The 107,994-nt window shown below is 74.6% G+C and carries 114 protein-coding genes, 5 tRNA genes, 5 pseudogenes and 1 riboswitch (2 of these 125 running past the window's edge); of the genes and pseudogenes, 69 read left to right on the forward strand and 55 right to left on the reverse strand.

Annotation, left to right across the window (positions count from 1 at the left end; genetic code table 11):
- A protein-coding gene (locus tag QFZ62_RS11390; RefSeq protein ID WP_307507783.1) for an MATE family efflux transporter crosses the window boundary here: on the reverse strand, nucleotides 1–325 show its start. 1,010 nt of this gene lie to the left of the window's left edge; only the first 325 of its 1,335 coding nucleotides appear in the window; its start codon is at nucleotides 323–325; the stop codon falls past the left edge of the window.
- A gap of 131 nt (nucleotides 326–456) precedes the next feature.
- Nucleotides 457–2,316 (reverse strand): ATPase, encoded by a 1,860-nt coding sequence (locus tag QFZ62_RS11395; RefSeq protein WP_307505731.1) that lies wholly within the window; start codon nucleotides 2,314–2,316, stop codon nucleotides 457–459.
- Between the two features lie 169 nt (nucleotides 2,317–2,485).
- Between QFZ62_RS11395 and QFZ62_RS11400 the strand changes: the two genes are divergently transcribed.
- Nucleotides 2,486–2,980, forward strand: a complete 495-nt coding sequence (locus QFZ62_RS11400; protein ID WP_307505733.1) for a MarR family winged helix-turn-helix transcriptional regulator — start codon at nucleotides 2,486–2,488, stop codon at nucleotides 2,978–2,980.
- A 76-nt stretch (nucleotides 2,981–3,056) separates the two neighbouring features.
- Here the strand turns inward: QFZ62_RS11400 and QFZ62_RS11405 are convergent, their stop codons facing one another.
- A complete protein-coding gene (locus QFZ62_RS11405) occupies nucleotides 3,057–3,812 on the reverse strand; it encodes a ZIP family metal transporter (protein WP_307505734.1) in 756 nt (251 codons plus the stop codon).
- 193 nt (nucleotides 3,813–4,005) lie between these two features.
- On the opposite strand from QFZ62_RS11405, the gene QFZ62_RS11410 reads away from it, so the two are divergent.
- Nucleotides 4,006–4,377 (forward strand): hypothetical protein, encoded by a 372-nt coding sequence (locus QFZ62_RS11410; protein WP_307505737.1) that lies wholly within the window; start codon nucleotides 4,006–4,008, stop codon nucleotides 4,375–4,377.
- Nucleotides 4,378–4,396: 19 nt separating this feature from the next.
- Here QFZ62_RS11410 and QFZ62_RS11415 read toward each other — a convergent pair whose 3' ends face one another.
- The 6 genes from QFZ62_RS11415 to QFZ62_RS11440 form a co-directional block, all read right to left on the reverse strand.
- The gene (locus QFZ62_RS11415; protein WP_307505740.1) at nucleotides 4,397–4,999 is read right to left on the reverse strand and encodes a hypothetical protein; all 603 of its coding nucleotides are present in this window, start codon (nucleotides 4,997–4,999) and stop codon (nucleotides 4,397–4,399) included.
- Nucleotides 5,000–5,037: 38 nt separating this feature from the next.
- Complete coding sequence (locus tag QFZ62_RS11420; RefSeq protein ID WP_307505743.1) at nucleotides 5,038–5,397, reverse strand: biopolymer transporter Tol; 360 nt, start codon at nucleotides 5,395–5,397, stop codon at nucleotides 5,038–5,040.
- A 119-nt stretch (nucleotides 5,398–5,516) separates the two neighbouring features.
- The gene (locus tag QFZ62_RS11425; RefSeq protein WP_307505745.1) at nucleotides 5,517–7,592 is read right to left on the reverse strand and encodes a PhoX family phosphatase; all 2,076 of its coding nucleotides are present in this window, start codon (nucleotides 7,590–7,592) and stop codon (nucleotides 5,517–5,519) included.
- Between the two features lie 197 nt (nucleotides 7,593–7,789).
- Nucleotides 7,790–8,152, reverse strand: a complete 363-nt coding sequence (locus QFZ62_RS11430) for a DUF202 domain-containing protein (protein ID WP_307505748.1) — start codon at nucleotides 8,150–8,152, stop codon at nucleotides 7,790–7,792.
- Nucleotides 8,149–8,517, reverse strand: a complete 369-nt coding sequence (locus QFZ62_RS11435) for a YidH family protein (RefSeq protein ID WP_307505750.1) — start codon at nucleotides 8,515–8,517, stop codon at nucleotides 8,149–8,151. Before QFZ62_RS11435 ends, QFZ62_RS11430 begins: the two co-directional genes overlap by 4 nt.
- Nucleotides 8,514–9,491, reverse strand: a complete 978-nt coding sequence (locus QFZ62_RS11440) for a DMT family transporter (RefSeq protein WP_307505753.1) — start codon at nucleotides 9,489–9,491, stop codon at nucleotides 8,514–8,516. The genes QFZ62_RS11435 and QFZ62_RS11440 overlap by 4 nt, the downstream gene beginning before the upstream one ends.
- A gap of 89 nt (nucleotides 9,492–9,580) precedes the next feature.
- Here QFZ62_RS11440 and QFZ62_RS11445 point away from each other — a divergent pair, with 89 nt between their 5' ends.
- On the forward strand, nucleotides 9,581–10,504 hold the full coding sequence (locus QFZ62_RS11445; RefSeq protein ID WP_307505756.1) for a LysR family transcriptional regulator: 924 nt from the start codon (nucleotides 9,581–9,583) through the stop codon (nucleotides 10,502–10,504).
- 17 nt (nucleotides 10,505–10,521) lie between these two features.
- On the opposite strand, the gene QFZ62_RS11450 is transcribed toward QFZ62_RS11445, so the two are convergent.
- The 3 genes from QFZ62_RS11450 to QFZ62_RS11460 all read right to left on the reverse strand — a co-directional run bounded on the left by QFZ62_RS11450 (nucleotide 10,522) and on the right by QFZ62_RS11460 (nucleotide 12,477).
- On the reverse strand, nucleotides 10,522–11,388 hold the full coding sequence (locus tag QFZ62_RS11450) for an aldo/keto reductase family oxidoreductase (protein ID WP_307505758.1): 867 nt from the start codon (nucleotides 11,386–11,388) through the stop codon (nucleotides 10,522–10,524).
- Between the two features lie 124 nt (nucleotides 11,389–11,512).
- Nucleotides 11,513–11,743 carry an Atu4866 domain-containing protein gene (locus QFZ62_RS11455; RefSeq protein WP_307505761.1) on the reverse strand — a complete coding sequence of 77 codons (231 nt, stop codon included), beginning with the start codon at nucleotides 11,741–11,743 and terminating at the stop codon, nucleotides 11,513–11,515.
- Entirely contained in the window at nucleotides 11,740–12,477 is a 738-nt protein-coding gene (locus QFZ62_RS11460) for an SDR family oxidoreductase (protein ID WP_307505765.1), read from the reverse strand. Before QFZ62_RS11460 ends, QFZ62_RS11455 begins: the two co-directional genes overlap by 4 nt.
- 101 nt (nucleotides 12,478–12,578) lie before the next feature.
- Between QFZ62_RS11460 and QFZ62_RS11465 the strand changes: the two genes are divergently transcribed.
- The gene (locus tag QFZ62_RS11465) at nucleotides 12,579–13,409 is read left to right on the forward strand and encodes a helix-turn-helix transcriptional regulator (protein WP_307505767.1); all 831 of its coding nucleotides are present in this window, start codon (nucleotides 12,579–12,581) and stop codon (nucleotides 13,407–13,409) included.
- Nucleotides 13,410–13,435: 26 nt separating this feature from the next.
- Here the strand turns inward: QFZ62_RS11465 and QFZ62_RS11470 are convergent.
- Together QFZ62_RS11470 and QFZ62_RS11475 are read right to left on the reverse strand one after the other, a co-directional pair.
- Nucleotides 13,436–14,738: pseudogene (locus tag QFZ62_RS11470) on the reverse strand (MFS transporter).
- Between the two features lie 49 nt (nucleotides 14,739–14,787).
- A complete protein-coding gene (locus QFZ62_RS11475) occupies nucleotides 14,788–15,231 on the reverse strand; it encodes a winged helix-turn-helix transcriptional regulator (protein WP_373425958.1) in 444 nt (147 codons plus the stop codon).
- A gap of 104 nt (nucleotides 15,232–15,335) precedes the next feature.
- Here QFZ62_RS11475 and QFZ62_RS11480 point away from each other — a divergent pair, with 104 nt between their 5' ends.
- Nucleotides 15,336–16,199 (forward strand): NAD(P)H-binding protein, encoded by an 864-nt coding sequence (locus QFZ62_RS11480; protein WP_307505770.1) that lies wholly within the window; start codon nucleotides 15,336–15,338, stop codon nucleotides 16,197–16,199.
- A gap of 106 nt (nucleotides 16,200–16,305) precedes the next feature.
- Here the strand turns inward: QFZ62_RS11480 and QFZ62_RS11485 are convergent, their stop codons facing one another.
- Both QFZ62_RS11485 and mmuM read right to left on the reverse strand, forming a co-directional pair.
- Complete coding sequence (locus tag QFZ62_RS11485; RefSeq protein ID WP_307505772.1) at nucleotides 16,306–16,827, reverse strand: hypothetical protein; 522 nt, start codon at nucleotides 16,825–16,827, stop codon at nucleotides 16,306–16,308.
- Nucleotides 16,828–17,067: 240 nt separating this feature from the next.
- Nucleotides 17,068–17,970, reverse strand: coding sequence for a homocysteine S-methyltransferase (mmuM, locus tag QFZ62_RS11490; protein WP_307505775.1), 903 nt, complete (start codon nucleotides 17,968–17,970; stop codon nucleotides 17,068–17,070).
- Between the two features lie 156 nt (nucleotides 17,971–18,126).
- Here mmuM and QFZ62_RS11495 point away from each other — a divergent pair, with 156 nt between their 5' ends.
- A complete protein-coding gene (locus QFZ62_RS11495; RefSeq protein WP_041464758.1) occupies nucleotides 18,127–18,636 on the forward strand; it encodes a MarR family winged helix-turn-helix transcriptional regulator in 510 nt (169 codons plus the stop codon).
- A gap of 64 nt (nucleotides 18,637–18,700) precedes the next feature.
- Nucleotides 18,701–19,399, forward strand: coding sequence for an HAD family hydrolase (locus QFZ62_RS11500; RefSeq protein WP_307505777.1), 699 nt, complete (start codon nucleotides 18,701–18,703; stop codon nucleotides 19,397–19,399).
- Between the two features lie 45 nt (nucleotides 19,400–19,444).
- On the opposite strand, the gene QFZ62_RS11505 is transcribed toward QFZ62_RS11500, so the two are convergent.
- The 3 genes from QFZ62_RS11505 to QFZ62_RS11515 form a co-directional block, all read right to left on the reverse strand.
- Nucleotides 19,445–20,731 (reverse strand): uracil-xanthine permease family protein, encoded by a 1,287-nt coding sequence (locus QFZ62_RS11505; protein ID WP_307505780.1) that lies wholly within the window; start codon nucleotides 20,729–20,731, stop codon nucleotides 19,445–19,447.
- A gap of 105 nt (nucleotides 20,732–20,836) precedes the next feature.
- Complete coding sequence (locus tag QFZ62_RS11510) at nucleotides 20,837–21,238, reverse strand: hypothetical protein (protein ID WP_307505783.1); 402 nt, start codon at nucleotides 21,236–21,238, stop codon at nucleotides 20,837–20,839.
- Nucleotides 21,222–21,419 (reverse strand): helix-turn-helix transcriptional regulator, encoded by a 198-nt coding sequence (locus QFZ62_RS11515; protein WP_307505786.1) that lies wholly within the window; start codon nucleotides 21,417–21,419, stop codon nucleotides 21,222–21,224. Before QFZ62_RS11515 ends, QFZ62_RS11510 begins: the two co-directional genes overlap by 17 nt.
- Before the next feature lie 92 nt (nucleotides 21,420–21,511).
- Between QFZ62_RS11515 and QFZ62_RS11520 the strand changes: the two genes are divergently transcribed.
- The 4 genes from QFZ62_RS11520 to QFZ62_RS11535 all read left to right on the forward strand — a co-directional run bounded on the left by QFZ62_RS11520 (nucleotide 21,512) and on the right by QFZ62_RS11535 (nucleotide 26,293).
- Nucleotides 21,512–23,494: a M13 family metallopeptidase gene (locus QFZ62_RS11520; RefSeq protein ID WP_307505789.1), complete on the forward strand. Its 1,983-nt coding sequence runs from the start codon at nucleotides 21,512–21,514 to the stop codon at nucleotides 23,492–23,494.
- A gap of 10 nt (nucleotides 23,495–23,504) precedes the next feature.
- Nucleotides 23,505–24,413: a serine hydrolase gene (locus tag QFZ62_RS11525; RefSeq protein WP_307505792.1), complete on the forward strand. Its 909-nt coding sequence runs from the start codon at nucleotides 23,505–23,507 to the stop codon at nucleotides 24,411–24,413.
- A 73-nt stretch (nucleotides 24,414–24,486) separates the two neighbouring features.
- Nucleotides 24,487–25,239: a histidine phosphatase family protein gene (locus QFZ62_RS11530; RefSeq protein ID WP_307505795.1), complete on the forward strand. Its 753-nt coding sequence runs from the start codon at nucleotides 24,487–24,489 to the stop codon at nucleotides 25,237–25,239.
- Between the two features lie 70 nt (nucleotides 25,240–25,309).
- Complete coding sequence (locus QFZ62_RS11535) at nucleotides 25,310–26,293, forward strand: 1,4-dihydroxy-2-naphthoate polyprenyltransferase (protein WP_307505797.1); 984 nt, start codon at nucleotides 25,310–25,312, stop codon at nucleotides 26,291–26,293.
- A gap of 55 nt (nucleotides 26,294–26,348) precedes the next feature.
- Here QFZ62_RS11535 and QFZ62_RS11540 read toward each other — a convergent pair whose 3' ends face one another.
- Complete coding sequence (locus QFZ62_RS11540; protein ID WP_307505800.1) at nucleotides 26,349–26,630, reverse strand: DUF1905 domain-containing protein; 282 nt, start codon at nucleotides 26,628–26,630, stop codon at nucleotides 26,349–26,351.
- Nucleotides 26,631–26,719: 89 nt separating this feature from the next.
- Nucleotides 26,720–27,094 (reverse strand): DUF4229 domain-containing protein, encoded by a 375-nt coding sequence (locus QFZ62_RS11545; RefSeq protein WP_307505803.1) that lies wholly within the window; start codon nucleotides 27,092–27,094, stop codon nucleotides 26,720–26,722.
- A gap of 136 nt (nucleotides 27,095–27,230) precedes the next feature.
- Between QFZ62_RS11545 and QFZ62_RS11550 the strand changes: the two genes are divergently transcribed.
- Together QFZ62_RS11550 and menD are read left to right on the forward strand one after the other, a co-directional pair.
- Nucleotides 27,231–27,647: a PLD nuclease N-terminal domain-containing protein gene (locus tag QFZ62_RS11550; RefSeq protein ID WP_307505805.1), complete on the forward strand. Its 417-nt coding sequence runs from the start codon at nucleotides 27,231–27,233 to the stop codon at nucleotides 27,645–27,647.
- 81 nt (nucleotides 27,648–27,728) lie between these two features.
- Nucleotides 27,729–29,414 (forward strand): 2-succinyl-5-enolpyruvyl-6-hydroxy-3-cyclohexene-1-carboxylic-acid synthase, encoded by a 1,686-nt coding sequence (menD, locus tag QFZ62_RS11555; RefSeq protein WP_373425977.1) that lies wholly within the window; start codon nucleotides 27,729–27,731, stop codon nucleotides 29,412–29,414.
- 38 nt (nucleotides 29,415–29,452) lie between these two features.
- On the opposite strand, the gene QFZ62_RS11560 is transcribed toward menD, so the two are convergent.
- Both QFZ62_RS11560 and QFZ62_RS15630 read right to left on the reverse strand, forming a co-directional pair.
- The gene (locus QFZ62_RS11560; protein WP_307505809.1) at nucleotides 29,453–29,578 is read right to left on the reverse strand and encodes a hypothetical protein; all 126 of its coding nucleotides are present in this window, start codon (nucleotides 29,576–29,578) and stop codon (nucleotides 29,453–29,455) included.
- Nucleotides 29,579–29,762: 184 nt separating this feature from the next.
- Nucleotides 29,763–30,353, reverse strand: a pseudogene (locus tag QFZ62_RS15630) (NAD-dependent epimerase/dehydratase family protein); the annotation flags it as partial.
- Nucleotides 30,354–30,538: 185 nt separating this feature from the next.
- Between QFZ62_RS15630 and QFZ62_RS11570 the strand changes: the two are divergent.
- Nucleotides 30,539–31,144, forward strand: a complete 606-nt coding sequence (locus tag QFZ62_RS11570) for a TetR/AcrR family transcriptional regulator (RefSeq protein WP_307505814.1) — start codon at nucleotides 30,539–30,541, stop codon at nucleotides 31,142–31,144.
- A gap of 85 nt (nucleotides 31,145–31,229) precedes the next feature.
- On the forward strand, nucleotides 31,230–32,612 hold the full coding sequence (locus tag QFZ62_RS11575; RefSeq protein WP_307505817.1) for an MFS transporter: 1,383 nt from the start codon (nucleotides 31,230–31,232) through the stop codon (nucleotides 32,610–32,612).
- Here QFZ62_RS11575 and QFZ62_RS11580 read toward each other — a convergent pair.
- A complete protein-coding gene (locus QFZ62_RS11580; protein WP_307505820.1) occupies nucleotides 32,609–33,883 on the reverse strand; it encodes an isochorismate synthase MenF in 1,275 nt (424 codons plus the stop codon). The genes QFZ62_RS11575 and QFZ62_RS11580 overlap by 4 nt on opposite strands.
- A gap of 215 nt (nucleotides 33,884–34,098) precedes the next feature.
- Here QFZ62_RS11580 and ubiE point away from each other — a divergent pair, with 215 nt between their 5' ends.
- The 5 genes from ubiE (at nucleotide 34,099) to QFZ62_RS11605 (ending at nucleotide 38,823) form a co-directional block, all read left to right on the forward strand.
- Nucleotides 34,099–34,833 (forward strand): bifunctional demethylmenaquinone methyltransferase/2-methoxy-6-polyprenyl-1,4-benzoquinol methylase UbiE, encoded by a 735-nt coding sequence (gene ubiE / locus QFZ62_RS11585; RefSeq protein WP_307507789.1) that lies wholly within the window; start codon nucleotides 34,099–34,101, stop codon nucleotides 34,831–34,833.
- Nucleotides 34,834–34,868: 35 nt separating this feature from the next.
- The gene (locus QFZ62_RS11590; protein WP_307505822.1) at nucleotides 34,869–35,942 is read left to right on the forward strand and encodes a polyprenyl synthetase family protein; all 1,074 of its coding nucleotides are present in this window, start codon (nucleotides 34,869–34,871) and stop codon (nucleotides 35,940–35,942) included.
- A gap of 90 nt (nucleotides 35,943–36,032) precedes the next feature.
- On the forward strand, nucleotides 36,033–37,403 hold the full coding sequence (locus QFZ62_RS11595) for an FAD-dependent oxidoreductase (RefSeq protein WP_307505824.1): 1,371 nt from the start codon (nucleotides 36,033–36,035) through the stop codon (nucleotides 37,401–37,403).
- A 124-nt stretch (nucleotides 37,404–37,527) separates the two neighbouring features.
- The gene (locus tag QFZ62_RS11600) at nucleotides 37,528–38,211 is read left to right on the forward strand and encodes a prepilin peptidase (protein WP_307505827.1); all 684 of its coding nucleotides are present in this window, start codon (nucleotides 37,528–37,530) and stop codon (nucleotides 38,209–38,211) included.
- 123 nt (nucleotides 38,212–38,334) lie between these two features.
- Entirely contained in the window at nucleotides 38,335–38,823 is a 489-nt protein-coding gene (locus tag QFZ62_RS11605) for a MarR family winged helix-turn-helix transcriptional regulator (protein ID WP_307505831.1), read from the forward strand.
- Between the two features lie 66 nt (nucleotides 38,824–38,889).
- On the opposite strand, the gene cls is transcribed toward QFZ62_RS11605, so the two are convergent.
- Together cls and QFZ62_RS11615 are read right to left on the reverse strand one after the other, a co-directional pair.
- Nucleotides 38,890–40,359 (reverse strand): cardiolipin synthase, encoded by a 1,470-nt coding sequence (gene cls, locus QFZ62_RS11610; protein WP_307505834.1) that lies wholly within the window; start codon nucleotides 40,357–40,359, stop codon nucleotides 38,890–38,892.
- Between the two features lie 90 nt (nucleotides 40,360–40,449).
- Nucleotides 40,450–40,938, reverse strand: coding sequence for a YajQ family cyclic di-GMP-binding protein (locus QFZ62_RS11615; RefSeq protein WP_307505837.1), 489 nt, complete (start codon nucleotides 40,936–40,938; stop codon nucleotides 40,450–40,452).
- A 174-nt stretch (nucleotides 40,939–41,112) separates the two neighbouring features.
- Between QFZ62_RS11615 and QFZ62_RS11620 the strand changes: the two genes are divergently transcribed.
- The 5 genes from QFZ62_RS11620 (at nucleotide 41,113) to QFZ62_RS11640 (ending at nucleotide 45,448) form a co-directional block, all read left to right on the forward strand.
- A tRNA-Tyr gene (locus QFZ62_RS11620) sits at nucleotides 41,113–41,194 on the forward strand.
- A 112-nt stretch (nucleotides 41,195–41,306) separates the two neighbouring features.
- Complete coding sequence (locus QFZ62_RS11625; protein WP_307505839.1) at nucleotides 41,307–42,293, forward strand: aldo/keto reductase; 987 nt, start codon at nucleotides 41,307–41,309, stop codon at nucleotides 42,291–42,293.
- An 81-nt stretch (nucleotides 42,294–42,374) separates the two neighbouring features.
- The gene (locus tag QFZ62_RS11630) at nucleotides 42,375–43,121 is read left to right on the forward strand and encodes a YoaK family protein (protein ID WP_307505842.1); all 747 of its coding nucleotides are present in this window, start codon (nucleotides 42,375–42,377) and stop codon (nucleotides 43,119–43,121) included.
- A gap of 56 nt (nucleotides 43,122–43,177) precedes the next feature.
- Complete coding sequence (locus QFZ62_RS11635) at nucleotides 43,178–43,987, forward strand: inositol monophosphatase family protein (RefSeq protein ID WP_307505844.1); 810 nt, start codon at nucleotides 43,178–43,180, stop codon at nucleotides 43,985–43,987.
- Between the two features lie 225 nt (nucleotides 43,988–44,212).
- Nucleotides 44,213–45,448, forward strand: coding sequence for a M23 family metallopeptidase (locus QFZ62_RS11640; RefSeq protein ID WP_307505847.1), 1,236 nt, complete (start codon nucleotides 44,213–44,215; stop codon nucleotides 45,446–45,448).
- 72 nt (nucleotides 45,449–45,520) lie between these two features.
- Here QFZ62_RS11640 and QFZ62_RS11645 read toward each other — a convergent pair whose 3' ends face one another.
- A complete protein-coding gene (locus QFZ62_RS11645; protein ID WP_307505850.1) occupies nucleotides 45,521–47,260 on the reverse strand; it encodes a glycoside hydrolase family 13 protein in 1,740 nt (579 codons plus the stop codon).
- Between the two features lie 157 nt (nucleotides 47,261–47,417).
- Here QFZ62_RS11645 and QFZ62_RS11650 point away from each other — a divergent pair, with 157 nt between their 5' ends.
- The 7 genes from QFZ62_RS11650 (at nucleotide 47,418) to QFZ62_RS11680 (ending at nucleotide 51,693) form a co-directional block, all read left to right on the forward strand.
- Complete coding sequence (locus QFZ62_RS11650; protein WP_307505853.1) at nucleotides 47,418–48,356, forward strand: aldo/keto reductase; 939 nt, start codon at nucleotides 47,418–47,420, stop codon at nucleotides 48,354–48,356.
- A gap of 110 nt (nucleotides 48,357–48,466) precedes the next feature.
- A tRNA-Thr gene (locus QFZ62_RS11655) sits at nucleotides 48,467–48,538 on the forward strand.
- Between the two features lie 41 nt (nucleotides 48,539–48,579).
- Nucleotides 48,580–48,653 (forward strand) — tRNA-Met (locus tag QFZ62_RS11660).
- A gap of 222 nt (nucleotides 48,654–48,875) precedes the next feature.
- Nucleotides 48,876–49,064: a hypothetical protein gene (locus tag QFZ62_RS11665; RefSeq protein ID WP_307505856.1), complete on the forward strand. Its 189-nt coding sequence runs from the start codon at nucleotides 48,876–48,878 to the stop codon at nucleotides 49,062–49,064.
- A 586-nt stretch (nucleotides 49,065–49,650) separates the two neighbouring features.
- The gene (locus QFZ62_RS11670; protein ID WP_307505859.1) at nucleotides 49,651–50,100 is read left to right on the forward strand and encodes a MaoC family dehydratase N-terminal domain-containing protein; all 450 of its coding nucleotides are present in this window, start codon (nucleotides 49,651–49,653) and stop codon (nucleotides 50,098–50,100) included.
- Nucleotides 50,097–50,531 (forward strand): MaoC/PaaZ C-terminal domain-containing protein, encoded by a 435-nt coding sequence (locus QFZ62_RS11675; protein ID WP_307505862.1) that lies wholly within the window; start codon nucleotides 50,097–50,099, stop codon nucleotides 50,529–50,531. Before QFZ62_RS11670 ends, QFZ62_RS11675 begins: the two co-directional genes overlap by 4 nt.
- A 7-nt stretch (nucleotides 50,532–50,538) precedes the next feature.
- Entirely contained in the window at nucleotides 50,539–51,693 is a 1,155-nt protein-coding gene (locus QFZ62_RS11680) for a UDP-N-acetylmuramate dehydrogenase (protein WP_307505864.1), read from the forward strand.
- 30 nt (nucleotides 51,694–51,723) lie between these two features.
- On the opposite strand, the gene QFZ62_RS11685 is transcribed toward QFZ62_RS11680, so the two are convergent.
- Entirely contained in the window at nucleotides 51,724–52,941 is a 1,218-nt protein-coding gene (locus tag QFZ62_RS11685; RefSeq protein WP_307505866.1) for a pyridoxal phosphate-dependent aminotransferase, read from the reverse strand.
- A gap of 190 nt (nucleotides 52,942–53,131) precedes the next feature.
- Here QFZ62_RS11685 and QFZ62_RS11690 point away from each other — a divergent pair.
- The 6 genes and pseudogenes from QFZ62_RS11690 (at nucleotide 53,132) to QFZ62_RS11715 (ending at nucleotide 56,798) form a co-directional block, all read left to right on the forward strand.
- Nucleotides 53,132–53,204 (forward strand) — tRNA-Trp (locus QFZ62_RS11690).
- An 86-nt stretch (nucleotides 53,205–53,290) separates the two neighbouring features.
- Complete coding sequence (gene secE, locus QFZ62_RS11695; protein ID WP_307505869.1) at nucleotides 53,291–53,563, forward strand: preprotein translocase subunit SecE; 273 nt, start codon at nucleotides 53,291–53,293, stop codon at nucleotides 53,561–53,563.
- Between the two features lie 195 nt (nucleotides 53,564–53,758).
- Nucleotides 53,759–54,787, forward strand: a complete 1,029-nt coding sequence (gene nusG / locus QFZ62_RS11700; RefSeq protein WP_307505872.1) for a transcription termination/antitermination protein NusG — start codon at nucleotides 53,759–53,761, stop codon at nucleotides 54,785–54,787.
- A 53-nt stretch (nucleotides 54,788–54,840) separates the two neighbouring features.
- Nucleotides 54,841–55,272 (forward strand): 50S ribosomal protein L11, encoded by a 432-nt coding sequence (gene rplK, locus QFZ62_RS11705; RefSeq protein WP_012039476.1) that lies wholly within the window; start codon nucleotides 54,841–54,843, stop codon nucleotides 55,270–55,272.
- A gap of 99 nt (nucleotides 55,273–55,371) precedes the next feature.
- Nucleotides 55,372–56,059 (forward strand): annotated as a pseudogene (gene rplA / locus QFZ62_RS11710) (50S ribosomal protein L1).
- 139 nt (nucleotides 56,060–56,198) lie between these two features.
- Nucleotides 56,199–56,798 (forward strand): GNAT family N-acetyltransferase, encoded by a 600-nt coding sequence (locus QFZ62_RS11715; protein WP_307505874.1) that lies wholly within the window; start codon nucleotides 56,199–56,201, stop codon nucleotides 56,796–56,798.
- A gap of 32 nt (nucleotides 56,799–56,830) precedes the next feature.
- On the opposite strand, the pseudogene QFZ62_RS11720 reads toward QFZ62_RS11715, so the two are convergent.
- Nucleotides 56,831–57,788: pseudogene (locus QFZ62_RS11720) on the reverse strand (NADP-dependent oxidoreductase).
- Nucleotides 57,789–58,034: 246 nt separating this feature from the next.
- Here QFZ62_RS11720 and QFZ62_RS11725 point away from each other — a divergent pair.
- The gene (locus tag QFZ62_RS11725) at nucleotides 58,035–58,616 is read left to right on the forward strand and encodes an AAA family ATPase (RefSeq protein ID WP_307505878.1); all 582 of its coding nucleotides are present in this window, start codon (nucleotides 58,035–58,037) and stop codon (nucleotides 58,614–58,616) included.
- Nucleotides 58,617–58,660: 44 nt separating this feature from the next.
- Here QFZ62_RS11725 and QFZ62_RS11730 read toward each other — a convergent pair whose 3' ends face one another.
- Nucleotides 58,661–59,323, reverse strand: coding sequence for a YqaJ viral recombinase family protein (locus QFZ62_RS11730; protein ID WP_373425978.1), 663 nt, complete (start codon nucleotides 59,321–59,323; stop codon nucleotides 58,661–58,663).
- Nucleotides 59,324–59,507: 184 nt separating this feature from the next.
- Here QFZ62_RS11730 and QFZ62_RS11735 point away from each other — a divergent pair, with 184 nt between their 5' ends.
- From QFZ62_RS11735 to QFZ62_RS11775, 9 genes are all read left to right on the forward strand, one after another.
- The gene (locus QFZ62_RS11735) at nucleotides 59,508–59,747 is read left to right on the forward strand and encodes a hypothetical protein (protein WP_307505883.1); all 240 of its coding nucleotides are present in this window, start codon (nucleotides 59,508–59,510) and stop codon (nucleotides 59,745–59,747) included.
- Between the two features lie 10 nt (nucleotides 59,748–59,757).
- Nucleotides 59,758–60,711, forward strand: a complete 954-nt coding sequence (locus QFZ62_RS11740) for a TOMM precursor leader peptide-binding protein (protein ID WP_307505886.1) — start codon at nucleotides 59,758–59,760, stop codon at nucleotides 60,709–60,711.
- Complete coding sequence (locus tag QFZ62_RS11745; RefSeq protein ID WP_307505889.1) at nucleotides 60,699–61,970, forward strand: YcaO-like family protein; 1,272 nt, start codon at nucleotides 60,699–60,701, stop codon at nucleotides 61,968–61,970. Before QFZ62_RS11740 ends, QFZ62_RS11745 begins: the two co-directional genes overlap by 13 nt.
- 76 nt (nucleotides 61,971–62,046) lie before the next feature.
- A complete protein-coding gene (locus tag QFZ62_RS11750; protein ID WP_307505892.1) occupies nucleotides 62,047–63,078 on the forward strand; it encodes a SagB/ThcOx family dehydrogenase in 1,032 nt (343 codons plus the stop codon).
- Entirely contained in the window at nucleotides 63,071–64,066 is a 996-nt protein-coding gene (locus QFZ62_RS11755) for an ABC transporter ATP-binding protein (protein WP_307505895.1), read from the forward strand. The genes QFZ62_RS11750 and QFZ62_RS11755 overlap by 8 nt, the downstream gene beginning before the upstream one ends.
- Nucleotides 64,063–64,848 carry an ABC transporter permease gene (locus tag QFZ62_RS11760; RefSeq protein WP_307505897.1) on the forward strand — a complete coding sequence of 262 codons (786 nt, stop codon included), beginning with the start codon at nucleotides 64,063–64,065 and terminating at the stop codon, nucleotides 64,846–64,848. The genes QFZ62_RS11755 and QFZ62_RS11760 overlap by 4 nt, the downstream gene beginning before the upstream one ends.
- Before the next feature lie 101 nt (nucleotides 64,849–64,949).
- Nucleotides 64,950–66,032, forward strand: a complete 1,083-nt coding sequence (locus QFZ62_RS11765) for a sugar phosphate isomerase/epimerase (RefSeq protein WP_307505900.1) — start codon at nucleotides 64,950–64,952, stop codon at nucleotides 66,030–66,032.
- Nucleotides 66,029–66,967 carry a biopolymer transporter Tol gene (locus QFZ62_RS11770; RefSeq protein WP_307505903.1) on the forward strand — a complete coding sequence of 313 codons (939 nt, stop codon included), beginning with the start codon at nucleotides 66,029–66,031 and terminating at the stop codon, nucleotides 66,965–66,967. Before QFZ62_RS11765 ends, QFZ62_RS11770 begins: the two co-directional genes overlap by 4 nt.
- Nucleotides 66,968–67,102: 135 nt before the next feature.
- Nucleotides 67,103–68,131: a TerC family protein gene (locus QFZ62_RS11775; protein ID WP_307505906.1), complete on the forward strand. Its 1,029-nt coding sequence runs from the start codon at nucleotides 67,103–67,105 to the stop codon at nucleotides 68,129–68,131.
- 74 nt (nucleotides 68,132–68,205) lie between these two features.
- On the opposite strand, the gene QFZ62_RS11780 is transcribed toward QFZ62_RS11775, so the two are convergent.
- Both QFZ62_RS11780 and QFZ62_RS11785 read right to left on the reverse strand, forming a co-directional pair.
- A complete protein-coding gene (locus QFZ62_RS11780; RefSeq protein ID WP_307505908.1) occupies nucleotides 68,206–68,898 on the reverse strand; it encodes an ABC transporter ATP-binding protein in 693 nt (230 codons plus the stop codon).
- A gap of 35 nt (nucleotides 68,899–68,933) precedes the next feature.
- The gene (locus tag QFZ62_RS11785; RefSeq protein WP_307505911.1) at nucleotides 68,934–70,421 is read right to left on the reverse strand and encodes an ABC transporter permease; all 1,488 of its coding nucleotides are present in this window, start codon (nucleotides 70,419–70,421) and stop codon (nucleotides 68,934–68,936) included.
- Nucleotides 70,422–70,605: 184 nt separating this feature from the next.
- Between QFZ62_RS11785 and QFZ62_RS11790 the strand changes: the two genes are divergently transcribed.
- The 7 genes from QFZ62_RS11790 (at nucleotide 70,606) to QFZ62_RS11820 (ending at nucleotide 75,248) form a co-directional block, all read left to right on the forward strand.
- Entirely contained in the window at nucleotides 70,606–71,376 is a 771-nt protein-coding gene (locus QFZ62_RS11790; protein ID WP_307505914.1) for a response regulator transcription factor, read from the forward strand.
- Between the two features lie 41 nt (nucleotides 71,377–71,417).
- A complete protein-coding gene (locus tag QFZ62_RS11795) occupies nucleotides 71,418–73,016 on the forward strand; it encodes an ATP-binding protein (protein ID WP_373425979.1) in 1,599 nt (532 codons plus the stop codon).
- 1 nt (nucleotide 73,017) lies between these two features.
- Nucleotides 73,018–73,278, forward strand: a complete 261-nt coding sequence (locus QFZ62_RS11800; RefSeq protein ID WP_307505920.1) for a hypothetical protein — start codon at nucleotides 73,018–73,020, stop codon at nucleotides 73,276–73,278.
- A gap of 50 nt (nucleotides 73,279–73,328) precedes the next feature.
- Nucleotides 73,329–73,871 (forward strand): amino-acid N-acetyltransferase, encoded by a 543-nt coding sequence (locus QFZ62_RS11805; RefSeq protein WP_307505923.1) that lies wholly within the window; start codon nucleotides 73,329–73,331, stop codon nucleotides 73,869–73,871.
- A 52-nt stretch (nucleotides 73,872–73,923) separates the two neighbouring features.
- Nucleotides 73,924–74,586: a hypothetical protein gene (locus tag QFZ62_RS11810; protein WP_307505926.1), complete on the forward strand. Its 663-nt coding sequence runs from the start codon at nucleotides 73,924–73,926 to the stop codon at nucleotides 74,584–74,586.
- 109 nt (nucleotides 74,587–74,695) lie between these two features.
- The gene (locus QFZ62_RS11815; protein WP_307505928.1) at nucleotides 74,696–74,854 is read left to right on the forward strand and encodes a zinc transporter permease; all 159 of its coding nucleotides are present in this window, start codon (nucleotides 74,696–74,698) and stop codon (nucleotides 74,852–74,854) included.
- Between the two features lie 79 nt (nucleotides 74,855–74,933).
- Nucleotides 74,934–75,248, forward strand: a complete 315-nt coding sequence (locus QFZ62_RS11820) for a helix-turn-helix transcriptional regulator (RefSeq protein ID WP_307505931.1) — start codon at nucleotides 74,934–74,936, stop codon at nucleotides 75,246–75,248.
- A 25-nt stretch (nucleotides 75,249–75,273) separates the two neighbouring features.
- On the opposite strand, the gene radA is transcribed toward QFZ62_RS11820, so the two are convergent.
- The 4 genes from radA to QFZ62_RS11840 all read right to left on the reverse strand — a co-directional run bounded on the left by radA (nucleotide 75,274) and on the right by QFZ62_RS11840 (nucleotide 79,033).
- Nucleotides 75,274–76,635 carry a DNA repair protein RadA gene (radA, locus tag QFZ62_RS11825; RefSeq protein ID WP_307505934.1) on the reverse strand — a complete coding sequence of 454 codons (1,362 nt, stop codon included), beginning with the start codon at nucleotides 76,633–76,635 and terminating at the stop codon, nucleotides 75,274–75,276.
- Nucleotides 76,636–76,702: 67 nt separating this feature from the next.
- Entirely contained in the window at nucleotides 76,703–77,035 is a 333-nt protein-coding gene (locus tag QFZ62_RS11830) for a hypothetical protein (protein ID WP_307505937.1), read from the reverse strand.
- A gap of 618 nt (nucleotides 77,036–77,653) precedes the next feature.
- Nucleotides 77,654–78,430 carry an SGNH/GDSL hydrolase family protein gene (locus QFZ62_RS11835; protein WP_307505940.1) on the reverse strand — a complete coding sequence of 259 codons (777 nt, stop codon included), beginning with the start codon at nucleotides 78,428–78,430 and terminating at the stop codon, nucleotides 77,654–77,656.
- 54 nt (nucleotides 78,431–78,484) lie between these two features.
- Nucleotides 78,485–79,033: a TetR/AcrR family transcriptional regulator gene (locus tag QFZ62_RS11840; protein ID WP_307505942.1), complete on the reverse strand. Its 549-nt coding sequence runs from the start codon at nucleotides 79,031–79,033 to the stop codon at nucleotides 78,485–78,487.
- Nucleotides 79,034–79,114: 81 nt separating this feature from the next.
- Between QFZ62_RS11840 and QFZ62_RS11845 the strand changes: the two genes are divergently transcribed.
- Nucleotides 79,115–80,047: a ketopantoate reductase family protein gene (locus QFZ62_RS11845; RefSeq protein WP_307505944.1), complete on the forward strand. Its 933-nt coding sequence runs from the start codon at nucleotides 79,115–79,117 to the stop codon at nucleotides 80,045–80,047.
- A 73-nt stretch (nucleotides 80,048–80,120) separates the two neighbouring features.
- On the opposite strand, the pseudogene QFZ62_RS11850 reads toward QFZ62_RS11845, so the two are convergent.
- The 7 genes and pseudogenes from QFZ62_RS11850 to QFZ62_RS11880 all read right to left on the reverse strand — a co-directional run bounded on the left by QFZ62_RS11850 (nucleotide 80,121) and on the right by QFZ62_RS11880 (nucleotide 88,187).
- Nucleotides 80,121–80,826 (reverse strand): annotated as a pseudogene (locus tag QFZ62_RS11850) (response regulator).
- Nucleotides 80,823–83,381, reverse strand: coding sequence for a DUF4118 domain-containing protein (locus QFZ62_RS11855; protein WP_307505947.1), 2,559 nt, complete (start codon nucleotides 83,379–83,381; stop codon nucleotides 80,823–80,825). Before QFZ62_RS11855 ends, QFZ62_RS11850 begins: the two are co-directional and overlap by 4 nt.
- 32 nt (nucleotides 83,382–83,413) lie before the next feature.
- Nucleotides 83,414–84,022 (reverse strand): potassium-transporting ATPase subunit KdpC, encoded by a 609-nt coding sequence (kdpC, locus tag QFZ62_RS11860; protein ID WP_307505950.1) that lies wholly within the window; start codon nucleotides 84,020–84,022, stop codon nucleotides 83,414–83,416.
- A gap of 46 nt (nucleotides 84,023–84,068) precedes the next feature.
- Nucleotides 84,069–86,264, reverse strand: coding sequence for a potassium-transporting ATPase subunit KdpB (gene kdpB, locus QFZ62_RS11865; RefSeq protein WP_307505953.1), 2,196 nt, complete (start codon nucleotides 86,262–86,264; stop codon nucleotides 84,069–84,071).
- Nucleotides 86,261–87,937, reverse strand: coding sequence for a potassium-transporting ATPase subunit KdpA (kdpA, locus tag QFZ62_RS11870; RefSeq protein ID WP_307505955.1), 1,677 nt, complete (start codon nucleotides 87,935–87,937; stop codon nucleotides 86,261–86,263). Before kdpA ends, kdpB begins: the two co-directional genes overlap by 4 nt.
- Nucleotides 87,937–88,041 (reverse strand): K(+)-transporting ATPase subunit F, encoded by a 105-nt coding sequence (gene kdpF / locus QFZ62_RS11875; RefSeq protein ID WP_307505958.1) that lies wholly within the window; start codon nucleotides 88,039–88,041, stop codon nucleotides 87,937–87,939. Before kdpF ends, kdpA begins: the two co-directional genes overlap by 1 nt.
- Nucleotides 88,038–88,187, reverse strand: coding sequence for a hypothetical protein (locus tag QFZ62_RS11880; RefSeq protein WP_307505963.1), 150 nt, complete (start codon nucleotides 88,185–88,187; stop codon nucleotides 88,038–88,040). Before QFZ62_RS11880 ends, kdpF begins: the two co-directional genes overlap by 4 nt.
- Before the next feature lie 181 nt (nucleotides 88,188–88,368).
- On the opposite strand from QFZ62_RS11880, the gene QFZ62_RS11885 reads away from it, so the two are divergent.
- The gene (locus QFZ62_RS11885) at nucleotides 88,369–88,599 is read left to right on the forward strand and encodes a hypothetical protein (protein WP_307505965.1); all 231 of its coding nucleotides are present in this window, start codon (nucleotides 88,369–88,371) and stop codon (nucleotides 88,597–88,599) included.
- Nucleotides 88,600–88,618: 19 nt separating this feature from the next.
- Here QFZ62_RS11885 and QFZ62_RS11890 read toward each other — a convergent pair whose 3' ends face one another.
- Entirely contained in the window at nucleotides 88,619–89,419 is an 801-nt protein-coding gene (locus tag QFZ62_RS11890; RefSeq protein ID WP_307505968.1) for a TSUP family transporter, read from the reverse strand.
- A gap of 71 nt (nucleotides 89,420–89,490) precedes the next feature.
- Nucleotides 89,491–90,108 carry a TetR/AcrR family transcriptional regulator gene (locus QFZ62_RS11895; RefSeq protein ID WP_307505971.1) on the reverse strand — a complete coding sequence of 206 codons (618 nt, stop codon included), beginning with the start codon at nucleotides 90,106–90,108 and terminating at the stop codon, nucleotides 89,491–89,493.
- Between the two features lie 62 nt (nucleotides 90,109–90,170).
- Between QFZ62_RS11895 and QFZ62_RS11900 the strand changes: the two genes are divergently transcribed.
- Nucleotides 90,171–90,716 carry a hypothetical protein gene (locus tag QFZ62_RS11900; RefSeq protein WP_307505974.1) on the forward strand — a complete coding sequence of 182 codons (546 nt, stop codon included), beginning with the start codon at nucleotides 90,171–90,173 and terminating at the stop codon, nucleotides 90,714–90,716.
- A 10-nt stretch (nucleotides 90,717–90,726) separates the two neighbouring features.
- On the opposite strand, the gene QFZ62_RS11905 is transcribed toward QFZ62_RS11900, so the two are convergent.
- Nucleotides 90,727–91,458 carry an NADPH-dependent F420 reductase gene (locus QFZ62_RS11905; protein ID WP_307505978.1) on the reverse strand — a complete coding sequence of 244 codons (732 nt, stop codon included), beginning with the start codon at nucleotides 91,456–91,458 and terminating at the stop codon, nucleotides 90,727–90,729.
- Nucleotides 91,459–91,834: 376 nt separating this feature from the next.
- Here QFZ62_RS11905 and QFZ62_RS11910 point away from each other — a divergent pair, with 376 nt between their 5' ends.
- Both QFZ62_RS11910 and QFZ62_RS11915 read left to right on the forward strand, forming a co-directional pair.
- Nucleotides 91,835–92,536: a GAF and ANTAR domain-containing protein gene (locus tag QFZ62_RS11910; RefSeq protein ID WP_307505981.1), complete on the forward strand. Its 702-nt coding sequence runs from the start codon at nucleotides 91,835–91,837 to the stop codon at nucleotides 92,534–92,536.
- A 51-nt stretch (nucleotides 92,537–92,587) separates the two neighbouring features.
- Nucleotides 92,588–93,316 (forward strand): GAF and ANTAR domain-containing protein, encoded by a 729-nt coding sequence (locus QFZ62_RS11915; protein ID WP_307505984.1) that lies wholly within the window; start codon nucleotides 92,588–92,590, stop codon nucleotides 93,314–93,316.
- Nucleotides 93,317–93,362: 46 nt separating this feature from the next.
- Here QFZ62_RS11915 and QFZ62_RS11920 read toward each other — a convergent pair whose 3' ends face one another.
- Nucleotides 93,363–94,004, reverse strand: a complete 642-nt coding sequence (locus tag QFZ62_RS11920) for an HAD family hydrolase (RefSeq protein WP_307505986.1) — start codon at nucleotides 94,002–94,004, stop codon at nucleotides 93,363–93,365.
- 208 nt (nucleotides 94,005–94,212) lie between these two features.
- On the opposite strand from QFZ62_RS11920, the gene QFZ62_RS11925 reads away from it, so the two are divergent.
- The 7 genes from QFZ62_RS11925 (at nucleotide 94,213) to QFZ62_RS11955 (ending at nucleotide 99,474) form a co-directional block, all read left to right on the forward strand.
- A complete protein-coding gene (locus tag QFZ62_RS11925; RefSeq protein ID WP_307505989.1) occupies nucleotides 94,213–94,794 on the forward strand; it encodes a hypothetical protein in 582 nt (193 codons plus the stop codon).
- Between the two features lie 65 nt (nucleotides 94,795–94,859).
- Nucleotides 94,860–94,949, forward strand: a tRNA-Ser gene (locus tag QFZ62_RS11930).
- 420 nt (nucleotides 94,950–95,369) lie between these two features.
- Nucleotides 95,370–95,516: a hypothetical protein gene (locus QFZ62_RS11935; protein ID WP_307505992.1), complete on the forward strand. Its 147-nt coding sequence runs from the start codon at nucleotides 95,370–95,372 to the stop codon at nucleotides 95,514–95,516.
- Nucleotides 95,517–95,574: 58 nt separating this feature from the next.
- A complete protein-coding gene (gene glpX, locus QFZ62_RS11940) occupies nucleotides 95,575–96,561 on the forward strand; it encodes a class II fructose-bisphosphatase (RefSeq protein WP_307505995.1) in 987 nt (328 codons plus the stop codon).
- A gap of 174 nt (nucleotides 96,562–96,735) precedes the next feature.
- Nucleotides 96,736–97,488 (forward strand): alpha/beta hydrolase fold domain-containing protein, encoded by a 753-nt coding sequence (locus QFZ62_RS11945; RefSeq protein WP_307505997.1) that lies wholly within the window; start codon nucleotides 96,736–96,738, stop codon nucleotides 97,486–97,488.
- Between the two features lie 150 nt (nucleotides 97,489–97,638).
- The gene (locus tag QFZ62_RS11950) at nucleotides 97,639–98,997 is read left to right on the forward strand and encodes an ABC transporter substrate-binding protein (protein ID WP_307506000.1); all 1,359 of its coding nucleotides are present in this window, start codon (nucleotides 97,639–97,641) and stop codon (nucleotides 98,995–98,997) included.
- A 78-nt stretch (nucleotides 98,998–99,075) separates the two neighbouring features.
- Nucleotides 99,076–99,140: riboswitch (guanidine-III (ykkC-III) riboswitch) on the forward strand.
- Between the two features lie 10 nt (nucleotides 99,141–99,150).
- Nucleotides 99,151–99,474, forward strand: coding sequence for a multidrug efflux SMR transporter (locus QFZ62_RS11955; protein WP_307506003.1), 324 nt, complete (start codon nucleotides 99,151–99,153; stop codon nucleotides 99,472–99,474).
- A gap of 36 nt (nucleotides 99,475–99,510) precedes the next feature.
- Here QFZ62_RS11955 and QFZ62_RS11960 read toward each other — a convergent pair whose 3' ends face one another.
- The 4 genes from QFZ62_RS11960 to QFZ62_RS11975 all read right to left on the reverse strand — a co-directional run bounded on the left by QFZ62_RS11960 (nucleotide 99,511) and on the right by QFZ62_RS11975 (nucleotide 103,494).
- Entirely contained in the window at nucleotides 99,511–100,224 is a 714-nt protein-coding gene (locus tag QFZ62_RS11960) for a GAF and ANTAR domain-containing protein (protein WP_307506006.1), read from the reverse strand.
- Between the two features lie 58 nt (nucleotides 100,225–100,282).
- Entirely contained in the window at nucleotides 100,283–101,266 is a 984-nt protein-coding gene (locus QFZ62_RS11965; RefSeq protein ID WP_307506009.1) for a carbohydrate ABC transporter permease, read from the reverse strand.
- Nucleotides 101,266–102,225 carry a carbohydrate ABC transporter permease gene (locus QFZ62_RS11970; RefSeq protein WP_307506011.1) on the reverse strand — a complete coding sequence of 320 codons (960 nt, stop codon included), beginning with the start codon at nucleotides 102,223–102,225 and terminating at the stop codon, nucleotides 101,266–101,268. The genes QFZ62_RS11965 and QFZ62_RS11970 overlap by 1 nt, the downstream gene beginning before the upstream one ends.
- A 138-nt stretch (nucleotides 102,226–102,363) precedes the next feature.
- Nucleotides 102,364–103,494: an ice-binding family protein gene (locus QFZ62_RS11975; RefSeq protein ID WP_307506014.1), complete on the reverse strand. Its 1,131-nt coding sequence runs from the start codon at nucleotides 103,492–103,494 to the stop codon at nucleotides 102,364–102,366.
- Nucleotides 103,495–103,592: 98 nt separating this feature from the next.
- On the opposite strand from QFZ62_RS11975, the gene QFZ62_RS11980 reads away from it, so the two are divergent.
- Nucleotides 103,593–104,015, forward strand: a complete 423-nt coding sequence (locus QFZ62_RS11980; RefSeq protein WP_307506016.1) for a GNAT family N-acetyltransferase — start codon at nucleotides 103,593–103,595, stop codon at nucleotides 104,013–104,015.
- Between the two features lie 15 nt (nucleotides 104,016–104,030).
- Here the strand turns inward: QFZ62_RS11980 and QFZ62_RS11985 are convergent, their stop codons facing one another.
- From QFZ62_RS11985 to QFZ62_RS11995, 3 genes are all read right to left on the reverse strand, one after another.
- Nucleotides 104,031–104,669, reverse strand: coding sequence for a hypothetical protein (locus QFZ62_RS11985; protein ID WP_307506018.1), 639 nt, complete (start codon nucleotides 104,667–104,669; stop codon nucleotides 104,031–104,033).
- 2 nt (nucleotides 104,670–104,671) lie between these two features.
- Nucleotides 104,672–105,631 (reverse strand): hypothetical protein, encoded by a 960-nt coding sequence (locus QFZ62_RS11990; RefSeq protein ID WP_307506021.1) that lies wholly within the window; start codon nucleotides 105,629–105,631, stop codon nucleotides 104,672–104,674.
- Between the two features lie 86 nt (nucleotides 105,632–105,717).
- Entirely contained in the window at nucleotides 105,718–106,521 is an 804-nt protein-coding gene (locus QFZ62_RS11995; RefSeq protein WP_307507791.1) for a nitroreductase family protein, read from the reverse strand.
- Nucleotides 106,522–107,072: 551 nt separating this feature from the next.
- Here QFZ62_RS11995 and QFZ62_RS12000 point away from each other — a divergent pair.
- Complete coding sequence (locus tag QFZ62_RS12000) at nucleotides 107,073–107,717, forward strand: histidine phosphatase family protein (RefSeq protein ID WP_307506024.1); 645 nt, start codon at nucleotides 107,073–107,075, stop codon at nucleotides 107,715–107,717.
- Here QFZ62_RS12000 and QFZ62_RS12005 read toward each other — a convergent pair.
- Nucleotides 107,714–107,994: the 3' portion of a hypothetical protein gene (locus QFZ62_RS12005; protein ID WP_307506027.1), read on the reverse strand. The gene runs 127 nt beyond the window's last position; the window shows 281 of its 408 coding nt (coding positions 128–408); the start codon falls outside the window, past its right edge; its stop codon occupies nucleotides 107,714–107,716. The two genes, QFZ62_RS12000 and QFZ62_RS12005, sit on opposite strands and share 4 nt — an antisense overlap.

Here is a 107,994-nt window from a genome sequence, read left to right on the forward strand (position 1 = left end):
CGCCGGTGTCGGCGAGGGCGCGCACGAGCGGATCCGCGACGGCGAGCCCCACGACCAGCACCACCGCGCCGAGCGCGAGCGCCAGCCACAGGCCGTCGATGCCCGCCCGGATCGCGCCCGGCAGGTCGCCCGCGCCGAGCCGCCGCGCGACCGTGGGCGTGGTCGCGTAGGCGAGGAAGACGAGGAGGCCGACGATCGTCTGCAGGATCACGCTCGCGATGCCGAGGCCCGCGAGCGGCGCGCTGCCGAGGTGGCCGACGAGCGCCGTGTCGGTGAGGAGGAACAGCGGCTCGGCCACGAGCGCGCCGAGCGCCGGGACGGCCAGCGCGAGGATCTCGCGGTCGAGCGGGCGCCGGACGCGTGGGCGCCGGACGGGCCTGCGCCCGCCGGGCCCGCCCTGGACGGGCCCGCCTCGACCATCCGGCTGCCCGGCGTCCGGGTTGCGAGCCGCGTCCGTCAGCGGACCGCGTGCGCGAGGCGCTGCACGACGCCGGCGGCCGCCGACGTGAAGGCGCGCAGGGCCTCGGGGTCGAGCGAGCCGAGCGAGATCGGGCCGCGCTCCGCGATGTGCGCGTCGTACGGCACCGTGAAGATCTGCGCCGGGCGGGCGTCGTCGAGGATCCGGTCGATGCGCGCGACGACCGCGGGGTCCTCCGGGCGTCCGTCGTGCAGGCGGATGATGACGGCGTTGTCGGCCAGCATCGCGGCGTGGCCGCCGAGCTCGCGCAGGAAGTCGAGCAGCGCGACCGCCTCGAGCACGGCGTCGCCGGCGTTCAGCACGGGGACGACGAGCACGTCGGTGACCTCGATGGCGCCGCGGAAGGCGGACGACGACGGCTGGTTGCCGGAGTCCATCACGCGCACCGCGTAGTACTCGTCGATGAGGCGGGCGACGCCCACGACGTCCTCGCCCGTGAGCTCGCGGCGGGGGCCGACCGACGCGACGACCGAGGCGAAGCTCGTCTGGGGCGCGGTGTAGCCGGCGAGCTGGCCGGCGCTGTGGATCTCGTCGCGGTCGCGCACGAGCTCGCCGAGCCCGCGCTGCGGCTGGCCCTCGGCGCGGTAGCCGAGCGCGCCCGGGTCGTCCGTGACCTCGACCACGGCCACGGATCCGCCGCGGATGGAGCCGAGGACGCCGCCGAGGATGAGGCTCGTGGGCGTCTTGCCCACCCCGCCCTTGCGGTTCGCGACCAGCACGCTGACCGCGCGCGACCAGGTTGCCTGGCGGATGACGCGCTCGTCGCCCTCGCGACGCGCGACCTCGGCGTTCGCCGCGGCCTCCTCGGGCCCGGGGCCGATCTTGAAGACGCCGCCCGTGACGGAGTTGACGAATCCGCGGAAGCCGGTGCGCGCGACGACCGGTCCGCGCGGGGGGCGCTGGCCGGCCTGCTCGGGGAAGAGGGTCAGGGCGCTCGTGGCGGCGTCCGTGCGCGGCGTGCGCATGGCGTAGCGCTGCGGATCCGCGTCGGGGAACGCGGTGAGGTCGATGCCGGGACGGGGAGCGTCGGCGGACTCGTCGGCGTCGTCGTCGTCGGGGGCGGCGGGGAGGGAGGCGACCGGGGTGGGTTGCGGCTCGGAGGACGCGGATGCTGCGGGGGCGGATGCGGGGGCCGGCTCGGGGAGCGCCGGCTCGGGCGCGGCGGCGACCGCGGCGGGGGCCGGCTCGGCGGGCGCGGCGGCGGCGGGCGACTCCGCGCTCGGGCGCAGCGGCATGCGGAAGGGGTGCGCGTTCACGACGTGCGGGGCGGGCACGGTCCACGCGGATCCGGCCTCGGGGGCGACGACCGCGTCGAAGGGGGAGGGGGATGCGGAGCTGTTGTCCGCGTCGTCGTCGCTGTCGTCGGCGCCCTCGGGGAGCTCCTCGGCGTCGTCGTCCGCGTCCTCCGCGGCGTCCACCTCGGCCTCGCGCTCGTCCTCGACGAACAGCTCGTCGAACGCGTGCGTGCCGACGATCTCGACCTCGCCGGTGTCCTCCGCCTCCGCGTCTGCATCCGCGTCCTCGGACGCGGATGCGGCGGGCGCCAGGTCGTCGATGCCGTCGGACTCGTCGTCGTCGGCGGGCTCGGGCTCGTCACCGGCGTCGGGCGCGACGTCCGAGGATCCCGGCCGGACCCGGTCGGGACCGAAGAGGCCGCCCTCGGAGGTGCGCGGGACGGCGGGGAACGGATCCACCCAGCGGTGCGCATCACCCGACGCGTCGCCCGGGCGGTCCTGCTCCATCTCCTGCTGGCGGCGGCGCAGCTCCCTGCGGCTGAGGAGGGGAGGCTCCGACGCCCCACCCTCGCGGTGGCCGGTGTCGTGCGTGTCGTCGGTCATGTGGCTCGCCTTCGTCATCCCCGCCTGCGCGGACGAGGCTACCAGGGGGCGGTGCCGCGGCCGGATCGCGCCGATCGCGGTCACCCGGCGCCCCGCCGACTGCCGTCGCGTCCCCGCGGGCTCCTCCCGCGTGCCGGATGCGCGGATCGGCGTCGGTTAGGGTCGGCACGTGATCCCGGCCCCCTCCACCGACCGCCCCGCGGACGCAGCCGACGACCGCTCGGCCGCCGTCTCGTCGGTCGCCACGGAGCTCGGCGCCCTGCTCATGTCGATCCGCTCGCTGCGCATCGAGGAGGCGGCCGTCTTCCACCCGGGCCTCCAGCCGGGCGCGTTCGCGGTCGCCCGCTGGATCCGCACGGCCGGGCCGGTCTCCGCCGGCGCCGTCGCGACGGGCCTCCTCATGGACAAGAGCTCGGTCAGCCGGCACCTCCGCGTGCTGCGCGAGGCCGGCTACGTGCAGGACGAGCCGGATCCCGAGGACCGCCGGTCCACCATCCTCAGCCTCACGCCGCTCGCGGAGGAGCGCCTCGAGCAGGTGCGGGCGGGCACGCGCGAGCGCCTGCAGAACCGCCTGTCCGGGTGGGACACCCCCGAGGTCGAGCAGCTCGCCGGCCTGCTGCACCGCTTCAACGTCTCGCCGCGCGACCGTCCCGCCGACGACTGATCCCGACCACTGATCCCGGGGCCGCTCCGGCTGCTGCCGCTGCCGCCGCCGCCCTCGCCGCCGCGGTCGCGGGCGGTCACCCCGCCTGGTGCACCGCGTAGCTCGCCACGAACCCGAGCACCGTCACGAGGCCCGTGAGCGCCTGCGCCTTGCGGAACGCCTCGGGGATCATGGTGTCGCAGATCATCGCGAGGATCGCGCCGGCCGCGAACGCCATCACGACCGACTGCCCGCTCTCCGGCAGACCGCCGAGCAGGGCGTACCCGCCGAGCGACGAGAGGGCGCAGATGACGGCGATGGAGGTCCAGAGCCCGAAGACGTAGCGGGCGCCGCGGCCGGACTCCTTGAGGTCGGCCGTGCTCGACATCCCCTCGGGGAAGTTCGAGATGACGACCGCGACGAGCACGCCGACGCTCAACGCGCCGCCGCCCGTGAGGCTGAGGCCCTGCACGGCCGTCTCGGGCACGCCGTCGAGCAGGGCGCCGAGCGCGATCCCCACCCCGGTTCCGCCCGAGGCGCCCGCCGCGCCCGCCCCGCCCTTCCGCCGGTGCTGCTTCCGCCGGAACCCGCCGTGCTCGAGGATCTGGTCGAGCACCACGTACACGACCGCGCCCGCGACGAACCCCGCGATGGTGGGCACCACGCCGCCGCTCGCCGCCGCCTCGTCGACCAGGTCGAACGACAGCGCGGAGATGAGCACGCCGGCGCCGAACGCCATCACGAGCGCGACGACCTCGCGCGGCACCTTCACGAACCAGGCGACGAGGGATCCGACGACGAGCGAGAGACCGGAGAGCAGACCGGCGAGCCCGGCCAGGAGGAGAGGCGACATGCCTCCGAGGATGCTCCCTCCGGGCGCGCGCGTCAGCCCGGACGGCGCTCCGGCGGTGCGCCCGCTTGCGACCGGCTCCACGGATCGATTCAGTGGACCCATGCGACGGCGACGGGTGGGGGATGCGCGCGCGAGGGCGTCGGGCGCGAGGCAGCGCCTCCGGACGGCCATCGTGCTGGTGTCCACCTCGGCCGTGACCGCGGGCCTCGGTATGACCGTCCTCCTGCTCCTGTCGTCCGCCGAGACCCCGCCGGAGGCCTTCCCGGTGCATCCGCTGCCCGTGCCCGCTGTGGCGGCCGCGGCGCTGTGCGCGGCGGTGCTGGCCGCGCTCGGGGCGACGCCCTATCCGCTGGGGCGGGGGCGCGCTCCCTGGCCGGCGCTCTGGGGGGCCTCGATCGCCGGCGTCCTGGTCCTCGCGGCCGTGGTCGTGGCGGTGGCGCTCGCGGCAGCGGGTGACGCCTCGCTCGGGCTCGTGTTCGGCATGCCGCTGGCAGCCCTGTCAGCCGTCGCCGCCGTGCCGATGACCGAGGGGATCGTGCGCGCTCGGGACCGGGCGCGGACCTGAACCGCGTGCCGAGGCCCGATCAGCGCCCGGACACCCCCGCGTCGCGGAGCGCGAGGTCGGCGAGCTGCCGGACGACCCGCGGGTCGCCCGCGCGCCAGGCGGCGACCGGATCCGGGTGCGCCTTCAGCAGGGCCGCCGGCTTCCGGGACGAGAGGGCGCGGAGCGCGAGCAGCTCGGTGCCGCCGGGCGTCGCGGCCAGCGTGCGGGCCGCCGCCGCGCGCCGCACGAACGAGACGCGGCGGAGCAGCCAGTGGCGCACGATGAACGCGATCGGCACGAGGGCCACGAGGATCCCGACCACGAGCGCGATCGTGCCGACGAGCGCCTGCTGGTCGCGCCCCGCCTGGATGAGGCCGGTCCCGATGCCGCTGGCGTCCTCGAACGGACCGCGCGCGGCGTCGCCCACGAGCGGCAGGCGGCCGAGCGCGTCGGCCGCGTCGGTCATGGATCCGCGCAGCTGCGCCCCCGAGGTCTCCATGCTGCGGCCGAGGTCGCCGAGCGGGCGGATGAGGGCGGCCACGGCGATCCCCACGAGCACCGAGACGACGATGCCCGCGAGCGCCGCGGTGTCGGCCGCGATCTGCCGGGCGCGGACGAGGGGGAGCGCGGAGTAGAGCTGCATGCGTCCAGCCTGCCCTGCGGGCGGACGGGCCGCGCGCGTCAGGTCGTCGGGTCGTCGAGCGCGTCGAGCTCCCGCAGCGCCTGCCGGGCCCGCTCGAGGCGCGCGTCCTCGGGCTCGTCCCACCAGCGGGGTCCGCGCTCGCCGAGGCCGTGCTTGGCGAGGCCCACGCGCGTGCGGGACGCGGCCACCGCGTCGTCGTCGCCCCGGCGCTTCGCCGCGCCGACCCCGGACCGGCCGCGGCCGAGGTGCGACGTCAGGGCCGTCACGAGGTCGGCGGGCAGCGACGGATCCGTGCGCGGCCACCGTCGCCCGCCCACGACGAGCCAGCGTTCGTCGTCCGTCGAGCCGTCGCCGGAACCGGAGCCCGCATCGTCGGGATCCGCGGGCTGCTCGCTCATCCCCCGACGCTAGCCCCCGCGGCCCGGACCGGACCGCCCCGCACGCGCGAGGGCCGGGGCGCACGCACGCCCCGGCCCTCGGATCCCGCCGCCGTCAACGACCGGATCGCGTCAGCGGATCAGCCCCGCCACACCTGGATGACCGACGGACGCGGTCCGCGCCACGCGCCCTTGGGCGGGGTGACGCCGGCGGGCACGTAGTCCGGGAAGAACGAGTGCTGCTCGGCGAACGAGCCGTCCTCGCCCGGGTGCTGCACCGCGACGAAGACCATGCCCTCCGTGTCGTGGATTACCGGGCCGCAGGTCTCCGCCTCGGTCGGGACCGAGAGGAACTGCTGCACGTGGCCGCGCTCGGCGCCCTCCAGCGGCACCTTGAACAGGCCGTCGTTGAGGCCGATGGTGCTGGGCGCGCCGTCGGTCGAGATCCACAGGTCGCCCGCGGAGTCGAACGCGACGTTGTCCGGGCAGCTGATGGGCGAGACCTTGTCCTTCGGGAAGCCCGCGAAGTAGGTGGACTCGTTCTTCGCGGGGTCGCCCGCGACGAGGAGGATGTTCCACGAGAAGGTCGTCGAGCGGAGGTCGCCGCCGTCCTCGGTGATCTCGACGATGTGGCCGTCGCGGTTGGTCGTCCGCGGGTTCATCTCCGTGGCGCCCTCCTTGCCGGCCTTGCCGCGGTCGGTGTTGTTGGTGCACGCGACGTAGACCTTGCCGGTGACGGGGCTGGGCTGCACGTCCTCGCAGCGGTCCATCTTGGTCGCGCCCACGGCGTCGGCCACGAGGCGGGTGCGGATCAGCGCGTCCTCGATGGTGAAGCCGGGGACGGGGCAGACGCCGTCGACCGCGATCGGGATCCACTGGCCGATGCCGTCGAACTGGCCGTCCGAGGGGAGCTGGCCGGTGCCCGTGATCTCCGCGACGGGCGAGTCGCCCGTGAAGCGCGCCACGTAGAGCGAGCCGCGCGTGAGGAGCTGCTTGTTCTTGCGGCGGTCGGCGCTCGAGCTGCCGACGACCATCGTGTCGTGCGAGACGAACTTGTAGAGGTAGTCGAAGCGCTCGTCGTCGCCCATGTAGGCCGCGACGTGGCCGCTCTTGCCGGCGATGACGTTCGCGCCCTCGTGCTTGAAGCGGCCGAGCGCCGTGTGCTTGACGGGCGGCGTGCCGGGCTCGAACGGGTCGACCTCGACGATGTAGCCGAAGCGGTTCGGCTCGTTCTCGTAGCCGGGGGTGCGGGCGTCGAAGCGGGGGTCGATGGACTCCCAGCCGCGGCTCGTGGCCTTGTCGCCGAGGCCGTAGCGCTTGTCGGCGGCGGAGGTGCCGGCGGTGCGGAAGTAGCCGTTGAAGTTCTCCTCGCCGGAGAGCACGGTGCCCCACGGGGTGGTGCCGCCGGCGCAGTTGCCGAGGGTGCCGAGGACCTTGACGCCCTTGGGGTCGTCCTTCGTGCGGAGGTCCGGGGAGCCGGCGACGGGGCCGGTCACGGTGAAGGGGGTGTCCGCGGTGATGCGGCGGTTGCGGTGGTGCCCGATCGTGTAGGTCCACGGCTGGCCGACCGTCTGGCGGCGGAGCGCGACCACGGACATGCCGTGCGACGCCTTGCCGATGCGGCGCTGCTCGTCGCGCTCGGCGTCGTCGGCGGCGGGCGGGAACATGATGTTCTCGTTCGTGTACTCGTGGTTGGCGACGAGGAGCGCCTCCTTGTTCCGCGAGTTGATCGGGATGATGTCGAGGTAGTCGTTGTTGTAGCCGAACTGGCGCGACGCGCGGCGGGCGGTCTGGTCGTCGGCGTCGAAGCGGTCGGTGGTGCTGAAGAGCGGGTCGCCCCAGCGGATGATCGGCGCCCAGCGGTACCCGGTGGGCACGTTGAACTCGTCGACGGAGGCGTCGACGGGCGTGATCGCCGTGAAGGGGAGGTTGGACGCGGCCTGCGCGGCGGCGGCCTCGGCGCCCGGGGCGGCGGCGTTCTGCGCCACGAGGATCGCGAGGGCACCGGCACCGGCGCCGCCGAGCAGCGTGCGGCGCGACAGGGCGCGGCCCGCGATGTCGCGGAAGTAGGAGTTGTCGGTGATGTTGGGGACGGGCTTCGTGCAGGCGTCGTCGCACTTGAGGTGGCAGGTGACGGTGCTGCGCTTGCCGCGTGCGTGGGGATCGCGCGACAGGACCGGCAGGAGCCGGTGGTGGGTCTCACGGATGAGGGTCATGTGGGGTCTCCATCGATCTCGGGCGTCTCCTCCGGGCACGGCGGACGCATCACGGTCCGAAGGTATGCGCGCCCCCGTCCCCGCCCCCGACTCCCGGGTGGACGGCGGGTGAACCCCGGATGGCCGGATCGTGCGGGTGCGCTCGCGGGCGCGTCGGCCCGTCGCGTCGGGCCCGTCCGGCGGTCGGCTCGACCGCCTCAGCGCGTGAGCGCGACGACCAGCGCCGCCGCCCCCGCGCACGCCGTGAGCGCGGCGACGAGCGCGGGGAGGCCGCCGCCGGGGAGCGCGCGGCGGTCGCCGGATCCCGAGGTGAGGATCCCGTGCACCCGCCGGTAGCGCCCGTGCGCGGCCGCGAGCACGGCGAGGGCGGCGACCACCCCGGCCGCTGCGACGACGAGGCCGGCCGGCCCGAGGAGCTGCGGGAGCACGCGGAGCCCGAGCAGGGATCCGACCACGAGCGCCAGCGCGGTGCGCCGCCACGCGAGGGCCGTGCGCTCGGGCTGCAGGCCGGGGTCGGAGGGGCGGCCTTCCGGTCGCGCGTCCGGGCCGGAGGTGCTCACGCCGTCAGCACGCCCAGCAGCACGAGCACCCCGGCGGCGACGACGGCGATCCCGAGCGGCAGCGAGAGCGCCGCGGACGGCAGCGGCCGGTCCCGGCGGAGGGCCCGCTCGGTGCGCATCCAGCCGATCCACGCCTGCGCGGGCGCGAGGATCCCGGTCGCGATGAGCACGATCGACGCCGCGAGCCGGAATCCCGGCTGCAGGCCGAGCCCCAGCGCCTCGAGCGCGACGCCGCCGGCGAGGAGGGCGAGCGACGTGCGGATCCAGGCGAGGAACGTGCGCTCGTTGGCGAGCGTGAACCGCACGTCGGGCTCGACGCCCTCGCGGTAGACGCTCCGCGGGAAGCGGCGGTCGGGCGCGGTCATGCGGCGGGATCGCGCAGGCGGGGCACCGCGGCGGGGAGGGGCATGCGCCCATCATCGCGGGATCGGGCCAGCGCGGCGTCGACGGACGCGCGGTGCCGCCGCTCGATCGCCTGGCCCGCGTAGCTCGCGGCGACGATGAGCGCGGCGCCGCAGGCGCCCGCCGGCCCGATCGCCTCGCCCGCCACGAGCACGCCGACCAGGAGCGCCCACACCGGCTCGGTGCCCATGAGGATGCTCGCCCGCGACGCCGACGTCCGCCGCACCGCCCAGAGCTGCACCACGAACGCGAACAGCGAGCAGAGGAGGCCCAGGAAGAGGACGTCGGCCCAGCCGGACGGGTCCAGCCGCACGGCCGCGGCGGGTAGGTCCGGACCGGCGAGCACGGTGAAGGCGACGGCGCAGACGGCCATCTGCACGAGCACCACGCCGAGCGATCCCTCCCGCCGCCCGCGCGTGAGGCGGGCGCTCGCCGTGACGTGGACCGCCCGGACCGCCGCGGCCGCGATCACGAGGCCGTCGCCCGGGGTCGGGGCCCGCAGCCCGCCGTCGGACACGAGGAGCGCGACGCCCGCGACGGCGGCGACGGCCGCGACGAAGTACCGCCGCGGGAGCCACGAGCGGCAGGCGGCGCCCTCGAGCACGGGCGTCATCACGAGCGCCAGGCTGATGAGGAGCCCCGCGTTCGTCGCGGAGGTGAGGTGCACGCCCCAGGTCTCCAGCCCGATGACCGCGGCCTGCGACACCCCGAGGCCCGCGGCGATGAGGAGGCCGCGACCGCGCGGCAGCCGCTCGCGCCGGGCGAGGCAGAGGAGGCCGGTCGCGACCGCGGCCACGAGGAAGCGCAGCGCGACGGCCGCCGGCACGCCCGTCTCGGCGGCGAGGTCCTTCGCCGCGAGGAAGCTCGCGCCCCACACGGCGGCGACCCCGACGAGGAGCAGGTCGACGACGGGCTCGGCACGCGCGCGGGAGGTCATGCGGCCACTGTCCCCGCTTCGACTCGGAAGAGCCATCGGCATCGTCTTCATCGATGCGTTAGCAGGAGCTGATGCGTTAGACAGGGCTCATGGATCCCGCCCGCCTCCGCCTCCTCCGCGAGCTCGGCGACCGCGGCAGCGTGGCCGCCGTGGCGACCGCGATGGGCGTCAGCGCCTCCGCCGTGTCCCAGCAGCTCGCGGCGCTCCAGGCGGGCGTCCCGGTGCCGCTCACGGTCAAGCGCGGGCGTCGGCTCGTGCTCACGGAGGCGGGGGAGGCGCTCGCGGTGGCCTCGGTGCGCGTCGACGAGGCGCTCGCGGGGGCCCGGGACGCGGTCGGCTCGTTCCTCGACCACGAGGACCGCGACGTCCGCGTCTCCGCGTTCCACAGCGCGGGGCTCGCCCTGTTCGGACGCCTCCTGGCCGAGGTGGGCGATCGCGCGCGGATCTCCCTCGCCGACGCGGACGTGGCGCAGGACGCCTTCCCCGGCCTCACCGCGGATCACGACCTCGTCGTCGCGCACCGCCTGCCGCACGACCCGCCGTGGCCGACGTCGCGTCTCGTGGTCACCCCGCTCCTCGTGGAGCCGCTCGACATCGCCCTGCACGCGTCGCACCCGCTCGCGGCGTCGGCCGCCATCGCGCCGGAGCAGCTCCGCGACGAGCGGTGGATCTCGGTGCAGGCGGGCTTCCCCCTCGCCGGGGTGCTCGCCCACCTCGGGGCGCTCAGCGGGGCCGTGCCGCACGTCGTCCACCGCATCAACGAGCTCTCCGTCGCCGCGCAGGTCGTGCGGGCGGGCGCGGCGATCGCGGTGATGCCGCGGACCACCGCCGCGCCGCTCGCGGTCGACGGGATGGTGCTGCGGCCGGTGTCCGGCGTAGCGCTCGTCCGCCACGTGGACGTCCTCGCGCGGCCGGACGCCCTCGCGCGCACCTCCGTGCGCACCGTGCTGGCCGCCCTCCGCCGGGTGGCGGATGCCGCGGCGGCCGAGGCGGGACGCGACCCGGCCCGCTGACACCCGCCGACGCCCGGTCAGCCCCCGATGCCCTCGAGCTCCGCGAGCGCGTCCTCGGGCAGGCGGATCCGGGCGCCGGCGACGTTCTCGCGCAGGTGCGCGACGGACGACGTGCCCGCGATCACGAGCACGTTCGGCGACCGCTGCAGGAGCCAGGCGAGCGCGACGGGCAACGGCGCGGATCCGAGGCCGGCCGCCACGCGCGACAGCACCTCGGACTGCAGCGGCGAGAACCCGCCGAGCGGGAAGTACGGCACGTACGCGATGCCGGCCGCGGCCAGCTCGTCGATGAGGGCGTCGTCGTCGCGGCGCGCGAGGTTGTAGTGGTTCTGCACGGAGACGATCGGCGCGATCGCGCGGGCCTCGGCCACCTGCCCGGCGGTCACGTTGCTCACGCCGAGGTGGCGGATCAGCCCCTCGCGCTGCAGCTCGGCCAGCGCGGTGAACGGCTCCTCGACGGACCCGTCGGTCGGGCTGTCGAACGCGCCCACGCGGAGGTTCACGACGTCGAGCACGTCGAGCGTCAGGTGCGTGAGGTTGTCGTAGACGGCCTGGCGGAGCTCGGCGGGGGAGAGCGCCTGCGGCCAGCGGCCCTTCGCGTCGCGCAGGGATCCGACCTTCGTGACGATGTGCAGGTGCTCCGGGTACGGGAACAGCGCCTCCTCGATGACCGCGTTCGTGTGCCCGGGCCCGTAGAAGTCGGCCGTGTCGATGTGCGTGATCCCGAGCGCGACCGCCTCGCGGAGCACGGCGCGCGCGGCGTCCCGATCCTCGGGCGGGCCGAACACGCGCGGCCCCGCGAGCTGCATGGCGCCGTAGCCGAAGCGCGTGACGGTGAGGTCGTCGGCGAGGGGGAAGAGCCCTCCGGGCAGGTCGGTGGACATGGCGATCCTCTCGGGTGGGCGGTCCGCCCACTCTCCCGTGGCCGGCGCGCGGGCGGGCGCACTCGCAGGAGCCCGTGAGCGGATCCGCGCGCCGGCGGATGCGTGAGCGGATCCGCCCGCCGCCTCACCGCCGCCGCATCACCATGCCCGCGTGGTGCAGCACCCCGTCGACGAAGACGCCGTCGGCGCTGAACCCGGTGTCGTCGCGGTACGCGATGCGATCGCCGTCGACCTCGTAGTCCCCGGTGTACGCGGCCTCGCGGGTGCCGCGCGCCTCCACGTAGCGGCCGTCGGCGCGCAGCTCCTGGCGGACGCGGCCGTCCGCGGTGCACCAGAGGCCCAGGTGCGCGGTCATCGCTGCGCCGCCGGGCGCACGGTGATCTCGTTGACGTCGACCTCCGCGGGCTGCCCGACCGCGAAGGCGACGGCCGCCGCGATGCTCGACGCCGGGATCGCGCCGGCCCGGTACGCGACCATCGCCTCGCGGGCGTGCGGGTCGGTGATCGAGTCGGCGAGCTCGCTCTCGGTCACGCCCGGGCTGACGGTCGTGACGCGGATCCCCGCGGGCGACTCGATCCGCAGCCCCTCCGTGATCGCGCGGGCCGCGTGCTTCGTGCCCGAGTACACGGCGCTCGTCGCCGGCACCTCGCGGGCGGCGATGGACGCGATCGTCACGAGGTGGCCGGATCCCTGCCGCGTGAAGTGCGGGAGGGCCGCCGCGATGCCGTGGAGCAGGCCCATGACGTTGACGTCGACCATGCGGCGCCACTCGGGGAGGAGGCCGGCGTCGAGGCGGGAGAGCGGCATGACGCCCGCGTTGGCGACGAGCACGTCGAGGCGCCCGTGCTCGGCGACGACGGCGTCGACCACGGCGCGGTGCGCGTCCGGGTCGACCACGTCGAGCTCGACGGCCTGGGCGGATCCGCCGGCCGCGGTCAACCGCGCGACGAGCGCGTCGAGGCGGTCCCGGCGGCGGGCGGCGAGGACGACGTGGTGGCCGTCGGCGGCGAGGCGCTCGGCCGTGGCGGCGCCGATACCGCTGCTCGCTCCGGTGATGAGGGTGATGGTGGGGGTGTCGTGTGCGGTCATGTCCTCCACCCTCGATCCCCGGATGCGACCGCCGAGGGCCGCGGCGTTCCCGGGTGCGGCGCACCCACCCATCCGCGCACCCGCCGACCTAGGGTCAGGGCATGACCCACGACCTCGGCGACTACCTGCGCGCGCGCCGCGCGGCGACCCGGCCCGAGGACGCGGGCTTCCCGTCGGGCGGCCGCCGCCGCGTCGCGGGCCTCCGCCGCGAGGAGGTCGCCGTCGCCGCGGGAATGAGCGCGGACTACTACATGCGGCTCGAGCAGGGCCGCGAGACGAACCCGTCGCCGCAGGTGCTCGACGCGCTCGGCCGCGTCCTCGGGCTCGACGACGACGGGCGCCTCCACCTCTTCCGGCTCGCCGGGCTCGCCCCCGCGCCGGCCTCCGCGTCCGCCTCGTCCGAACGCGCGGATCCGGAGCTGCTGTCGCTCCTCGACTCCTGGCCGGAGCATCCGGCGCTCGTGCTCGGCCGCGCCTACGACGTGCTGGCCGCCAACACGCTCGGCCGCGCCCTGTTCGCGGGCGCCGCGCACCGCGGCAACCTCGCCCGGATGCTCTTCCTCGACCCGGCCGCCCGCACGCTCTGGGCGGACTGGCCCGCGGCGGCCGCGGCGACCGTCGCGGGGCTGCGCCTCGCCGAGGGCCAGGCGCCGGACGACGCGCGCCTCCGGGCCGTCGTGCGGGAGCTGACGGCGGCGAGCCCCGAGTTCGCGGACCTCCGGGCGACGGGGGACGCGCGGAGCAAGCGGCCGGTGCGGAAGGGGTTCCTGCACCCGGAGGTCGGCCCGCTCGACCTCCGCGCCCACGCCTTCGACGTGCGCGCCGCTCCGGGGCAGGAGCTGGTGGTGTACCGCGCCGAGGCGGGGTCGCCGAGCGCCGAGGCGCTCGCCCTCCTCGGGTCGCTCGCGGCCACGCGCGCCGCGTCGCGCTGAGGGCGGCGGATCCGCGCCCCGCGCCCCTAGGAGGCGGCCGCGCCCGGCGCCGCCTGCGCCGCCGGGTGGGCCCGCCGCGTCGCGAGCACCCGCGAGAACAGGAGCACGAGGAGGCCGGCGGCCGGGATGAAGATCAGGCCGAAGCGGAGCGACGACGCGTCCGCGATGGCGCCGACGACGGGAGGCGAGATCAGGAACCCGACGCGCAGCAGCCAGCCGACGATCGTGAGGCCCGTGCCGGGCTTGAAGCCGGGCAGCTCGTCCGCCGCCTGCATCGCGGCCGGGATGAGCGTCGCGACGCCGAACCCCGCGACGCCGAAGCCGACGATCGTGCCGACGATGCTCGGGAACGCGAGCGCCCCGCCCATGCCGAGGAGCACGAGCACGCCGCCGAGCCGGGCGATGGCGCGCTGGCCGAAGCGGTCGACCATGCGGTCCCCGAGCATCCGGCCGATGAACTGCATGCCCTGCAGCGAGATGAAGCCGAGGCCCGCGACGAACGCGTTCGCGCCGAGGTCGCCCGAGAGGTAGATGGCCGACCAGGAGCTGCCGGCGTCCTCGACGATGGCGCCGCCGGACGCGATGATCACGAGCGCCAGCAGCACGCCGTACTTCGCCACGAGGCCGAGGGCGCGGGGGCCGGCCGCGCGCGCGACGCCGTCCTCGGGATCCGCGGCGGACGCGGGCGCGTGCGCGTGGGCCGCGCCGCCCTCGCCGGGCTCCGGCTCCGGGCCCTTCAGCAGCCAGGCGAGCGCGAGCACGGCGAACGCGCTGAACAGCACCGCCGAGATCGTCAGGTGCACGGGGAGCGGCAGCCGGATCTGCGCGGCGGCCGCGCCCATGATCCCGCCCGACACCGCCCCGATCGACCAGACCGCGTGGAACGAGTTGATGATCGACCGCCCGTAGAGCCGCTGCACCCGCAGCGCGTGCGAGTTCTGCGCGACGTCGGTGATCGAGTCCATGGCGCCCGCGAGGAACAGGGCGCCGGCGAGCACGGCCCACCCGGGCGCGAGGCCGGCGAGCAGGATCCCGAGGGACGCCACGACCGTCGCGGCGACCGCGACGCGCGCCGAGCGGTACCGGCGGATGAGCACGCCCGCGGCGAGCCCGGCGATGAGCGCGCCGAGCGGAGACGCGGCCACCGCGGCGCCGAACTCGACGTTCGCGAGCCCCAGCTCGGCCTTGATCGCGGGGGTAGCGCGGCAGCAGGTTCGCGAAGATCGCGCCGTTGGTGAAGAAGAGGACGCCGACGGCGACGCGCGCACGGCGGATCTCACGGGGCGGGGCGGACGTGCGCGACAGCGTCGGCGCGGACGGGGAGGGCATTCGGCGGATCTTCCTCCGGCCGGACGAGGCGTCGGCGCGGGTCTCCAGCCTAGGGACGGACCGGGGCCTCCGGCGACCGCGCGGCGGCGGCGGCGGCGGCAGCGTCGCCGGCGTCGGGTGCCGCGCCCTCGGCGCGCTCGGCCATGTCCGCCACGAGGTCCATGAGCGGGATCAGCCGTGCGGACGCCTCGTGCCCGAGCTCGGTGAGCCGGTAGTCGACGCGCGGCGGGATGGTGGGCTGCGCCTCGCGGATCACGAAGCCGTCCTCCGCGAGCGTCCGCAGCGTGGAGGCGAGCATCTTCTCGCTGATGCCCTCGATCTCCCGGCGCAGCTCGCCCCACCGGTGCGACCCCTCGCCGAGCGCGAGCAGGACGAGCACGCCCCACTTGCTCGTGACGTGGTCGAGCAGCGTGCGCGACGGGCAGTTCGCGGGGTAGCGGCCCTCGGTCACGCCGGGCCGGTCGCGGGTGACCCGGAAGCTCATGTCGCGCATCCGATCAACTTACCTGAAAGTGGGTACCTCCCTGTGGGAAGCTCTTCGCCGTCACCCCGGTTGTCCCGGGCGAACCGCTCGTCCCCCGACTTGAAAGGCATCCCATGACCATCGTCGTCACCGCCGCCACCGGCCGCCTCGGATCGCGCATCGTCGCGTCCCTCCTCGCCCGCGGCTACGCCGCCTCCGACATCCTGGCCACCGCGCGCCGCCCCGAGGCCCTCGGCGAGCTCGCCGCGCAGGGCGTCCGCACCGCCCGCCTCGACTACTCCGACGCCGACAGCGTGACCGCGGCGATCCAGCCCGGCGACACCCTCGTGCTCGTCTCCGGCAGCGAGGTCGGCCAGCGCGTGCCGCAGCACACCACCGCCATCGAGGCCGCGGCGGCCGCGGGCGTCGGCCGGATCCTCTACACGAGCGTCCTCCGCGCCACCACCACCGAGCTGTTCATCGCGGGCGAGCACAAGGCCACCGAGGAGGTCCTCGCCGCCTCCGGCGTCCCCGTCACCCTCCTCCGCAACGGCTGGTACACGGAGAACTACGCCGCCACGGTCGACGCCGTGAAGCAGTCCGGCGCGCTCCTCACGAGCGCGGGCGACGGCGTCGTCGCGAGCGCCACCATCGCCGACTTCGCCGAGGGCATCGCGGTCGCGGCCATGGACGACTCGCTCGCCGGGCGGACGCTCGAGCTCGCGGGCGACGAGCGCTGGACGCAGGACGACCTCGCCCAGGCGATCTCCGGCATCATCGGCCAGCCCGTCCCCGTCTCGCGGGTCGACTCCGACGAGCACGCGCGGATCCTCGGCGACGCCGGCCTCGACGAGGGCACGATCGGCTTCGTCGTGGGCCTCGACGCCGCCACGGCCGCCGGCCAGCTCGACGACGAGACGGGCGACCTCTCCCGCCTCCTCGGCCGCTCCACCACCTCGCTCGCCGAGGGCCTCCGCCAGGCGGTCGCCGGCGCCTAGCCGACGATCGGATCCGCACCCGAGGCGGATCCGCGCACGACGACGCCCGCCCCTCGAAGGGGCGGGCGTCGTCATGCGCGGCGGGGATGCCGGAGCGGATCGCGGATCAGCCGACGGCGTAGTCGACCCAGGTCGCGCCCTGCACCTTCCCGTACACGGTCTGCGCCGGGCCCATCTGCCCCGAGCTCTGGCACGTGGCCGTGGTGCCCTGCCAGGAGATGTCCTCGAAGCCGTAGGTCGCGGTGAGCGTGCCGCCCGCGGGGACCTCGACCGGGCCGAGCGTCGATCCCGCCGACCACGACGCCGACTCGGTCGCGGTGGCGCTGACCTGCGCGGAGATGGCGCCCATCAGCGCGCTGATCGACGCGCCGGCGGAGACCTCGGACCCGCGCGTGACGTCGGCGGAGACCGTGGCCGAGAGCGGGCCGCCCGTCGTCGCGGTCGACGTCTGCGAGCCCGCGACGACGCGGTCGCTGGCCGTCCTCGTGAGGCTGGTGGTGGTCGTCCCCGGCTCGCATTCGGTGGGGACGGCGTTGGCGGCGCTCGGGATGGCGAGGCCGACGGCCACGAGAGCGGCGGCGGCGCCGATCGAGCCGAGGGTGCGGGCGGAGCTGCGGGTGATGGTCATGCGGATCGTCCTCCTGTCGGGGCTCCCCAGCGGAGCCCGGTCATCGGTGCGATGTGCGGGACCCATCCCGGCGCGCCCGCCTGGACGCCCGGTGGGAAGCCTCCGCATCCCCTGGGAACCGGGGCAGGGCGGATCCGCGTCGATGCCCGCGACCGCGCGCGGACGACGGCGCGCAGGTGGGGCGCGATTGGGGCGCTCCTGCTTGCGCCGTCGCGCATCGGGTGGGAGGGTGCGCCGCGGTCAGCCCAGCGCATCCCGCATGCGCCGGATCTCGTCGGGACCCACGCGGCAGCAGCCGCCGACGAGCGAGGCGCCCGCCCGGATCCACGCCTCGACGGACGGCAGAGCCGGGTCGCCGTGCCAGCCGCGCGCGACCGCGTCCCAGCGCTCGCCGGAGTTCGGGTAGACGACCACGGGCCGGTCCGTCGCGCTCCGGGCCGCGGCGATCGCGGCCGGCACCTCGTCCGGGTGCGCGCAGTTGATCCCCACGGCCACGACCTCGTCGGCCTCCTCCGCGAGCGCGAACCCCTCGCGCATCGGCTCGCCCGAGCGCAGCCGGCCGTCGGCCACCGTGAACGCGAGCCAGACGGCGGCGCCCGAGCCGCGCGCGAGGTCCACCAGCGCGGCGCCCTCGTCGAGGCTCGGGATCGTCTCGCAGGCGAGGAGGTCGGCGCCCGCGTCGGCGAGCACGGCGAACCGGGGCGCGTGCCAGCGGCCGAGCTCCGCGCGCGTGAGGCCCGAGGATCCCCGGTACTCCGATCCGTCGCCGAGCGTCGCGCCGTACGGGCCGACCGACGCGGCGACCCACCGCTCGCGCGGGGCGCCCGCGTCGTCCCGGGCGACCCGGTCCCGGGCCTCCGCGGCGAGCCGCACGCTCGCGCGCAGCAGCTCCTCGGTCGCGGCGGCGTCGAGGCCGCGCTGCGCGAAGGCCGCGAAGCCCACCTGGTACGACGCCGTGATCGCCACGTCCGCTCCCGCCCGGAAGTACTCCTCGTGCGCCGCCCGGACCGCATCGGGCTCGTCGGCGAGCACGCGTGCGCTCCACAGCGGATCCGACAGGTCGTGCCCGCGCGCCTCCAGCAGCGTGCCGAGGCCGCCGTCGAGCACCAGCGGGCGGTCGGGGAGGGGGAGCGGCCGGGTCATGCGGACATCCTGCCGGAGGGCGTGTCGCATCGGCCGTCCGCGACGTCGCGCGACGCGGCCCCCGCACGGCACACCAGCCGCTGCGCGCCCCGCATCCGCCGGCGGGCCCGCGGCGCCCCGCTCCCCGGTACCGTGGACGAGACGGTGGGAGTCCCGATGAAGGATGACGACGACGTCGACCTGGTGATCGACGCGTGGGGTGCGGCCATGCCCGACGTCGACTTCGCGCCGCTCGACGTGGTGTCGAGGCTCCGGCGCCTGCTGCCGCAGATGCAGCGGATCCGCGAGGGCGCGTTCGCCGCCGAGGGCCTCACCACGAGCGAGTTCGAGTTCCTGTCCGTGCTCCGCCAGCAGGGCGACGCGGGCCTCACGCGCGCCGGGCTCGCCGAGCGGCTCGGCACCGACACGGGCAGCCTCGTGCACCGGGTGAACCGGCTGACCGCGCGCTCCTTCATCACGCGCGAGGAGGATCCGGCGGGCGGCCGCAGCCGGCTCGTGGTCCTCACGCCGTTCGGGATCGAGCGCGTCGACCGCGCGATGCGCCGCCTCGTGGCCGACGAGGACGAGGTGCTCGCCGACCTCAGCCGCGAGCAGATCGCGACGCTCATCGACAGCCTCCGCGTCATCGCCCGCACCACCGAGCGGGTCCGCGCGCGCCGCTCCTGATCCCGGGTCGCCGCCGCGCGTCCACCCCCTGCTCGCGGGCTCCGGGCCGGAGCACGATGGACGCATGGCCGACACCGATCGCATCCCGCCCGCCGTCCTCTTCGACATCGACGAGACCCTCATCCACACGGGCGGCTCCGGCGCGCGCAGCTGGGCGATGGCGTTCCGCGACCTCCACGACGTCGAGGCCGACATCGGCGAGCACTCGTCGGCGGGGGAGACGGATCCGCAGGTCGGCACCGCGACGTTCCGCGGAGTGATGGGACGGGATCCCCAGCCCGCCGAGCTCGCGCGCCTCTACGCCTCCTACCTCCGGCACCTCGCCGACGACATCCGCGTCTCCGAGGGCTACCGCGTGCTCGACGGCGCGGAGGCGCTGCTCGGCCGGCTCGCCGACGCGGGCGTGGTGCTCGGCGTCGTCTCCGGCGCGATGGAGGGCGCGGCCCGCACGAAGATGGAGCCCGCCCGCCTCGGCCGGTTCTTCGTGTTCGGCGCGTACGGATCCGACTCGCCCGACCGGGTCGACGTCGTGCGCCGTGCCATCGCGACCGCCGGGACTCTCCGGGGCGCCGAGCCTGCCCGCGAGGAGGTCCTCGTGGTCGGCGACACCCCGAACGACATCACGTCCGCGCACGACGCGGGCGCGACCGCGGTCGGCGTGGCGAGCGGCCACTACTCGGCCGACGAGCTCCGCGACGCGGGCGCGGACCTCGTGCTCGACTCCCTCGAGGATCCGGCGCTGGAGCGGCTGCTCGGGCTCTGACCCGGCGCCCCGCCCGCCCGCGGCCCGCCGCGCGCTCGGCCGCCGCTAGTCGGTCCCGCGCAGCCGCGCGACCGTGTGCATCACGTGGTAGACGACGATCGCGGCGATGGTGCCGAGCGCGATGCCGTTGAACGAGACGGTGCCGAGCGTGAAGGTGAAGGGCGCGATCGCGACGATCAGCGCGGTCGCCGCCGTGAGCTGGTTGACCGGCTTCGAGAAGTCGACCCTGTTGTCCATCCAGATCTTCACGCCGATGATCCCGATGAGCCCGTACAGCGCGGTGGTCACGCCGCCGAGCACGCCCGCGGGGATCGTGTTGATGACGGCGCCGACCTTGGGGGAGAGGCCGAGCAGCACGGCGAACGCGCCCGCGACCCAGTACGCGGCGGTCGAGTAGACGCGGGTGGCCGCCATCACGCCGATGTTCTCGCCGTAGGTGGTGGTGCCGGATCCGCCGCCGAGGCCCGCGAGCACGGTCGCCAGGCCGTCGGCGAGGAGCGCGCGCCCGGTCAGCTTGTTCACGCTCCCGTCGGTCATCTGCGCGACCCCGCGGATGTGGCCCACGTTCTCGGCGACGAGCACGAGCACGACGGGAAGGAACGCGGGCAGCAGCGCCCAGAACTGCGGCGTGATCTCCGGCGCGGTGAACTCCGGCAGCCCGATCCACGCGGCGTCGGCGATCGCCGAGAAGTCGACCTCGCCGCGGATCACGGCCACGACGTACCCGATGACCACGCCGAGCACGATGGAGAGACGGCCGAGGATCCCGCGGAACAGCACGGTGGAGAGGATCACGGCGGCGAGCGTGATGGTCGCCGTCACCGGCGCCTGCTCGAAGTTGTCGCGGGCCGCGGAGGCGAGGTTGAAGCCGATGAGCGCCACGATCGCGCCGGCGACCACGGGCGGGAGCAGCGCGTCGATCCAGCCGGTGCCCGTGAGCTGCACGATGCCGCCGACCACCGCCAGCAGGATCCCGACCGCCACGATCCCCGCGAGCGCCGCGCCGATGCCGCCGCCGCCGCCCGACGCCGTAGCCGCGTTGGCCGCGAGGATCGGCGCGATGAACGCGAACGACGACCCGAGGTAGCTGGGCAGCCGGTTCCGGGTGATGAGGAGGAAGAGGAGCGTCCCGATCCCGGAGAAGAACAGCGTGGTGGTGGGCGGGAACCCCGTGAGCACGGGCACGAGGAAGGTCGCGCCGAACATGGCGACCACGTGCTGCATCCCGAGCCCGATGGTGCGCGGCCAGGTGAGGCGCTCGCCGGGGCCGACGACCGCGGAGGCGTCCACCGCCTTGCCGTCGCCGTGGAGGGTCCAGATCTGTCGGGCCATGCTCGCCTGCTTCCGCGCGGGTGTGTGGGGAGACGCCCCGATCCGCGAGCGTACCGACGCCGTGTTGCGGCGGCGTTTCGGCGGGCGGATCCGGCTCGATCGGCTTCAGCTCCGGCGGACGACCACCGAGTTCGCGATGCCCCACACCACGGCCAGCGCCATCGTCTGCCCGAGGATGAACCCGTCCACACGGCCCATCAGCGTCGTGACCACGAAGGCGGCCACCGAGATGACGAGCGCCGCGACGCCGACGACCGCGAAGCCCTGCTGCGCCAGCCGCCCGTCCCGCTCGTCCCGGTACTCCAGGCCGTTGATGCGCGTGACGTCGCGCGCTCCCGGCCGTGCCGCGTAGAGGGCGCCGGCGAGCCCCAGGATGCCGAAGGCCGCCAGCAGGATGGCACCCGGCACGTTGGCCGTGACCGCGCAGACCAGCGCGCCGCCCAGGAACACGGACACCAGCAGCACGTTCACGCGGGAGATCCCGCGCCGTTCAGTCGTCTTCGACATGGAAGACCTCCTCGACGGTCCGGTGGAAGAAGCGGGCCGTCTTCACGGCGAGCCCGAGCGACGGGTCGTAGCGGCCCGTCTCGATCGCGTTGACGGTCTGGCGGGAGACGCCCAGCGCGTCGGCGAGCGCCTGCTGGGAGAGTCCGGCGGCCGTCCGGAGCTCCCTCACCTCGCTGCGCATGGATGACAAGCTAGCTTGACGTCGACGGCGTGTCAAGCGCGCTTGACACAGCTCCGGGCGGCGGTCCGGCGAAGGCGCATAGGCTCGTGCGCATGAGCGCCGAGACACCTCCGACCGGGATCCGCACCGACGAGCTGGACGAGGGGGTCCGGCCCCAGGACGACCTCTACCTCCACGTGAACGGCCGCTGGCTCGACCGCACCCAGATCCCCGACGACAAGGCCCGCTGGGGCTCGTTCCACCAGCTCGCCGAGGCGGCCGAGGAGGCCGTGCGCGTGATCATCGAGGAGGCCGTCGACGCCGCGCCCGGCACCGAGGAGCGCAAGTCCGGCGACCTCTTCACGAGCTTCATGGACGAGGAGCGGGTCGAGTCGCTCGGCATCGAGCCCATCCGCGACCAGCTCGAGGCGGCGGCCGCGGTCACCGACGTGCCGTCCTTCCTCCGCACGCTCGGCGAGCTCGAGCGGACGAACGTGAGCGGCCTCCTCGGCCTCTTCGTCGACAACGACCCGGGCGATCCCGAGCGCTACGTCGTGCAGGTCGAGCAGGGCGGCATCGGCCTCCCCGACGAGAGCTACTACCGCGAGGAGGGCCACGCCGGCATCCGCACGGCCTACCGCGCGTTCGTCGAGCGCATGCTCGGCCTCGCGCAGCTCGACGACCCCGCTGGACGCGCCGACCGGATCCTCGACCTCGAGACCCGCATCGCCGCCGCCCACTGGGACAACGTCCGCACCCGCGACAGCCAGGCCACCTACAACCTCGTCACGTGGGCCGAGCTCCGCGAACTCGTCCAGAAGCCGGCCGGCGCGGACCTCGACGTCTGGCGCGACGCCCTCGAGGTGCCCGAGGGCGCCCTCGACGAGGTCGTGCTCCGCGAGCCGAGCTTCGCCGAGGGCCTCGGCGCGCTCCTCACCGCCGACGAGATCCCGGCGCTCCGCGACTGGCTCACCTGGCAGGTCGTCCGCTCGAACGCGGCGCTCCTCCCGACGGCCTTCTCCGAGGCGTCCTTCGACTTCTACGGCCGCACGCTCACCGGCGCGCCCGAGCAGCGCGTGCGCTGGAAGCGCGGCGTCTCGCTGGTCGAGGGATCCATGGGCGAGGCCATCGGCCGGATCTACGTCGACCGCCACTTCTCCCGCACCGCCAAGGCCGAGATGGACGTGCTCGTCGGGCACCTCGTCCAGGCCTACCGCGACTCCATCTCCGGCCTCGACTGGATGACGGCGGAGACCCGCGGGCGTGCCTTGGAGAAGCTCGACAAGTTCACGCCGAAGATCGGCTTCCCGGACCGCTGGCGCGACTACTCGGCGCTCGAGATCGACCCGACGGACCTCGTGGGCAACGTGCGCGCGACCGCCCGCTTCGAGACGCGCCGCGAGCTCGCCAAGATCGGCGCGCCGCTCGACCGCGACGAGTGGTTCATGACGCCGCAGACCATCAACGCGTACTACAACCCCGGCTTCAACGAGATCGTGTTCCCGGCCGCGATCCTGCAGTTCCCGTTCTTCGACGAGGCGCGCGACCCGGCCGCGAACTACGGTGCGATCGGCGCGGTCATCGGCCACGAGATCGGCCACGGGTTCGACGACCAGGGCTCCCGCTACGACGGCGACGGCCGCCTCACCGACTGGTGGACCCCGGCCGACCGCGCGGCGTTCGAGGAGCGCACGGCGTCGCTGATCCAGCAGTACGACGCGCTCGTGCCCGCGCAGCTGACGGCCGAGGGCGCCCCGCACGTCAACGGCGCGCTCACGATCGGCGAGAACATCGGCGACCTCGGCGGCCTCTCCATCGCGTGGAAGGCGTACCTCCTCTCGCTCGAGGGCGCGGAGCCGCCGGTGATCGACGGCCTCACGGGCGCGGAGCGCTTCTTCCTCTCCTGGGCGCAGGCCTGGCAGCAGAAGGGCCGCGACGCCGAGGTGATGCGCCTGCTCGCCATCGACCCGCACGCGCCGAACGAGTTCCGCTGCAACCAGATCGTCCGCAACATCGACGCGTTCTACGAGACGTTCGACGTGCAGCCGGGCGACGGCCTGTGGCTCGACGAGGAGGCCCGCGTCACCATCTGGTGACGCGCGGCCGATGGCGCCCACCGGCGAGGCTCCGCGACGCCGCCCCCGGCACACCGGGGGCGGTGTCGCGCGCCACCGCGGGCACGAGCCCGTGCTCGCGTTCCGGCCGGCCTTCCGTGCGCTCGGCGGCCTGGCCCTCGACGGGATGCGCGTCGCCGCCCGCGCCGTCGACCTCGACTCCGGCGACGTCGTGCTCGCCGTCGACGATCACGTGGCGCTGCCCGCCGCCGGCCTCGGCCGCGTGCTGCTCCTCGTGGAGCTGTCGGCGCGCATGACCTCGGGCGACCTGTCGCCGCTGCACCTCGTCGACCGCCGGCCGGGCGACGAGGGCGGCACGGCGGGCCTGTGGCGCCACCTCGTGGTGCCGTCGCTGCCCGTCACCGACCTCGCGTCCCTCGTCGGCGCGACCGGCGACGCCGCCGCGACGAACGCGCTCCTCGGCCTCGTCGGCCTCGACGCGGTGCGCACGCGCGCCGAGTCGCTCGGCCTGCGCCGCACGGCCCTCCTCGACGAGGCGCGCGGCAGCCGCGGGCCGGACGACGCCCCGCAGCTCTCCGTCGGGTCCGCCCGCGAGCTCGCGTCGCTCTTCGCCTCGCTCGTGCACGGCGAGGTGGTGGACGAGGAGACGAGCACGCGCGTGGTCGGCTGGCTCGCGCTCAACACCGACCGGTCGATGGTCGCGGCCTCCTTCGGGCTGGACGCGCTCGTCAGCCGCGGCGGCGAGCACGGCATGGCGCTCGTCGACTGCACGGGCGTCGACGCGGGCGTGCGCGCGGAGGCGGGCGTGCTCCGCGGCCCGCGCGGCGCGGTCGCGTACGCGGTCATGGTGCACTTCGACGACGCGGACCTCCGCGCCCGGCTCGCCGTGCGCGACGCCCTGGGCGTGGTCGGGCTCGACCTCCTCGAGCACGTGCACTGAGCCCGTCGGATCCGCGGGCGTAGAGTCGGATGTCGTCCGACCCCCCCCGCCCGGACGACGGAGGAGACCCCGCATGACCGGCATGAACCCCGCCACCGCCAAGCGCCTCGCCCGCGACGACGTCGCGCCGATGTACGCGGAGGTGGACGCCGCCATCGCCCGCGCGGAGATCCCCGGCACCCCCGAGTGGCAGGAGAAGGTGCGCGGCCGCATCGTCATGGTGCGCCACGGCCAGACCGAGTGGAGCGTCAACGGGCGCCACACCGGCACGACCGACATCCCCCTCACGGAGACCGGCGAGGAGCAGGCGCGGGCCGTCGGCGCCGTGCTCGCGGGCACGGACTTCGGGCTGGTGCTCGCCAGCCCCCGGTCCCGTGCGCTCCGCACGGCCGAGCTCATCGGCTACCGCGAGCAGGCCGAGGTCGACGACCGCCTCGTCGAGTTCGACTACGGCGCGTACGAGGGCCGCACGACCGCCGACATCCAGTCCGAGCGCGGCCACTGGGACCTCTGGACCGACGGCGTGCCCGCGGGCGACACCCCCGGCGAGACGGCCCAGCAGGTCCGCGACCGCGTCCTCCAGGTCCTCGAGCGCGTGCTGCCGGTGCTGGAGTCCGGCCAGGACGTGCTGCTCGTCGCGCACGCCCACGTGATCCGCGCTCTCGCCGTCGCCTGGGTCGGCCTGCCCCCGGAGGCCGGCGGGATCCTCACCCTCTCGACCTCGACGCTCAGCGAGCTCGGCTTCGAGCACGGCCGCCACGCGATCATGCGCTGGAACTGCCCCGCCACCGGCTGGGCGCCGTCGCCCGCGGGCGGCAGCCGCTAGCGCTCGGCATCGGCCCGGCGCGCCCCGTCGGCGCGGCCGCGCATCGGCCCGCCGCGTAGGATCGCCCCTCGTGGCACAGAAGAAGAAGCGCACCCGCACGGCCCCCTCGTCCTCCGCCCGCACCCGTCCGGGATCCCCGGCGAAGGCGCGCTCGGGGAACCCGGCCCAGGTCCGGAAGGCGACGGCGCGGGACTGGATCTCCGGCGCCCGCATCCGCACCCTCCCGCTCGCCGTCGCCCCCGTCGCCATCGGCGCGGGAGCCGCCCGCGCGATGGGCCCCGACGAGGGCGTCGACCTCGGCCTCGCGCTCCTCTGCCTCGCCGTCGCGGTGCTGCTGCAGGTCGGCGTGAACTACGCCAACGACTACTCCGACGGGATCCGCGGCACGGACGCCGTCCGCGTCGGCCCCGCCCGCCTCACCGGATCCGGCGCCGCGAAGCCCCGCACCGTGCTCACCGTCGCGCTGGCCTTCTTCGGCCTCGCCGCCGTGGCGGGTCTCGTGATCGTGCTGATCACCGGCCACTGGTGGCTGCTCGCCGTGGGCGCCGTCGCGATCGTCGCGGCCTACTACTACACCGGCGGGAAGAAGCCGTACGGCTACGCCGGGCTCGGCGACGTGGTGGTCTTCGTCTTCTTCGGCCTGGTCGCGACCGCGGGCACGCAGTTCATCCTCATCGGCCGGATCACGGGCGAGGGCTGGCTGGGCGGCGTCGCGGCGGGCGGCTTCGCGTGCGCGGTGCTCATGGTCAACAACATCCGCGACATCGAGCAGGACGGCAAGGTCGGCAAGCGCACCCTCGCGGTGCGTCTCGGCCCGCGCGGGTCGCGCATCGTCTACTGCGTCGAGATCGCGATCGCCTACGCGGTCGTCGTCTTCTTCGGCCTCTTCTACCCGAGGTCGCTGCTCGTGCTGTTCACGCTCGTGCTGGCGCTCCCGGCCGCGATCATCGCGTGCACCGGCCGCACCCCCAAGGAGCTGATCCTCTCCCTGCAACTCACGAGCATGGCCGCCCTCACGTTCGGACTCGGCCTCGGGGCGGCGTTCGCGTTCTGAGCGGGCACGCGCCGATCGGTGCCGCAGGACGGCGCCGGCGCGGTCCGTCCGGCGGTCAGGTCAGGCGCTCGGTGAGGTGGACGGCGACCGGATCCCCGACGTCCTTGCCGAGCCTCCTCCGCAGCCCCGCGCTGATGGAGAGCATGTGACCACCCGTGCCGGTCGGCAGGAGGCCGGCCGTGAGCGGCTCGCCGTCCACGGTCGCGACGACCTTCACCGCCTTGCCCGTGCCGAGGAGCTCGACCGAGCCGGGCACCTCGACGCAGGACCAGAGGTCGCCCTTCACGGTGACGCCGATGGGCGCCGTGAAGGCGAGGTCGAGGGGGCCGGCGCTCACGGGTGCGGATCCTCCTCGACATGGTGGCTGATGCGGGCACGAGCGTACCGGGAGCCGGTGCTTCGGCTCCAGCCCCCGAGGGGACCGCGTCAGCTGCGCTCGCCCTCGCCGTCGGCGCGCGGGGTGGCAGCGCCCGAGCCGCCCGAGGCGCCGGCGTCGCGCGCGGCGGCGTCGGGGGATCCCGCTGCCCGTGCCCGGCGCTCCGCGGCGTCGACCGCGGCGTCCTCGGAGTCGTCGTCCGCGACGGGCTTGCGTCGGCCCGCGGCGACGGCCTCGAGGTCCCGTGCCATCGCCTCGCGCTGGGGGCGCAGGAAGATGTACGACCCGCAGAACGACACCACCGCGCCGATGACGGCGGCCAGGGGCCAGAAGTCCGGGCTCACCGCGACCACGAGGCCGAACGGGACGGCGAACAGGAGGATGCGGACGACGGTGTAGACGAGCCAGTAGCGACGGGAACTCACCGGGTCAGCATAGGTCGGACGGCTGGGCGGCATCCCGGCGGTCCTCGCGTCGCCGCCCCGCGCGTGCCCGACCCGCGCCCCTTCCCGCTCGCTGGACGCCCGGCTGCCTCCCCGGTTGCGGAGCTACCATCGGGAGATGCCCCGCCTGCTGATCGGTCTCGCCGTCGTGATCGTGTTCTTCACGGTCTTCGTCATCGTGGACACCTCCCTGACGCCGCGGACCCGCATGCGCGGGCTCCCGAAGCCCGCTTGGATCGCGGTGGTCGTCCTGGTGCCCCTCATCGGCGGCATCCTCTGGCTCACGATCGGCAAGGACCGCACGGACCTCGCCCGGGCCTCCGGCCGCCGCCTCGGTCCGGACGACGACCCCGACTTCCTCTCCGGCCTCGGCCGCACGCGCTCGGAGGAGGAGCGGATCCGCCGCCTCGAGCAGGAGCTCGCCGACCTCGACAGCGACGGGCCCGACAGCCCGCCCGCCCCGGGCGCGCCCGGCGGATCCCCGCGCCCCAGCCCGGACGACGACGACCGCGCGCCGGGCCGCCGGGACGCCTGACCGCCGGTGACCACGACCGACTCCCGCCCGTCCTCCACCGCACCCCGCACCGGCAACCCGTCCACGGACCGCGCCGTCGCGATGCTGCTCGCGCTCGTCCGCGAGGGCGTCACCGACGTGGTGCTGTGCCCCGGATCCCGCTCCCAGGCCCTCGCGCTCGTCGCGGCCGAGCTGGAGCGCGTCGAGGGCGTGCGCCTGCACGTCCGCATCGACGAGCGCGCCGCCGGGTTCCTGGCCCTCGGGCTCGGCGTCGAGTCCGGCCGTCCCGCGCCCGTCATCACCACGTCCGGCACCGCCGTCGCGAACCTGCACCCGGCCGTCCTCGAGGCGTGGCACTCGGGCGTCCCGATGCTGCTGCTCACGGCCGACCGGCCCGCCGAGCTCCGCGGCATCGCGAGCAACCAGACCACGCGCCAGCCGGGGATGTTCGGCGACCGCGTCGTCGGCGTCGACGTGCCGGCGCCCGAGGAGACCGACGACGACCTCGCGCGCGACGCCGTCATCGCCCGCGACGCGTACCGCCGGGCGCGCGACGAGCGGACGCCCGTGCACGTGAACGCCGCCTTCCGCGATCCGCTGAGCGTCCGCGTGCCGGACCTCGCCGCGGCGGCCGCGGAGGCCCGCGCCGCTGCCGAGGCCGACGCTGCCGAGGCCGCCGCCGGTGCCGCCGCCGCGGACCCCGCCGACGTCCTCGACCTCCCGCACGGCCCGCGCACGCTCGTGGTCGCCGGGCACGCCGCGGGCGAGGCCGCCGAGGCGCTCGCGCGCGCCGGGGGCTGGCCGCTCGCCGCCGAGATCAGCAGCGGATCCCACTTCGGCCCGAACCTCGTCGTCTCCTTCCGGGAGCTGCTCGCCCGCCCCGGCTTCGGCGACCGCGTCGAGCGCGTGGTCGTGTTCGGGCATCCCACCCTCACGCGCGAGGTCCCGCTGCTCGTGGGGCGCGACGACGTCGAGGCGATCGTCGTCGGATCCACCGGCGGCGAGGACTACGACCCGCGCCACCGCGTCACCGCCCACCCGGCCGCCGTGCGCGTGGTCGGCGAGCCCGCCGATCCGACCGAGGCCCGCCGTTGGCTCGGCACCTGGGTCACGGAGAGCCGCGCGATCCTCGACCAGGCGACCGACGCCGACGCCGCGCCGCTCGTCCCGGCCGGCACCACCCCCGCCGAGCGCCGCGAGTTCGCGCGCGCGGAGCTCGCCGCCGTGCGCGCCGACGTGACGCGCCGGCACCTCGTGCGCGCCGTGTGGCAGGCCACCTGGCCGCACGACCGGCTCGTGCTCGGGGCGTCGCGCCTCATCCGCGAGGCCGACCGCGCGCTCCCCGGCAAGCGCGTGCGCGTGCACGCCAACCGCGGCCTCGCCGGCATCGACGGCACCATCTCCACCGGCCTCGGCGTCGCGCTCGCCTCGCAGGCCGGATCCGGCACCTCCGCCGCGGGCGTCACGCGTGTGCTCGTCGGCGACCTCACGCTCCTGCACGACGTCGGCTCGCTGCTGCTGGGCACGGGCGAGCGGGTCCCGCGGATCCAGGTCATCGTGGGCAACGACGGCGGCGGCACGATCTTCGACGGCCTCGAGGTGTCGCGCACCGCCGCCCCGGACGCCATCGACCGCGTCATGTTCACGCCCCAGCGGGTGGACCTCGCGTCCCTCGCGCGCGCCTACGGCTGGACGCACCTCCGCGCGGCGACGCACGGCGAGCTGGAGGCGGCGCTCACGACGGCGTCCGAGGCGCCGCTCCTCATCGAGGTGCCGCTGGTCCGGTAGCGGGCGGACCGCCCCACGGCCTGCTCGGACGCAGGCGGTCAGGACGTGTAGTGCCCGGCCTCGATGTCGCCGAGCAGGGTCGGGCCGGTCGGCTCCCAGTCGACGAGACGACGGGTGGCGACGTTGGAGGCGGGCTGGTCGCCGCCGAGCAGGGCGCCGAACACACCCAGCTGCTCCGGGTCCACCGCCGAGGGCGGGCAGGCCGGTCAGCCGCCCGATGGCCTCGGCGACGTCGCGCATCGCCACGCCCTCCTCGCCGACGGCGTGCAGCACGGATTCGGCCGGTGCCGTCTCCAGGGCGATTCGGAACAGGCGCCCGGCGTCGCCGATGTGCACCGCCGGCCACCGGTTCGCGCCGTCGCCGACGTAGGCGGCGGTCCCGAGCCGGCGGTCCAGGCCGACGAGCGCGGCGATGAGGCCGTTCCGGTCGCCCTGCCCGTGCACGGTGCGCGGCATGCGCACGAGGCCGGAGCGGATGCCGCGCTGCGACAGGGCCAGCACCGCCCTGGCCGTGCGGGAGCGCACCCCGGCGGGGCCCTGGGGATCCAGCTCGTCCTGCTCGGTGGCGAGCTGCCCGAGGCTCGTGGGGGTGCCGGACGCGGCGAAGAACGCCCTGCCCGTGCCCTCGAGCGCGTCGCCGATCCTCGCGACGAGGCGCACCTCGTTCTCGACGGCGGCGTCGAACGCGTCGAAGTCGAGGGTGAACGCGAGGTGCGCGGTGGCGTCGGCGGCCAGCGCCTCGGCGACCAGCAGGTCGTGATCGGCCATGTCGCCCCTCACGGGGGCGGCGCCGATCCGGCGGACCCTCTCGGCGGAGGCGTCCGAGCGGACCAGGCCGCGGACCTCGTGCCCGGCGGCGACGAGCTCGGTGGTGAGGGCGGTGCCGATCCAACCGGCGGCCCCGGTGACGAATGCGCGCATGCGAGTGCTCCTGTCCATGACGGGGTCACCGCGATCTGCCGCGCCCCGGACGAGCCCATCCCGGTGATGTGACTCTGATGCATCACGGTACACCTGATGTGACTCAGTCCCGTCATTCGGCGGTCGTGAGATCGGAGTCCGGGACAGCTTGGGCGGCTGAGCGCGCTAAGGATGCGACGCGGGCGCATCACTAGACTCGATGCATGGCGCGATGGGAACCGGATACGCGCGGCCGCCTCCTGCGCGCCGCCGTCGAGCTGTTCGTCGAGCGCGGCTACGAGGCCACCACCGCGGCGCAGATCGCCGACCGCGCGAACGTGACCAGGACCACGCTCTTCCGGCACTTCGCCGACAAGCGGGAGATCCTGTTCCAGGGCCAGGACGAGCTGGTCGCGCTCGCCGCCGACGGGGTGGCAGCCGCCCCGCGCACGAGCACGCCCTTCGAGGCGCTCCACGCGGGGATCCTGCCGCTCTGCGCGGTGCACACGGAGGACCGCCGGGTGATCCGGCAGGGCCTCGCCTCCGTCATCCCCGCGAGCCCGGAGCTGCGCGAGCGCGCAGTCCACAAGCGATCCGCCGTCACCGACGCGCTCCACGCCGCACTCTCGGACCGGCTGGGCGACGGCCGCCAGGCGGGCGTCCTCGCGGACCTCGGCGTGCGCGCGTACTACGACGGCTACGCCGCCTGGATCCTCGCCGAGGAGAGGGAGCCCCTCGCCGAGGTGGTCCGCGCCGAGCTCGAGGCGGCGGAGTCCGCCCTGGTCCGCGTGGCGTTCTCGACGCTGGCGGCGTCCGCGCCGCGCCCCTGACGGCGCCGGGGTCGTCGCGGGGCGTGGTCCGCTCGTCTCGGAGCGCACGCTCGACACCCGCGCCCTCGGCGTGGTCGGATGGCGGGTGCCCGCCGACGAGACCGACCTCCGCCGCCCCGGCACCGGGCGCGACCGCGGATCCGGCGACGGCGTGGCCGCGAGCCGCCCGCCGCCGCCCGCCCGCACCGGCTACCTCGCCGTGCTGGCGCTCCCCGGTGCGCTGCGCGTGTTCCTCCCGGCGATGCTCGGCCGCCTCTCCTTCGCGATGGTCGCGCTCGCGCTGCTGCTCCTCGTCCAGGCGCGCACCGGTTCCTTCGCCGCCGCCGGCCTCGCGACCGGCGCGTTCGGCCTCGCCAACGTCCTCGCGTCGCCCGTGCGTGCGCGACTCGTGGACGCCCGCGGCCAGCGTCCCGTGCTCGTGGCGCTCGCGGTCGTCCACGCGCTCGGGCTCCTCGGGGTGCTCGCCGTCGTCCGCGTCGGCGCCCCGGTCGCGGTCGTCGTCGCAGCGGCCGCACTCGCCGGGCTCGCGATGCCGCCGCTGGGCGCCGCCATGCGCGTCGTGTGGGCGGCGCTCGTGCCCGACGCGCGGATGCGGACGCGCGCCTACAGCCTCGACGCCGTGGGGGAAGAGGTCCTCTTCACCGTCGGGCCGCTCATCGTGGCGGCGCTCGTCGCGATCGCGGATCCCGAGGTCGCCGTGCTCGCGTCGGCCGCCGCGAGCGTGGGCGGCACGGTGGGGATGACGTCGTCGCCCCTCTCCCGGGCGCAGGGCGCACGGCCGGCGCCGCCGCTGGACGCGCGGCGGGAGCAGGCGGTCCGCCGTCGGTCGGCGGATCCGCTCCGCCAGCCGCTCGTGATCCCCCTGCTGGTGACGCTCCTCGGGGTCGGCGCGGTGCTCGGATCCGTCGAGGTCGCGGTCGCGGCGCTGGCCGCGCGCGCGGACAGCACGGCGCTCGCGGGCCCGCTGCTCGCCGCCTTCGCCGCGGGCAGCGCGGTCGGCGGCCTGGCGTACGGGACGCGCGCGTGGCGGTCGCCCGCGCGGATCCGCCTGGTCGTGCTCGTGGCGGCGATGCTCGCGGCGACGGCCGTGCTCGCGGTGGTCGCGGCCCGGATCCCCGCCGCGCCGGATGCGCTCGCCCTCCTCCTGCTCGGCGCCGCGCTCGTCCCCGTCGGCCTGTTCCTCGCGCCGGCGATGGTGTCGGGATACCTCCTCGCCGACGAGCAGACCGAGCCGTCGGTGCGCACGGAGGCGTCCGCGTGGGTCAACACCGCGGTGAACACGGGTGTCGCGCTGGCGGCGGCTGCGGTCGGCGCGGTGGTGGACGCGGCGGGTCCCGTCGCCGGGATCGCCGGAGGCGCGCTCGCGGCCGTCGTGCTGCTCGGCGTCGCGGCTCCCCGCCTGCTCCGCCGACGGACGGAACCAGCAGCGGAAGCGGCACCGGAGCGCACGTCCGGAGGCGCCTCCTAGCCGAGCGCCTCCACGACGGGCCGGAACTTCATCGCCGTCTCGGCGCGCTCCCGCTCGGGGTCGGATCCCGCGACGATGCCGGCGCCCGCGTGCGCGACGATGGCGCCCGACGGGTCCACCTGGGCCCCGCGCAGCGCGATGGCCCACTCGCCGTCGCCGTCGGCCGCGACCCAGCCGACCGGGCCCGCGTACCGGCCGCGGTCGGCGGGCTCGAGCTCCGCGATCAGCTCCAGCGCCGCGGCGGTCGGGTGCCCGGCGACCGCGGCGGTCGGATGCAGCGCGCCCACGAGGTCGAGGGAGGAGGATCCGTCGCCCAGCGTCCCCGTGACGTCGCTCGCCAGGTGCCACAGGTTCGGCAGCTTGAGCGTGAAGGGCGCGTCGGTCGTCCGGAGGTCGCGGCTGTGCGGGCGGAGGGCGTCGAGGACGCTGTCGCGCGCGAACGCGTGCTCCTCGTTGTCCTTGGGGGAGGCGGCGAGGCCGGCGGCCGCCGCGGCGTCGGCCCGCGCGTCCGTCCCGCGCGAGACCGTGCCCGCGAGCACGCGGGCCCCCACGGTGCCGCCGCCGACGCGCACGAGCGTCTCGGGGCTCGCGCCGATGAGGCCGTCGACCGCGTAGGTCCAGCAGTCCGGGTAGCCGAGCGCGAAGCGGCTGAGCGCGAGGCGGAGGTCGCCGCCGAGGGGCAGGCGGCCCACGAGATCGCGCGCGAGCACGACCTTCTTGAGGTCGCCGGCGGCGATGGCGTCGACGGCGCGCGCGACGGCGGCCTGGTAGTCGTCGGGGCCCATGGATCCCGGCCGCAGGTGCAGGCGGTACTCGGCACCGGAGCGCTCGGGCACGGGGATCGCGCCGGCGGCGAGCGCGTCGAGGGGGGAGGCGACGTCGTCGTCCTCCCGGTCGGCCAGGCGGATCCGCGTCACCCACGACACCCCGTCGCGCCGGCCGACGACCACGCGCGGCACGACGAGCACGCTCGCGGCCTCGGAGTCGTCGGCGAAGGCGAAGGCGCCGAACGCGATGAGGCCGCTGCCGGGGATCCCGAGCGGATCCGCCACGGTCGCGGCCGCGGCGACCTCGCGCCACGCGGCGGCGGCGTCCCGCACGCGGTCGGGCCCGCGGAACTCGAGCCGGAGCGCCTCGCCGATGCCGCCCATCCCGGATCCGTGCCGCAGCCACAGGAGCGGGTGGCGGGCGTCGAGGAGGGGGACGAGCCGGGCGATGGAGTCGACGGGGGTGGTGTCGACGAGGAGCGCTCGGACGCGGGTTGCGGTCACGGATGCCAGCCTACCGCCGGGGATCCGGGCCTCCCGGGGACGCCCGACGCGCCGCCGCCCTCCCGCCCGACGCACCGTCGAGGGGCCCGCCGACGGCCCCCGGGCCACCCGCGGGCCGTGCGCGACCGCCGTCCGCCCCCGTCCTCTGATCGGCCCCTGGGCATCCGGCCGCCGCCCATCGCGTGCCCAGCGCGCCCGAATAGACTGGGTGCGTGATGCGAGCAGACCTCAGCAAGAAGCCCGGCCAGGTGTCGGCCATGTTCGACGAGGTCTCGAGCGCCTACGACCGCACGAACGCCCTCCTCTCGGTCGGCAACGACCAGCTGTGGCGCATCGCGACCACGCGGGCCGTCGCGCCCGTCGCGGGCGAGCGGATCCTCGACCTCGCGGCCGGCACGGGCACCTCGAGCGCCGCGCTCGCCGCCTCCGGCGCCCACGTCGTCGCCGCCGACTTCTCCGAGGGCATGCTCGAGGTCGGCCGCCGCCGGCACGCCGGGAACGACCGCATCGAGTTCGTGCACGCCGACGCCACCGACCTCCCCTTCGACGACGACGCGTTCGACGCCGTCACCATCTCCTTCGGCCTCCGCAACGTGGTCGAGCCGCGGAAGGGACTCGACGAGCTCCTCCGCGTGCTCAAGCCCGGCGGCCGCATCGTCATCTGCGAGTTCAGCACGCCGCCCGCGCCCCTCGTGCGCCGCGGCTACGACCTCTACATGCGCACGGTCGCGCCGGCGCTCACCAAGCTCGTGAGCTCCAACGCCAGCGCCTACGAGTACCTCAACGAGTCGATCCAGGCCTGGCCCGACCAGGAGACGCTGAGCTCCTGGCTCCGCGCCGCCGGGTTCGCGTCGGTCGAGCACCGCGACCTCACCGCGGGGATCGTGGCGCTGCACCGCGGCGTCAAGCCCGCCGGCCGTCACGCCGCTCCCCGTCCCGCCGCGTCCTGACCGCGCCTGAACCTCCACAGACAAGGACGCCGATCATGAGTCCGAGCCTCCCGCTCGCCCGGCGCGGCACCTCCGTCGCCGCCCACGCGAGCATCACCGAGCGCCTCTTCGCGTCCTCCGACGACCGCCGTATGGCCCGCAGCATCGACGACGGCCTGGCCCTCGTCGAGGAGCAGCTCCTCCGCGAGGTGCGCTTCGCGGACGACGTGGCCGACGTCACCACGCGCTACCTGCTCGACGCGGGCGGCAAGCGCGTGCGCCCGATGCTCGCGCTCCTCATCGCGCAGCTCGGTGAGGGGAACACGCAGCAGGTCGTGGACGCGGCGGTCGCCATCGAGATCACGCACCTCGCGTCGCTGTACCACGACGACGTCATGGACGAGGCGGACATGCGCCGCGGCGTCCCGAGCGCGCAGGCCGTGTGGGGCAACTCCGTCGCCATCCTCGCGGGCGACCTCCTCTTCGCGCGCGCCAGCAGGATTGTCGCGGACCTCGGTCCCCGCGCCATCCGCCTGCAGGCCGCCACGTTCGAGCGCCTCGTGCTCGGGCAGCTGCACGAGACCATCGGCCCGCGCGACGACCAGGATCCCATCGAGCACTACCTCGACGTCCTCGCCGACAAGACCGGGTCCCTCATCGCCTGCGCGGCGCAGATGGGCGTCATCTACTCCGGCGCGGACCCCGAGCTCGAGTCCGCCGTGCTGGCGTTCGGCGAGCGCACGGGCGTCGCGTTCCAGCTCGTGGACGACGTGCTCGACCTCGCCGACCAGCCCGAGGAGACCGGCAAGCTCGCCGGCACCGACCTCCGCGCCGGCGTCTCGACGCTGCCGCTCCTCTACCTGACCCGGCTCGCCGCCACCGACCAGGGCGCGGCGACGCTGCTCGCGCGCATCCAGCGGGACGTGGAGCACGAGGAGACGCCGGAGTCCGAGGCCGACCTCACCGCCGCCATCGCCGAGCTCCGCGACCACGAGGTCACGGCGCGCACCATCGCGGAGGCCCACCGCTGGGCCGCCGAGGCGGTCGAGGCCCTGGCCCCCCTCCCGGAGGGGCCGGTCAAGAAGGCGCTCACGCGCTTCGCCGACACCATCGTCGAGCGCACGCGCTAGCTGCCGCTCGTCCCCGCCGGCTCTCGCGGGGATCCGCACCACCACGTCCCCACGGCCGGAACGGGGACGACGACGAACAGAAGGACACCAGTGACCAAGCTCAGGCTGGCCATCGTGGGCGCAGGGCCCGCGGGCATCTACGCGGCCGACATCATCCTGAAGGCCGAGAAGCAGTTCGACGTCTCCATCGACCTCTTCGAGCGCCTCCCCGCGCCGTACGGCCTCGTCCGCTACGGCGTCGCGCCCGACCACCCCCGCATCAAGGGCATCATCGGCGCGCTCCGCGACGTGCTCGACCGCGGCGACATCCGCATCTTCGGCAACGTCGACTACGGCCGCGACATCACCCTCGAGGACCTGCAGCGGCACTACAACGCCGTCATCTTCTCCACGGGCGCGATCCGCGACGCCGAGCTCGACATCCCGGGCATCGACCTGCCGGGCTCCTACGGCGCGGCCGACTTCGTCAACTGGTTCGACGGCCACCCCGACTTCCCGCGCGACTGGCCGCTCGACGCCCGCGAGGTCGCCGTCATCGGCAACGGCAACGTGGCGCTCGACGTGGCGCGCATGCTCTCCAAGCACGCGGACGACCTGCTGCCCACCGAGATCCCGGACAACGTCTACGCGGGCCTCAAGCGCTCGCCCGTCACGGACGTGCACGTCTTCGGCCGCCGCGGTCCCGCGCAGGTCAAGTTCACGCCCCTGGAGCTCCGCGAGCTCGGCGAGGTGCCCGACGTCGACGTCGTCGTGTACGACGAGGACTTCGGCGTGGATCCCGCCGCCGAGGAGGCCGCGAAGACCAACAAGCAGGTCATGGTCATCAGCCGCGTGCTCGAGAAGTGGCGCACGCGCGAGGCCGGCACCGCGTCCCGCCGCCTCCACCTGCACTTCTACTCGCGCCCCGCGGAGGTGCTCGCGTACGACACTGCCGAGCCGCGCGTCGCCGGCCTCCGCATCGAGCGCACGCGTCCCGACGGCCACGGCGGCGTCGAGGGCACGGGCGAGTTCCGTGACGTGCCCGTGCAGGCGATCTACCGCGCGGTCGGCTACTTCGGCTCGCCCGTCGACGGCATCCCGTTCGACGAGCGCCGCGGCGTGATCCCCAACCACGAGGGCCAGGTGCTCGACATGGACAACACGCGCATCCCCGGCGTCTACGCCACGGGCTGGATCAAGCGCGGCCCCATCGGCCTCATCGGGCACACCAAGTCCGACGCCATGGAGACCGTCTCGCACGTGCTCAACGACCAGGGCGACTGGTGGACGCCGGAGGCGCCCGAGGAGCAGGCGATCGTCGACCTGCTCGCCTCGCGCGGCATCGAGTTCACCGACCTCTCCGGCTGGCACGCGCTCGACCAGCACGAGATCGCGCTCGGCGCCCCGCACGGCCGCGCCCGCATCAAGGTGGTCGAGCGCGACGAGATGCTCACGGCGTCGCGCGCGCGGCAGTCCGTCTGATCCGTCCCTCCTGATCGGCGCCGACGGGCGTCCGCGGTCCTCCCGCGGGCGCCCGTCTCGTCGTCCGTCCCCAGGTCGCGGCGGCCCGGGCCGGCCGTCGCGGCCGAGCGCCTAGGGTCGCCGCGTGATCCCCGCCGCCCCGCCCCTCCTCGTCGCCGCGGCGGGTCTCGCGGGCTCCGCCCTGGGAGCCGCGTCCCCGGCCCTCGCCCGCGTCGCCCTCGCCGGCGGACGCCGTGCGGACGGCCTCGACGCGCGGCCGCTCGGCCCGCTCCCCGGGCTCGGCGCGACCGCGGCCGTCGTCGCCGCGCTCGTCACGGGCGTCCTCGCGGCGCTCGTCGTCACCGAGGCCCCGCCCGCGCACCTCGCACCCGCCCTGGTGCTGGTGGCCGTGGGCCCGGTCCTCGTCCTCGCCGACCTCGCCGCGCACCGGCTGCCCGACCGGGCGACGGCCCCCGCGGCCCTCGCGGCCGCCGCCCTCGCCCTGGCCGTCGGCGGATCGGGCCTCCTGCTGCAGGCGGTCGCGTGCGGGGTGGCCGCCGTCCTCGTCCTCGCGCTGCTGCAGGCCGCGACGGGCGGCGGCCTCGGCACCGGCGACGTGAAGCTCGCCGGCGTCGTGGGCCTGGTGCTCGGGCAGATCGGGGCCGCCGAGGTCGCGCTGGGACTCGCGGTGGGCGCGCTGCTCGGCGGCGTCGCGGCGACCGTCCTGCTGGTCGGCGGTCCGGCGCGGGCCACGACGGCCGTCCCCTTCGGGCCCTGGATCGTGCTCGGCGCGCTCGCGGTGGCGTCGTTCCCCACTACGCTCGCGTGAGCGTGCGGACGACCCCGGCCGATGGTTGCCTGTGCGTACCTCTCCTCATGCTCCGACAGGCGTACGGTGGAGGAAGTGTCCAAGACCCCGGCATCGACGTACTGACGAGCCAGAGGAGAAGACATGGCACAGAGATCCCACGCACTGCTGCACGACGAGACCGGAGTGCTCCTGGCGGCCGCCTCGCGCGCGGTGGTCTCGCTCTACCGGCCGCTGCTGCAGCCGCTCAACCTGACGCATCCGCAGTACCTCGTGCTGCTGGCGCTCGACGAGGAGGAGCCGCAGGCGGTGGTCGGCCTCGCCGAGAAGCTCCACCTGACCCCCGGCACCCTCTCGCCGCTGCTGAAGCGCCTCGAGGTGTTCGGCTACGTGACGCGCTTCCGCGACACCACCGACGAGCGCCGCCTCTCGGTCGGCCTCACCGAGGCGGGTCGCGACATGCTCCCCCTCATCTGGCAGGTCGGCGACCAGGTCCGCCGCGACATCGCGGTCGACCCGGCTGACGAGGCGGGCGACACGCAGCTCCACGCGCTCCTGCAGGCGGTGCTCGACCGGGCCGTCGCGCACGAGCAGGCGGATCCGCGGGGCGACCGGTCCGCGTCCGACGCCTGACCGGGTGCCCGACCCGGCGCCCAGCCGGAGGACGGCTGACCCCCGCGGGTCGGCCGCATCCCGCGGCTACTGCACGCCCGAGGTGAGCCGCGCCAGGTTGTCGAGGACGGTGCTGAACCGCGTGCGGCGGCTCCACTCCTCGAGCGTGAGCTCGCGGCTGCGGGCCCGGTAGCCGTCCTCGATCCGGCGCATCTCGCGCACGAAGCCCGGGCCGCGCACCATCAGCGAGACCTCCATGTTGAGGCTGAACGACCGCATGTCCATGTTGCTCGACCCGATGACGGCCACGTCGTCGTCGATCGTGAAGTGCTTGCTGTGCAGGATGTAGGGCGCGCGGTACATCCAGATCCGCACGCCCGCCTTCAGCAGCTCCTCGTAGTAGGAGCGCTGCGCGTGGTACACGACGGGCTGGTCGCCGATCTCGCTCACGAACAGCTCCACCGACAGCCCGCGCTGCACGGCCGTGGTGATGGCGTACCGCATCGAGTCGTCCGGCACGAAGTACGGCGACGTGATGACGATGCGCTCCTGCGCGTAGTAGAGCAGCGCGTTGAACAGGCGCAGGTTGTTCTCGCCCGGGAACCCGGGTCCGGAGGGCACGACCTGGCAGTCGAGCTCCTCGTCGTCCTCCGTCGCCGCGATCTCGATCGGCTCCGTCTCGCGCACGAGCAGCTGGTCGGTCTCCGCGTACCAGTCGGTGATGAAGATCGCGTTGAGGCCGCTGACGATGGGGCCCTCGAGCCGGGTCATGAGGTCCTGCCACTTGAGGCCGCGCTTGCGGTTGACGACCTTGTTGTAGCTCCGATGCACCATGTTCTGCGAGCCCATGAAGCCCACGCGCCCGTCGACCACGAGCACCTTGCGGTGGTTGCGGAGGTCCGGCCGCTGGTACCGTCCGCGCAGGGGCTGCACGGGGAGCATGAGCTGCCAGTCCGCACCGATCGCCGTGAGCTTCCGCGTCGTGCGCCGGTAGCCGGGCGCGCGCAGCGAGGCGATGTGGTCGAGGAGCACGCGCACGGTCACGCCGCGCTGCACGGCGCGCTCGAGCGCGTCGAAGAACGGCGCGCTCGTCACGTCCCAGGCGAGGATGTAGAACTCGACGTGCACGTAGCGCGTCGCCCTCTCGACCTCCGCGGTCATGGCCGCGATGGACTCCTCGTAGTGGCTGTAGAGCTTCGCCCGGTTGCCGCCGACCAGCGGCATGGCGCCGAGCGTGCGGTTGAGCTCCACGACGGAGTCGAGCCAGCCGGGCCAGGAGTGCTCGCGCGTGACGCGCTCGATGCCCTCGGTCGACTCGATGATGAACCGGTTGATCTCCTGCTGCTTCTCCCGGCGCCGCTTCGGCAGCCGGGTCGAGCCGATGAGCAGGAACAGGAGGATGCCGAGGTACGGCAGGAAGAAGATCGCCATGAGCCACGCCATGGCGGTGGACGGCCGGCGGTTCCGCGGGATGACCAGCAGGGCCGTGATGCGCACGATGAAGTCGACGACGACCAGCAGCCCCGCGAGGACGAGGGTGGTCATCGAGGGATCCATCAGCCGGAGTCTATCCGGCGGCCCGCGCGCGCCGGCGGGGCGGGGCACCCGCGGGACACGCGCCGGGACGCGGCCGCGCGGGCCCCGGGATCAGCGGAAGTTGACGAACTGCAGGTCGAGGTCGACGTCCGCGCCCTTGAGCAGCGCGATGGTCTGCTGCAGGTCGTCCCGGCTCTTGCTCGAGACGCGGAGCTCGTCGCCCTCGACGCGGCTCTTGATGCTCTTGGGGCCCTCGTCGCGGATGATCTTGCCGAGCTTCTTCGCGTTCGCCTGGTCGATGCCCTGCTTGAGGGTGACCTCGATGCGGTACTCCTTGCCGGAGGCGAACGGCTCGCCCTCGTCGAGGCTCTTGAGGCCGATGCCGCGCTTGATCATCTTCGACTGCAGCACGTCGAGGATCGCCTTCACGCGCTCCTCGCTCGAGGCCTTCATGAGGATGGTGTCGCCGCTCCACTCGATGGAGGCGCCCACGTTCTTGAAGTCGTAGCGCTGCTCCACCTCCTTCTGGGTCTGGTGGACGGCGTTGTCCGCCTCCATGCGGTCGACCTTGCTGACGACGTCGAACGAGGAATCTGCCATGCCGACCATGTTAAGGGACGGCGGCGGGGGCCCGGTCGGCGGGCGGCGGCCGGTCGGCGGCCGGTCGGCGGCCGGGCCGGCGGGGCGGCGGCCGGGCGATTTCGGTTCGCGGGCCGGCGACCGCTATCATCGACGAGCGTCTCCGGTCCGTGATCACACAGGTCGGGTGCGCATGGCGAGTTACCCTAGCGGCCAAAGGGATCTGACTGTAAATCAGACGGCTCAGCCTTCGGGGGTTCGAATCCCTCACTCGCCACCGAACGGAACGGCCCCGCAGTCGCGGGGCCGTTCGTCTGCCCCGACGCGTCCGTCGGGGCCCATCCGCGCCGGCACCGTCGCCCGCGCGCCCGACGACCTGGATCCCATCGATGTTCCCCGCCGCCCCCGGCCCCCGCACGCGCGCCCTCGGCACCTCCGGCGTCGTCGTGTCCACCCTCGGCCTCGGCACGAGCGGCTTCGGCTGGACCGCCGACCGCGACGAGTCCTGGGCGATCCTCGACGCCTACCGCGAGGGCGGCGGCACCTTCGTGGACACGGCGTCGTCCTACTCGCAGTGGGTGCCCGGCCACGCCGGCGGCGAGTCCGAGGCGATCATCGGCGGCTGGCTGGCCGCGCGCGGCTGCCGGGACGACGTGGTGGTCGGCACCAAGGTCGGCAAGAGCCGGGACGCCCCGGGCACCTCGGCCGACTCCATCCGCCGCGGCGTCGACGCGTCGCTCCGCCGTCTCGGCATCGCGCACGTCGACATCGTGCACGCGCACCTCGACGACACCCGCACGCCGCTCGAGGAGACCGTCGCGGCGCTCTCCGACCTGGTGACGCAGGGCAAGGCCCGGCTCGTCGGCGTCTCCGGCTTCACCCCCGAGCGGATCGAGCAGGCGCTCGCGCTGGCGCACGGGGCCGGCGACGTGCCCGTGGGGGTGGTGCAGGAGGAGTACAGCCTGCTGGCGCGCGAGCGGACCGAGGGACGGCTGCAGGCGGTCGTGCGGCAGGAGGGCGTCGGCCTCGTCGCGCACAGCGTGCTCGCCAAGGGCTTCCTCACCGGCAAGTACCTGCCGGGCGCGCCCGCCGTGCCGTCGGCCCGGGCGCTCGACGCGGAGCAGTACATGACGCCCGGCGGGCACGCCACGGTGCGGGCCGCCGAGGAGGTCGCGCGGATGCGCGGCGTCACGGTCGCCGAGGTCGCGATCGCGTGGGTGCTCGGGCGGCCGGGGATCGCGAGCGCGCTGGTCGGCGCGCGCACGGCCCGGCAGATCCGGCAGCTGATGCCCGCCGCGCAGCTCGTGCTCGACGACGACGAGGTCTCCCGGCTCGCCTCCGCCGCGGCCCGCGCGACGCGCGACGAGAGCGCCTGACCCGCGCCCTCCCTCCCCTCCTCCGCGCGTCGCCCGCCGTATCCTGGGGCGACCGCCGCCCGACCCGCGAGGAGATCGCCCGTGTCCCGTCCCTGGCCCGAGGGCTCCTACATCGCCGCCCTGCTCGTGATGACCACCGCGACCGGAGCCATCGACGGCGTCAGCTACCTCGCCCTCGACCGCGTCTTCACCGGCAACATGACCGGCAACGTGCTCTTCATCGGCTTCGGCCTCGTGGGCGTCGCCGACATCCCCGTGCTCAACAACCTCGTGGCGCTCCTCGCCTTCATGCTGGGCGCGGTCGTCGCGTCCCGCATCACGCGCCGTGCGCCCACCGACGTGCACCTCCCGCGCTCCTCCGTCTGGATCCTCGTCGCGGGCACCGCGCTCACTCTCGCGCTCGCCGTCATCTGGCTCGCGGTGGGCGCGCTCGAGACCGGTGTGATGATCGCCATCACGGGCGTCCTCGCGCTGCTGCTCGGCGCGCAGGCGGCCGCCGTGAAGAGCATCGGCCTGCGCGACCTCTCCACCGTGGTCGTCACCATGACGATGGTGAACCTCTCCTCGGACAGCCGGGTCGCCGGCGGCTCGGGCGCGGCCTGGGCGCGGCGCGTCGGCGCGATCGTCTGCATGGGGCTCGGCGCCCTGGTGGCGGCGCTCATCACCACGCACGTCGGGGGCGCCTGGGCGCTCCTCGCGGCGGGCGGGCTGATGGTGCTCGGCGTGGCGCTGCTGTGGAACGCGCGGCGCGTGGAGCGCCGGCGCCTCCGCGAGGGCGCCGCGGCGGTCGAGGCGGTCGACGAGCGCTCGGGCGTCGCGCCGGCCTGATCCCCGATCCCCTGCACGGTCGGAGGCCGGACCGGCGCCTCTGGCAGGGTGGGAGCATGACCTCCCCCGGTGACACCGCGCTCCTGACCATCGCCCGCGACATCGCCACCCGCGCCGGGGAGCTCGCGCTCCGCCGCCGCCGGGAGGGCGTCGAGGTCGCGGCGTCGAAGTCGAGCCCCGAGGACATCGTCACGCACACGGACCGCGAGACCGAGGACCTGATCCGGCAGGCGCTCCAGGACGTGCGGCCGGACGACGGGTTCCTGGGCGAGGAGTCCGAGGGCACGTCCGGCACCTCCGGCCTCACCTGGGTCGTCGACCCCATCGACGGCACCGTCAACTTCCTCTACGGCATCCCCGCGTGGGCCGTGAGCATCGCCGTCGTCGAGGGCGAGGCGGATCCGCTCACCTGGACGGCGCGCGCCGGCTGCGTCGTGAACCCGACGCGGGGCGAGGTGTACACGGCGACCGCAGGCGGCGGATCCGCGCTCGACGGCCGACCGCTCGCCGTCAACGCCGGCGTGCCGCTGTCCCTCGCGCTCGTCGGCACGGGCTTCTCCTACGGCGCCGAGAAGCGGATGCAGCAGGGCCGCGTCATCACCGACCTGCTCGGCGAGGTGCGCGACATCCGCCGCATCGGCGCCGCGTCGCTCGACCTCTGCGACGTGGCGGCGGGCCGCACGGACGCGTACTTCGAGCGCGGGCTGAAGCCGTGGGACCACGCGGCGGGCGCCCTCATCGCGACGGAGGCCGGGGCGCGCGTGACCGGGATCGGCGGCGGGCCGGCCTCGGCGGACCTCCTGATCGCGGCGGATCCCGAGCTCGCACGTGCCCTCGAGGAGCGGCTGGAGCGCCCGCGCGCATAGCCCCTCGAGGCCCCTCCGCGCATCCCCCGGGTGGCGCGAAAGCCGTCCTCCGGTTAGCCTTTACCGATCCGTTACATCACGGCCGGGCTCGGACCGGCCGCCCGCGCACGCCCCGACCCCCGTCGGCCGGCACGCGCAGCCCCCTGTCCCTCGCGCTAGGAGCTCCACGATCCTGTCCGTCGCCCACGCCTCGCGTGCCCCCCAGTCCTCCGTCCGGCGGCCCTCGTGCTGACCCCCGACGAGACCGCAGGGGCCGTGTACCCGACGCGACGCGAGCGACGCGAGGCCGAGCGCCGCGCGACTGAGGCGGCGTCGGGCGGATCCGCGCCCGAGGAGCGCGCGTCCGCGCCGTCGACGCCCGCTGCGGCGGACGTCGACCAGCCGGCGGACGTCGACCAGGCCGCGGAGGCGCCCGCCGAGGCAGCCCCTGCCGCACCGGCCGCACCCGCGCGCGTCGTGACGGTCGCCGTCGAGGCCCCCGCCGTCCCCACCACGCACCTCCCGGCCGCCGCCGAGACCGCCGTCGTCCCCGACGCCGTCCCGCTCTCGACGCGCGCCCGCCGCCTCCGCACCGCGACGGCCGCCGCCGCCCCCGAGGCGCGCCGCTCCTCCTTCGTGCACGCGAAGCGCGCCAGCGTCCCCGCGGCCGCCCCGCACGTCCGGGTCCGCGGGCGCCGCGTCCCCGTCTCCGCCCGGCCGTCCCTCGGGACCCCGAAGCCCGAGGCGGCCGCCGGCCGTCGCCGCGCGACCGCGTCCCGCGGCCTCACGCTGCTGACGATGGCCTTCGTCGCCACGGTCACCATCGCCACCTCGCTGCCGTCGTCCGCGTTCCTCACGGGCCAGGACATCGCGCAGGCGAACGTCGTCACGGACGCGCCGGCCACCTCGATCCCCAGCCAGAGCATCGCGCTCTCCGCGGCGCCCGACGCCCGCATGGTCGGCGGCACCGACGACGCGTTCACGGCCACGACGCCGCAGCAGATCATGCTCGCCCAGACGTCGAAGGGCGCAGGCGCGTTCACGAACGACATCAACGGCACGATCCAGTGGCCCTTCGCCGCCGGCGTGCCCATCAGCGGCGTCTTCGGCAAGCGCATCGCGCCCTGCTCCAACGGCTGCTCGAGCAACCACCAGGGCGTCGACTTCGCCCCCGGCATGGGCGCGCCCATCCAGTCGATCGCCGACGGCGTCGTGCGCGAGTCCGTGAACAGCGACACCGGGCTCGGCGTGCACCTCGTCATCGACCACGTGATCGACGGGCAGCTCGTCACGAGCGTCTACGGTCACATGCTGCCGGGCTCCATGCGCGTGAAGGCGGGCGATCCCGTCAAGGTCGGCCAGCAGATCGGCCAGGTCGGCAACACGGGCGCGTCCACCGGCCCGCACCTCCACCTCGAGATCCGCCTCGCGGACGGCACCGCGGTGGATCCCTTCGCCTGGCTCCACGAGCACGCGAACTGACGCTCCCGCGCCCCGCACGACGACGCCCCCTCCGCCCGCAGGCGGAGGGGGCGTCGTCGTGACGGCCGCGGCTCAGTCGCGGATCATCCACACGGTCGTGTCCGCGGGCACGGCGTCGCCGTCGAGGGCGCGGCTCGCGAGCAGCACGCGGCCCTCGGGCAGCGGCACGGACGCGGCGCCGAGGTTCGCGATGACCGTCACGCCCGCGCTCTCGAACGACAGGACGTCGTCGCCCTCGGCCGTGATCCACGCGAGCTCGCCGAGCGCGAGGCCGTGCTCACGGCGGAGCAGCAGCGCCTCCGTGTACAGCGACAGGGTCGACGCGGGATCCGCCGCCTCGGTGTCGCGCGCGAAGCGGTCCCAGTCGTCGGGCTGGGGCAGCCAGCTGGCGTCGCCCGTGCTGAAGCCGTAGGACGGCGTGCCGGCCTCCCACGGGATCGGCACGCGGCAGCCGTCGCGCCCGTAGCGCTCGCCCGCGGTGCGGTGGAAGGTCGGGTCCTGGCGGGCCTCGTCCGGCAGGCGGACGTCCTCGGGCAGCCCGAGCTCCTCGCCCTGGTAGACGTACGCGCTGCCGGGGAGCGCCAGCATGAGCGCGCTGGCGGCGCGGGCGCGGCGGAGGCCGAGCACCTCGTCCACCGTCACGGTCGACCTCGGCCCGATGCCGACGCCCTGCGGGTTCTCGCCCGAGAGCGCGAGCCGGCTGGCATGGCGCACCACGTCGTGGTTGGAGAGCACCCACGTGCTGGGCGCGCCGACCGAGGTGAAGGTCGCGAGCGACGCGTCGATCGTCCGGCGGAGCGCCTGCGCGTCCCACGGCGTCTCGAGGTAGCTGAAGTTGAAGGCCTGGTGCATCTCGTCCGGGCGCACCCAGTCGGCGAGCTTCGCGAGCGGCTCGACCCACGCCTCGGCGACCATCGCGCGATCCCCGTCGTAGGAGTCGAAGATCTCGCGCCACTCGCGGTAGATCTCGTGCACGCCCTCCTGGGCGAAGTACGGCGGCGGCGGGGCGGGCTCGTCGTCCACGCCGCCGGCGCCGCCCATGCTGCCCTGGCCCTCGGGGGGCGTGTAGTCGGGGAGGCCGGGCGCCTTGACCATGCCGTGCGCCACGTCCACGCGGAAGCCGTCGACGCCGCGGTCGAGCCAGAAGCGGAGGATCTCGCGGAAGCGCTCGCGCACCCACGGGTTCGTCCAGTCGAGGTCGGGCTGCGACGAGTCGAAGAGGTGCAGGTACCACTGGCCGGGCGTGCCGTCGGGCTCGGTGAGGCGCGACCAGGCCGACCCGCCGAAGATCGACTCCCAGTTGTTCGGGGGCAGCTCGCCGTCGGCGCCCTTCCCGTCGCGGAACATGTAGCGCGCGCGCTCCTCGCTGCCGGCCGGGGCGGCGATGGCCTCCTGGAACCAGCGGTGGGCGGAGGAGGTGTGGTTGGGGACGATGTCGACGATGACGCGCAGGTCGAGCTCGTGCGCGCGCCGCTGCAGGCGGTCGAAGTCGTCGAGGGTGCCGAACAGCGGATCCACCTCGCAGTAGTCCGCGACGTCGTAGCCCGCGTCGTTCTGCGGCGAGAGGAAGAAGGGGGAGAGCCAGACCGCGTCGACCCCGAGCTCGCGGAGCGCGGGGAGTCGCTCGGTGATGCCGGGGAGATCGCCGATGCCGTCGCCGTCCGAGTCCGCGAACGAGCGGGGGTAGATCTGGTAGATCACGGCGGTGCGCCACCACTCGGATCCGGTGCCGTGCGCGTCGTCGCCGTCGGGGCGGGTCAGGATGTCGTCCCGGGCAGCCGGGGCGGGGGCTGTGGGGGATGCCGGAGTCATGCGTCGAGCCTAGGCGACCGGTCCTCGGGCATCCGGCGGGCGCCGACCCTTGCCAAGCCGCCCCGGCACGTGGCAGGAGGAATAGGCGGGCGTCCGCTGCGGCTTGACCCTGGGGGCGGCCGCGACCGCCGCCATCACCGGACGAAGGAGATCAGCCATGTCGAATCCCGCACGCGTGCCCCTCGGATCCAGCGGCCTGGAGGTGCTGCCCCTGTCCTTCGGCGGCAACGTCTTCGGCTGGACCGCCGACGAGGCCACCTCGTTCCAGCTGCTCGACGCGTACACCGCGGCCGGCGGCAACTTCATCGACACCGCCGACGTCTACTCGGCGTGGAAGCCCGGCAACTCCGGCGGCGAGTCCGAGGAGATCATCGGCCGCTGGCTCGCCTCGCGCGGCCGCCCGGACGACCTCGTGATCGCCACCAAGGTGGGGTCGCTCGAGTCGGCGAAGGGCACGTCCCGCGACAGCGTCCGCCGCGGCGTCGAGGCCAGCCTCCGCCGCCTGGGCGTCGACGCCATCGACCTCTACTACGCGCACATCGACGACGAGGCGACCCCGATCGAGGAGACGGTCACCGCGCTCGCCGAGCTCGTGGCCGAGGGCAAGGTCCGCGCGATCGGCGCCTCGAACTTCACGGCCGAGCGCCTGCAGGCCGCGCTCGACGTCTCTGCCCGCGAGGGCATCGCCCGCTTCGAGGTGCTCCAGAACCGCTACAACCTCGTCGCTCGCGACGCCTACGAGGGCGAGCTGGCCGACCTCCTGATCCGCGAGGGCATCGCCTCCGCGCCGTACTCGAGCCTCGCCAGCGGCTTCCTCACCGGCAAGTACCGCGGCGGCGACGTCGACAGCCCGCGCGCCGGCACCGCGTCCGCCTACTACGACGACCACGGCCGCGCCCTCCTCGAGGTGCTCGACCGCGTCGCCGAGGCGCACGGCGTCTCCGTCACGACGGTCTCCCTGGCCTGGCTCCGGGCGCAGCCGTCGGTGACCGCGCCCATCGCGAGCGCGCGCGACCTCACGCAGCTGCCCGACCTCCTCGCCTCCGTCGAGCTCGAGCTGACGGCCGACGAGATCCGGGACCTCTCCGCGGTCTGATCCGGGCCGCGCCCCGCGTGCCCCGGTCCGGGGCCGTCCCGCGTCTCGTGGGCGGTCCCGGACCTGCTATCGTCGTAGGGTTCCAGCGCGTCTCCGACGCGCCTGAGCACGCCCCCATAGCTCATTGGTAGAGCACTTCCTTGGTAAGGAAGAGGTAGTGAGTTCAATCCTCACTGGGGGCTCGATCCCTCGGGGTCCGGCCGCGGTCGGCGACGAGGGTCATGGCGGGGTAGCTCAGGTGGTTAGAGCACACGGCTCATAATCGTGGTGTCGCGGGTTCAAGTCCCGCTCCCGCTACGGAAGCGCGGATCCCTCGAGGGTCCGTCCTCCTCGATAGGCCCCGGACACCTCTCGCCAGGTTCCGGGGCCTTTCCTCTCCCCGCCTGCGGCTGCGCCGGCCGTGACTCGCCGGCCGTGACTCCCCGGCCGTGACCTGCGCCGGCCCGTGTCGCCGCCGTCCCGTGCGCCCCCGCGGCGCGCGGCCTTCCGGTGCGCGCGCGTGCGGCGTAGCCTCCGGGCATGACCCACCACGAATCCGCCGACCACCCCGACCACGCCACGGGCGCCGACCACGACGACGTGCTCTACAAGACCCAGGGCAACCCGGTCCCCGACGCGCACGACGAGGAGCGCCGCGAGGCGCCCGCCGGCGGCGACTACACCGCCAGCGAGTCCGAGGAGGAGAAGGACGCCCGCGAGGGCGCCTGATCCCGCACCGCGCCTCGAGCGCACGAGGGCCGTCGCGACGCGATCGCGGCGGCCCTCCCGCGTCCCCGGACGGTGCCGGTCGGGCTCCCGCGGAGGCGACACGCCGGGCCCGCACGCCTCGCCGGATCCATCGCGCAGCCCGGATCCGCATGACGGCGCGGAAGGCCCCACGACACGCCGAAACACTAGATGTAGTGGAATGACAGGTCTGTAGTTCGGGTTATATAGTGGAGAACCTCACCGCCCCACAGGGTGGCCGAGCACCCCGGATCACCGCCACGGCGGAGATCCGGAGGCCACGGAGCGAAGAGCACCGAGACCTGAGGAGCCGCACCGGCGGCTCCCGACACGACACAACGGGAGGCACCCATGGACTACGACAACAACGACACCGTCGGCGGCTACGCGATCCCCGTCGACCCCATGGAGCTCCTGCAGTGCGACTCCTGCCAGTAGGCAGCTGACGCCGCGGAAGCAGCATCGCGAACCCGGGCCCCGGTCCCCACGAGAAGTGGGGCCGGGGCTCTCGCGTGCCCGGGGCACCCGCCCGCGGGGCTCCCGCGGGCCCGCCGCGTAGGATCGTCCGGTGCCAGTGAATCCAGAGATCCAGGGTCGCGTGCTCCCCGCCGCCGTCCCGTACCTGGTGGGACGCGAGAAGGTGCGCGAGTTCGCCCGCGCCGTCGGCGCCACCCACCCCGTCCACCTCGATCCCGAGGCCGCGCGCGCCGCGGGCCACGCCGACGTGGTCGCGCCGAGCACCTTCCCCGTGGTCGTGCAGGAGGCGGCGCTCGCGCAGCTCCTCGCCGAGCCCGACGCGGGCATCGACTTCAGCCGGGTGGTCCACGGCGAGCAGTCCTTCGCGTACTCGCGTCCCGTCGTCGCGGGCGACGAGCTCACCGCCACGCTCACCGTCACCAAGGTCGCGTCGCTCGGTGGCAACGCCATGGTGACCGCCGCGTCCGCGATGGTGGACGCCTCGGGCGCCCACGTGGTCACGGCCGTCTCCACCATCGTGGTCCGCGGGGACGACGCGTGAGCGCCGCGGCCGTGCCCGTGCTCGCCGACCTCGCCGTGGGCGACGTCGTGGCGGAGCGCTCCATCCACCTCACGCGCGACTCCCTGGTCCGCTATGCGGGCGCCTCGGGCGACTTCAACCCCATCCACTACCGCGACGACGTGGCCGCGTCGGTCGGCCTGCCGGGCGTCCTCGCCCACGGCATGCTCACCATGGGCCAGGCCGTGCAGCCCGTGGCCGACTGGGCGGGCGACCCCTCCCGCATCCTCTCCTACGGCGTGCGCTTCACGCGGCCCGTGGTCGTGGATCCCGCGGACGGCCAGGAGCTGGCGGTCGTCGCCAAGGTCGGCGCCATCGACGCCGAGGCGGGCACCGCCCGCATCGACATCGCCGTGTCCGTCGACGGGAAGACCGTGCTGGGCCGCGCGCAGGCGCTGGTCCGGCTGGCGTAGGCCCGTCGTGACGATCGAGACCCACCGCGACGCCCCGCTCGCCGACCTCACGACGCTGCGCGTCGGCGGCCCGGCCGAGGAGCTCGTGACCGTGAGCGAGCGCGACGAGCTCGTCGACACGCTGCTCGGCCTCTGGACCGTGGGCGAGGACTGGCACGTCATCGGCGGCGGGTCCAACTCCCTCATCTCCGACGAGGGCGTGCCCGGCACGGTGATCCGCATCGCCACCCGCGGCGTCGAGGTCGGCGAGGAGCGCGCCGACGGCACCGTCCCCGTGCGCGTGCAGGCCGGAGAGCCGTGGGACGCGCTCGTCGCGCGCACCGTGGCGGACGGCCTCGCGGGGCTGGAGGCGCTCTCGGGCATCCCCGGATCCACCGGCGCCTCGCCCGTGCAGAACATCGGCGCGTACGGCCAGGAGGTGGCCGACGTCCTCGAGGGCGTGGAGTTCCTGGACTACGAGACCGGCCGGGTCGAGCGCCTGAGCGCCGCGGACCTCGGCCTCGGCTACCGCACGTCGTCGCTCAAGCGCGGCCGCGTGGGCGTCGTGCTCACGGTGGACTTCGCGCTGACCCGCGGCGAGGGAGCCGACGCGCTGGGGCTCCCGGTCGCGTACCCGCAGCTCGCGGGGGCCCTCGGCGTGGAGCTCGGCGACCGCGTCCCCGTCGCCCGCGTGCGCGAGACCGTGCTCGCCCTCCGCGCCTCCAAGGGCATGGTGCTCGACGACGCGGATCCCGACACCTGGAGCGCGGGCTCCTTCTTCACCAACCCCATCGTCAGCGCCGCCTTCGCGCGCACGCTGCCGGCCGATGCCCCGCGCTGGCCGCAGGAGGAGCCGCCCGAGGACCTCGTCGTGCCGCTCGGCGACCAGTGGGAGGTGGCCGAGGCCATCGAGCGCGAGGCCGCCGCGCGCCGCCGCCGCGAGCCCGCGGCCGTGAAGCTCAGCGCCGCGTGGCTCATCGAGCACTCGGGCGTGCACCGCGGGTTCCGGCTGCCGGGATCCGGCGCGGCCATCTCCTCGAAGCACACGCTCGCGCTCACCAACCGCGGCACCGCCACCGCCGAGGACGTCGCTGCCCTCGCGCGCTACGTGCAGGGCCGGGTCATGGGCGAGCACGGCGTGATCCTGCAGCCCGAGCCCGTGCTGGTCGGCCTCTCCCTCTAGGGAAGGGCCGACCCGCGGGACGGGCGGCGATCAGGCGAGCAGGTCGCGGATCCGGCGCACGCCCTCGAGCAGCGCCTCGTCGCCGAGCGCGTAGCTGAAGCGCAGGAAGCCGCTCGGGCCGAACGCCTCGCCGGGCACCGCGGCGACCTCGGCCTTCTCCAGCAGGACGTCGGCCACCTCCAGGGACGTCGTGGGCGTCACGCCGTCGATGTCGCGGCCGAAGAGCCCCGTGACGTCGGGGTAGACGTAGAACGCGCCCTGCGGCGTCGGCGTGACGAAGCCGGGGATGGCATCGAGCTCGGCGACGATCGTGCGGCGGCGGCGGTCGAAGGCCTCGCGCATCCGGTCGACGGTGTCGCGTGGTCCGCGGAGGGCGGCGATGGCCGCGCGCTGCGAGACGTTGGAGACGTTCGAGGACAGGTGCGACTGGAGGTTGCCCGCGGCCTTGATGGCGTCGGCCGGGCCTACCATCCACCCGACACGCCAGCCGGTCATGGCGTACGTCTTGGCGACGCCGTTGACGAGGATCGTCCGGTCGGCCAGCGCCGGCACGACGTCGACGATGCTCGCCGCCTCGGCGCCGTCGTAGACGAGGTCCTGGTAGATCTCGTCGCTGATGACCCAGAGGCCCTTCGCGTCCGCCCACTCGCCGATCTCGCGGGTCTGCTCCCGCGAGTACACGGCGCCCGTGGGGTTGGAGGGGGAGACGAACAGCAGCACCTTGGTGCGCGGGGTCCACGCGGCCTCGAGCTGCTCGACCGTGACGAGGTAGCCCTGTTCGGCGCCCGCGAAGACGTCGACGGCGACGCCGCCCGCGAGGCGGATGGCCTCCGGGTACGTGGTCCAGTAGGGCGTGGGCACGAGGACCTCGTCGCCCTGGTCGAGCAGGGTCTGGAACGCCTGGTAGACGGCCTGCTTGCCGCCGTTGGTGACGATGATCCGGTCGATGCCCACGTCGAGGCCCGACGACGTGCGCGTCTTCTCCGCGATCGCCTCGCGGAGGTCGGGGAGCCCGGCCGCCGCCGTGTACCGGTGGTTGCGGGGATCGCGCGCGGCCTCGACCGCGGCCTCGACCACGTAGTCGGGAGTCGGGAAGTCGGGCTCGCCGGCCGCGAAGCTGATGACGGGGCGCCCGGCGGCCTGCAGGGCCTTGGCTTTGCCGTCGACCTTGAGGGTCGCGGACTCGGCGATGGATCCGATGCGGGTGGAGACGCGGCTGAGGGGGACGGTGCTCTGCGGTTCGGCCATGCCCCGAGCATAGGGATCCGCGCCGGGCTCCACGCGGATGCCGACGGCCGTCGGATGCGCGGCCCGACCGGGCGGGCGCGGATGCTGGTACACTCATCCGGGTCGGTATCTCCGCCATGCTCTTCCGCGCCTTCTTCCGTCCGTGCTCGCACGGTGGGGAAGCGCAGGGGGCAGGCGGATGTCGACGCAGAGGGTGGTGGCTCAATTGGTAGAGCAGCGGTCTCCAAAACCGCAGGTTGCAGGTTCGAGTCCTGTCCGCCCTGCTAGATGATCCGCGTCCACGGACGCGGCCCATCGCGGCTCGCCCGAACTCCGGGAGGCGCCGAGCAATGCAGGAAGGGACCCACGCGTGGCGCGGAAGATCGTCGACGAGCCCAGCGAGGAGATCGTCGCGCAGGCTCGCGAGCAGCGGGACGCGCGACGCAACCCCTTCGCCCGGCTGGTGCTCTTCATCAAGCAGGTCGTGCAGGAGCTCAAGAAGGTGGTCACCCCCACCCGCAAGGAGCTGCTCACGTTCACGGGAGTCGTCCTGGCCTTCGTCGTCGTCATGATGGTGATCGTCTCGCTCCTCGACCAGCTGTTCGGGTACCTGGCCATCGTGGTGTTCGGCAACGGCGCTTAGCACCAGGGCCTCCACCGGAGGCGGCACGGGCCGGACGGCGGGCTGCGCACGGGATCCGAGGATCGCGGGCGCCGCGGAGCACGGACGGCCGGAGCGCGGCGGATCCCTCCGGGTCCGCGTCCACGCGATACGGCGCCCGGAGCAGCACGGCACGCACACGGCAACGCACGACGAAGAACGAGGGAAGTAGATCCATTGGCTGAGAGCAAGCGCGACGACGTCGACCTCGCCCCCGCGGCGGAGCAGTCCTCCGAGGTGGACGAGGCCCAGGAGGGTTCCGTCACCACCGCATCCGAGGGCAGCTCGGACGCGACGGAGCACACCGCCCTGCACATCGAGGGCGACGACGTCGAGACCGACCTGACGGCCGCGCTCGACGCGATGGAGTCCGTCGACGACCCCGAGGCCGACGCGATCGTCGAGGACGCGCTCGACGTGGACTCCGCCGACGAGGCCGAGGCCGCCGTCGAGGCGACCGACGACGAGGCCGAGGAGGAGGCAGCCGAGGAGGCGCTGGAGCCCGCCGAGGTCACGCCCGCGACCGCCGAGGACGTCGCCGAGGCCGAGGCCGACCTGGTGCCCGACGAGGCCGAGGACGACTCCGAGGTCGACCCGTACGAGGACTTCCGCAAGGAGCTCCGCTCCAAGCCGGGCAAGTGGTACGTCATCCACTCCTACGCGGGCTTCGAGCGCCGCGTGAAGAGCAACATCGAGAACCGCATGGTGTCGCTCAACATGGAGGACGACATCTACCAGATCGAGGTCCCGATGGAGGACGTCGTCGAGATCAAGAACGGCCAGCGCAAGATGGTCAACCGCGTGCGCATCCCCGGCTACGTGCTGGTGCGCATGGCCCTCAACGAGGACAGCTGGTCGGTCGTCCGCCACACCCCCGGCGTCACGGGCTTCGTGGGCAACGCCCACAACCCCACGCCGCTGCGGTTCGAGGAGGCCTTCTCCATGCTGAAGAGCCTCGTCGAGATCAAGGAGGTGGCGCAGGTCAAGGGCCAGCCGACCAAGGGCGGCCAGGCGCAGCGCGTCATCGCGGCCGAGGTCGACTTCGAGATCGGCGAGACCATCACGATCAAGGAGGGCTCGTTCGCGGGCCTCCCCGGCTCCATCAGCGAGATCAAGCCCGAGAGCGGCAAGCTCACGGTCCTCGTCTCCCTGTTCGAGCGCGAGACCCCGGTCGAGCTCAGCTTCGACCAGGTCACCAAGCTCTAGGCGGTCGGGCCGCGCGGCCCGCTCGATCTAGCAATCAAGGAGAAGGAAGAGAAATGGCACCGAAGAAGAAGGTCACGGGTCTGATCAAGCTGCAGATCAAGGCCGGCGCCGCCAACCCCGCACCGCCCATCGGGCCGGCGCTGGGACAGCACGGCGTCAACATCATGGAGTTCTGCAAGGCGTACAACGCCCAGACCGAGGCTCAGCGCGGGAACGTCATCCCCGTCGAGATCACCGTCTACGAGGACCGGACGTTCACGTTCATCCTCAAGACGCCCCCGGCCGCGGAGCTCATCAAGAAGGCCGCCGGAGTCGCCAAGGGCTCGGGCACGCCGCACACGGTCAAGGTCGCGAAGCTCACGATGGACCAGGTCCGCGAGATCGCCGAGCAGAAGCAGGCCGACCTCAACGCCAACGACATCGACGCCGCGGCGAAGATCATCGCCGGCACCGCCCGCTCCATGGGCATCACGGTCGAGGCCTAGCCTCCACCACCCGCGGATCCCGTCCGGGATCCGCTCCAGCATCACGCGGGAGAGCCAGCCAGGCTCACATCAACCGCACTCTCGAAACAGGAGACACGAATGGCGAAGTCAAAGGCCTACCGGGCCGCAGCCGAGAAGATCGACCTGACGAAGGCGTACACCGCCTCCGAGGCCGTCGAGCTCGCGCGCGAGACCGGATCCAGCAAGTTCGACAGCACCGTCGAGGTCGCGCTCAAGCTCGGCGTCGACCCCCGCAAGGCAGACCAGATGGTCCGCGGCACCGTCATCCTTCCCCACGGTACCGGCAAGACCGCCCGCGTCATCGTCTTCGCGACGGGGCCCCGCGGCCGAGGCGGCCCTCGCCGCCGGCGCCGACGAGGTCGGCGGCGACGAGCTCATCGAGAAGGTGGCGGGCGGCTACACGTCGTTCGACTCCGCCGTCTCGACGCCCGAGCTCATGGGCAAGGTCGGACGCCTCGGCAAGGTCCTCGGACCGCGCGGCCTCATGCCCAACCCCAAGACCGGAACGGTCACCCCGGACGTCGCGCGCGCGGTGTCCGACATCAAGGGCGGCAAGATCGAGTTCCGCGTCGACAAGCACGCGAACGTCCACTTCGTGGTCGGCAAGGCGAGCTTCTCGCCCGAGCAGCTCTCCGAGAACGTGGGCGCCGCGCTCGAGGAGATCGTCCGCCTCAAGCCGTCCTCCTCGAAGGGCCGCTACGTGCAGAAGGCCACGGTCTCCACGACCTTCGGCCCCGGCATCCCGGTGGACGTCAACTCCATCTAGCACCGCCGCGCGCCAGCGCACGCACGACCAGCACCACAGGAAGGGCCCGCCTCGGCGGGCCCTTCCGTCGTCTGCGGGTGCGACAGCTCGGCGAGCCCTTCCGTCATCTGCGGGGTCCGCGGCTGCCTAGGCTCGGGGGGTGAGCTCCCCGAATCCCGTCGCCGCCCCTCCCGCCCCCGCGTTCCGCGTCGCGGCGACGGCCGACGCCGACGAGGTGGCGTCCCTCGCCGCCCGCACCTTCGCGCTCGCGTGCCCGCCGACGACGACGGCGGAGGCGATCGCCGAGCACATCCGCACCGTCCTCTCGCCCGCGCGCTTCGCGTCGCATCTGGCGGATCCCGCGCGCCGGGTCGTGCTCGCGGAGGTCGACGGCCGGGCGGTCGGCTACACGATGGTCGTGGCCGCGCCGCCTGCCGACCCCGACGTGGCCGGCGCGCTCCGGCTGCGGCCCGAGATCGAGCTGAGCAAGGTGTACGTCGAGGCCGGGCAGCGCGGCGTAGGGATCGCGCGGCCGCTCATGGCCGAGACGCTGCGGATCGCGCGCGACCTCGTGGGCGCATCGGGACGCGACGCGGAGGCGGGGATCTGGCTCGGCGTCAACGAGCACAACGCCCGCGCCATCCGGTTCTACGCGCGCAGCGGCTTCCGCGTCGTCGGGACGCGGTCGTTCCGGCTCGCGGACTCGGTCGAGACGGACCACGTGATGGAGCGGCCCCTCGTCGCGACCGCGGAGGGCTGATCCCGCGCGCCGCCGTCAGCAGCGCGCCGCCGTCAGCCCCGCGTGACGTTGAGCACGACCTTGCCGCGCGCGTGCCCGCTCTCCATGTGGCGGTGCGCCTCGGCCGCGTCCTCCAGGTCGAACACCTCGTCGACGTAGACGCGGATGTCGCCCGACTCGAGCAGGCGCGCGATCACGGCGAGGGTCTGGCCGTCCGGCGCCACCTCGTAATGCGTCGCGCGCACCCCGACGGCGGCGGCGTCCTGCACGAGCGTCGGCCAGCCGTGCGTAGGCGAGCTCACCAGGAGGCCGCCGCGGCGGAGGACCTGGAGGGACCGGGTGCCGGTGTCGTCGGTGCAGTTGCCGACCAGGTCGATCACCACGTCGACGTCGGCCAGCACGTCCTCGAAGCGCCCCTGCGTGCGGTCGATCACCTCGTCGGCCCCGAGCTCCGCGAGCCAGTCGACGTTGCGGGGCGAACCCGTGGCGATGACGCGGGCGCCGAAGTGCCGCGCGAACTGCACCGCGAAGTGGCCGACCCCGCCGGCCCCCGCGTGCACGAGCACGACCTGGCCCTCGTGGGCCCGGCCGATGTCGACGACCATGCCCCACGCGGTGAGCGCGCTGACGGGCGTCGCGGCGGCCTCGACGTGCGACAGGCGCGCGGGCTTCCGGGCGAGGCTCACGCTCGGGACGGCGATGTAGGGGGCGTAGCTGCCGGCCATGCGGGGCACCATCGCGAGGCCGAAGACCTCGTCGCCGGGGTGCAGCGCGTGGTCCTCGTAGGGCGACTCGACGACCACGCCGCTGAAGTCGCGGCCGAGGACCGTGGGGCGCACCGCCGAGCGCGGGTCCGCCGGGGCCGCCCGCGCGCAGGCGCAGGTCGATCGGGTTGACGCCGGCGGCGACGACCTTCACGAGCACCTCCGCGTCGAGGCGGCGCGGGATCGGCACGTCCGCGAGGTGCAGCACCTCGGGCCCGCCCGTCTCGGTGACGACGACCGCGCGCATGGTCTCCCCGTGCGGCGCGAGCGCGACGGCCGCAGCCGCCCGATCCCGCTCGGCCGCGGCGGCGACGCCGGCTCTCGACTGGATGACCTGGCTCATCGTGCGACCCTCCTCGGACGCGGCGGCCTGGTGGATCCCACCGCGGCCCCCGCTCCTCCAGTGAAGTCGGCGCGTGAGTCGGGCGTGTTTCCGCGGTGTTCCCCGGGCGAGAAGAATGCGCGCGGGCACCGGGGCTGGCAGGCTCGCGGGGTGCTCATCTGGATCAACGGGACCTTCGGCGTCGGCAAGACCCAGGCGGCGGCGTCGCTGCGCCGGCGGCTGCCGGGATCGGTCGTGGCCGACCCGGAGCAGGTGGGGTTCGGGATCCACCGGATGCAGCCGCCCGCGCTCCGCGGCGACTTCCAGGACACGCCGTGGTGGGAGCCGACCGTGACCGGGATCCTGCTCGACGTGCTCGCCCGGCACCCGGGCGACGTGATCGTGCCGATGGCGCTCGTGGACGAGGGCCGGCACGAGCGGATCCTCGGGGCGCTGCGCGACGCGGGGCACGACGTACGTCACGTGACGCTCCTCGCGTCCGACGAGGTCGTGCTCCGGCGCCTGCGCACGCGGCTCGAGGGGCCGGACGGCTGGGCGGCGGCGCAGCTCCCGCGGACGGCGGCGCTCCGCGGTCCGCGCTTCGCCGACCACGTGCGGACGGACGGGCTGACGCACGCGCAGGTGGTGGAGGCCGTGGCGCTCGCGGTCGGCGTGCGGATCGGGCCCGATCGGACGGGGCCGTGGCGGCGGACGGCCGAGCGGATGCGAGTGCGGATCGCGCACATCCGCTGACGCGCGGGCCCGCGCGGGCGGGCGGGCGCATCGCGGGGTGGCGCTCAGGCCAGGCCGCGGGCTCCCGCGGGGGCGTTGGCCATGCGCACGATCAGCGCGATGAGGTCGTTCGCGCGCGTCACGAGCGCCTGGATCTCGGCCTCGTCCCGGTCGATCCACTTCCACTTGGGGATGTCGTGCACGGGCACGAAGTCCACGTGCTGCTCCCACACGATGAGCGAGCGCTCGGCGCCGAGCACGTACTGCTGCCACCAGATCTGTCGCAGGTAGTTGCGCGGGACGCTCCGCCACGGCTTCGCGGTGGTCTTGATCTCGGCGAGCTCGAGGCGGCCGTCGGCGCGCACGCCCACGCCGTCGGGGGTCGCCAGGTGGCGCCGCTGGCCGGGCGCGTGGAAGAGGTGCGCGCTCGGGACGATGCCGTGCTCCGCCTCGACCCAGCGCGCGATCTCGGGCTCGCGCTCGCGGCCGTGGTCCGTGTAGCGGTTGCCGCCGAAGCCGGACCCGTAGAGCTTCTCGAGCGCGACGGCCTGCAGCGAGGCGTCGGTCGCGAGCCGGGCGACGTCCGTGGCGGTGATCCCGAAGCTGCGGGCGCGGAGCCACGCGACGCGGTCGGACGAGTGGGCGACGATGCGCGCGAGGTGGGGCGGGGGAGGAGGCGGCGCGGGTGCGGCCGGGGCGAGGTCGTCCTCCCACGGGAAGGCCAGCATCTCGTCCGTCACGGGCTCCAGGGTACGCGCCGGATCCGACGCCCGCGGCTGCGACGCGGGCGGGTCATCCGGTGCCGCGACCGGGTTGTCAACAGGCCATGCGTTTCCGCCCTGGTCACGGAGGATCGTGCTAGAAAGGCGTCGTCACATCCCACCCATCACCAGCACGGAGAGAGGAAACGGCATGACCCTGCTCATGGAAGGACCGGCCACCACGGGAGCACCGGCGCTCGCGGAGGCGCCCCCGCGCGTCGAGGAGGTCGACGCCGCGCGCGCCGACGCCCTCGACGCCGACGCCCTGCTCGCCGAGGCGTTCGGCTTCACCATCACGCACCGCGGGCGGGAGGCGGAGGTCGTGATGGCCGACGTCACCCTCTGCTGCAGCACGTGCTGCTCGTGCAGCAGCAAGCAGCAGCCTCGCTGACGCATCCGCCATGGACCCGTCGACGACCTACTCGGTGAGTCCCCGCTACGCCGTCGGGGAGGTGGAGGACACCCTCCACCTCCTCGGCGGTCGCGAGCTGGTCTCCCTGCAGCTGCCCTCGGGCGACGCCGTCTCCGCGGTGTCGCGGCTCCTCTCCCGTCCCTTCACGCGCGCGGACGTCGACCGCGCCTTCGGCCCGCACGCCCCCGTCGTGGCCGACCTCGTCGACGAGCTGGTCGTCCGCGACGTGGTCGTGGGCGCACCCACGCGGTCCTCCGGTGACGACGCCCCGGCGTCCGATCCCGTGGGCCGTCTCGACGACCCCGACCAGGCCGAGCTCGCGCACGTCCTCGACGAGGCGCGGCGCAACGGCGGCGACCGCACGGGGCTCGGCCGCCCGCGGGATCCGCGCAGCCCCGCGCGGGTCGCCCTGGTCGGCGACGCCATCCCGGCCCTCCTCGCCTCCCTCGCCGAGGCGCTGCACTCGGCGGAGCTCACCGACGAGGCCGACGCCGACCTGGTCATCGCGGCCGGCAGCCGCCGGGTCCTCCGGGAGGTGGGCGTCCGGATGCACGCCGCCGGGCGCGCGTGGCTTCCCATCCACCCCTTCGACGGCCGCTTCCAGCTCGTCGGACCCGTGGTCGTGCCGGACGAGGGGCCGTGCCTCGAGTGCGTCGCCCTGCGCTGGGCCTCGACCACGCCCTTCGCCGCGGACCACGCGGCGGCCGCCGACGCGGTCGCGCCCATCCCGCGGGATCCCGGGCTCGACGCCATCGCGGCCGGCTTCGCCGCGCGCTACGCGGCCCGCTGGGTCTTCGCGCGCGACTGGCTGGTCGCGAGCACCGTGCTCGTGGTCGAGCCGAAGGTCCTGTCGGCGGAGGCGCACCCGGTCTACCGGGTGGCCCGCTGCGGCACGTGCGGGCCGCGGCCGTACGCGGGGGTGGTGTCCCCGTGGCGCGCCTGAGGACGGCGGGCGCCGACGTGGTGAGCCCGTACACCGGGCTCGTCGCCTACTCGCACCCGATGGCGTTCACGCCGGACGCCATCCCCGACGCGCTGCACTCCGCGCGGACGGCCGACACGGGCTTCCTCACGGGCATCCCCTCCGAGGGCTTCAGCATGGGGCCCGGCGGCAGCGCCGCCGATGCGCGGAGGTCGTGCGTGGGCGAGGCCGTGGAGCGGCTCTCGCTGGCCGGCGCGCGCGGTGCGTTCCGCGCGCCGCTGGGGGCGGACGCGCGGCAGGTGGAGCCGGACGCCTTCCAGCGCTTCCACCCGGCGCAGCGCGAGGATCCGGCGTTCCCGTTCGAGCGCGCCGAGCGGGGCGACCTCCTCACCTGGCTGCCGGCGCGGTCGCTGCACGGCGGGAGCGAGGTGCACGTCCCCGCGCAGATGGTGGTCTTCGACGACCCGCACGCGTCCGAGGGGCACCGCGAGCGGCACCTGGAGCCGGCCACCTCGTCGGGCGTCGCGGCCGGGCCGACCTTCGGCTTCGCGGCGGGCCGGGCGATCCTCGAGCTCATCGAGCGCGACGCGTTCCAGCGGACGTGGCTCCGCGGATCCACGCCGCCGGCCTTCGACTGGCGCGTCAGCCCGCGCCTCGCCGACGCGACCCGGCGCGAGCTCGCGCGGCTGGAGGAGCTGTGCGGGCGGTTCGGCGCCGCCTTCTCGCTGCGCGTGCTCGACGCGGCGGCGGACGTGCCGGTGATCCTCGCGGTCCTGCGCAGCGACCGCATCGGCGTGGCGGTGGGGTGCGCGGCCGACTTCCGCCTCGACCGCGCCGTGCTCAACGCCGTGCGCGAGGCGGTGCACACGCACAACTGGTGCCTGCGGCTGCTGCCCCGGCCACCCGTCGCGCCGTCCGCGGTGATCGAGTTCGAGGACCACGTGCGGCTGCACTGCCCGCCCTCCGCCCGGTCGCTGTCCGCCGCGCTCGACGCGTCGGGCGCGCGCGTGGCGTCCGTGGGCGGGCCGTCGAGCTGGGGAGAGGTCGTGGAGGGGCTGCACCGGGAGGGGATCGAGGTGCTGCTGTCCGGGATCACCGCGCCGGAGGTGCGCGCCGCGGGCTACCACGTGGTGCGCGCGCTGAGCCCCGACCTCGTCGCGCTCGACGTGCGGCACGACGCCCGGTTCCTCGGCCATCCGCGGCTGTACCGGCGATGGCGGGACGGGCCTGCGGTCGACGGGCCGGCGCACCTCGTCGGCGTCCCGCACCCGTTCCCGTGAGGGCGGCCCGTCGCCCCGCATCCACGTCGACGCGCGCGTGCGCGCGGCATCGCGCCGGCACCACCAGGAGGATCCCATGAGCATCACCGACATCGGCACGGCGCCCGCACGCACGGCGGCGGGCGGCTCCGCCGGCGCAGGCGCCGACGACGGCGAGGACGCCGGCTCGGACGCGACGGCCCGTGCCGCCGACGCGGCCGCATCCGCTGCCGGCGCGGCCGGCAGCGTCGGCCCGATCTTCAGCGTCGGCGGCGCGATCCAGCGCGCGGCGGGCGACCTCGCCGAGGACTTCCACGAGGCGTCGAAGATCACCCGCATCACGCACCCGGGCTGGACGGACGTCCGGTACGCGCAGCAGCTCGCGCAGGAGGCGCAGGGCATCGACGCGGGACCGGGCGGCGCCACGAGCGCCCCGCGCCTGCTCCCGGCGCTCGCCCTCCCGCCCGCGCTGCCGCTCCCGCACGGGCTCGGCGCGACGATGGCGGCCCGGCGGTCGGCGGACGCGGCCGACCTCGCCCCACCCGTCGCGCTCGCGGAGCTCGCCACGGTGCTGCGCCTCGCCTACGGTCCGCGCGGCGACGGCGGCACCGGTCGCTTCGTGCCGTCGGCCGGCGGGCTCTATCCGCTCGACCTGCACGTGGTGGTGCGGGCGGCGGAGGGGATCGCGGCGGGGATCCACCAGCTCGACCCGCTCGAGGAGGCGCTCGTGGACGTGTCCGGCCTCGACCGGGACGGCCGGCTCGCCCGCTTCCGGCGGGCCGCGCCGACGGTCATGGCGCCCCTGGCGGAGGAGGCGGCCGTGACGATCGTGATCACCGGCAGCTTCGAGCGCTCCCGCACCAAGTACGGGCTGCGCGGCTACCGGCTCACGCTGCTCGAGGCAGGGCACGTCGCCCAGAACGCGCTGCTCGTCGCGACGGCGCTCGGGTTGCCGTCGATCGGCTGGGTCGGCTTCGTCGACCACGAGCTCGACGCCGTGCTCGGGCTCGACGGCGTGACGCAGTCGTCGCTCTACGCGATCTCGCTGGGCGGGCGCGCGGGTCCGGGCGGCGCTGCACCGGCGCCCGCGCCGACCCATCCCGCCGAGGAGGAGGCATCCCGTGGCTGACGCGGTGGAGCTCGACGGGATCACCCGCACCTTCGGCCGCACGCGCGCCCTCGACGACGCGTCGTTCGCGCTCGCCCCGGGGCTCGTGCACGCGCTGCTCGGGCCGAACGGATCCGGGAAGACCACGGCCATCGACGTGCTCACCGCCACGCGCCGGCCGGACGCGGGGCGGGCGCGCGTGCTCGGTCACGACGTCCGCCGCGGAGGCCCCACGGCCTCGCTCGTCGCGGTGATGCCGCAGGCGCTCGCGTTCCCCGAGTACCTGACGGTCCGCGAGGTGCTCGCGCTCGCGCTCGTGCCGCATGCGGCGGCCCTCACGCCGGCCGCCGCGATCGACCGCTTCGACCTCGACCGGCTCGCGTCGCGCCAGACCGGCGGGCTGAGCGGCGGCGAGCGGAGGCGCGTCGCGCTCGCCTGCGTGGTGGCCGCGGGCACGCCCGTCGTCGTGCTCGACGAGCCGTCGGCGGCGCTCGACATCCCGGGCCGGGCCGCCGTGCGAGACGCCATCGCCGCCGTCCGCGACTCCGGACGCACGGTGCTGCTGGCCTCGCACGACATGGAGGAGGTCGCGGCGCTCGCCGACACCGTCGTCTGCCTCGACCACGGCCGCGTGGTCGGGCACTGGACGGCCGCCGACTTCCGCGGGCTCGCGGGGATGCGCCGGGTCGGCTTCCAGGCGACGTCGGCCGAGGCACGCGGCCTGCGCACGTGCGGGGCGCAGCCCGAGTCGGGGGAGGAGCCCCGGGAGGGCGAGCGGATCCGCTGGGTCATCGACACGGACCGCTCCGACGTCGTCGCGGGGCTGGTGCTCGCCTCCCTCCCGCACCCCGACCTCACGGTGGGGGAGCCCGGTCTCGGCGAGATCGTCGAGCGGGTGCTGGCGGAGGACCCCGGCCGGCCGCGCGACCCCGGCCGGTCGCACGACGCCGGCCCGCCGCCCGACGCAGGCCTGCCGCGCGCGGCCGATCCCGCGGGATGCGCCCCATGACCGCCGCCGCAGCGGTCCCCGCCCGCCTCACGGCCGGGCGCCGGATCGCGATCTACCGCGCCCACGTCGTCAGCGAGCTCGCGCAGAACGCGCGCATGCCGGCGTTCGTGCTGCCGCTGCTCGCGTACCCGGTGCTCATCTACGTCGTCGTCGGCCTCCCGCAGGGCGGCGCGCCGAGCGCGCGGCTCAGCGTCCTGCTCGGCTACGTGCTGTTCTCGGTGCTCGGCACGGTGACGTTCCAGTTCGGCGTCGGCGTCGCGTCGGCGCGGGAGTCGCCGTGGGAGCGGTGGCTGTTCACGGCGCCGGTGCCCGCGTGGATCCGGCTGGCCGCGAAGCTCACGGTCGCCTGCGTCTTCGGGGTGCTGTTCGTGATCCCCGTGGCTGTCGTCGGGTTCACCGCCGGCGGCGTGCGGGTGGATGCGCCCACGCTCGCCGCCGTCGCGCTCGCCGTGCTGGCCGGCGCCGTCCCGATGGCGCTGCTCGGTCTCGCGATGGGCTACTGGTTCCCGGCCCGGGGCGCGCTCGGCCTCGCCAACCTCGTGTACCTGCCGCTCTCGTTCGCGGGCGGCCTCTTCACGGGCGGCGACACGAGCGGCACGCCGTGGGAGTCCCTCACGGTCCTGCTGCCGACGGGCGCGTGGAGCACGCTCACGAGCGCGGCCGCCCGGCAGGACACGGCGGTGATGGGCCTCCCGCTGGTCATCCTCGCGGCGTGGGCGCTGCTCCTCGGCGGCGTCACGCTCGCGGGGTACCAGCGCACGCAGTCGGCGAACTTTCGCTGACGCGGACCCGTGATGGCGCGCGGCACGGTGTGTAGCGTGGATGCCGCGCGCCGTCCTCCGGCCGCCACGCCGTCACCCGTCACCGTCGACGAGAGGGAACCATGCCCCAGATCACCAACCCCGTCGCCCTGTTCACCGGCCAGTGGGCCGACCTGCCGCTGGAGGAGGTGGCCCGGCTGGCGAGCGGCTGGGGGTTCGACGCCCTCGAGATCGCCTGCTCCGCGGAGCACCTCGACGTGTGGCGGGCCGCCGAGGACCCGGCGTACCTCCGCGGCCGCCTCGAGATCCTCGAGCGCCACGGCCTCCAGGTGCACGCGCTCTCGCAGCATCTCACCGGCCAGGCCGTGTGCGACGACCCCATCGACTTCCGCCACCAGGCGATCCTCCGCTCCAAGGTGTGGGGCGACGGCCAGGCCGAGGGCGTGCGCCAGCGCGCGGCGGAGGAGCTGAAGCTCACCGCGAAGGCGGCCGCGGGCCTCGGCGTCACGCGCGTGACGGGCTTCACCGGATCCCGCATCTGGCCGTACGTCGCCATGTTCCCGCCGGTCCCCGAGTCGGTCATCGACGCCGGCTACCAGGACTTCGCCGACCGCTGGAACCCGATCATCGACGTGTTCGACGACGAGGGCGTGCGGTACGCGCTCGAGGTGCACCCGAGCGAGATCGCCTACGACTACTGGACCACCCGCCGCACCCTGGAGGCCATCGGGCACCGCCCCGGCTTCGGCCTCAACTGGGACCCGAGCCACATGATGTGGCAGGACATCGACCCGGTGGGCTTCCTCCTCGACTTCGCCGACCGGATCTACCACGTGCACGCGAAGGACACGAAGGTCAGCACGTCCGACGGCCGCGGCGGCCGCCTGGGCTCGCACCTCGGCTGGGGCAACCCGCGCCGCGGCTGGGACTTCGTCTCGGTCGGCCACGGCGACGTGCCCTTCGAGCGCGCCTTCCGGGCCCTCCGGAGCATCGGCTACGACGGTCCCGTTTCGGTGGAGTGGGAGGATGCGGGCATGGACCGACTCCACGGCGCCCCGGACGCCCTCGCGCAGGTGCGCTCCCTCCTCTGGCCGACGCCCGACAGCCTCTTCGACTCCGCGTTCGCGAACAACCGCGACGACGCGCCCGCGACGGGTGCGACCGGCTCCACCGGCTCGACCGGCTCCACCGGATCGGCCGCGTGACGCTGCGCGACGGCCAGCTGGCCCGTCTCCTCGTCGTCGACGTGGAGACGGGCGCCGAGCGCATGGTCGCCGAGTCGGCCGTGCTGCACATCGAGGCGCCCAACTGGACGCCCGACGGCCGCTGGCTCGTCGTGAACGCGGAGGGCGGGCTGTGGCGGCTGCCGGCGCCCGACGCCGAGGACCCGGATCCGGACCTCCCCGAGCCCGCGGTCGACTTCCAGGCCGTCGACCTCGGCGGCGTCCCGCCCATCAACAACGACCACGTCATCTCGCCCGACGGCGAGCACGTCTACGTCTCCGGTCGCGACGGCCACCTGTACGACATCCCCTGGAACGGCGGCGCGGGCGGCGCGGGCCGGCGGATCACGGCCGATCGGGATCCCGCGCTCCGGTTCAAGAACTACCTGCACGGCGTCTCGCCCGACGGCACCGTGCTCAGCGTCATCGGCGGCCAGGTCGACGCGCGCGGCGAGTGGACCACGAACATCCACCTCGTGCCCGTCGACGGCGGCCCCACCACGCAGCTCACCGACGACGGCTTCCCCGACGACGGGGCCGAGTTCTCGCCCGACGGCGGCTGGCTCTACTACAACTCCGAGCGCGGATCCGACCTGCCGGGCCACGCGCAGCTCTTCACGATGCGCGTCGACGGCACCGACGTCCACCAGTTCACCTCCGACGAGCGCGTCAACTGGTTCCCGCACCCGTCACCCGACGGCGAGCACATCGTCTACGTGAGCTTCCCGCCCGGCACGCTCGGGCACCCGGCCGACCGGGACGTGATCCTCCGCGTCATCGACCGGCAGAGCCACCGTACCCGCGACCTCGCGGCGTTCCCCGGCGGCCAGGGCACCATCAACGTCACGAGCTGGGCGCCGGACTCGCGGCGGTTCGCGTACGTCGCGTACCCGTTCTCGGCACCGAGCCTCACCTGACGTCGGGTCGCGCCGCGAGCCGGGAAGCGTAGGCGCAGCCTTTTCCCCGGAAGGAGGACATCCGGCATGGGATCATAGGGGCCCGCGCCACCTCGCCGTCCCGATATCCCGTCGGCCTCACTCCCGGAGACCCCCGTGAACATCACCCCCACGACCTGGCTCATCACGATCGCGGTCACGATCGCCTTCTTCGTCTACGAGTTCTTCACCCACGTGCGGAAGCCGCACGAGCCCACCATCGGCGAGTCCGCCCGCTGGTCCGCCTTCTACATCGGCCTCGCGCTCGCCTTCGGCGTCGGCATCGGCCTCACCAGCGGCTGGGGCTACGGCGGCGAGTACTTCGCGGGGTACCTCACGGAGAAGGCCCTGTCGATCGACAACCTCTTCGTGTTCCTGCTGATCATGACCGGGTTCGCGGTGCCGCGGAAGTACCAGCAGAAGGTGCTGATGATCGGCATCGTCATCGCGCTGATCATGCGCGCGGGCTTCATCGCCCTCGGCGCCGCGCTCATCGAGAACTTCTCCTGGGTCTTCTACATCTTCGGCGCGCTGCTGTTCGTGCTCGCGTACCAGCAGCTGAAGGGCGACCACGGCGGCAACGCGGCGGACAACATGTTCGTGCGGATCGCCCGCCGGATCCTGCCCGTCCACGACGACTTCGTCGGCGACCGCTTCACCACCAAGATCGACGGCAAGCGCTTCGTCACGCCGCTCCTGCTCTGCGTCATCGCGATCGGCTTCGTCGACCTGGTGTTCGCGCTCGACTCGATCCCCGCCATCTACGGCCTCACGAACGAGGCGTACATCGTGTTCACCGCGAACGCCTTCGCGCTGATGGGCCTCCGCCAGCTGTACTTCCTCATCGGCGGCCTGCTCGAGCGCCTCGTGTACCTGTCGCAGGGCCTCGCGGTCATCCTCGCGTTCATCGGCGCGAAGCTCGTGCTGCACGCGATGCACGTCAACGAGCTGCCCTTCATCAACGGCGGCGAGCCGATGCTGTGGGCGCCCGAGATCCCGATCTGGTTCTCGCTCCTGTTCATCGGCGCGACCATCACGGTCGCCACCGTGGCGAGCCTCGCGAAGACCCGTGGCGACAAGGAGAAGAAGGACCGCGCGAAGGTGGACGGCGCGCCCGTCACCCGCGCGACGGACGAGGGGCACTAGCCCTCCCGCACGACCCGCGACGATCGACGGGCCCGGCGCAGGACGCGTCGGGTCCGTCGTCGTCCGCCGGGCGGTCAGCGCGACAGGAGGGTGGCCGGCTGCACCTCGGTGACCCGGCCGTGGGCGATGTGCAGCCGTCGCTCCGCCCGGCGCGCGACGGCGGAGTCGTGCGTGACGAGCACCAGCGTGAGCCCGCGCTCCCGCCACAGCCCCTCGAGGAGGGCCATGATCTCGTCACGCGTCTCCTCGTCGAGGTTGCCGGTGGGCTCGTCGGCGAGGAGCACGGTCGGCTCCTTCACGAGCGCGCGGGCGATCGCGACGCGCTGCTGCTGACCGCCGGACAGCTGCGACGGCAGGTGGTCGGCGCGCTCGCCGAGCCCGACGAGCTCCAGCGCCGCCGTCGCGCGAGACCGGCGCTCGGCGGTGGCGACGCGCAGCGGCTCGAGCGCGGTCTCGACGTTCTCCCGGGCGCTGAGCGTCGGGATCAGGTTGAAGCCCTGGAACACGAACCCGATCTGCGTGGCCCGCACCTCGGCGAGCCGGCGGTCGCCCGCGGTGGAGAGGTCGTCACCCCCGAGCGTGACGGTGCCGGAGGAGGGGCGGTCGAGCGCGCCGAGCATCTGCAGCAGCGTCGACTTGCCGCCGCCGGTGGGGCCCTGGATGGCGACGAGCTGCCCGTCGGGGATCTCGAGGGTCACGCCCTCGAGGGCGGTGATGGTGGTCGCGCCCTGGCGGTAGGTCTTGCGGACGTCGTGGAGCGTGTACATGGTGGTCCTTCCGTGTGCGGGTGGGGTGGGGTGGATCAGGCGACGGAGCGGAGCGCCTCGGCGGGACGGAGCCGCGACGCGCGCCACCCGCCGACCCCGCCGGCGAGGAGGCCGCCGAGGACGGACAGGCCGACGGCCACGAGGATCACGGAGGCCGTGACGGGCGCATGGAGCACGACGTCGGTCGTGGCGGCGGCGACCTGGGGGCCTCCGAAGCCGCCGCCCGCCGCACCGCCCGGCATCCCGCCGGGTCCCGTGGTGGCGGCCGCGGATCCCGCGGAGAGCGTCGGCGCCATGACGTCGACGACGAGCACCGCGCCGAGCCCGACGACCACGCCGAGCGCGCCGCCCATGAGCCCCTGCACGAGCGACTCGCCCGCGACCTGGCGCACGATGCGCCGGTCGCTCCAGCCGATGGCCTTGAGCGTCCCGAACTCGCGGGTGCGGCGGGAGACGCCGGAGACGGTCAGCAGGATCGCGATGGCGAACGCGGCCGCCAGCACCAGGAGCGACAGCCACGTGCCGAGGCTCGCGATGAGCGACGACGCGGTGGAGAGGGATCCGGACACGCTCGACGCGAGGTCCTCCTGCGTGCTCACGGTCGCGTCGGGCAGGACGCCCTCGATCGCGGTCTTCACCGCGGGGATGTCGGTGGAGGAGGCGGCCGTCACGGAGACGGTGGAGATCTGCCCGTCCAGCCCGGCGAGCGCCTGGGCGACGTCGAGCGGGATGTAGGCGTTCGACGCGGTCTCGGCGTCGGATCCGGTGGGCGCGACGATGCCGACGATCGCGAAGTCGGTCCCCGCGATGGCGAGCGTGCCGCCGACGGCCAGGTCGGTGCCGGTCGCGTAGGTCTCGTCGAGCACGACCACGTCGGATCCTGCGTCGTCGGCGGTGAGCGCGCGGCCGTCCACGAGGGTCGTGGCGGTGAGGGGGCCGACGGCGTCGGCGCTGGGATCCACGCCCGTCACCCCGAACGAGTCGACGGAGAAGGCGCTGCCGCCCGCGCCGTCCGCGCCGCCGGTGGGCGGGGTCGCGCCCGCGCCGGGAGCGGTGCCGTCCGCGGCGCCGTCGGTGCCGGTGCCGGTGCCGACCTGGCCGGGGATCCGCCCGCTGAACGACGTGTTGGTGAGCGTGAGGGTGCCGGCCGCCGCGGAGACGCCGTCGAGGCCGGCGACGGTGTCGACGGCGTCCGCGTCGAAGGTCGACGTGCCGCGTCCGGCGACGAGCCGCGCGGTGCTGACGTCGGTGGAGCCGTCGGACGTAGTGCCGTCCTCCGCGCCGAACTGGAAGTCCTGACCGGGGCCGCTGCCCTCGGTGGGCGGCTCGGCGGCCTGCGTGACGGTGACGTCGGTGCCGACCCCGTAGACGGAGGAGAGCACCTGCGACTGCGCGGCCCGGACCCCTCCCGACACGGCGTCGACGACGATGACGAGGGCGATGGCGAGCGCCATCCCGATCGCGATGATGGCTGACTGCTTCCGGCGCTGCGTGAGCTCGCGCCGGAGGTACGTTCCGAACATGGGTCCTCCTGGTGGGTGTCCTCGGACGCTAGGGAGGCCTGGCAAGCGGACGCCCAGCCGGGTCTGGGAGGCCGCCCGCGCTCGCCATGAGGACACCATGAGCCGAGCGCCGGCTCGCGCGCGGAGGTGGACGCTGTGCCCGCCCATGGCTGGTCCATAGCCGCCTCATAGGGAACTCCGCAGAATGGATCCCGTGACCACGACCCCGCCCTCCGGCTTCCAGCCCGCCGCCGCCCCGCAGCCCCGCCTCACCCGCGCTGACGGGTCGCCCATCCGGGTGCTCGTCGTCGACGACGAGGCGTCCCTCACCGACCTGCTGCAGATGGCGCTCCGGTACGAGGGCTGGCAGGTCCGCACCGCCGAGGACGGGTACCAGGCGCTCGCCGCCGCGCGCGAGTTCAAGCCGGACGCCGTGGTGCTCGACATCATGCTTCCGGACCTCGACGGCCTCCAGGTGCTGTCGCGGCTGCGGGCCGACGCCGAGGACATCCCCGTCCTCTTCCTCACCGCGAAGGACTCCCTCGACGACCGGCTCGCCGGCCTCACCGCCGGGGGCGACGACTACGTCACCAAGCCGTTCAGCCTGGAGGAGGTCGTCGCCCGGCTGCGCGGGCTCATCCGCCGGTCGACGCTCGTGGTCAGCGACAGCGTGGACCCGGTGCTCCGCGTGGGCGACCTCGCGCTCGACGAGGACAGCCACGAGGTCAGCCGCGCCGGCGACCCCATCGAGCTCACCGCCACCGAGTTCGAGCTGCTGCGCTACCTGATGCGGAACCCGCGCCGCGTGCTCAGCAAGCTGCAGATCCTCGACCGGGTGTGGAGCTACGACTTCGGCGGCAAGTCGAGCGTGGTCGAGATCTACATCTCCTACCTCCGCCGGAAGATCGACGCCGGCCGGAACCCCATGATCCACACGGTGCGCGGCAGCGGCTACATGCTGAAGGCCGCGGAGTGATCGACCGGCTGCGCACCCGGCTGGCCGCGGCGGCGGGCGGGATGACCCTGCGTCGCCGGCTCGTCCTCAGCGTCGTGGGGCTGCTGGCGCTCGCGAGCATCCTCATCGGCGCGGTCAGCATCCTCGCCCTGCAGGCGTCGCTCGTGCAGCAGGTCGACGAGCAGCTGCGCGCCACCGCGTCGCGCTCCCAGAGCTTCGTGGACCGGGATCCGGACGACTACGGGAGCTTCCCCGGCGCCCCTCCCGGCGGCCTCGGCGCGTTCGGGCAGCAGGTCGGCACGATCAGCGCGACCATCGTCGGCGGCGTGGTCACGGGCGGCTACATCGCCGACCGCGACGCGGCCGAGGGCGAGCCGGGCGGCGCGGGCGCGGTGGCGCTCACGGAGCGCCAGAGCCAGCTGCTGCAGAGCGTGCCCACCGACGAGGTGCCGCGGACGGTCGACCTCGGCGGCGCGCTCGGCCGGTACCGGCTCGTCGGCGACACCTCCTCGACGGGCGCGGCCCTCGTCACGGGCCTCCCGCTGAAGCCCGCCGACGACGTGGTCGAGCAGCTCGTCGTCGTGATCACGGTGGTCGCCGCGATCACGCTCGCGCTCGCGGCGTTCGTGGGCGCGCTCATCGTGCGGCGGGCGCTGCGTCCGCTCGACCGGGTCGTCGACACGGCGACCCACGTGGCCGCGCTGGAGCTCGACCGCGGCGACGTCGCGCTCGAGGCCCGCGTGCCCGCGTCCGACACGGACGAGCGCACCGAGGTCGGCCGGGTGGGCGCCGCGCTCAACGGCCTGCTCGGGCACGTCGCGGCGGCGCTGTCGTCGCGGCAGGCCAGCGAGGCGAAGGTGCGGCGCTTCGTGTCGGACGCGAGCCACGAGCTGCGCACGCCGCTCGCCTCCATCCGCGGCTACGCCGAGCTCACCCGGCGCGGGCCGCACCAGCTGCCCGAGGATGTCACGCACTCGCTGTCCCGCATCGAGTCCGAGTCGGTGCGGATGACGACCATCGTCGAGGACCTGCTGCTCCTCGCGCGCCTCGACGAGGGGCGGGAGCTCGAGTCGGACCCGGTCGACGTGACGCGGATCCTGCTCGACACGGTCGGCGACGCGAGCGCCGCCGGCCCCGACCACGACTGGGACCTCGACCTGCCCGAGGAGCCCGTGACCGTCCCCGGGGACGACGCCCGCCTCCGCCAGGTCGTCGTCAACCTCCTCGCGAACGCGCGGACGCACACGCCGGCGGGCACGCGCGTCGTGGCGTCGCTCGCGGTCGAGGGATCCGGACCGGACGCGCACGCCGTGATCCGCGTCACCGACGACGGCCCCGGCATCCCGCCCGTGCTGCAGGACACCCTGTTCGAGCGCTTCGTGCGCGGCGACGGATCCCGCGCCCGGTCGACGGGTGGCACGGGCCTCGGGCTCGCGATCGCGCAGGCCATCGTGTCGGCGCACCAGGGCGCCCTCTGGGTCGAGTCGGAGCCGGGCCGCACCGTCTTCGGGGTGCGGCTGCCGGTGGTGCGGCGGGTGGGGGAGATGCGGGCGGCATCGGGTGCGCCCGCCGCCTCCCTGCCGGCCGGAGGCTCGGACCGCTGGGCCGCGCCGACGGGCGCACCCCTCGCGGACCGTCCCGGCCCGCGGTCGGCGGGCTGACATGGATCCCGTCCGCCGCCTCATGTTCTGGCTGCGCGTGCCGTTCGTCGCGGACGCGGCGCTCGTGGTCATCGGGGTCGCGCTGCTCGTCGGCGGCGACGGGGTCGGGTGGTGGGTGCTCGCGTTCGCGGGGCTGCGCGCGGTCGTCGGCGTCGTGGCGATCGTGTGGATCGCGCCGCGGATGATCGCCCGGCTCGCCCCGGCGCCCGAGCCGCCCGCCCCCGAGCCGCCCGCCCCCGCTCCCGGAACCGCCCGTCGCTAGGCTGGACCCCTGATCCGGGCGCCCGAGCCGCGGGTCGAGAGGTCGTCATCGTGAGCGCAGAGCCAGTCGTCGTCGAGTCCGCGGAGCCCACGGGCGGCGTCACCGTGCGACGCGCGCGCACGGGGGACGTGCCGCGGATCCAGCAGCTCGTCGAGCCGCTCGTGATGGACGGGATCCTCCTCGGCAAGGACCTCGTCGTCCTCTACGAGAACGTGCAGGAGTTCCGGGTCGCGGTCGACGCGTCCGGCGAGGTCGTCGGCTGCGGCGCCCTGCACGTCATGTGGGAGGACCTCGGCGAGATCCGCACCCTCGCCGCCGCCCCGCACACACGCGGCACCGGCGTCGGCCACGCGCTGCTCGAGCGCCTCGAGGACGACGCCCGCGAGCTCGGCCTCAGCCGCCTGTTCTGCCTGACCTTCGAGGTCGGCTTCTTCACCCGCCACGGCTACCACGAGGTCGCGGAGTCGATCATCGCGCAGGAGATCTACTACGAGATGCTCCGCTCGCACGACGAGGGCATCGCCGAGTTCCTCGACCTCTCCCGGGTGAAGCCGAACACCCTCGGCAACACCCGGATGCTCAAGGCGCTCTGACCGGCGGGCGCGCCGACCCGACCCGGTGCGCGGGCGACCGTAGCCTGTCGTCATGTCCTCGACCTCGCCCGGAGGCCGCCCGTCCGCGGCTGTGTACCGCCGCCGCCGTCTGCTCGCGCTGCTCGTCCTGGTGGCCGTGATCGCCGTCGTCGTGATCATCGTCTCGAACCTCGGCCGCGGCACGGCCGACACCGCGGCTCCCGGCGCCACCCCGAGCGCGGAGGCCGCGGACGGCGGCTCGGACGCCGCCTCCGACGCGGCACCTGCTCCCACCCCGAGCGCGAGCGCCGGCACCGTGACGAACGCCGACGGATCCTGCGCCGCGGGCCAGCTGGCCGTCACGCCCATCACCGACGCCGCGTCCTACCAGGCGGGCGTGCTGCCCAAGCTGTCGTTCACCGTCACGAACACGGGCAGTGAGCCCTGCACCGCGAACCTCGGCACGACGACGCAGGTCTTCACGATCTCGAGCGGATCCGACGTCTACTGGAAGTCCACCGACTGCCAGACGGGCGCGGAGGACGCGCAGGTCGAGCTCGCGGCCCGCACGCCGCAGACCTCGTCGCCGTTCGAGTGGTCGCGCCAGCGCTCGTCCACCACCACGTGCCAGGAGCAGGATCGCCCGGCCGTCCCCGCCGGCGGCGCGACGTACACGCTGTCGGTCGAGGTGGCCGGCGTGGAGAGCGCGGAGCCGAAGTCGTTCCTGCTGTACTGACCGGCGCCGCCCGTGCGGCGCAGATGACCACGGTTCTCGATTGGATGCACGCATTGCCATTCATGCATATCTCTGTCATCCTGGTGCTCCACCCACGGAAGGACGCACCATGACCGACACCACCGAGACGCACGCCGAGCACTCCGTCGCCGAGCACCAGCACGGCGCCGACTGCGGTCACGAGACCGTCACGCACGAGGACCACGTGGACTTCGTCCACGACGGCCACAAGCACGCCGAGCACGGCGACCACTACGACGAGCACTGATCCGCCGCGCGGCATCGCGCGGTGATCGAGACGGGGACCGGCCGCGAGGCCCGGTCCCCGTCGTCGTAGGATCAGGCAGATGACCTACCCTCCCGCCGGCTTCGAGCAGGCAGCCGACCTCTTCAAGGTCCTGTCGTCGTCGTCCCGGCTGGGACTCCTGGGCCTCCTGGCGTCGCGGCAGATGACGGTGTCCGAGCTCGTGGACGAGTCCGGGATGTCGCAGCCGCTCGTCTCGCAGCACCTGCGCGTGCTGCGGGCCTCCGGCCTCGTCACGGTGCAGCGCACCGGGCGGGTCGCCCACTACGAGGTGACGGACACGCACGTGAGCCACGTGGTGGACGACGCCGTCGCGCACGTGCGCGAGCACGCGGCCGGCCCCGCCGACGCAGGCTGAGCGCGCCCGCCTCGCGGCCGCCGGATCAGAACGCCTCGTCGAGCTCCTTCTCCCGCTCGCTCTTCGCGAGGGAGAATGCGCGGCCGAGCGCGGAGAACAGCGGCCCCCACTCGGCGTCGACGATCTGCGTGAAGCCGAGCCGCCGGGCCTCCGCCGCGCGTTGCGGCGCCGACGTGACGCCGCGGATCTCGCCGGCCAGGCTGATCTCGCCGAACGCCGCGAGGTCGTGCGGCATGGCCTTGCCGTTGACGGCGGAGACGAGCGCGACGGCGATCGCGAGATCCGCCGCCGGCTCCGTGAGCCGCACGCCGCCGACGGTGGAGACGTAGACGTCGCGGTCCGAGAGCCGCACGTTGGCGCGCTTCTCGAGCACCGCGAGCAGCATGGCGACGCGCGACGCGTCGACCCCGTTGACCACCCGGCGCGGCTGCGGCGCCTTCGTGTCGACGACGAGCGCCTGCACCTCGACGGGGAGCGCGCGGCGGCCCTCCATCGCGACGGTGACGCACGTGCCCGAGACCGAGTGGACGCCGCGCGAGAGGAACATGCCGCTCGGATCCGGGACCTCGACGATGCCGTCGCCCGCCATCTCGAAGCAGCCGACCTCGTCGGTGGGGCCGAAGCGGTTCTTGAGCGCGCGGATGAAGCGGAGCGACGTCTGCCGGTCGCCCTCGAACTGGCAGACCACGTCGACCAGGTGCTCGAGGAGCCGCGGGCCGGCGATGGAGCCGTCCTTCGTGACGTGGCCGACGAGCAGGAGCGGCAGGTCGCGCTCCTTGCAGACGCGGATGAGCGTGACGGCGACCTCGCGCACCTGGCCGGGGTGGCCGGGCAGCCCGTCGGACGTGCTGCTGGAGACGGTCTGCACGGAGTCGACGATGAGGAGGTCGGGCGCCACCTGCTCGATGTGGCCGAGGATCGTGCCGAGGTCGGTCTCGGCCGCGATCATGAGCGACTCCTGCAGCCCGCCCGTGCGCTCGGCGCGCATGCGCACCTGCGCGACGGACTCCTCGGCGGTGACGTAGAGCACCTTCGCGCCCTTCGCGGCGGCGCGCGCCGCGACCTCGAGCAGCAGCGTGGACTTGCCCACGCCGGGCTCGCCGCTCATGAGGATGGCCGCACCCGGCACGATGCCGCCGCCGAGCACGCGGTCGAGCTCGCCGACGCCGCTCGGGCGGTGGCTGGCCGACGCGGTGCCGACGTGCATGATCGAGCGGGCCTGGCTGGACCCCGCGGGCGTCAGCGTGGTGACGCGGCCGGCCGCGGCGGGCGTCTGCGACACCTCCGCCACGGTGTTCCACTGCTGGCACTGGCCGCACTGCCCGACCCACTTCGGGGTCGTCCACCCGCACTCCGAGCAGCGGTACGAGGAGTGGATGCGGGCCATGCGGGGGACTCTACCGGCGGGCACCGACACGGCCGGACGCACCGGTCGGGTCGGGGCGGCCGTCGCGCTACGCGTCGCGGAGGCGGAACAGGAGGGCCGCGGCGGTGCCCGGGATCAGGATCCAGGCCGTGACGGCCGCGACCTCGAGGAGCGTCACCGGGGGCGGCGCGATGCTTCCGGTCGTGCCCGTCAGGATCCGGCCCGCCCGGGTGAGGAGCAGGTCGTGGACGGCAACCTCGCCGACGTCGGGCAGCAGGCCCACGAGGTTCGGCAGCACGAGCTGGATCGCGACGATGGCCGCGATCCCCGCGACGCTGCTGCGCATCAGCGTCGCGAGCGCGAGGCCGAGGAGGGCGACCATGGCGAGGTACGCGCCGGATCCGAGCAGCGGCCCGAGCACGCCCCACGACGCGAGGCGGCCGTCGTAGCCGAGGTCGGCGCGCGTGCCGGTGGTCAGCGCGTAGGCGGCGAGGCCTGGGGACCACCCCGAGCCCGAAGGCGACGAGGGCGACCGCCAGCGCCTTCGCGGCGAGCGCCTCCAGCCGGTTGGGCACCGCGGCCAGCGTGGAGGCGATCGTGCGGCTCGAGTACTCGGAGCCCATGACGAGGACGCCCATCACGCCGACGGCGATCTGCGTGAGCAGCAGGGGCGTCGTGAGGAGGGCGGCCGTGCCCGTGTCCATCGTCGCGGGCGGGGCGCCGGCGGGCAGCGGGTTCGCCACGAGCGACACCATCCCGCTCATGCCCACCCCGGCCAGCGCGACCAGGGCTGCGGTCCAGCGGGTCGAGCGGAGCGTCGCGAGCTTCCGCAGCTCCGCGGCGGTCGCACGCCGGAACGTGACCCGGGTCGGCCGGGGGAGGCGCCCGGTGCGCGGTCGGCGTGAGGATCGGGCGGCGTGGATCATGCCACCGACGCTATGGAGCGGACGCGCGGTGCCGAGTCGGGCGCCGGTGCCGCGCAGCCGGGCCGAGGGTGCCGTGCGGAGGGACGTCCGCGGCACCCGGGCACCGCGTCGCGTCAGCGCCCCGACACCGCCAGCGCGTGCACCGTCGCCGGGAGGAACGGCAGGAACGCGCTCGCCCAGACGCGGTAGCCGCGGTCGTTGGGGTGGAAGAGGTCGCCCGCGGCCTGCGTGAGCGCGAGGATCGGGGTCTGCCGGCGGGTCACGGCGTGCAGGGGCGCGACGCGCAGCCCGCGGTCGGCGGCGAGGCGGCGGACGATCTCGTTCGCGACCCGGACCTTGCGCTCGTTCGCGGGGAAGTGGAAGCACGGCAGGTCGGCGACGACGGTGGTCGGCGGGACGGCGTCGAGGATCCGGCCGAGGTCGCGCTCGAAGGCGACCGGCTCGAACGCGGCGATGTCGTTGGCGCCGATCGCGAGGGTCACCACGTCGGGCTGGAGCTTCGCGAGGCGGGGGAGCTGGTAGTCGATGAGGTCGGCGGCGCGGGCGCCCGAGACGCTGAGGTTGACGGTGCGGACCGTGCGGCCGCTGAGGGCGCGGATGCGGTCCGCCAGGATCCCGACGTAGCCGTTCACCGGCCGGCTCGCGCCGATGCCCTGCGCCGTCGAGTCGCCGAGGGCGACGTAGAGGAGGTCGCCGTCGACCTTCGCCTGCTCGCGCCACCAGGCCGAGTTGACGGGGAGCGTCTCGTTGAGGATCACCGCGCGCTCGCGGCGGCCGGCCTCGAAGCGGCGCGGCACCACGAGGGCGGCGGCGGTGAGGCCGCCGACCGCAGCGGCGGCGGAGGCGATGACGGCGGCGGGACGGGAGGAGCGGGTGGTTCTCGTGGGCACCTCGGGAGCCTACGCTCGTGGATCCGGGTGCCGGCTGGTCGCCCCGTCGCCGGATCAGGCGACGCGGAGGCCCCGTGCGAGGAGCGATGCGACCTGCCGTGCCTCGGATGACCGGCGGGGCCCGTCGGCCGCGGCTCCGATCCCGTGGAGCGCCATCATCACGGCCCCCGCGCTCACGTCGTCGCGGATGGTGCCGTCGGAGACCCCGCGTGCCGTCAGGTCGGTGAGGGTGCGTTCGAGCTCGCTCCCGCCCTCGGCTCGGGCCGCGGCGTCGACGATGCCCGCCAGCGTGCGTGCGAGCGGGGCGTGCTCGAGGACGTAGTCCACGAACGCGCGCAGGAACGCGTCCAGGGCCTCCGCGGGCGGGAGCGACGAGGCGCGGCCTCGCTCGCAGAGCGCGGCCACCTCGCCGCGGTAGACCGCCGCAGCCAGCGCCTCCCGGGTGGGGAAGTGGCGGTACAGGGTCCCGACGCCCACTCCCGCGCGCGCGGCGAAGTCGTCGAACCTCAGCTGCTCGTCGTGCTCGAACACCGAGCGTGCCGCGGCGATGATCGCCTCGCGGTTGCGGCGTGCGTCGGCTCGCAGCGGCTTGTCCTCGGCCATGCGCCCTCCCGTTGACATATGGAGATGACCTCCACATACTTATGGTGTGGAGATAGCCTCCACTTTAGCGGGAGGAGCACCATGAGGATCCTCATGTTCGGACGCGGGGTCATCGCGACCATCTACGGCCAGGTGCTCCAGGAGGGCGGGCACCAGGTCGAGTACCTCGTGCGCCCGGGCCGGGCCGCCGAGTACGGCGACGAGGTGCGGACGGACGTCATGGACGCGCGCCGCTCGCCCCTGGGCCGCCGGGTCCGCACGTCCGTCGCGACGCGGCTGCGGGAGTCCCTCGGACCCGCGGACGGGTTCGACCTCGTCGTGCTCAGCGTCGGACACCTCCGCCTCGAGGAGGCCGCCGCGTACCTCGCGCCGCGCATCGGCGAGGCGACCGTGCTGGTCTTCGGCAACGTCTGGGACGAGCCGCTCGCGGCGGTCGCGCCGCTTCCGGCCGATCAGGTGGTGTTCGGATTCCCCCAGGGCGGCGGGGGCTTCGGGCCGGACGGGGTCCTCCACGGCGCCCTCTTCCGATCCATCGTCCTCGATGCTTCCGGGCGAGCGACCGGTCGTCGTGGGCAGCTGGTGCGCGCGGCGTTCCGGCGAGCGGGGCTCGGCACCCGGGAGGAGGAGGACATGCGGGGATGGCTGCTGCTGCACTTCGCCATGGACGCCGGCATGTTCTCCCAGGCGCTGGCCGCGGGAGGTCTCGCGCGCATGGTCGGGGATCCGCGAGCGCTCCGGGAGGCCTTCCTGGCGAGCCGCGAGCTGCTCCCCGTCCTCGAGGCGCGCGACGTGGACCTCAGCCGGCACTCCGGCGCCGCGCTCCCCTGGCGACTGCCCGGGCTGACCGCCGGGATGCTGGCGGCCGCGACCGTCCTCGTGCCGATCGCGCGGGTCAGCCTCGCCGCGCACACCGATCCGGACGCCGTGGAGCACCGCGCTGTCCTCGAGGACGCGCTGCGCGCGGCCCGTGAGCTCGGCATCTCGACGCCGCGGCTCGCGCGAGCGGCCCGCTGACCCGTCCGTCGACGTGCGCCGCGCCGCGGCGCGCCGGTGATCATGCCGCCCGGTGCCGGGCGGACGGGATCGGCTACGCCTCCTCCGGCGCTCGCCCCGCGCCCGCGGGCACGAAGCGGTAGCCCATGCCCGGGTCCGTGAGCAGGTGCCGCGGGTGCGACGGATCCGGCTCGAGCTTCTTGCGCAGCTGCGCCACGTAGAGGCGGAGGTAGCCGCTGTCGTTCACGTGCGTGGGGCCCCAGATCTCGGTGAGGAGGGTCTGGCGGGACACGAGCCGGTCGGGGGCGCGCACGAGCAGCTCGAGCACCTGCCACTCGGTGGGCGTCAGGCGCACGCGCTGGTCGGCGCGGGTGACGACGCGGGCCGCGAGGTCGACCGTCACGTCGGCGAAGGAGACGACGGCCGAGCGGTCCTCGTCGGCGGCGGCCCGGCGGCCGAGGGCGCGGATCCGGGCCAGCAGCTCGTCGATGGAGAACGGCTTCGTGACGTAGTCGTCGGCGCCCGCGTCGAGCGCCTCGACCTTGTCGGCGGCGCCCGAGCGGCCCGAGACCACGAGGATCGGCGGCGGTCGACCAGAGCCGGAGCGCCTGGATCACCTCGACGCCGTCGAGCCGCGGCATGCCGAGGTCGATCATGTAGAGGTCGGGCTTCTCGGCGACGGCCAGGCGGATGGCGGTGGCGCCGTCGTCGGCCGTGATGATGTCGTAGCCGAGGCTCGTGAGGGTGATGCGGAGGGCGCGCAGGATCTGCTGGTCGTCGTCGGCGATGAGGATCCTCACGCGGTCACCTCCGGCGCGGACGCGGACGCGGGCGCGGCGGCGGATGCGGCGCCGCGCGCCGGAGCGGCGAGCGCGGATCCCGCCCGGCACGCCGGCAGCGCCACCACCATCGTGAGCCCGCCGCCCGGGGTGTCCTCGGCGGTGAGCGTGCCGCCCATCCCCTCGGTGAAGCCCTTCGAGAGCGCGAGGCCGAGGCCGAGGCCGGACGCGTTGTCGGTGTCGCCGAGGCGCTGGAACGGCACGAACATGTCGTCGCGGCGCTCGGGGGCGACGCCCGGGCCGTGGTCGACCACGCGGATCTCCACGGCCTCCGCGAACGCGCTCGTGCTGAGCCGCACCGGCACCCCCGCGGGCGCGTGGCGCACGGCGTTGCTGAGCAGGTTGACGACCACGCGCTGCAGGAGGCCCGGATCGGCGACCGCGCCCGGGAGGTCCGGCGCGAGGTCGAGCACGGCGTCGGCGGGTCCGAGGTCGAGCTCGTCGAGGGCCGCGAGCACGACGTCGTCGAGGTCGACGTCCATCAGCCGCACGCCGAGGACGCCCGCCTGCACGCGGCTGACGTCGAGGAGGTCGGTGACGAGGTCGGCGAGCGTGCCGAGGCTCTCCTCGGCGGTGGCGAGCAGCTCCTCGCGGTCGCCGTCGGCCCAGGTCATGCCGGGGGAGCGGAGCGCGGTGACGGCGGCGGTCGCGGCGCTGAGCGGCCGGCGGAGGTCGTGGCTCACGGCCGAGAGGAGGGCGGTGCGCACGCGGTCGGTCTGGGCGAGCGGGCCGACCTCGCGGGCGGTGTCGGAGAGGTCGCGGTGCTCGAGCGCGGCGTCGAGCTGGGCCGCGATGACCCGCAGCAGGCGGCGGCCGGACGCCTCGAGGTCGTCGCCGTAGAGGGTGAGGACGGCGCGGGATCCCACGGGCACGTCGGTGGAGCGGGCGCCGGTGACGACGCCGTCCCACGCGATGGTCGCCTCGCGGTCCGCGAGCTTCACGCCCTGCAGCCCGAACGCCTCGCGCGTGCGGCTCACGAGCGCGTGCACGGCGCCCTCGCCGCGGAGCACGGATCCGGACACCGTCGCCAGCAGCTCGGCCTCGGCGGCCGCGCGGCGGGCGAGGCGCGTGCGGCGCGCGGCCTGGTCGACGATCCAGCTGACGAGCAGCGCGATGACCACGTAGAGCACGAGCGCGAGCAGGTGCAGCGGCTCGTCGACGGTGATCGTGTGGATCGGGTCGATGAAGAAGTAGTCGAGCGTGAAGCCCGAGAGGACGGCCGCGAACAGGGCCGGCCAGATGCCGCCGACGAGCGCGACGAGCACCACGAGCAGCTGGTACGAGAGCACGTCGCTCGTGATGGAGTCCTCGGAGCGCGTGGCCGAGAGCAGCCAGGTGAGCAGCGGGCCGCCGACGAGCGCGAGCACCGCGCCGAGGATCCGGCGCTTCACGGTGAGCGCGCCGCCGCGGATGCGGGGCAGCTGGAAGCGCCCGCCCGCGGCGGCGTGCGTGACGATGTGCACGTCGATGTCGCCGGACTCGCGGATCACCGTCGCGCCGATGCCGGGCCCGGTGGTCGCGGCGGCCAGGCGGCTCCGACGGCTCACGCCGAGCACGAGCTGGGTGGCGTTGGAGGCGCGCGCGAAGTCGACGAGCGCGCGCGGGATGTCGTCGCCGACGACCTGGTGGTAGCTGCCGCCGAGCGCGTCGACGAGCGCGCGCTGCCGGGCGAGCGCCTCCGGGCTGCCGGAGCGGAGGCCGTCCTGGCTGGAGACGTGCACGGCCATCAGCTCGCCGCCGGCGGAGCGGGCCGCGATGCGGGCGCCGCGGCGGAGCAGGGTCTCGCCCTCGGATCCGCCGGTGAGCGCCACGACCACGCGCTCGCGGGCCTCCCAGCGGGCGTCGATCCCCTTCTCGTCGCGGTAGGCGGCGAGCGCGGTGTCGACCTCGTCGGCGAGCCAGAGGAGCGCCAGCTCGCGGAGGGCCGTGAGGTTGCCGAGGCGGAAGTAGTGGGAGAGGGCCGCGTCGATCCGCTCGGCCGGGTACACCCGACCGCCGGCGAGCCGGTCGCGCAGGGCCTCGGGCGCGAGGTCGATCACCTCGATCTGGTGCGCCTCGCGGAGCACGCGGTCGGGGATCGTCTCGCGCTGCGGCACGCCCGTGATCTTCTCCACCACGTCGTTGAGGGACGCGATGTGCTGGATGTTGACGGTGGAGATGACGTCGATGCCGGCGTCGCGGATGAGGTCCACGTCCTGCCAGCGCTTCTCCGAGCGGCCGCCCGGCGCGTTCGTGTGCGCGAGCTCGTCGACCAGCGCGATGGCCGGCCGGCGGGCGATGACGGCGTCGACGTCGAGGTCGGTCATCTCCACCCCGCGGTGCGACACCTCGCGCCGCGGCAGGATCTCGAGGCCCTCGAGCATGGCCGCGGTGGCGGCGCGGCCGTGGGTCTCCACGACCGCGACCACCACGTCGGCGCCCTCGTCGCCGAGCCGCCTGCCCTCCTCGAGCATCGCGTAGGTCTTGCCCACGCCCGGCGCCGCACCCAGCAGCACCCGCAGTCCACCGCGCTTCATGTCCTGTCCCCCTCGCCCGCGTGATGCGGGCGTCAGCCGCCGAGGCCGGCGAGCGCGATGTTCAGCTCGAGCACGTTGACGGTCGGCTCCCCGAGGTAGCCGAGGTCGCGCGCCTGGACGTGCTGCTCGACGAGGCCGGCGACCTCCTGCTCGGGGATGCCCCGCGCCGAGGCCACGCGGGCCACCTGGAGTCGAGCGTATTCCGCGCTGATGTGCGGATCGAGCCCGGAGGCCGACGCGGTCAGCGCGTCGGCCGGGATGGTGCTCGGATCCACGCCGTCGGACGCGGCGATGGCGGCCCGCCGCTCCTCGATGGCGGCGACGAGGTCCGCGTTCTCGGGGCCCAGGTTGCTGCCGCTGGAGGCGGCCGCGTCGTAGCCGTCGCCCGCGGCGGAGGGCCGGGACTGGAACCACTCGGGGAGGGCGGTACCGTCGGCGTCCGTGAAGGACTGGCCGATGAGCGAGGATCCGACCACCCGGCCGTCGGCGGAGACGGGCGAGCCGTCGGCCTGCGCGGAGAGCGCGAGCTGGCCGACGCCCGTGACGACGGCCGTGTAGCCGACGCCGAGGATCACGGTGAGGACGGCCATCGCGCGGACGGCCGTGCCGGCGGTGCGGAGGGACTGGCGGGGGGAGGGCATGGGGTTCCTTGTCTGGGTGCTGCGAGCGGGATGGGGCGGCGCGGGATCAGAAGCCGGGGATCAGGCTGACGACGAGGTCGACGAGCTTGATGCCGACGAACGGCGCGACCACGCCGCCGACCCCGTAGACGAGCAGGTTCCGGCTGAGCACCTTGGAGGCACTGAGCGGCCGGTACTTCACGCCGCGGAGGGCGAGCGGGATGAGCACCACGATGATCAGGGCGTTGAAGACGATCGCCGAGAGGATCGCGGAGGCCGGCGAGTGCAGCTGCATCACGTTGAGCACCGCGAGCTGCGGGAAGACGCCCGTGAACATCGCCGGGATGATCGCGAAGTACTTCGCGATGTCGTTGGCGATGGAGAACGTGGTGAGCGCGCCGCGGGTGATGAGCAGCTGCTTGCCGATGCGGACGATGTCGATGAGCTTCGTCGGGTCCGAGTCGAGGTCGACCATGTTGCCGGCCTCCTTCGCGGCCGAGGTGCCCGTGTTCATCGCGACGCCCACGTCGGCCTGCGCGAGCGCGGGCGCGTCGTTGGTGCCGTCGCCGGTCATGGCGACCAGGCGGCCGCCCTCCTGCTCCTTGCGGATGAGCGCGAGCTTGTCCTCGGGAGTCGCCTCGGCGAGGTGGTCGTCGACCCCGGCCTCGGCGGCGATGGCGCGGGCGGTGAGCGGGTTGTCGCCCGTGATCATCACCGTGCGGATCCCCATCGCCCGCAGCTCCGCGAACCGCTCCTTCAGGCCGTCCTTCACGACGTCCTTGAGGTGCACGACGCCGAGCACGCGGCCGACGCCGGCGGCGTCCTTGGTCGCGACGACGAGCGGGGTGCCGCCGCTGTTCGAGACCGACTCGACGGTCTCCATCAGCTCCGCGTGCAGCGACGACGGCAGCCGACGGCCGCCCTCCTCGAGCCACGCGATGACGGCGGACGAGGCGCCCTTGCGGACGACCGTGCCGTCGGGCAGGTCCACGCCCGACATGCGGGTCTGCGCGGTGAACGGCACGTCCACGCCGCGCGGCAGCGTCGACGTGTCGAGGCCCTGCGCGACCGCGAGGTCGACGACGCTCGATCCCTCCGGCGTCGGGTCCGCGAGCGACGACATGGCCGCCGCCCGGGCGAGCTCGTCGTCGCCCACGCCGTCGACGCGGATCAGCGCGCTCGCCCGGCGGTTGCCGTACGTGATGGTGCCCGTCTTGTCGAGGAGCAGCGTCGTCACGTCGCCGGCGGCCTCGACCGCGCGGCCCGACATCGCGAGCACGTTCCGCTGCACGAGCCGGTCCATGCCGGCGATGCCGATGGCGGACAGCAGCGCGCCGATGGTGGTGGGGATCAGGCAGACGAGCAGCGCGATGAGCACCGGCACGCTCACGGTCGCCGCCGAGTAGGAGGCGATGGGGTTGAGCGTGAGCGCCACGACCACGAACACGATCGTGAGGCTCGCCAGCAGGATGTTGAGCGCGATCTCGTTCGGCGTGCGCTGGCGCGAGGCGCCCTCGACGAGGCCGATCATGCGGTCGACGAAGGTCTCGCCGGGCTTCGAGGTGATGCGCACCACGATCCGGTCGCTCAGCACCCGCGTGCCGCCCGTGACCGCGCTGCGGTCGCCGCCCGACTCGCGGACCACCGGGGCGGACTCGCCCGTGATGGCCGACTCGTCGATGGAGGCGATGCCCCACACGACGTCGCCGTCGCCGGGGATCGACTCGCCCGCGACCACGACGACCATGTCGCCGAGGGTGAGGTCGGCGCTCGACACCTCGCGGAGCTCGGAGCGCTCGGCACCCGGGTCGGCGGACCGGTCGTAGGACGCGACCACGTGCGCCATGGTGCTCGTGCGGGTCTTCCGCAGGCTGTCGGCCTGCGCCTTGCCGCGGCCCTCGGCCACCGACTCCGCGAGGTTCGCGAAGAGGACCGTGAGCCAGAGCCACAGGGCGATCCCGGCCGTGAAGGTCGCGGGCACGGCGCTGCCGCCGGAGGATCCGGGGCCGCCCGTGAACGGCTCGGCGATCGCGAGCACGGTGGTGAACGCGGCGCCGACCTCGACGATCAGCATCACCGGGTTCCGCCGCATCAGGCGCGGGTCGAGCTTCCGGAACGCGCCGGGGAGCGCCTCGGCGAGCTGCCGGGCGTCGATGGCGCGGGCGCGCGACGCCTTCGGCTGGGCCGTGCCGGTCGAGCCGGTGGGACCGGTCGGGCCGGCCGCCGGCGCGGAGCCGGCCTCGGGGGTGGTGGTGATGGTCATGACTGCAGCCCTTCCGCCAGGGGACCCAGCGCGAGAACGGGGAAGTAGGTGAGAGCGGTCACGATGACCGTCACCCCGATGAGGAGGCCGACGAACTGCGGCCGGTGGGTGGGCAGGGTCCCCGCCGTGGAGGGGATGCGGTCCTGCGCCGCGAGGGATCCGGCGAGCGCCAGCACGAGCACGATCGGCAGGAACCTGCCGAGCAGCATCGCGACGCCGAGCGCCGTGTTGAACCAGGGCGTGTTTGCGGTGAGGCCGGCGAACGCGGATCCGTTGTTGTTGGAGGCCGAGGTGAACGCGTAGACCACCTCGGACAGGCCGTGGAGGCCCGGGTTCCAGATGCTGGTGCCCTCGACGTCCGCCCGGACCGCAGGGATCGCGAAGCTGAGCGCCGTGCCCGTGAGCACGAGGACCGGCGTGACGAGGATGTAGAGGCTCGCCAGCTTGATCTCGCGCGGCCCGATCTTCTTGCCGAGGTACTCGGGCGTCCGGCCGACGAGCAGCCCCGCGACGAACACCGCGATGACGGCGAGCACGAGCATCCCGTAGAGGCCGGATCCGACGCCGCCGGGGGCGACCTCGCCGAGCATCATGTTGAGCATCGGCATCATGCCGCCGAGCGCCGTGTACGAGTCGTGCATCGAGTTGACGGCACCCGTCGAGGTGAGCGTGGAGGTGGATCCGAACAGCGTCGAGAGCACGATGCCGAAGCGCTGCTCCTTGCCCTCCATCGCGCCGCCGGCGGCCATCGGGGCCGTGCCCGCACCCTGCAGCTCGAAGAGCGTGAGCGCGGTGAAGGACGCCAGGAAGATCGTCGCCATGACGGCCGCGATCGCGGTGCCCTGGCGGGTGTCGCCGACCATCTTGCCGAAGGTGCGGGGGAGCGAGAACGGGATCACGAGCATCAGGAGCACCTGGAACGCGCTCGTCCAGGCGGTCGGGTCCTCGAACGGGTGCGCGGAGTTCGCGTTGAAGAACCCGCCGCCGTTCGTGCCGAGCATCTTGATCGCCTCCTGCGAGGCCACCGGCCCGCCCGGGATGGTCTGCGTGCCGCCCGCGAGCGTCTGCACCTCCTGGAAGCCTGCGAGGTTCTGGATCACGCCGCCCGCGATGAGGACCACCGCGCTGACGAGCGAGAGCGGGAGGAGGAGGCGGAGCGATCCGCGGATCAGGTCGACCCAGAGGTTGCCGATGGTGCCGCTGCGCGTGCGGGCGAAGCCGCGGACGAGCGCGATGGCCACCGCGATGCCGACCGCCGCCGAGACGAAGTTCTGCACCGCGAGCCCGGCGAGCTGGACCGTGTAGCCCATGGTCGCCTCGGGCGAGTACGACTGCCAGTTCGTGTTGGTGACGAACGAGACGGCCGTGTTGAAGGAGAGGCCCTCGGGCACGGCAGGGAGGCCGAGCGCGTAGGGGAGGAACGCCTGGAGGCGCTGCATCGCGTAGACGACGAGGACGCCGACGAGCGAGAAGGCGAGCACCGCGCGCAGGTAGGCGGGCCAGGTCTGCTCGGAGCGGGGATCCACGCCGAGGACGCGGTAGATCCCGCGCTCCACGCGGGTGTCGTGGCGCGACTCGTACATGCGCGCCATGAGGTCGCCCAGCGGGCGGTGGACGAGGACGAGGACCAGGACGACGGTGGCGACCTGGAGGATGCCGGCGAGCGCCTCCATCAGAACCGCTCGGGGCGGATCAGCGCGTACACGAGGTACACGACGGACGCGATGCCGAGCACGGCGGCGGCGAGGCCGGCGGCGTCGGCGAACGAGCTGATCACAGCTTCTCCACCCCCCGGCCGACGAGGCCGACGAGGGCGAACAGGACGATGGCGCCTGCGATGTACACGAGGTCGAGCACGGGGATCCTCCGTTGAGGGGTGCCGCGCCCGGCTGGGGCGCGGGTGCCCGGCGGGGCACGAGGCACCACTAGACACCTCCCGTGCGGGCGTCCTCACGCATCCATACGGTTCCCTCACGGCCCGGCGGGGAACCTCACGACACTCCTACGCGGCGGCGTCGGCGCCGTCATGACGAGGGCCGGCGTGCCTCGTTCTGGGGCGCGCCCGGCGACCGGCGGTGAGGCTCGCGGCCCTAGCGTGGAGGGCATGGCGAACCGATCCCCCTGGCTCCAGCCCGGCCCCGCGAAGCGCTGCGCGCGGCTCGCGGTGGTGTGGGGCGTGCTCGCCCTGCTCGCGGCCGTGATCGCGGTCGTCCTCGTCGACATCCCGGTCGCAGGCCGGATCTGCGAGGCGCTCGCCGCGGTCGCCTTCGCGGTGCTCGCGATCGCCTACTACGCCAGCTACCGCGTGCACGCCCGCGAGGGCCTGCCGGGCTGATCCCGCCGGAAGCGGGGCCTCACGCGCTCCACTCCGCCACCACGTCCGACCCCACCTTCACGATGAGCACCGCCACCACCACGATGAAGGCGATGCGGATGAAGCGGCTGCCGCGGGCCACGGCCATGCGCGATCCCGCGTAGCCGCCGAGCATGTTCGCGACGCCCATGCCGAGCGCGAGCGCCCAGAGCACGTGGCCCTGCGGGATGAAGAAGGCGAGCGCGCCGAGGTTCGTGGCGACGTTCACGATCTTCGCCTTGGCGCTCGCGAGCACGAAGTCGTAGCCGAGCGCGGTGATGAGCGCGATGATCAGGAACGTGCCCGTGCCGGGTCCGATGAGCCCGTCGTAGAAGCCGATCACCACGCCGAGCAGCGCCGCGATCCCGTGGTGCGTCCGGCCCGTGTGGCGGAGCGCGGCCACGTCGCCGAGCCGCGGGCGGGCGATGGTGACGACGGCCACGATGATCAGCGCGACCACCACGAGCGGCTTGAAGACCGAGGCCGGCAGCAGCGCCGCGAGGCTCGCGCCGCCGTAGCTGCCGGCCAGCGCGACCGCGGCCATGGGCAGGGCGGTGCGGAGGTCCGGGTGCGTCCGCCGGTACCAGGTGACCGCGCTCGTCGTCGTGCCGAAGAGCGACGCCAGCTTGTTCGTCGCGAGCGCCTCCACCGGCGTGATCCCCGGCACGAGCAGCAGCGCCGGCAGCTGCAGCAGGCCGCCACCGCCCACGACCGCGTCGATCCAGCCGGCCGCGAGCGCCGCCAGGATCATGAGGAGCACGACCGCGAGGGTGATCTCGCCGAGCGAGCCGCCGATGTCCATCTGTCCTCCGTCGCCGGCCGCCGGTCGGCGCGCGCCCGACCAGCCTTCCACGCGGGAGGCGGTGCCCCGCGTCAGCTCGAGGCGCGGGAGCGGCTGCCGGCGGGCGCGCCGAGGGAGTCGAGGTGCCGGGCCAGGGCGTCGGTCGCCCAGCCGGTGGGATCCTCGGGCCCCTGGTAGACGAGGTGCAGCGCCAGCCCGTCGACGATCGCGTGCAGCCGCGGCGTCTCGGCGGCGACGTCGAGCCCTGAGCAGGTCGGATCCGTCGCCAGTGTCGCGAGGAGCGCGGCGCACCCGCGCCGCAGGTCGTCGGATGCGCGGTCGTAGACCGGTCGCAGCGCCGGGTCGGTGAGGGCGACGGTGCCGATCACGAGGAAGACCTCCATCTCGAGGCGCCGCTCGGCGTCGAGCGGCAGCAGGTGGCGGAGCCGCTCCTCCACCGACGCGCGCACGGTCGCACCCGGCGGCAGCGCGCGGATCCGCGCCTCGGCCCGCCGCGCCACGAGCTCCAGCGCGAAGACCCGCAGAGATGCCTGCGTCGGGAACGTGTAGCGGAGCGAGCTCGCCGCGAGCCCGGCCTCGGCGGCGACGTTCCGCACCGAGAGCGCCGTCACCCCGTCCCGCGCGAGCACCCGCCATGCGGCCTCGCCGACGGCGGTCTCGCGGGCGTCGTGATCCAGGCTCCTCGGCACCTCGCCATTTTCGCACGACTGTGCGAGAGTGATCCCGCACACTCGTACGAGAAAGGGCCGCCGTGATCCTGACCGTCATCATCGCCTGCGAGATCGGCTTCTGGGTCGCCATCGTCGCCGGCCTCGCGGTGCGCTACCTGCTCCGCCGCCCGCGCCTCGGGGCCGCGCTGCTCGTGTGCGCGCCGCTGCTCGATCTCGTGCTCCTCGCCGCCACGGCCGTGCACCTGCGCTCGGGCGCGGAGGCGTCGTGGGAGCACGCGCTCGCGGCCCTCTACGTCGGGTTCTCGGTCGCGTACGGGCACCGCCTGATCCACTGGGCCGACGTGCGCTTCGCCCACCGCTTCGCCGGCGGGCCCGCCCCCGTGAAGCCGTTCGGCGCCGCGTACACGCGCCTCTGCTGGGGCGGCGTCGCCCGCACGCTGCTCGCCTCCGCCATCGCGGCGGCCGTCATCGGCCTGCTGATCCTGGTGGTCGGCGACGCGGACCGGACCGCGCCGCTCACGGACACGTTCTCGCTCCTGGCGCTCATCTCGGCACTCGACCTGGTGTGGGCGATCTCCTACACGGTGTGGCCGCGCCGGGCGCCGGTCGCGCGCTCCGCCGCCTGACGGGAGCGGATCAGCCGGCGTCGGTGCCCGCGTCGGCGGACTCGAGCGCCACCAGGCGGCGGATCTCCTCCGCGTCCACGTTCACGCCGAAGAGCGAGCGGCCGGGCTCGAGCACGCGGCCGGCGCTCAGCGGGCCGATGTCGACGGGGTCGAAGCCGAACGCGTCCACGAGAGCCGCGACGGTCGCCCGGGCCGCGCCGTCGTCGCCCGCGACCGCGATGCCCTTGCGGCCGGGCGCACCGGTGGGCCGGGGCCCCTCGTCGAGGTCGTGGTACCCCATGTGGTTGAACGCCTTGACGACGGTGGAGTCGGGGAGGTGGTCCTGCACGAGCTCGCTGGTGGAGGAGGCGGGGTGCGCGAGGTCGTCGCGGTGGCCGTCCACCTCCCACCAGTAGTTCATGGCGTCGACGACGAGCTTCCCGCGGAGCTCGGCGACCGGCACGGAGGCCAGCTTGCCGAGGGGGAGGGCGAGGATCACGACGTCAGCGCGGGCCGCCGCGTCGGCCGAGGTGGTGGCGACGGCGCCGGGTGCGAGCACGTCGACGATGAGGGCGATGCGCGACGGATCGCCCGACCCCGAGATCAGCACGGGGTGCCCGGCCGCGACGGCGCGGCGCGCGAGCACGGTGCCGACCTTCCCGGCGCCGAGGATCCCGACGGTGACGGACCGCGCCGCCTCCGACCGGTCGGCGTCCGACTGATCGGCGTCGCGGGGGGCGGAGGGGGCGTCGGGGAGCGTCATGCATCCATTCTCCGCAGACTTCCCCGGGCGGCGCGAACCGGCGCCGGGCCCCCGCCTAGCGTGGGAGGCGGACCTGCGGCATCACGACGCAGGACGGCGCGGCACGCATCCGAACCCCGATCCGACGGGATCCCGGCTCCGGTACCCGCGCAGGAGCCCGGCCGCGGCCACGCGTCACCGGCCGGGCTCCGAGCTCTCCGGAGTCCGCCCGCACCGGCCGCCCGGATGCAACCCCCTCGCCGCGACGGCCGACGCCGGTAGGGTGGCGGAGCGGTCGGCACCCGGTCCCTGCGCCCCGCGTCCCTCTCTCTCGGCATCGGGCCTCGGGCCTCGGAGGCATTCGTGATCAGAGCCATCCCCCCTCGCGCGGTGGACCGTGCCTAGCCGCGCCCTCGTCGCCGACGCCGCGGAGGCGCTCGAGCACGCGACGGCGGTCGGATCCGACCTGTGCGGCCCCCTCGTCGCCGCGTTCGGCGTGAGCGGCGCGGCCGTCTCCACCCTGGGGGATCCGCTCGGCAACGAGACCGTCTGCGCGTCCGACGACCGGTCGGCCCGGCTCGACGAGATCCAGCTCGACCTGGGCGAGGGGCCGTGCTGGGAGGCGCTGACCACGCGCCGGCCCGTGCTCGAGCGCGACATGCGGGGATCCGGTGACACGTCCTGGCCGCTCGCGCGCCAGGCCATGCACGAGGGCGGCGCCGGCGCCGTCTTCGCCTTCCCGCTCGTCGTCGCCGGGCTCAGCCTCGGCGCGGTCGACCTCTACTCCCGCACCGCGCGCGACATCTCCGACCAGGAGGTGACGGACGCGACGACCCTGTCCCGGATCGTCGCCCGGCAGATCCTCCGCCGCGCCCTCCTCGCGGCCGACGCCCCGCAGGAGGAGGATGGAGCATGGGAGGGGCGGTTCTCGCGCCGCGAGGTGCACCAGGCCACCGGGATGGTCGTCGCGCAGATGGGCATCCCCCCGGCCGATGCGCTCCTCGTGCTCCGCGGCCACGCCTTCGCCACGGGCCGCCGGCTGCGGGACGTGGCCGAGGACGTCGTGGGCCGCACCCTCGACTTCACCCCGGACCGCTGACGCGGACCACCCGACGCCCCGACCACCGATCGACCCAGAGGAACCAGGACGATGACGGAGACCCGCGAAGAGCTGCTCGTCCACACCTTCGTGAGCCTCGCCGACTCGCTCGTGAGCGACTTCGACGTGCTGGAGCTCCTCCAGACGCTGGTCGACCACGCCACGCTGCTGTTCGACGCCAGCGCGGCGGGCATCATCATCGGTCCGGACGACCGGCACCTCGAGGTCGTCGCCTCGACGAGCGAGAAGAGCCGCCTGGTCGGCCTCATGCAGCTCGAGTCGGGCGAGGGCCCGTGCGTCGAGGCCGTGACGACCGGGCAGGTCGTGTCGGTGGCGAGCGTCGTCGAGATCGGCCACCGGTGGCCGCGCTTCGCCGCCCTCGCCGCCGGCGCCGGCTTCCTGTCGGTGCACGCGATCCCGCTGCGGCTGCGCGGCCAGGTCATCGGCTCCCTCAACCTGTTCCGCGAGCACGAGGGCGTGCTCAACGCGGCCGATGCGACCGCGGCGCAGGCGCTCGCCGACGTGGCGACCATCAGCGTGCTGCAGGAGCGGACGATCCGGGACAGCACGGTCGTGCACGACCAGCTCCGCCGGGCGCTCGACAGCCGCGTCATCATCGAGCAGGCCAAGGGCGTCATCGCCCACACGCACGGCGTCGACATGGACGAGGCGTTCCGGCTCATCCGCCGACGCGCCCGTGACACCGCCACGGCGATGCCGGTGGTGGCCGAGGGGATCGTGGCCGGGCGGATCGTGATCGGGCGCTCGACCGCGCGCTAGGCGACGCAGCCCGGGCGATGCGTCCCGGGCGACTCAGCCCGGCGGGTCAGGTCAGCGTGCCGTCGAGGATCCGGTCGAGTGTGCCCAGGTCCTCCCACACATGCGCGTGCAGCCCGGCGCGGCGGGCGGCCTCGACGTTGGCGGGCTTGTCGTCGACGAACAGGATCCGCTCGGCCGGCGCCCCGAGGCGCGCCGCGGCGATCGGCCACACGTCCGCGTCGGGCTTCGCCATGCCGAGCCGTGCGCTCGTCATGACGTGCTCGAAGCGGGCGCCCCAGCCGGAGCGGTCCTCGAGCACGTCGGCGAGCTCGTGCGGGGCGTTGGAGAGCACCGCGAGCCGGTAACCCGCGGCGATCGCCCGGTCGAGGGCGGCGAGGACCTCGTCGTCGGGCGAACCCCAGCGGCGCTGCTCGATGGCGACCAGCTCCGCGAGCCCGTCCTCCGCGGGGACGGCCGCGTCGACGTCCTCCGCCACGGCGGTCCAGAAGTCCCGGGCGCTCCCGCCGCGGTCGTACTCCTGCCGGTGCGCGTCGAAGGCCTCGCGCACGCGCGCCTCCGCGTCCTCGCCCATGACGCCCGCCGGATCCAGCGCCCGGGTGAGCGCGCCGATGTCGTCCGGCCGCGTGATGAGCACCCCGCCGATGTCGAAGAGGAGCCAGGGCAGGGCGGGGTCGCGGGTCTCGGGCATGGGTCTCCTGGTGCGGGTGGGCGTGGCGGGCGGGTCCCCTCGAGCATGCCCCCTCCGTGGGCGCCGCGCCGCGTCCCGTGCCGTCGGCGCCGTCGACCGGCCGCCCGCGGGTCGCGCCCGTGCGGATCCCGTGAGGGCCGGGCTCGCCGGCGCACGGCTTCCGTGAGGGCGGGCGACGCGGGCCGGGACCGGGGGTAGACCGGATGCCATGACCCTCACCGCGATCCTCCCGTCGCTCCGCCGCAGCATCCCGGATCCGCTCGCCGCCGCCCTCTGGCCCGCCGGCACCGCGGCCACCACCACCGACCTGCGGGTCGGCGACGTGTCCCTCGTGTCCCTCGCCGCGGAGCGCGGCACGCCCTGCACCACCACGGCGGCCGCGGTCGAGCGGGGCAGCTGCGGCCGGCCCTCGCGCTCGGCGTCGGCCTCGGCGGTCGTGCTGCGGATCCTCGCCGTCGCGCCCGCGACCGCCGACGCCCCGCGCGCCCTCCTCCTCGACGCCGACGTCGCGGGCCTCGCCTGCGCGTGGGAGGAGACGCGGCTGATCGGCCGGGCGTCGACCGCCGCGGCACGGCCCGCGGAGATCGGCGGCCACCTCGTGCGCCTGCCCGCCGACGTGGTGGCCGGCGACCTGATCGCGGTGCCCGTGCCGGCGGCCGTCGAGGTGCGGGGGATCCGCGTGGTCGAGGCGTCGGCGCCGGTCGTGGTCCCGCGCGCCGGTCGGATCGCCGCCGCCCCGTTGCACGTCGAGGCCCCGGTGCCCGTCCGCGCGCTGTCCTCCGCGCGCTGATCGGCGGCCGTCGGCCCGCCCGCCCCCGTGCGGCCGGGGCCCGGGCCTGTACTACACTCGTTCCCGGTGGCGTGTCCGAGCGGCCTAAGGAGCACGCCTCGAAAGCGTGTGTGGGGGAGACTCCACCGTGGGTTCAAATCCCACCGCCACCGCCAGCAGGATCCGGCACCGCGCCTCGCGCGCAGCCGGGATCCGCGCGAAGGGCCCCGGGAGACCGGGGCCCTTCGTCGTGCCCGGCGCACCTGCCCCTCCCGACCACCGGGGACGGCCCACGACTCCCGCACAGCGACGCGGAGGATCCTCGTGCACACGCATCCGGCGCCGACGCCCGCGCTCCCGTCGGGTCCGGCCATGACGGGCGCCGGGCTCCCCTCCGACCGAGGCCTCCCCTCCCGCGCATCGAGATCGGAGCACCGCCATGTCCCACGACGTCGAGCCCTCGCCGGGCGCCCTCGCGCCGCACGCCGGCCCGGTCGCCCCGCGCGGCGTCGCCCCGGGCGTCCTGCTCGCCGCCGCGTGGTCGTGGCGCCTGCTCGTCATCGGCGTCGCGGTCGCCGCCGCCGTCTGGCTCCTCCGTGCTCGCCGTCGGCGCGGGCTCGTACGTGGGCGGCGTGGCCGGCGCGCTGTTCGCGGTGCCGTTCGTCGCGACGCTCGACGTGATGGTGCGGCACATCGCGGGCGGCCGCGGGAGCCTCCGCACCCCCGCCGTAGGATCGGAGTGACGCACCTGCGGAGCCGACGGAGCCGCCCGCGCACGTCTCTACCGGGAGGAACCCCACCATGACCGAGGAGAACTACTCGAACCCGGACCGCAACCTCGGGATGGAGCTCGTGCGGGCCACCGAGGCCGCGGCCATCCGCTCCGCGCCCTTCATCGGCAAGGGCGACAAGAACGCCGCCGACGGCGCCGCGGTCGACGCGATGCGCAAGTTCCTCGGCACCGTCGCCTTCGACGGCCTCGTCGTCATCGGCGAGGGCGAGAAGGACGAGGCGCCGATGCTCTTCAACGGCGAGCACGTCGGCAACGGCTTCGGCCCCGCCTGCGACATCGCGGTGGACCCCATCGACGGCACCAGCCTCACCGCCGCCGGCCGCATGAACGCCCTCTCCGTCATCGCGGTGAGCGACCGCGGCAGCATGTTCGACCCGTCGGCCGTCTTCTACATGGACAAGCTCGTCACCGGCCCCGAGGGCCGCGGCGTCGTCGACCTCGACCGCCCCATCGGCGACAACATCCGCGCGCTCGCCGACGCCAAGGGCCTCGCCGTCGAGGACATGCAGGTCGCCGTGCTCGACCGGCCGCGCCACGCGGACCTCATCGCGCAGATCCGCGCGGCCGGCGCCTCCACCCGCCTCCTGCTCGACGGCGACGTGGCGGGCGGCATCAACGCGGCCCGCCCCGACTCGCGCATCGACATGTGCGTCGGCATCGGCGGCACCCCCGAGGGCATCATCACGGCGTGCGCCATCAAGGCGCTCGGCGGCGTGCTCCTGTCCCGCCTCGCGCCCAAGGACGACGCGGAGCGGCAGCGGGCCGTCGACGCGGGCCACGACCTCGACCGGATCCTCGACCAGGACGACCTCGTCACGGGCGACAACGCGTACTTCGTCGCCACGGGCGTCACCGACGGCGCGCTCGTCGCCGGCGTCACCCGCCACCGCGGCATGATCCGCACCTCGAGCATCGTGCTCCGCTCGCACTCGGGCACCATCCGCCGCGTGGAGGCCGACCACCTGGTCTCCAAGTGGTACAGCTCCGCGAGCTGACCCGGCCCGCGCCATGACCCGCACCCGCCGCAGCCTGCTGTCCCGCCTCGCCCCGCCGGTGATCCGGGTCATCGGCGGCAGGGCGAGTTCGCGTCGCCCGACCGCACCATGCGCCGCGCCGGCCGGCGGGTCCTCCGGCCGGGATCGTCCGCCCCGCCGCCGCTGCTCCGGGGCGTGCGCGTCACGGCGCGCGTGGAGCGCGGCTGGCGCGTCTACGAGGTCGCGCCGAGCGCTGCGGACGCGCCGACCACCCGCCGTCGCGCGCTCTACGCGCACGGCGGCGGATGGACGCACGAGATCTCGCCGTTCCACTGGTGGCTGGTCGCGGGGCTCGCCCGCCGCACGGGCACGCGCATCACGGTGCCCATCTACCCGCTGGTCCCGAGCGGCACGGCGGCCGACGTGGTCGCGCGCACGGCGGACCTCGCCGAGGCGCTCGTCGCGGAGGTCGGCGCAGGGGCCGTCACGCTGCTGGGCGACTCGGCGGGCGGCCAGATCGCGCTGTCGACGGCCATGGAGCTGCGGGACCGCGGCGTGCCCGCGCCGCGCGACGTCGTGCTGATCTCGCCCGCGCTCGACCTGTCGTTCACGGATCCGCTCATCGCGCGCATCCAGCCGACCGATCCGTGGCTCGCGGTGGACGGCCTCCGCGCCGCCGTGGAGTCATGGCGCGGCGACCTGCCCGTGGACGATCCGCGGGTGAGCCCGCTGCACGGGTCCCTCGCCGGGCTCGGCCGCATCACGGTCTTCACGGGCACCCACGACATCCTCTTCGCCGACGCGCGCGCCCTCGAGCGGCGGGCGGCGGCGGCCGGGCACCCGGTGCGGATCCACGTGGAGCCGAACCTGCTGCACGTGTACGCGCTCATGCCCATCCCCGAGGGCGCCCGCGCGCGCGCCGCCATCGTCGAGCTGCTGCTCGCCTGACGCGGCGCCCGCCTGACGCTGACGCGGCGCCGCCGCCCGCCTGTCCGGCGCGCCCCGCCCACGCCGCCCCGCCTCCGCTGGGGGAGGAGAAGCAGGCTACGGTCGAGGAGGCGGGCGATGGGGGCCCGCCGTGCTCTCGAGGGGATCCACATGACCAGGACACACAGGACGCTCGCGGTCATCGCGGCAGCCGCCACCGCCACCCTGCTGGCGGGATGCGGATCGGGCGGCTCGGGCGCGGCCGACGCCCCCTTCACGACGGAGGCGACCGGCACGCTGAGGGCCTGGGCCTTCGACGGCGCCGACGACGTGGGCGAGGCGCGCATGCAGCACGCGGCCGACGCGCTCTCCGACGTCACGATCGACCTCGACTCCACCGCGTTCGACGCGCAGAAGTTCACGACCCGCGTCGCCAGCGGCCAGACCCCCGACGTCGTGCAGATGGACCGCCAGTTCGTGGCGACCTACGCCGCGCAGGACCTGATCCTCCCGCTCGACGAGTGCTACGCGGTGAACGACGTGGACCCGGCGGAGCGCTTCTACGAGTCGGTCACGAACGACATCCGGTACGACGGCGCCATCTGGGCGGTGCCGCAGTTCTTCCAGCCGCCGGCGATCCTCCTCAACGAGCGCGTGCTGGGTGCGGCCGGCGTCACGGCCGACCAGTTCGACACGTCGAAGCCCGACCAGCTGCTGGACGCCGTGGGCAAGGTCTTCCGGGAGACCGGCGGCGACCCCGCGGTGCTCGGCCTCGACGCCGTGCCCACCAGCCAGGCCGCGCTCTGGATGCTCGGATTCGGCGGCCAGCTCGTCGACGACGAGGGGAAGCCCACCATCGACGACCCGTCCAACCTGCCCGGCCTCGAGTTCCTGAAGCGCCTGTCGGACGCGCAGGGCGGCTACGCGAAGGGCAAGAGCTTCAGCGACGCGTTCGACACGTTCGGCGACGGCAACCAGTTCGTGAAGGACCAGGTCGGCGCGCAGGTCGGTGCCCAGTGGTACCTCAACGTGCTGTCGCCGTACCGTGACGACATCGACATCTCGGCCGTGCCCTTCCGCGACAGCGAGGGCCAGCCCTTCTCCGTCGCCGGTGGATCCGCGTTCGTGATCCCCGCGGGCGCCGCGAACAAGGACGCCGCCTGCGCGTGGATGCTCGACCTCACCAGCCAGGAGGCGTGGGAGGCCGCGGGCGACGTGCGCGCCGCGACCGTGACCGAGAACGGCGGCATCAACACCGGCCTCTTCACGGGATCCCCGGCCGCCGACCAGGCCGTCCGCGACGCCCACGTGGTGCCGAGCGGCGACGACGGGATCGACCAGGCCATCGCCACGTTCTACGACGTGGTGGCCGAGGGCCGCTCGATCGGCGGATCCCCGGCGGGGCAGCAGATCCAGAGCGAGCTGCAGAACGCGGTGGCCTCCACGCTCCTCGGCGACAAGGAGCCCGCGAAGGCGCTGGCCGACGCGCAGACCGCCGCGATGCGCGCCTACGAGCAGGCCGCGCGCTGATCCGCGTCGCCGGCGCCGCCTGACCTGATCAGGTCCTGCGCAGCCGGGCCGTCGGAGGGGCGCTCGGGTACCGTGGTACCCGAGCGCCCCTCCGCGCTCCCGGACGACGGATCAGTACCCGGAACGCGACAAGACTGGCCAGTGGGAGCCGTCATGTCGTGGATCGTCCTCATCGTGTCCGGGGTGCTGGAGGCCGTCTGGGCCACGGCCCTCGGGAAGTCCGCCGGGTTCACCAAGCTCGGGCCGTCGATCGTCTTCGGCGTCGCCGTCGTGCTGAGCATGGTCGGCCTCGCCTACGCCATGCGGGAGATCAGCACGGGCACCGCCTACGCCGTGTGGGTCGGCATCGGCGCGTCGCTGACGGTCACCTACGCGATCGTGACCGGGGCCGAGCCCGCGAGCGTCGTGAAGATCCTGCTGCTGCTCGGGCTCGTCGGCTGCGTCATCGGCCTCAAGCTCGTCGACACCGGCCACTGAGCCGGGCGCGCCCGCCGGGCATGCCCACCGGACGGGTCAGGCGACGGGGCTGCGCCGGTCGGGCCGCACGGCCTCCGCGGCCACGTCGTGGATCCGCCGGCCGGTGCTGCGCGCCTCGCGGCGCAGGACCGCGAACGCCTCGTCCAGGCTGATCCCGAGGCGGTGCGCCATGGCGCCCTTCGCCTGCTCGATGACCACGCGGCTGTCGAGGGCGCCCTGGAGCTGCTCCGCCAGCGCCTGGCTGCGGTCGACGGCGTGCTGCTGCAGCACGCTCAGGGTCGCGGCGTCGGCGAGCGTCTGCACGAGGGCCGCGTCCCGGTCCGACAGCGCGCCGGGGGTCGGGGCGAACAGGCAGAGCGATCCGAGCGTGCGGCCGCGCAGGCGCATCGGCGTGGCGTGCACGGCGCGGAAGCCGCGGTCCTCGGCGATGCGGGCGAACGCGGGCCAGTCGGCGAGCGTCATGTCGAGGTCCGGCACCTCGACGGGCTCGCCGTCGCGGACGCAGTCCCAGCAGGGGCCCTCGCGGGTGCCGAGCTGGGCCTCCTCGACGTCCGCCGCGCGCTCGCTCGTGGAGGCGACGACGCGCAGCACCCCGTCGCGGTCGGCGAGCACGATGCCGCCCTCGGTCGCCGAGGTGTGGTCGACGCACGCGCCGACGAGGCCGTCGAGGACCTGCACGATGTCGGATGCGCCGAGGTTCTCGGCGAGGGAGGTGAAGAGGGTGCGGAGGCCGGATTCGTGCGCGTTCACCCTCCGACGATAGACGGTCGTCACGGCGTGAGCCGTGCCGGCGGCCGGGCGGGCCGCGTCAGCCCTTGCGGCCCTGCGTGGCGATGCCCTCCACGAAATAGCGCTGCCCGAACGCGAAGAGCAGGAGCATCGGCAGGGTCACGAGGAGCGCCGCGACCATCACGAGCTGGTAGTCGCCCTGCCCGCCGTTCGTGGGGCTGAACGCGGTCATCGCGTAGGAGAGGCCGAGCGGCACGGTGAAGCCCTCGACGCTGCCGGCGTTGAGGTAGATGAGCGACGCCTGCAGGTTGTTCCAGCTGGCCTGGAACTCGAAGATGAAGATGATGACGAACGACGGGATCGACAGCGGCAGCGCGATCCGCCGGAACAGCCCGAAGTAGCTGGCGCCGTCGAGCCGGGCCGCCTCGAACAGCTCCCGCGGCAGCCCGAGGAAGAACTGGCGCTGCAGGAAGATGTAGAAGGCCGAGCCGAACAGGTTCATGCCGAACAGCGGGACCCACGTGCCGATGAGCCCGAGGTTCTTCCAGATGAGGAACTGCGGCACCATCGTGACGGCGCCCGGCAGCATCATCGTCGCGAGCACCAGGCCGAAGAGGATCTTCCGCCCCGGGAACCGGAAGTACGCGAAGCCGAACGCCACGAGCGCGCTCGTGATCGACACGAGCGCCGCGGAGATGAGCGCGATGGCGAGGCTGTTGCCCATCCAGCCGAGGAGCGGCAGCTGCTCCCACACCTCGACGTAGTTCTGCGGCGTGAAGGTGCGCGGCCAGAGCGCGTTGTCGAACACCTCGCCGCGGGGCTTGAGGCTCGCGGCGAGCAGCCAGACGAACGGGTAGAGGAACAGGAGCGCGAAGCCGACGAGCACCGCGGCGATGAGGGCGCCCGCGATGCGGGAGCGGACCCGGCGGACCCGGTCGGGGTCGCGGCGCCCGGGACGCGGATCCCGCGTCGGCAGCGGCGTGAGGGCGGCGGCGAGGCGCGGGTCCCCGGTGGCGGCGGCCGGTGCCACGGGCGTGGCCGGCGTGCGGTCGGTGACGGCCATCAGCGGTCCCCCTCGTAGTAGACGAACCGGTTGCTCAGCTTCACCTGCACGAGCGTGATGAGGAGCACGATCACGAACAGCAGCCACGCCATCGCGGCGGCGAACCCGAAGTCGAAGGACCGGAACGCCTGCTGGAACAGGTAGACGCCGTAGAACAGCGACGAGTCCGGGGAGGCGTTCGTCTGGTCGCGCCAGAAGAGCAGGTACGCCTGGTCGAACACCTGCAGCGCGGCGATGGTCAGCACGACGATGTTGAAGAAGATCGCGCCCGAGATCATGGGCACGGTGATCGAGAAGAACTGCCGCACGGGTCCGGCGCCGTCGAGCGAGGAGACCTCGTACAGCTCGCGCGGCACGTCCTTGAGGGCGGCGAGGAAGATCACCATGGTGCCGCTCACGCCCCAGAGCGTCATGAGCACGATGGACGGCTTCACCCAGGCGGGGTCGATGAGCCACTGCGGGCCGTCGATGCCGATCGCCTCGAGCCCCTGGTTCACGGCGCCCGTGTTGCCGTTGAGGAGCAGGAGGAAGACGCTTGCGGTCGCGACCGTCGGGGTCATCTTGGGCAGGTAGTAGAGGGTGCGGAAGATCCCGGCGCCGCGGCCGAGGCGCGCCAGCAGGATCGCGAGCACGAGCGCGAGGCACACCTCGAACGGCACGGCGAGGATCGCGTAGAAGAGCGTGTTCCCGAGGGAGAGGGCGACGCGCGGATCCGTGAAGAGGCGCTCGTAGTTCTCGGTGCCGACCGGGGTCGCGATGTCGGTGGCGAGGTTGTAGTCGCTGAACGAGACCACGAGGCTGTAGACCATCGCGCCGAGCGTGAAGACGAGGAAGCCGATGATCCACGGGCTGATGAAGAGGTAGCCGGCCACGGCCTCGCGGCGGGCCATGCGGGAGCGGCGGGGACGGGGCGGCCGATCGGCGGCGGTGGGGCGCGGCGGGCGGCTCGTCGTCGTCATGGTGGTCCTCGTCGACTGGTGGGTCGAGGCGTCGTCGCCTCCACCGCCGACTGTACATGCGCTCCTCCTCCCGCCCGCAGCCCGCGGGAGCGCGTAAGGCCGGTGGTGTCGTCGGCACCGTGAGCGGCGGCGGCTCCGCTAGCGCCGGCGGCGACGGGCCCGCACGGCGAGGACCGCGACGACGCCGCCCGCGAGCGCCGCGGCGCCGAGGCCCAGCTCGAGCGCGAGGCGCGCGCCGTCGCCGCCCGTGCGCGGCAGGCCGGGGTGCGCGGGCGGCACGTCGCCGGGAGGCGTTCCCCCGGGAGGCACGTCGCCGGGAGGGGTGCCGCCGGGAGGCACGTCGCCGGGCGGGGTGCTGCCGGGCGGGGTGCCGCCGGGGACGCCGGACGTGGGGCTCGGGGTGGGGGTGGGCACGGATCCCGCGGGCGAGGTGGGCGTCGGCTCGGGGCCGGTGGTCGGCGTCGGCGTCGGGGTGGGGACGGGGCCGCCGCCGCCGGGCGAGGTGCCGCTGCCGCACGCGGAGGACACGAGGTCGTCGTCGTCGAGCGTGACGGACCCGTTCCGGGCGAGCACGCGGCCGTCGACCGTGGCGCCCGTGCCGACGGAGACCGAGGTGAGCGCGAGCACGGTGCCCGCGAACCCGGATCCCGTGCCGAGCGTCGCCGAGCTCGCGACCTGCCAGAAGACGTTGCACGCCTCCGCGCCGTTCACGAGGACCACGCGGCTGCCCGACCCCGTGGTGAGCGAGGAGGGCGCCTGGATGACGAAGACGGCCGACGGGTCGCCCTGCGCGTCGAGCGTGACGGTGCTGGTGAGGCCGAGGGGGCCGGCGGCGGTGTGGACCCCGGGCGTGAGGGTGGATCCGACGAGGTCGGCGGGCGCCGCGGCCGTGGTGGGGCGTCCGGCTGCGTCGTCGTACGCCGTGGTGAGGTCGGACTGGGCCTGCCCGGCGGCGGCGTCGGCCGCGTGCACGGCGCCGCCGACGATGCCGGGCGGGAAGCCCGTGACCGCGGCGGAGGGGCTGGTGCCGAGATCCGCCGAGAGGGTGCTGGGGCCGGTGTTGGTGACGCCCTGGCCGGCGAGCACCGAGTAGGACGCGGCGGTGCCGAGGCCGATCGTGGCGGTGGCGGCGGAGGCGCGGACCGGCGCGAGGAGCGCGGGGCCGATGCCCGCCGCGGCGACGGCGGCGACGGCCAGGGCGGCGGCGGCCAGGCCGCCCGCCGGCATCCGGCGGGACGAGGACGGGCGGGCATGGCGCAGCTGGGGCATGGACGGCTCTCATCGAGGAAGTGCAGGGGTGGATCGCGAACGTATCGAGCGGCGCGCATCGGCCGGGCGGCGACTGCACAGGCCGGTACGGTGTCGAGGTGATCGCCAACGCCGACGAGGTCCCCGCCCGCGACGAGCTGGTCGACCTCTACGGATCCGTCGGCTGGAGCGCGTACACGCGCGACCCGGAGCGGCTCGAGCGGGCGCTCGCCGGATCCGCCCTCGTCGCCACCGCGCGGGACGCCGACGGGCGCCTGGTCGGCCTGGTGCGCACCGTGGGCGACGGGGTGTCGATCTGCTACGTGCAGGACCTCCTCGTGCGGCCCGACCGGCAGCGCCGCGGGATCGGCCGCGCCCTCCTCGAGCACGTGCGCGCACGCCAGGCCGAGGGCGTGCTCCTCGTCCTCACGACCGACGCGGGCGGCACCGAGGACGGCGACCGCTCGCACCCCTTCTACCGGTCGCTCGGCTTCGCGCCGCACGCGGAGCAGGGGCTGGCGGCGTTCTCGCTGCGGGTCTGAGGATCCGCGCGCCGGTCAGCGCGGCAGGGTGCGGGCGCGCTGCGGATCCTCGATCAGGCGGATCGCGCCCGGGATGTCGAGGCGCCCCGGGAAGTTGACGTGCGTGAAGCGGCCCTCGGGGTCGTAGGACGCGGTGGGGGCCTCGATGCGGGAGCCGCGGACGGCGGCGATCAGCGCCTCGGCGCGCTCCGGCGAGATGGTCGTGGTGGGTCCGATCGCGAGCACGACGCGGAAGCGGCCGCCTCCGGCGAGGTCGAGGCGGAGGGAGAGCGGGTCGCGGGCCGGGCGCCTGCGGGGCTTGTCGTAGCGGGACTCCGGGGGGATGGGCGGCTGCTCCACGAGCGCACCGACGAGGTCGGTGAACGGGCGCTCCGTGCCGCGCAGCCGGAGGAGCCCGCGAGCGGCGTGGATGTCCAGCGCGGGTGAGGCGCGCGTGACCAGCAGGACCACCAGCGACTGGGCGATCACGAGACCGACCGCCGCCGTGGCGATGACCGTGAGGGCACCGCCGCCGAGCGCCTCCTCGAGGCGACGCCCGAGCGCGACGAACAGGTTGCCCCCGACGTACGCGACCACGAGGGTCCAGAAGCCGCCGATGATCAGGCGCTGGCTGTATGTGGGCGGCGGGATCCGGACCCAGCCGTCGTCCGCCACCGTCAGCTCCCGTCGGCGGGGCGGGTCGTCTCCGCGGGCTCCGCGGATCCGTCGCGCTCGGCCTCGGCGCGGGCCGCGTCGGCGGCCGCGCGCTGGTGGGCCGCCCGGCGCGCGTCGCGGCGGATGACGACGATCATGATGACGCCGCCGGCCAGGAAGAAGAGAGCGAGCCCGACCACCGGGATGTCCGCGCGGCCGAACAGCGCCGTCGGGTTCCGCACCGCGACCACCGCGAAGAAGGCGCCCATCGCCGTCACGAGCCCGGCGACGGTGTACTGCGCGCGCATCGAGACGCGGTTCCGGCTGGGCGTCCCCGCGGGGCGGACGTTCCGCGCGCCGGAGCCCTGCCCCCGCCGGCCCTGAGCGGCCATCGGCTCGGCGACTCCGCTGCCGTCCACGAGCGCCGCGGCGTCCTCGCGGGTGAGGTGGCCGGGGAACTCGACGTGCGCGAAGCGGCCGTGCGGGTCGTCCTTCGAGCGGGGCGGCGCGATGCGGGAACCGTCGACGAGGGCGAGGAGCGCGTCCCGCTGCGCGTCGTCGATGCGCACCCCCTCGCGCGTGGAGACGACGACGCTGCAGCTCTCGTCGCCGGTCGTCGTGAGGCGGAGCACCAGGGTGTCGTCGCCGTCCGCGCCTGCCAGCTCGATGCGGGCGCCCGTGACCTCGGCGAAGCCCCACTCCCTCCGGCCGATGCGGAGGAGGCTGCGCGCGACGTCGATCGCGGGCGGCTGCGTGCGCTCGACGACGACCAGGTAGGCGATGCCGACGCCGGCGACGGCCAGCAGGATCGGCAGGCCGAGGCGGATGAGCGGGGACGGGCCGACCGCCTCGTCCACGAGGCGCGCGAGCCCGCCGACGGGCGTCCACGCGAAGAGCGACACGAGGGCGAGGGACGCCGCGGTGATCAGCCAGCGGTGCCGGGCGGTCGGGGACGGGATGCGCACCCAGGCGCCGCTGCTCATGCCTCGACCCTAGGGCGGCGGACCGGCCCTCTCAGGCCGCGAGGCGGCGCACCGCGCCCCCAGTAGGAGGCGCGCGGCCGGCGGGATCAGGGAGCCGTCGGCTCGTCCCACCCCTCCTGCGGGGTGTCGCACGTGCCGCGGAACACGTACTGCGAGGGGCGCTTGCGCTCCCGGCTCGACCAGTCGATCGCGGGGCGGCGGGCCTCCGGCGGCAGGTAGCCGAGCCGGTAGACGGCCATGAGCTGGAGCTCCGGCGGCACGCGCAGCAGCTCCTCGACGCGGGTCCACTGCTCGCGGATCTCCATCGGGAAGGAGATGAACTGGATCCCCATGCCGATCGCCCCGGTCGTCAGCCACACGTTCTCCATCGCGGCGCCCATCGAGAACGTCGAGTAGAAGGCGGCGAGGGACTCGGGGCGCTCCTCGGCGCGGTCGAGCATGACGCCAATGAGCAGCGGGCTGCCCGCGACGAGCTTGCGGTTCTCGCGGCCGAGCGTCCTCGGCACCTGCAGCGAGTTCATCAGCCGCTGCCCGCGCGGCGTGAACGCCTGCTTGGTGAACGGGCGCAGCGGCGCGGGGAGCTTGTCGAAGAGCATCCCGTCGCGGCGGCGGTCCATCTCCTCCTGCGAGAAGCGGAAGTAGTGCTTGTAGCGCTCGAAGAAGGTGCCGTTCGACATCGTCTCGGTCATGCTCTCGCCGCTGATCTCCGCGATCCGCTCGATGGTGTCGCGCTCCTCGACGAGGACGAAGCGCCACGGCTGGCTGTTCAGCTGCGAGGGCGCGCGGCCGGCGACCTCCATCAGGAGGCGCTGGTGCTCCTCGCTCACGGGGTCGGGCAGGAAGGCGCCGTTGGTGGTCTTCCGGGCGCGCAGGACGTCGAGGAACTCCACGGTCATCTCCAGGCGGTGAGGGTGCCCCAGGCGAACCAGGGGGCGGCGGTCAGGGCGACGGCGGGGTGCCGGCGGGTGCGCGTGCCGGTCGGCGGGGAGCGCGGCGAGCGGGATCAGGGCGGGCGCGAGGCGGAGGGCGGCGCGGAGGGCGGCCCGGCGGGCGGGCGGGGTGCGGGCCCCGAGCGGCGTGCTCAGCGCGACCGCGGTCAGGGTGCTCGTGAGCACGTAGGCGCGGTGGTGGAGGCGGAGCTCCGGCCGGGGCGGGAGGATCCGGGCGGCGGCGCCGATCCCGATCGCGCAGTTCACGAGGTACGCGGCCGTGGCGGCGGCGAAGGCGAGGCGCACCGCGGGAGGAGCAGCCGGTCGGGGCGGGGTTCGAGTGGCGATCGTGGCTCCCGTGCTCCCGCTCCGTCCGATGCCCGGGCGGTCGCCGCGGGCCCCTCCGACGCTAGTCCGGCCGTCCCCGCGACGGCTCCGGCCCACAGGTGCCGGGAAGGTCCTGCGGGCGAGCGAGGGCGGACCGGCGACGGGGGTCCGGGAGGATGGTGTCCATGCAGACACCCCCGGCCGCGCCCGCGCGCCTGCTCCTCACCCGGCACGCGCAGACGTCCTGGAACCGGGAGTACCGGTACAACTCGCGCACGGACGTGGACGTCGGCGACGACGCCGCCGAGCAGCTGGCGCCCCTCGCGGCGCGGCTGCGCGGGGAGGGCGTGGAGCGGATCCTCGTGAGCACGCTCGTGCGCGCCCGCAGCACCGCGCGGATCCTGCAGGAGCAGGGTGTCGCGCCGGGCGTGGTGCCGGAGCCGCGGCCCGAGCTGGTGGAGCTGGACTTCGGCGGCTTCGAGGGGATCACGCGCGACGAGCTGCGCGGACCTGTGCACGGGGAGGCGTTCGCGGCCTGGCTCACGGGCGACGACGGCGAGCCCGCGGCGCCCGGCGGCGAGACGTGGGCGGAGGCGGCCGTGCGGGCGCGCGCGGTGCTCGACGACGTGGCGGCGGATCCGCGCACCACCCTCGTGGTCGCCCACGGCTACCTGCTGCGCGTGCTCTACCTCACGGCGCTCGGGCGCTCGCCGGCGCTCACGCGCTCGCTCGTGTGGGCGAACGGGCAGCTCATCGAGCTGGAGCGCGACGGATCCGGGTGGCGCGAGCGCGAGACCTCGGCGGATGCGACCGCGGCGGCCGCCGGCTAGGAGTCCGTGGCCGCGGGATCCGCGAGCGACGCCGGGTAGCGCAGCTCGAACACGACCTCGTCGAGCGCGCCCGTCCAGACCATGTCGGGGCCGCGGCGCGCGAGCGGGCCGTCGGTGAGGTCGATGGCGTCGGCGAGGCCGAGTCCCGCGATCCACGACTCGACGATCTCGCGGCGCATCTCGGGCGCGTAGGCGTCGGCGTCGCCCGCGAAGTGCACGCCCTCCCAGGGGCCCCCGAGCTGCCAGGCCAGCGGCGGGAGGCCGCGGAGGGCGCCCT

The sequence above is a fragment of the Clavibacter sp. B3I6 genome, from assembly GCF_030816895.1.
GTDB lineage: Bacteria > Actinomycetota > Actinomycetes > Actinomycetales > Microbacteriaceae > Clavibacter.

Excerpts from the sequence above, each read along its gene's own strand:
- QFZ62_RS11780 (WP_307505908.1), bottom strand. The coding sequence starts at position 68,898 with ATGTACACGCTCCACGACGTCCGCAAGACCTACCGCCAGGGCGCGACC.
- QFZ62_RS11920 (WP_307505986.1), bottom strand. The coding sequence starts at position 94,004 with ATGCCCGAGACCCGCGACCCCGCCCTGCCCTGGCTCCTCTTCGACATC.
- QFZ62_RS11425 (WP_307505745.1), bottom strand. The coding sequence starts at position 7,592 with ATGACCCTCATCCGTGAGACCCACCACCGGCTCCTGCCGGTCCTGTCG.
- QFZ62_RS11790 (WP_307505914.1), top strand. The coding sequence starts at position 70,606 with ATGGATCCCGTGACCACGACCCCGCCCTCCGGCTTCCAGCCCGCCGCC.
- QFZ62_RS11450 (WP_307505758.1), bottom strand. The coding sequence starts at position 11,388 with ATGTCCACCGACCTGCCCGGAGGGCTCTTCCCCCTCGCCGACGACCTC.
- QFZ62_RS11460 (WP_307505765.1), bottom strand. The coding sequence starts at position 12,477 with ATGACCGCACACGACACCCCCACCATCACCCTCATCACCGGAGCGAGC.
- radA (WP_307505934.1), bottom strand. The coding sequence starts at position 76,635 with ATGGCCCGCATCCACTCCTCGTACCGCTGCTCGGAGTGCGGGTGGACG.
- QFZ62_RS11645 (WP_307505850.1), bottom strand. The coding sequence starts at position 47,260 with ATGACTCCGGCATCCCCCACAGCCCCCGCCCCGGCTGCCCGGGACGAC.
- QFZ62_RS11500 (WP_307505777.1), top strand. The coding sequence starts at position 18,701 with ATGGCCGACACCGATCGCATCCCGCCCGCCGTCCTCTTCGACATCGAC.
- QFZ62_RS11765 (WP_307505900.1), top strand. The coding sequence starts at position 64,950 with ATGCCCCAGATCACCAACCCCGTCGCCCTGTTCACCGGCCAGTGGGCC.
- kdpC (WP_307505950.1), bottom strand. The coding sequence starts at position 84,022 with ATGCCCTCCCCCCGCCAGTCCCTCCGCACCGCCGGCACGGCCGTCCGC.
- QFZ62_RS11735 (WP_307505883.1), top strand. The coding sequence starts at position 59,508 with ATGACCCTGCTCATGGAAGGACCGGCCACCACGGGAGCACCGGCGCTC.
- QFZ62_RS11750 (WP_307505892.1), top strand. The coding sequence starts at position 62,047 with ATGAGCATCACCGACATCGGCACGGCGCCCGCACGCACGGCGGCGGGC.
- QFZ62_RS11395 (WP_307505731.1), bottom strand. The coding sequence starts at position 2,316 with ATGACCGACGACACGCACGACACCGGCCACCGCGAGGGTGGGGCGTCG.
- QFZ62_RS11650 (WP_307505853.1), top strand. The coding sequence starts at position 47,418 with ATGTCGAATCCCGCACGCGTGCCCCTCGGATCCAGCGGCCTGGAGGTG.
- QFZ62_RS11950 (WP_307506000.1), top strand. The coding sequence starts at position 97,639 with ATGACCAGGACACACAGGACGCTCGCGGTCATCGCGGCAGCCGCCACC.
- QFZ62_RS11510 (WP_307505783.1), bottom strand. The coding sequence starts at position 21,238 with ATGTCGAAGACGACTGAACGGCGCGGGATCTCCCGCGTGAACGTGCTG.
- QFZ62_RS11760 (WP_307505897.1), top strand. The coding sequence starts at position 64,063 with ATGACCGCCGCCGCAGCGGTCCCCGCCCGCCTCACGGCCGGGCGCCGG.
- QFZ62_RS11590 (WP_307505822.1), top strand. The coding sequence starts at position 34,869 with ATGAGTCCGAGCCTCCCGCTCGCCCGGCGCGGCACCTCCGTCGCCGCC.
- rplK (WP_012039476.1), top strand. The coding sequence starts at position 54,841 with ATGGCACCGAAGAAGAAGGTCACGGGTCTGATCAAGCTGCAGATCAAG.
- QFZ62_RS11815 (WP_307505928.1), top strand. The coding sequence starts at position 74,696 with ATGACCGACACCACCGAGACGCACGCCGAGCACTCCGTCGCCGAGCAC.
- QFZ62_RS11530 (WP_307505795.1), top strand. The coding sequence starts at position 24,487 with ATGACCGGCATGAACCCCGCCACCGCCAAGCGCCTCGCCCGCGACGAC.
- QFZ62_RS11955 (WP_307506003.1), top strand. The coding sequence starts at position 99,151 with ATGTCGTGGATCGTCCTCATCGTGTCCGGGGTGCTGGAGGCCGTCTGG.
- kdpA (WP_307505955.1), bottom strand. The coding sequence starts at position 87,937 with ATGGAGGCGCTCGCCGGCATCCTCCAGGTCGCCACCGTCGTCCTGGTC.
- QFZ62_RS11990 (WP_307506021.1), bottom strand. The coding sequence starts at position 105,631 with ATGAGCAGCGGCGCCTGGGTGCGCATCCCGTCCCCGACCGCCCGGCAC.
- QFZ62_RS11740 (WP_307505886.1), top strand. The coding sequence starts at position 59,758 with ATGGACCCGTCGACGACCTACTCGGTGAGTCCCCGCTACGCCGTCGGG.
- QFZ62_RS11635 (WP_307505844.1), top strand. The coding sequence starts at position 43,178 with ATGACCTCCCCCGGTGACACCGCGCTCCTGACCATCGCCCGCGACATC.
- QFZ62_RS11970 (WP_307506011.1), bottom strand. The coding sequence starts at position 102,225 with ATGACGACGACGAGCCGCCCGCCGCGCCCCACCGCCGCCGATCGGCCG.
- QFZ62_RS11615 (WP_307505837.1), bottom strand. The coding sequence starts at position 40,938 with ATGGCAGATTCCTCGTTCGACGTCGTCAGCAAGGTCGACCGCATGGAG.
- QFZ62_RS11480 (WP_307505770.1), top strand. The coding sequence starts at position 15,336 with ATGACCATCGTCGTCACCGCCGCCACCGGCCGCCTCGGATCGCGCATC.
- QFZ62_RS11810 (WP_307505926.1), top strand. The coding sequence starts at position 73,924 with ATGTCCTCGACCTCGCCCGGAGGCCGCCCGTCCGCGGCTGTGTACCGC.
- QFZ62_RS11570 (WP_307505814.1), top strand. The coding sequence starts at position 30,539 with ATGGCGCGATGGGAACCGGATACGCGCGGCCGCCTCCTGCGCGCCGCC.
- QFZ62_RS11415 (WP_307505740.1), bottom strand. The coding sequence starts at position 4,999 with ATGCAGCTCTACTCCGCGCTCCCCCTCGTCCGCGCCCGGCAGATCGCG.
- QFZ62_RS11435 (WP_307505750.1), bottom strand. The coding sequence starts at position 8,517 with ATGACCGCGCCCGACCGCCGCTTCCCGCGGAGCGTCTACCGCGAGGGC.
- QFZ62_RS11885 (WP_307505965.1), top strand. The coding sequence starts at position 88,369 with ATGGCGAACCGATCCCCCTGGCTCCAGCCCGGCCCCGCGAAGCGCTGC.
- QFZ62_RS11905 (WP_307505978.1), bottom strand. The coding sequence starts at position 91,458 with ATGACGCTCCCCGACGCCCCCTCCGCCCCCCGCGACGCCGATCAGTCG.
- QFZ62_RS11845 (WP_307505944.1), top strand. The coding sequence starts at position 79,115 with ATGAGGATCCTCATGTTCGGACGCGGGGTCATCGCGACCATCTACGGC.
- glpX (WP_307505995.1), top strand. The coding sequence starts at position 95,575 with ATGACCGAGGAGAACTACTCGAACCCGGACCGCAACCTCGGGATGGAG.
- QFZ62_RS11785 (WP_307505911.1), bottom strand. The coding sequence starts at position 70,421 with ATGTTCGGAACGTACCTCCGGCGCGAGCTCACGCAGCGCCGGAAGCAG.
- QFZ62_RS12000 (WP_307506024.1), top strand. The coding sequence starts at position 107,073 with ATGCAGACACCCCCGGCCGCGCCCGCGCGCCTGCTCCTCACCCGGCAC.
- QFZ62_RS11855 (WP_307505947.1), bottom strand. The coding sequence starts at position 83,381 with ATGAAGCGCGGTGGACTGCGGGTGCTGCTGGGTGCGGCGCCGGGCGTG.
- QFZ62_RS11730 (WP_373425978.1), bottom strand. The coding sequence starts at position 59,323 with ATGCTGGCCTTCCCGTGGGAGGACGACCTCGCCCCGGCCGCACCCGCG.
- QFZ62_RS11420 (WP_307505743.1), bottom strand. The coding sequence starts at position 5,397 with ATGAGCGAGCAGCCCGCGGATCCCGACGATGCGGGCTCCGGTTCCGGC.
- QFZ62_RS11485 (WP_307505772.1), bottom strand. The coding sequence starts at position 16,827 with ATGACCATCACCCGCAGCTCCGCCCGCACCCTCGGCTCGATCGGCGCC.
- QFZ62_RS11625 (WP_307505839.1), top strand. The coding sequence starts at position 41,307 with ATGTTCCCCGCCGCCCCCGGCCCCCGCACGCGCGCCCTCGGCACCTCC.
- QFZ62_RS11685 (WP_307505866.1), bottom strand. The coding sequence starts at position 52,941 with ATGGCCGAACCGCAGAGCACCGTCCCCCTCAGCCGCGTCTCCACCCGC.
- QFZ62_RS11515 (WP_307505786.1), bottom strand. The coding sequence starts at position 21,419 with ATGCGCAGCGAGGTGAGGGAGCTCCGGACGGCCGCCGGACTCTCCCAG.
- QFZ62_RS11820 (WP_307505931.1), top strand. The coding sequence starts at position 74,934 with ATGACCTACCCTCCCGCCGGCTTCGAGCAGGCAGCCGACCTCTTCAAG.
- QFZ62_RS11605 (WP_307505831.1), top strand. The coding sequence starts at position 38,335 with ATGGCACAGAGATCCCACGCACTGCTGCACGACGAGACCGGAGTGCTC.
- QFZ62_RS11445 (WP_307505756.1), top strand. The coding sequence starts at position 9,581 with ATGGATCCCGCCCGCCTCCGCCTCCTCCGCGAGCTCGGCGACCGCGGC.
- QFZ62_RS11925 (WP_307505989.1), top strand. The coding sequence starts at position 94,213 with ATGACCCTCACCGCGATCCTCCCGTCGCTCCGCCGCAGCATCCCGGAT.
- ubiE (WP_307507789.1), top strand. The coding sequence starts at position 34,099 with ATGCGAGCAGACCTCAGCAAGAAGCCCGGCCAGGTGTCGGCCATGTTC.
- QFZ62_RS11440 (WP_307505753.1), bottom strand. The coding sequence starts at position 9,491 with ATGACCTCCCGCGCGCGTGCCGAGCCCGTCGTCGACCTGCTCCTCGTC.
- QFZ62_RS11525 (WP_307505792.1), top strand. The coding sequence starts at position 23,505 with ATGGCGCCCACCGGCGAGGCTCCGCGACGCCGCCCCCGGCACACCGGG.
- cls (WP_307505834.1), bottom strand. The coding sequence starts at position 40,359 with ATGGATCCCTCGATGACCACCCTCGTCCTCGCGGGGCTGCTGGTCGTC.
- QFZ62_RS11890 (WP_307505968.1), bottom strand. The coding sequence starts at position 89,419 with ATGGACATCGGCGGCTCGCTCGGCGAGATCACCCTCGCGGTCGTGCTC.
- mmuM (WP_307505775.1), bottom strand. The coding sequence starts at position 17,970 with ATGACCCGGCCGCTCCCCCTCCCCGACCGCCCGCTGGTGCTCGACGGC.
- kdpB (WP_307505953.1), bottom strand. The coding sequence starts at position 86,264 with ATGACCATCACCACCACCCCCGAGGCCGGCTCCGCGCCGGCGGCCGGC.
- QFZ62_RS11465 (WP_307505767.1), top strand. The coding sequence starts at position 12,579 with ATGACCCACGACCTCGGCGACTACCTGCGCGCGCGCCGCGCGGCGACC.
- QFZ62_RS11965 (WP_307506009.1), bottom strand. The coding sequence starts at position 101,266 with ATGGCCGTCACCGACCGCACGCCGGCCACGCCCGTGGCACCGGCCGCC.
- QFZ62_RS11550 (WP_307505805.1), top strand. The coding sequence starts at position 27,231 with ATGCCCCGCCTGCTGATCGGTCTCGCCGTCGTGATCGTGTTCTTCACG.
- QFZ62_RS11665 (WP_307505856.1), top strand. The coding sequence starts at position 48,876 with ATGACCCACCACGAATCCGCCGACCACCCCGACCACGCCACGGGCGCC.
- QFZ62_RS11405 (WP_307505734.1), bottom strand. The coding sequence starts at position 3,812 with ATGTCGCCTCTCCTCCTGGCCGGGCTCGCCGGTCTGCTCTCCGGTCTC.
- QFZ62_RS11915 (WP_307505984.1), top strand. The coding sequence starts at position 92,588 with ATGACGGAGACCCGCGAAGAGCTGCTCGTCCACACCTTCGTGAGCCTC.
- QFZ62_RS11840 (WP_307505942.1), bottom strand. The coding sequence starts at position 79,033 with ATGGCCGAGGACAAGCCGCTGCGAGCCGACGCACGCCGCAACCGCGAG.
- QFZ62_RS11975 (WP_307506014.1), bottom strand. The coding sequence starts at position 103,494 with ATGCCCCAGCTGCGCCATGCCCGCCCGTCCTCGTCCCGCCGGATGCCG.
- QFZ62_RS11455 (WP_307505761.1), bottom strand. The coding sequence starts at position 11,743 with ATGACCGCGCACCTGGGCCTCTGGTGCACCGCGGACGGCCGCGTCCGC.
- QFZ62_RS11505 (WP_307505780.1), bottom strand. The coding sequence starts at position 20,731 with ATGGCCCGACAGATCTGGACCCTCCACGGCGACGGCAAGGCGGTGGAC.
- menD (WP_373425977.1), top strand. The coding sequence starts at position 27,729 with ATGCTGCTCGCGCTCGTCCGCGAGGGCGTCACCGACGTGGTGCTGTGC.
- QFZ62_RS11475 (WP_373425958.1), bottom strand. The coding sequence starts at position 15,231 with ATGCGCGACATGAGCTTCCGGGTCACCCGCGACCGGCCCGGCGTGACC.
- QFZ62_RS11520 (WP_307505789.1), top strand. The coding sequence starts at position 21,512 with ATGAGCGCCGAGACACCTCCGACCGGGATCCGCACCGACGAGCTGGAC.
- QFZ62_RS11495 (WP_041464758.1), top strand. The coding sequence starts at position 18,127 with ATGAAGGATGACGACGACGTCGACCTGGTGATCGACGCGTGGGGTGCG.
- QFZ62_RS11795 (WP_373425979.1), top strand. The coding sequence starts at position 71,418 with ATGACCCTGCGTCGCCGGCTCGTCCTCAGCGTCGTGGGGCTGCTGGCG.
- QFZ62_RS11800 (WP_307505920.1), top strand. The coding sequence starts at position 73,018 with ATGGATCCCGTCCGCCGCCTCATGTTCTGGCTGCGCGTGCCGTTCGTC.